The following is a 115,343-nucleotide window of genomic DNA, read 5'->3' on the forward strand; positions in this document are numbered from 1 at the left end:
TGACGTTCAGGACCATCTGAACAAAGGCAATGTATTGCTGTGGGTAGTGGTCAAGGACGAAGTGGTGCAGGCCAGCGTGCAGTTGACCTTGTGCCAGAAGGCCAACGGTCTGAACCGCGCGGAGGTGCAAAAACTGCTGGTGCGCGAACACGCTCGTCGTCGCGGTCTCGGTCAGCAGTTGATGCAGGCACTGGAGCTTGAAGCGTCCAAGTGCAAGCGCGGCATGCTCTACCTCGACACCGAAGCCGGCTCGCCTGCTGAAGATTTCTACAAGGCGCTGGGCTATACGCGCGCCGGTGAAATCCCCGATTACGCTTGTGATCCGCACGGCAATTACCGCGCGACCGCGCTCTATTACAAAGTCCTGCAAGGAGCCCATTGATGATTCCCGGCGAATACCAGATCCAGCCCGGCGACATCGAACTCAACGTCGGCCGCCGCACGGTCAGTCTGAAAGTGGCGAACAGCGGCGACCGGCCGATTCAGGTCGGCTCGCATTACCATTTTTTTGAAACCAATGACGCGCTGACCTTTGATCGCGCGGCCAGCCGGGGTATGCGTCTGAACATTCCGGCGGGCACGGCGGTGCGCTTTGAGCCGGGGCAGAGTCGCGAGGTGGAACTGGTGGATTACACGGGGCAGCGGCGGGTGTTCGGGTTTGCCGGACGGGTTATGGGTGACCTGTAAGTCCGTGTGTACCGCAGCCCCTCACCCCAGCCCTCTCCCGAAACGTCGGACCGCCCGAGGGAGAGGGAGCTGATTACCGATAGCCGCCACACCGCGATCAGTCCCCTCTCCCTTTGGGAGAGGGCTAGGGTGAGGGTCGCAGGCTCACCGCTATTTTCCTGAAGGACGCTAGATGAAGATTTCCAGGCAAGCCTACGCCGATATGTTCGGCCCTACCGTCGGCGACAAAGTGCGTCTGGCCGACACCGAGCTTTGGATCGAAGTCGAAAAAGACTTCACCACCTACGGCGAAGAAGTGAAATTCGGTGGCGGCAAAGTCATCCGTGACGGTCAGGGCCAGAGTCAGTTGCTCGCCGCCGAAGTAGTCGACACCGTGATCACCAACGCGCTGATCATCGACCACTGGGGCATCGTCAAGGCTGACGTCGGCCTCAAGGATGGGCGCATCGCCGTGATCGGCAAGGCCGGCAACCCCGACGTACAGCCCAACGTCAGCATCGCCATTGGCGCCAGCACCGAAGTCATCGCCGGCGAAGGCATGATCCTCACTGCGGGCGGTATCGACACGCATATCCATTTCATCTGCCCACAGCAGATCGAAGAAGCGCTGATGAGCGGCGTCACCACCATGATCGGCGGCGGCACCGGGCCTGCCACGGGCACCAACGCCACCACCTGCACCTCCGGGCCGTGGCATCTGGCGCGCATGCTGCAGGCGGCCGACGCATTCCCGATGAACATTGGCCTGACCGGCAAGGGCAACGCCAGCCTGCCCGAGCCGTTGATCGAGCAGGTCAAGGCCGGCGCCATCGGCCTCAAGTTACACGAAGACTGGGGCACCACCCCGGCGAGCATCGACAACTGCCTGAGCGTTGCCGACCAATACGACGTGCAGGTGGCGATCCACACCGACACCCTCAACGAATCGGGTTTCGTCGAGACCACCCTCGGTGCGTTCAAGGGCCGCACCATTCACACCTATCACACCGAAGGTGCCGGTGGCGGGCATGCGCCGGACATCATCAAGGCCTGCGGTTTCGCCAACGTGCTGCCGAGTTCGACCAACCCGACCCGACCGTTCACCCGTAATACTATCGACGAACACCTCGACATGCTGATGGTCTGCCACCACCTCGACCCGAGCATTGCCGAAGACGTGGCGTTCGCCGAAAGCCGCATCCGCCGCGAAACGATTGCCGCCGAAGACATCCTGCATGACCTCGGCGCGTTCTCGATGATCAGTTCCGATAGCCAGGCCATGGGCCGCGTCGGAGAAGTCATCACGCGCACCTGGCAGACCGCCGACAAGATGAAAAAACAGCGCGGCCCACTGCCGCAGGATGGCGAAGGTAACGACAACTTCCGCGCCAAACGCTACATCGCCAAGTACACGATCAATCCGGCGATAACCCACGGCATCAGCCATGAAGTGGGATCCATCGAGGTCGGCAAATGGGCGGATCTGGTGCTGTGGCGGCCGGCGTTTTTCGGCGTCAAACCGACGCTGATTCTCAAGGGCGGCGCCATCGCCGCGAGCCTGATGGGCGACGCCAACGCTTCGATTCCAACTCCGCAACCGGTGCACTACCGGCCGATGTTCGCCAGCTACGGCGGCTCGCTGCACGCCACCAGCCTGACCTTCATCAGTCAGGCGGCGCAAGAAGCGGGACTGCCCGAAGCACTGGGATTGAAAAAGAAAATCGCCGTGGTCAGAGGTTGCCGCGAGGTGCAGAAAACCGATCTGATCCACAACGATTACCTGCCGCACATCGACGTCGACCCACAGACCTATCAGGTCAAGGCCGACGGCGTATTGCTCTGGTGTGAACCGGCGGACACCCTGCCGATGGCGCAGCGCTATTTTCTGTTCTGATGCGAGCTGGCAGCAGACCCCGGTGGCCGGTTCCAGCGACTTCCGGGGTCTGAAAGCATCTGTTTGCCTGCGGCTTCAGCCGGTCAGATCGCGTGACGTACCGGGGCGGTTGTCATCGCGTTCGACTGGAACTGGCTCGCCCGTTTCCCGCCGGGACAGCTCGATCAGTTTCAGATTGCGCTCGATGGTGCGTTCAATCTCGAGCACTTGCACGGCTTGTTGATAAGCGCTGCTGGTGAGGTCTTCGTGTTCATCCTCAAGGTGCGCCAGTTTTTCATCGGCGCGCTGTTTCAGCGGACTCAGTTCGGTGGGGTATTTCTCCTCGAGGTATTGCACCCAATAGTCACGGGTGATGAGTTCTTCATAAAACTTCTGACTTTTTTCGGCTTTTTCCACCGCCTCCCGGGCGGTGTCCAGCACCCTGCCGCTGATGGGTTTGCCAAATCGCATGTGACTCGGCTGCCCCGGCAATTGCAGCCCGTCCCGCCATCCGCTGGTCAGGCCGATTCGATATTCCAGGCGTACCTCCGCGGGGTCACCGCCACGCACTCTGGCCAGGGCTTCGACCTCGCCCAGGCGGAACAATTGTCGTGACAAGTCGAGCAAGGCGCGGCCCTTGGACGCCAGACCTGGCTGAATATTTTGCAAGGTGTTGTGCTCGAACACCTTGACCTCCATTTCACTGAAAGCCAGCGTTCGACCATCGACGCAGGTGGTGTGCGTGGCGGCCATGGGAAACAGCTCATCGCGAAGTGCCTGACTGCCATCGGCAGCCTCCATCACTTCCCACACCCGACGTGTCAGGTCAGCGCGAAAAATGCGGAATTCTTCGGTGTCCGGCATCACCGACAACAGATGGAAGAACGCGGCGTTGCCCGGTTCAGCCGCCACTCGCTGCCACATCGCCCGATAACGATCGGCGTCTTCCTGAGGGATGTTTTCGATCCACGGCGTCACCTGCTGGTCGAGGACACTTTCCTCAAGAATCGGCACCTGTTCATCCGGCTCAACATCACTGTCCGGGGTTTCCTCGTCGCTTTCCGTGGTGCTGTCCATGTCATCGATCATCCGGTCGATATCGGCGTAAGTCAGCCCCAGTACGTCGTTGCGCCCGTGCGTACCCGAATACTCACGCAGGCGCAAAAGGCTTTGCTGTGACAGTTCATAGTTTTCCGACAGATTGGTGCCCGCGAGCAATGCGTCATGGCTACCGTCATAGATCGCCGGGGGAATCGCCACTACTTCGTTGTTGCTCAGATCTATCGCCTGTAAATGCGCAGATTGCAGCGCCCCTTCGGGCCAGTCGGTCATCAGATTGTCCCGCAGGTCGAGGCGCTCCAGACGACCAAGACGGTTGACGCTGAAGGTACGCAAGCTGTTATGGCTCAGATCCAGCCACTGTAACTGCGCAAGCCCGCTCAGCGACTGATTCAGCGCCTGGGGGTCGACGAGACCGGTGAAGGACAGTTCCAGACGCTGCAGTTGGTGCATCTGGCTCACGGGTTCGGGCAGCGCGCGCAAATCATTGGCATTGAGATTCAACCGGCGTATCTGGCTGAACGCCCGCAGGAAGCCGTTGGAGCCGTCGGTGGAGATCCGCGTGCCGGCCAGGTTCAGACTGTTCACCCGGGGAAATACCGCGGGCAGCTCAGGAAAATTGCCCACTTGCAGGCCATCGAAATTCAGTTCGCGGTCGGCAAAGCCATTCCAGTCAAGCAAACCGTCGTACCAGCATTGCATCACCCGGCGTGCGGCGAGCTGGCGGGTTTGTGAGGACACGGTCCAGTTCGCACCGTGGCTTTCGTGGATGAACAACCAATCGTTCAAGCGCCGCGTCAGCGATTCGAATGTCCGGGTCCACTCATCAATCCGGCCGCTGATCTGTACCTCGCTCAAGCCCTCAAGCTGCATGCGCTCGATCGCCAGCCGGGCGTGCTCCTCCTGGTAGTTCGGGCGCAAGCGCTGCAAGCGCTTGGCCAACCAGCTGACACCTTCGCCCGCAGGTACCGATGGCGGCAGGGGCAGCAGACGTCGCGCGATCACCGAGCCGCTTTCCTTGGGCGGCGTGCGATGCCGCGGTTCCTCCAGGGCGAAGCGTTGCAGCGTCCCCGCAGACAAGCCCCTGGTCTGCTCAATGCGCTGCCGCGCAGCAGCCACACCAGCCTCGCCCTGCGGCGTCAGCGGCGTGCCGTTGAGATTGGTGTCGAGCAACAGCTCATCGCGGGCCAGAACCGCCTCCGGCACAGAAGTGAGTTGACTGTCGCCCAGATCAAGCCAGGTCAACTGCGGCAGATCCTCGGCCCCGCTCGGCCATTGGCGGATTGCCGTGGCGCTCAGATCGAGAGCCTTGAGCCGATTCATTCCACGAACATCGACACCGGTGATGGGGTTGTTGTGCAGGTTCAGGTATTCCAGCGCCGGCAAGTCATCCGCTGCCAGCGGCAATTCGGACAAGCGACAGTGACTCAGGTCCAGCGTGTCGACCTGTGTAAACGTGCGGATGAAATCACGCAGCTGTGCGACCGGAGCCTCGAGGCCTGCCAGGCGCAGGATTTTGACGTGGGCAAAAGCGTCCGACGGTAACCGCGGCAAGTTGTCCATCGGCGAGCCGAGAATATCCAGTACCGAGGCATCGCCCGACATGCCGATGTACAGATCGAAAAACGAATTCTCGGTTTTTGAGCCATAGCGCTGGAACAACCCGTTGCGCCAACTGGTCTTGAGCGCGTCGGCCACCGCCGCTCGGGCATGGCCACCGTTGCGCACGGTCGGCTCGGGGCCGACCCATTGTTCAAGCGCGTTGATCTCGCCGAACTGAGCGCTCAAGGCCTCAATCGCCTGAAACCTGGCGTCGGCACCCGGCCATTGCAAGGAGAATTTCAACGAAAGCACGTCAAACAGACTGGATTCCATACCGACAAAGCGCTTGAGTTCACCACGGCAGTAGTCTCTGACCATCTCTTCGAGGTCGATCAGATGCTGCGGCTGCACTTTGATGAATTCGTAGATCGGCTTGAAGGTCCTGCGGCTGAATTTCGACCAGTCCAGCGACAGTCCGCTCAGCAGTCGCTCGTGCGCCTCATAAAGCTCCACCGGCAGGGTCTTGATCGACGTCCGACGCAGGTTCAAGCGCTCCAGCCGCGGCAGATCGAGCATCCCGAGTGGCCACTCGCCCATCTGCGGGCTGTCGATTTCCAACCTGCGCAGTTGACGCATTCCGCTGACATTCAGCGCTGTCGGTACTACGGGGTTGGCGCCGCTGGACGTGCAGTGCAGCTCCAGATCCTCGAGTCGGGTCAACTCGCGAATCCTCGAAGCCACCTGATCATTGATCGGTGTCCGCAACTTCAAGCGCGTCAGGTGGCGCATGGTTTTCACGCGTGCGAACACCGCGTCGAAGGTTTGCCCAGGGGCGAGCACGTCGAGTTGTTCCAGATTGGGAAACGCCGTCAGCGTGTCGGCGGCCAACGGTGCGCGCAGCGTCAGTTCGCGCACGTGAGCGAAGTCCGCCGCCAGCGTCGGCAACGCGGTCTGACTGGTCAATGTCAGCTGCGCCGCATGTGGCTCGTGCGCAGCCAGCGGCGAGTTGCGCCAACTGTTCCTGATGTTTTGCGCGACCCCGCGGAACTCGTCCTCGGCAATCTGCAGACGCATATCCTGGCTCGCCAGCCATTGGTTCAACGCGGTCTCAAGCTCTGTCCACTCGCGCAGGCGCAGGTTGAGCAGATGGAAAATCTGTTGGTCGTTCTTGCCCGTGCGCCACTGTTCGAGGATGAAGCGTCGGGCCTGTGCGTCGTCCAGTGGGTAGACATCCTGGACCCTGCTGGTCAACGCCGGATCCACCCCCTCCCCGCGACCGCTGGCCGGATAACCGCGCAGTGTGGCGCTGATGCGTCGGGGTGGGTTGAACCACGGTTTCGGCGCGAATGCAGCCTGTAATATCTGCGTCGACTGACTGCGGTGGCTGATCGCATGATCGATGATCGACTGCCGCAGATCTGCGCTCCGGGCCACGTCAGGAATCCCGAGTGCCTGCCGCGCCTCATCGGGCAACGCATGCATCAACGAGCTGAAAAAATTATCGCCATGCCTGGGTATGCTGTTCAGCGCTTCGCCCCGATCATTGAAGGCCTGGTATGACCGCCCGTTCTTGACCAGATACTTGTGCCAGGCAGCAGCTTCGCTACCAATTCCATCGATCAACACGCCACTGATGCTGCCGTCGCGAATCTCCAGGCGCAGGTCGTTCGACCAGCCAGGCAGTCGCTCCAGCGTATGCAGTGCCAATCGTGCAGTGTCTGTCGAGGCCATGGTTTCGCTGTGCAGCCCGCTGATGGCACGGGTCAGCCGGCCTTCTTGCGCATACCAGCGACTCAATTCCTGCAAATGCAGCGGCACCCGCGCCGAGGTGTCCAGCCGCGCAAGCTCGTCGGCATCGGCTTGGCGCAGCACGGTTTTTGCAGCCTGCTCAGTGAGCCCGGGGCAGACCCGCTGCAGTTTCGCCACACGCGGCTCGACGATTTGCGTGGTCTTCGCAAGACTGTCGAACAGGGCCGGCCGTCGGGCCTGCAGGAGATCGGCGATCTGCCTGGCAAATTCCGACGCCCTGGCGGCAGGCACTCGCGCCGGCTCGCCACCGAGCAGCCCGACAATTTCCGTCTCATCAAGCGTCGCGAGAATGCGCGTGGGCAATTCACCGCGCAAGACATCGGCGCGACTGATGCGGATCGGCGCCTTCGTCGTTGATTCGCTGCCATAACGGGTGAATGAGCCTGTCAGATCGGCATTCTCGTAGACCTGCAAGACCCGCCCCGATGGCCAGCGGGGCATTTCGGGGAGCATCGGCAGTATGTGCAAATAGTCATCGTCGATGGGGCTGCGACCCACCACTTGTTCGATCACCTGGCCAACGTTTCTGTCGAGCTCAAACAGGCGCATCGCGTCCAGCAGTTCGGGCGGCGGCAGCTCATTATCCAGGTGCATCTTGCGCAAGGCGTTGTCAGCGACGCCGCTGACGTCGGCAATCGTCAGCAAGTGGGCGTCGCTGAAGTACTCGGTGGCATGGCCGATGCGCCGTAATAGCGTCAATCGGTCCCAGCGCTGCGGGCGTTCCAGCGTATGCCGCCAGGCACCGGCGCCGTTGTGCGTCAGAATCGGCTGATAAGCGTGGGGATCGCTCGGGTGCCTGATGCGCCATTTTTGCAGCGTCTGGTCGTATGTTTGTTCGTAAGGCCGGCCGTCCAGCCGAATGTAATTCTTTGAACCTGTTTCGTACTGCCCGAGCGCGTTGGGCGTCATGCTCTGGTCCAGCGCGACTGGACTTTCGTATCCGCGCAGGTCGGGTTTCCATAATCGCGCAGTCGCATCAGGCAATTCGACCTGATCCAGACCTTCGATGACCGGCACGGATTTCGCCGCCGTCAGTCGGGCAAAACCTTTGCCGGCGCCAGCCATCACCGCCAGCAGCGCGAGGTTTTGCGCGACATCTACCAGATGCGCCGTGGCGGCCCGCCGATCGCCTTCACTCCACTCGATGGCACCTTCGAAGGTTTCCTCCAGCAGTTGGCCTGCCATCACCACCATCATGACTTCGCCCAGCACCGGCACGAACATCGAGACCCCGGTCAGCACCAACATGCCGATGTTCAACAGCGCGGCGAGTTTTTGTGAGCGTACCTTGGCATCGACATCCGCCGTCGGCACCGCGTGGCTGCGGGCATCCGCTATCAGTCGGTCGCGATGCTGCCCGAACAGGTAATCCCACAGATCAATATTTTCCGCCCAGATGCCGTGGCCTTTGCGCGAAAGATCAGTCGGTGCGAGATACGGGTCAGCGTTCGGCACCTGCTTGATGGCCGGTGCTGGAGGCAGTTGCCTGATCCCGGTGAACACCAGATCGAGTGGGTTGAGTGCTCTGAGAAACTCTTTGAGCAGAGGTTCGTAGGGCGCCAGTCGTTCGCCAAACGAGCGGTCCGGCGTGTCTTCGGTGAACTGACTGAAGTAGCGCGGCCGGTCGGCATAGGCGACAAACTGGCTGAAAAACCGCTGGTAGGCATTCGGTTCGGCCGCATCAGCCTGCGTGCTGTCGCGGGCAGTGAAGCGGCGCTTGAACATGGCCGCGATTTCCTGACCTCTGTAGCGTTTGAGCGGATGTTCCGGGTCGCCGGGAATGTAGAGAATCGCGTCGTCGCTGTAGCGGTACTTCTCGCAGATCGTGAACAACACACAGCCGGTCATGCGCCGCCCCATCAGGCCCAGATCGCAGAACCAGATCTGCCGATTGCCTTGACGCGGATGCAGTTCACCGGCGAGGATCGCCAGTATCGACGCGTAGTCCTCACGCCCAATGTCGCCTTTCAACAGGGCGATCTCGGCCGCAGCGCGCAGGGCGGTTTTATGCGCAGCGGTGAATTTCTCGCGCAGCGCCTGGTCGGCGACGCCATCTGCAGGGTGCAGATAGCGCTTGAGGTAATCCTGATATTTCGTCCCGATGTCCAACGAGCGACACAGGCTGGTGAACTGTTCGACCGTCAATTGCGTACTCAACGGTGCGAGCGTGCCGGGGGTCGAGGTTTCCAGGTGAAATCCCGACGATTCATGGAACGCGCCGTCGGCGCATTCGACACGTTCGAAGTTGTGCAACGCAGCCTGCAGCAGCGGCAGCTTCAACACTTCGAAGTGGCCGATATCGATGGCGAATATCCCCATCTCTATCGGTTTGTTGAGCTGCAGCCAGGTCTTGTGGACATCCAGTTGCACGTTGAAGCGGTCCTTCAGCGCCGCGATCAGCAAAGGCGCGGCGAAGGTGTCGATGTCTTGCAACGTCGCCATGGCCCGGTCGAGCCGGGTCTGGGCGCCGAGGCTTGCGCCAAGGCTGTCGTGCAATGCCTTGCGCTGCGCTCGGGAGGCATTTGTGTACCAATCGGGGGGTGTCGGATCAGTATTTTTCAGGTCGATGCGACGCTGCGCGGGCGCGTCAACCAGCCAGTCGGGGCTGGCATCCTGCAGAAACGCGCCGTGCAGACTGCGGGTCACGGTGGCGGGGATTTCGGGCATGGTCTCTCTCCTTGAAATGGAGCGAAAGCAGACCATGCAGGTGCCGTGAGCTTGCGGTACATATGTATCGACGCGGGCTGGTGTGTCAGCGGACATTTCCGGCCCGTGGACGCTACATTCCCCGCACAAAGGGACTACTATTCGCCACGCCCCGCCAAAAAGTTCAGGAACCCGTACATGCGTTTATCCGATTTCATCAGGCACCACGCGGATCGCATCGTCGACGAGTGGGAACAATTCGCCAAGACCATCACACCCGCCGCAGACCATATGGACAGCATCGCGCTGCGCGATCATGCCCGGGAGATTCTTCTGGCCGCCGCGCGGGACATGGACACCGCGCAAACCGCCAGTGAGCAAAAGGCCAAAGCGCGGGGCGAAGGTCCGGAGAAAACCCCGAGCCTGGACGAGGCCGGGGCCAGTCACGGCGAGCTGCGCCATACGGTGGGTTTCGATCTGGTGCAGATGACTTCGGAATTCCGTCACCTGCGTGCCTGCGTGATCCGCCGCTGGGTCGAGAGCATGGAGACTCCAGACCAGGCGTACCTTCAGGACATGATCCGGTTCAACGAAGCCATCGACGAAGCTTTGGCCGAATCGACAGCGGCTTATGCCGAACAGCTGAATCGCTCGCGGGATATCTTTCTCGCGATTCTCGGGCACGACCTGCGTGCGCCGCTGCAAGCGGTGAGCATGTCCACTGAACTGTTGATGCGCAAAACCACGCTTGAAGGCCAGGCGCTGACTTGCGCGCTGAATATCAAGCAAGGTGCGCGGCACATGGCGGCGATGGTCAACGATTTGCTGGAACTGGTGCGCAGCCGACTGGGCAAAAGCCTGCCGATCGAGCCGCGGCCGATGGACTTGGCAGACACGGTACGGGCCGCCATTGCCGAGGCCAGCGCCGGCAATCCGGAATGCGATCCGACGTTGAACATCGAAGGCGATACGCGCGGCGTCTGGGATTCCGGGCGCCTCGATCAACTGCTGCAGAACCTGATCGGTAATGCTTTGCAGCATGGATCAGATCCGCGTGCGGTGTTCATCAGACTGCGCGGTGAAATCGACAGCGTGCACCTGAGCGTGCACAACTACGGCCCGCCGATTCCCGAAGAAGCCATTGGCACGATTTTCGATCCGTTGGTGCGCAGCGCTGACGAAGAACTCGGACAGCCGTCGACCAGCCTTGGCCTTGGGCTGTTTATCGTCAAGGAAGTCGTGAGCGCCCACGGCGGGACGATCGAGGTTAGTTCGAGTGCCGACGCAGGGACGTTGTTCAGCGTGGTGTTACCCAGAAAAACCTGATCATTCCACCACTAACCGCGCCAGCCGCTGTTTGAGCATGCGGTTCTCGGCGCGCAGTTCCTGCACTTCTTCCAGCAGATCCAGCGCCAGCGCGACGCCTTCCCATTCCAGCTCCAGATCGCGCCGCAACTTGGCGGCGCGTTTGGCCAGCGCCAGTTCGTAATCGGTGAAACGCCAGTCCTTGGGCAGCGCGCCCTGAGGTTCGAGGATGCCGTGTTCGACGATTTCGATCACGTAGACGTCCGACAAATCGGTCGCCTCACAGAATTCTGCCATGTCCAGTTGAACGATCAGGGGGCTGCTCATTTCGGGCTACTCCATCGCTGGGTTCAGAAGTTCTCACGCGGGTTGAAAGCGGCTTTTTTCGCCAGCTCCTGCCACAGTGCCTTGACCTCGTCGTCGCTGGCTTTCGGCATGACAGCCTTGAGCTGGACGAACAGGAAGCCGCGCTCGCCGGCCTTGTTCTGCAAACCATGGCCCTTGGCGCGCATGCGCTGGCCATTCTGACTGCCGGCCGGCACCTTGAGGTTGATCTTGCCGGTCAGGGTCGGCACGGCCACTTCGGCGCCCAGCGCCAGCTCCCACGGTGCCAATGGCAAGGTGATGATCAGGTCATTGCCCTCGACATCGAATTTCGGGTGCGGCGCAAAACGAATGGTCAGGTACAGATCGCCATTCGCACCGCCACCGACGCCCGGTGCGCCCTGGCCTTTGAGGCGAATACGCTCGCCGTCGGCCACACCCGCCGGGATCTTCACGTTAAGGCTTTTGCTGGTGTTGCTGACGTGCTGACCCGCCGCGTTGTACTGAGGCACCTGGAAGGTGACCTTTTTCGACTCGTTCGAAAGGGTCTCTTCGAGAAAGACCGCCAATTCCATTTCCACGTCTTGTCCTCGGCGCCCGGCGCTATGAGATTGCCGGCCAGCGCCGCCACCGAAACCGGGGCCGCGATTGCCAAAGATCGAACTGAAGAAGTCCGAGAAGTCGCCCGTGTCCTGACCGCCACCGCCGAAGCCGCCACGGCTCTGCCAGCCCGGTGGCCCCTGGAACGGCTGACCGTGCTGACCGTAACGGCGCAGGTCGTCGTATTCGGCGCGCTTGTCGGCACTTTTCAGCGCTTCATAAGCTTCCGAGGCGTCCTTGAACTTGGCCTCGGCGTCTTTTTCCTTGCTGACATCGGGGTGGTATTTGCGCGCCAGCTTGCGATAGGCAGCCTTGATCGCCTTGTCGTCTGCTGTCGGCTCCACGCCGAGTATCTTGTAATAGTCTTTGAAGTCCATTGAAGGAGTCACCATCCGTTATCGGTTTCGCGCCGCCAGCATGCGCCGATTCGCGCGTGCCGGGTTGACCGATCTCAAATTTGTGACCGGGTGGCGCAGCAGAAGTTTATCGGCAGTGGGCGGCGGTTCTTGCGACCGCCGGTATGTCTGCCGGCCCATGCCAGCAAGTTTGGGGCGAAACCTGCGCTTTCAAGCGAGTTTAGTAGCGAAATAGCAGATGACCGGCCTTCGAATCTGCCGCGCACTGACATACACTGCGCGGCCGTTTTTTGACCGGAACCGAAAGACATGAAAGACGCCTCTCCAGCCCGTGCCTGTGGTATCGACTTTGGCACGTCCAACTCCACCGTCGGCTGGCTGCGCCCCGGCATGGAAACGATGATCGCGCTGGAAGACGACAAGATCACCCTGCCGTCGGTGGTCTTCTTCAACATCGAGGAACGCCGTCCGGTCTACGGTCGTCTGGCGCTGCACGAGTACCTGGAAGGCTACGAAGGCCGACTGATGCGCTCGCTTAAGAGCCTGCTCGGTTCCAAGCTGATCAAGCACGACACCAGCGTTCTCGGCACGGCGATGCCGTTCAAGGATTTGCTCGGCCTGTTCATCGGCCAGCTCAAGAATCGCGCCGAAGCCGCTGCCGGGCGTGAGTTCGAACAAGTGGTGCTGGGCCGTCCGGTGTTCTTCGTCGATGACGATCCGCTGGCCGACCAGGAAGCTGAAGACACCTTGGTCGAGGTCGCGCACAAGCTCGGCTTCAAGGAAGTGTCGTTCCAGTACGAACCCATCGCGGCGGCATTCGACTACGAGTCGACCATCGAGAAAGAAGAGCTGGTACTGATCGTCGACATCGGCGGTGGTACCTCCGACTTCTCGCTGGTGCGCCTGTCACCCGAGCGGCGTAACTTCGATAACCGCCATGACGACATCCTCGCCACCGGCGGTGTGCACATCGGCGGGACCGACTTCGACAAACAGCTGAGCCTGCAAGGCCTGATGCCGCTGTTCGGCTACGGCAGCCGCATGAAAAGCGGCGCCTACATGCCGACCAGCCACCACATGAACCTGGCGACCTGGCACACCATCAACTCGGTGTACTCGCAGAAATCCAGCCTCGCGCTGGGCAGCATGCGCTACGACATCGAAGACACTGGCGGCATTGATCGTTTGTTCAAGCTGATCGAACAGCGCGCCGGGCACTGGCTGGCCATGGAAGTCGAAGAAACCAAGATCCAGCTGACCCACGCCGACAGCCGCCACGTGCCGCTGGACCGCATCGAACCGGGCCTGAGCGTGGATCTGACTCGCGTGTTGTTCGAATCGGCCATCGACGCTTTGCTGGAGCGAGTACGCGGCAGCGTCACGCAGTTGCTGAGCGACGCCAATGTGGCGGTGGATCAGGTCGATACGGTGTTCTTCACCGGTGGTTCGAGCGGGATTCCGGCGCTGCGCAACAGCGTGTCGGCGATGCTGCCGAATGCACGGCATGTCGAAGGCAATATCTTTGGCAGCATTGGCAGCGGGTTGGCGATTGAAGCCATGAAGCGCTATGGCAACTAACAGCCGCTGCAAGTTTCAAGCTACAAGCCATAAGTAAAAGCAACTGCGCAGTTGCTTTTACTTGCAGCTTCAGGCTTGGAGCTTGCAACTGCTCCTAGACCATCCCCGCCAGCTTCAACTCACTCTTCAGATACGCATAATAAATCGGCCCCGCCACCACCCCCGGCAGGCCGAATGCGGCCTCGAACACCAGCATCGCCAGCAGCAACTCCCACGACTTGGCACTGATCTGCCCGCCGACAATCCGCGCGTTGAGGAAGTACTCGAGCTTGTGGATAACGATCAGGTAGCCCAACGCGGCCAGCGCCACCCAGATCGACAATGACAGGCCGACGATGGTGATCAGCGTGTTCGACATCAGATTGCCAATCACCGGCAGCAGGCCGAGCAGGAAGGTCAGCACGATCAGGGTCTTGGTCAGCGGCAGATGAATGCCGAACATCGGCAGGACCACCGCCAGGAAGATCCCGGTGAAAAAGGTGTTGAGCAGGGAAATCTTGATCTGTGCGAAGACGATGTTGCGAAAGGCTTGAACCAGCAGATGCAATCGGTCGAACAGCGCTGCCGCCAACGGTTTGCGCTTGGTGAGATCGGGTACACGCTGCAACGCGATAATCGCACCGAGCACCATGCCGATCAGCAGCGTCACGAACATGTGCGCCGCGTCCTTGCCGACCAGTTGCAGGTCGGCCAGATGCTTGCTCATCCATTCGCCAATGGCCACACGAAACTCGGCGGCACTGGCAGGCAGGTAGGCGTCGATGAACGGCGGCAACTGCCCGCGCGCACGATCAACCACACCCATGAATTTATCCAGTGATGCGCCAGGATTCTCTGCCTCATGCAGCAGAAAACTGATGGCCCCGGCGAAGATCAGCGCCAGCACGCTGACCACCAATGTTCCCAGTAACGCTACCGCCAGCCAACGCGCGCGCCGACCTTCGATCAGCCGTTGCAGCTGCGGGGTGAGCATGTTGACCAGTTCGAACACCAGCAGCCCGGCCAGCAGGCTTGGCAGCAAACGCAATGGCAAAACCAGGAGCAAACCGCCGAAGATGATGATGCAACTGACCCAAAACAACACATGACGCTCAGAAAACGTTGGCATACAGCCTCAAAACGAACGGCGTAAAAGGATTGGCAGTCTGCCAGCGTTCCTTGGGGAGCACTAGGGATATGCGGTGGTCGTGGTTTTCGGGTTCGGCTTGGGAACGGCCCCTCACCCTAGCCCTCTCCCGGGGGGAGAGGGGACTGATCGAGTTGATCCAGCCTACTTCTGCAACCTGCCGGACCAAGTCGATTCCGGATTCAACATCACACTTTCAGCTCGGCGAATATTCCGAGCATCCCGCAATCGGTCCCCTCTCCCTCCGGGCGGTCCGACGTTTCGGGAGGGCTAGGGTGAGGGCTGGATCCCAAGCCGAACACACCCCGCCAATCCAACACTATTTCTTCTTCAAACAATCACTCATGAACGCCTTGCGCGCATCACCCGCCAACGCCTTGGTCTTCGCATCCGCATTACAAGTCTTCATCTTCTCCTGCTGCGGCGTCAGCACCTTCGCATCATTCGCCGCTGGCGCCGCCTTCAGGCAGGTGCTCATGAATGTCTTGCGCTCATCGCCCTTGAGGCTCTTGGCCGTGGCGTCAGCGTTGCAAGTAGTCATCTTGTTCTGTTGCGCGGTGGCGGCAAAACCCTGGGAACACAGCAGCAGGCCAATCATCAGCAACGGGACACGCAACATCTTCATGGAGTTTTCTCCTTGTTACCGCACCGATGGATGCGGCCTCTCCCGCAGTGTAGTCAAAGCTTGTTACACCTTCCTAGTGGGCAAATGACTGCGACGATACTGCTCCGGCGTACAACCGGCCTGGCGGGCGAACATTGCGATAAACGCCGAGCCGCTGCTGTAGCCGAGGTCAAAGGCGATTTCCTGCACGCTGCGCGAAGTTTCCAACGCCTCGATGGCCGCCAGATAGCGCAGACGCTGGCGCCATTCACCGAAACTCATGCCCAACTCGCGCACAAACAGCCGCGCCAACGTGCGTTCGCTGACATGCACTTGCAGCGCCCAATGCGCCAATGGCTGGTTGTCGCCGGGTTCGGCCTGCAGTGCTTCGAGAATGCTCAACAGCGCCGGACTGCTGGCGTATGGCAAATAGCATTCGTGCACCGGCGCCTGGCGCAGTTGATCAACCAGCACCTGCGCCAGTCGCTGATCGGTATCCGACTCGGGAATCTTCACATCGCGACTGGCGAAGTCCTTGAGAATCGCTTTAAGGATTTCGCTGATTGCCAGCGTGCAGGCAGTTGGCGGCAGATCGGCGCACACCGCCGATTCCAGACACACCGCCCGGTAGTTGACCGGTTGATGACTGTAGAAACTGTGCTCGACCTGCGGCGGCACCCAAACGGCGTATTGCGGCGGCGACATGAAGCGGCTGCCGTCGACATCCATGTGCAACACGCCGTGCGCCGCATACTCCAGAGTCCCCCACGGATGGCGGTGCGGCGCGGCGTATTCGTGGGTGTTGAAGTCGGCGTAGCGGAAATACACCGCCGACGGCAATTCGCTGAAATCCAGCAGGTCGATGTGTTTGCTGTTCATGTTGTCCGTCGCAAGGGGCGCTCTGTCTGTTTTGCAGTATAGGGCTGCATCCAGACAGTGGATAATCGCGTTTCATCAACGTAATGGTTTTCCCCCCATGCAATACGCGTTTCCCCTGCTGGCAATTTTCATCTGGGCCGGCAACACCGTGATCAACAAACTGGCGGTCGGTGCGATCTTCCCGGCCGAGATCGGTTTTTACCGCTGGCTGTTCGCCGCTGTGCTGTTCACACCGTTCATGCTGAAAAAGGTCATTGCGCACTGGCCGCAGATTCGCCCGAATCTGGGCAAGATTTTCGTCCTTGGTGTGTTGGGCATGGCGGTTTATCAGAGCCTGGCTTACTTCGCCGCCACAATGACCACCGCGACCAACATGGGCATCATCCTGTCGCTGATGCCGCTGATGTCGCTGGCCATGGCGATCGTCAGCCTCGGCCAGCGCCTGACCGCGGGCGCGCTGGTCGGTGCGGTGTTGTCGTTCGCCGGGGTGCTGGTGGTGGTGTCGTCCGGCAGTCTTGGTGCACTGCTGCAACACGGGGTGAATCTGGGCGACGCGATGATGTTGATCGCGACCCTGGCCTACGCGATCTACAGCACCTTGCTGAAAAAATGGCAACTGCGCCTGCCGCCATTGGTATTGCTGTATCTGCAGGTGCTGGTGGCGGTGGTGGTGTTGTTTCCGCTGTTCGCGGTTTCGCAGAAAACCGGGCTGACGCTACAGAACATTCCGCTGGTGCTGTACGCGTGCCTGCTGGCTTCGATGGTCGCGCCGCTGGCGTGGATGCAGGCCGTGGTACGCCTGGGGCCGAGCCGGACCACGTTGTTCTTCAATCTGCTGCCGCTGATCACCGCACTGATTGCGGCGGTGGTGTTGAAGGAGCAGTTGGCGCTGTATCACTTGGTGGGCGGGTTGTTGACCTTGGGCGGAGTGATCCTGTCCGAGCGCTGGACCACCGTGCTTGGCCGCAAACTCAGCGTCGCCTGACCCGGTCACCTGTGGCGAGGGAGCTTGCTCCCGCTGGGCTGCGCAGCAGACCCCGCTTTTGAGTTGGAAAGCGGGGCCGCTTCGCGCCCCAGCGGGACGGTGCGGCGATCCGACAAGCTCCCTCGCCACAAGGGCTGGCTAAACCCCGGCGGCTTTCAGCCGGGCCGCATGCTCGACAAACAAGCGCACCGGATCCGCGCCCTTCCCCACCAGCCCCAGCGACTGGTTGATGATGTCGAAGTGATCCAGCGGATAGTCATCCCCAATCACCGTGCCCAGGTGCGAGCTATAGCGGCCGACCATGCCGTCGCACTGCCCCAGCTCGCGCACGAAGGTTTTGGCGAATAACCGGCAGCTGCGATTGGTACCGTCGAACAGATTGCCGCCACGGTCGGTCTTGCCCGGTTGCAAAGTCCCTGACCACGAGTAATACCGTACGCCGTTAACTTCCTCCGGCCCCTGCCCGCCCCAGGTTTCGGGCAAGCCCTGTGGATAACGCTGATTGAACAGCGCGACACCTTCAGTCGTCAGCGATTGGTGCGAGGCGTGAATATCCACCGGCAGTTTCGGCCCGCGATAACCGGTTTCCAGCAGGCTCATCAATGCGCCGATCAAGCGCAGCAAAACCTCGAGAATACGGCCCTTTGCACTGTCCGCCGGGTAGTGTTTTGCCAGATAGTCAGCCAGTTCCGAACCATGGTTCGGCCCGGCCACGGATGTCACCGAAGCCACCAGATCCGGGCGTTTCGCCGCTGCATAACGCGCCGTCAGCGAGCCTTGGCTGTGGCCGAACAGATTGACTTTCTGCGCGCCGGTCTCGCGCAGAATCTCCTCGATCCGCGCCAGCAACTGCTCGCCTCGCACCTCGCTGGAATTCAGCGGCGACACCTGAACGGCAATCACCGTGGCACCACCTCGGCGCAGCGCCGCGATGATCCCGTACCAGTACGGATACAGCAGCAAGCGGATAAACCCGAGCATGCCGGGCACCAGCACCAATGGATAACGCGTAGCCGAACCTTGCGACATGGGGTAGACATCCTTGTGGTCGGTGAGTGACGCAAGGCGTGCAAGACGCCCGCCAAGCATCACTAGCGATGATGACAACTCGACGAGCAGTCTAGGTCATCCTGAACATCTGCCGTGGCCGCAGGCCCCGCGCTGAATCAGATAAAACTTTTCGCCTCACGCGCAACTCACAACTTGGGTAGCGATCACGCCTGTAGAGCGTGGCGCCAATCGGATTAGCCTCCAGGAGACTGAAATGAGCGATCTGCATTTGTCTGATGTTCAAACCCTGCGCGAGCGCGCGCGGCAAAACGTGGAAAACGGTGCCGTCACCGAAGGCTACAGCGCCGACCGCGACGAAGTGCTGCGCCTGCTCAATGAGTCGCTGGCCACGGAACTGGTCTGCGTGTTGCGCTACAAGCGCCACTACTTCATGGCCAACGGTGTGAAGGCGCATGTCGCTGCCGAGGAATTTCTGGAACACGCCACTCAGGAAGCGCAGCACGCCGACCGTCTGGCCGAGCGCATCGTGCAATTGGGCGGCGAGCCGGAATTCAATCCTGACCTGCTGTCGAAGATGTCCCACGCGCAATACGTCGCCGGGAACACCTTGAAAGAGATGGTTTACGAAGATCTGGTGGCCGAGCGGATTGCGATCGACAGCTATCGCGAGATCATTCAGTACATCGGCGAAAAAGACCCGACCACGCGGCGCATCTTCGAAGACATCCTCGCGCAGGAAGAAGAGCATGCGGATGACATGGCCGACATCCTCAACGACCTTTGATAACCGGTAAAAGCAAAAGATCGCAGCCTGCGGCAGCTCCTACAGGGTGTAATTCAATCCTGTGTAGGAGCTGCCGAAGGCTCGGGCCGCGATCGGACGATCTTTTGATCTTTTACTTGGTGGGTTTGACAGTGACGGGCGCCTTGCCCGCCTTCATCTGTTCGAGCAACGGCGCACACTGATTCGGCTCACCGCCGCTCGGCGCTATCAGTGCCAACAGCCCAGCCGCCGGCGCAGCAATCACGCCCAGCGCCACCATCCCCGCGCCACGCAGCAACAACGGCACCGCTTTCACCCCGGCATCCGGTTTGATGAACTTGCCGCGCACATACAGCGGCGAACGCAGCGAAATCAAACGCCAGCCCTTGGATTCCGGCGTCACGGTCAGGTCCAGCTGTTCGGTGGCCATGTTCGCCGTCCCGTCGACGTAGATGATCGCGTTCTCGGTATCGAACACAAACAAACGTGTCGAGGCCAGGCCGGTCTTGATGTCGAAGTCCGCCGCCGCGCAGTTGATCTTTACTTCCTTGTCGCCAAAGATCTTGCCCATCACGTAGTTGCCGACATTAAGCCCCGCCAACTCCATCAACTCACGACTGATCGCACCGTCGTTGATCAGCATTTTCAGATTGCCGTTGGCGCTGCCCAACAGCTTCGCCACCGAGTTGCCGCGACCGCTGATGTCGGCGTCGCCATTCAGCTCGCCGAAACTGGTCTTCATCGGTTCGAAAGTCGGGAACAGCTGTTTGAGCTTGAAGCGCCGCGCGGTGAGTTTGGCCCTGCCTTCGAGTGGTTCGGCACGGCCATTGAGGCGGATTTGCGCGTCGAGATTGCCGCCGGCCACGCCGAAACGCAACGGCTCCAGGCTGAGGACGCCGTCGGTCAGCACCAGATGCGTATAGAGGTCGGTGAACGGCAATTCTTCGCTGTGAACGATGCGCTTGCCGGTGAATTCGACGTCGGCGTCCATGTCGCGCCAGCGCTCGGTCTTGAATTCTTCGACCGGCAGCACTTTATCCGTTGGCTGCTTGCTCTCGCCGCCGCGAGCCTTCTGCTTGGCGTTGGAATCGGCGCCGATCAGCGGTGCGAGGTCGGCGAACAGCAATTGATTGGACAGCAGCGCGCCGCTGAGCTTTGGTCGTGGCTGACTGGCGACGTAGGCCAGATCGCCGTGAATATCGCTGCCGCCAATCTTGCCGTTGAATTTTTCGTAGCGGAACTGCGCGCCAGCAGGGTCTTGCAGCTTGGCGATCAAATGGCCGTCGGTGGCATATGGCGGAGTATCCGGCAGGGTCACGCCGGTCAGCGGATACAAGTTACCGAGGCTGGCGCCAGCGAGTTTCAGGCGCAGATCAAGGGCGCCGAGATTCAGCGGATCAGTCAGGGTGCCGGCGAGTTCGATGCTGGTATCGCCAATCTTCGCCTGCGCCTGCAACGGGAACGGTTTGCGCGAATCCTGCAATGCCAGCAGGCCGCCGATCTTGCCTTGGCCGGCAAGTTTCTGGCCGTGGTACTGGCCAGTGACTTTCAGGCCGAACGCATAATCCTGCGGCGCAGCATGCTTGTCCTGCGCAGCTTTCGCGGCTTTGTCACCGACGATCTCGCTGAACGGAATCGGCTTGCCCAGCGGATCGATCAACACATCGAGACTGGTTTTCAGCGTCTGGTCATCAAGGGTGACGTGGCCCTTGTCGAAACCGATGGCACCGATGTCCACCACCCAGTTCGAGGGTTCGGCATTCGGGTCCTTGGGATCGAATTTGAACGTCCAGTTGGCGCGACCATCGGCCAGGCGTTGCAGATCGGCATTCGGCTCAGTCAGGTCGATGCGCGGAATCGCCACGCGCTGGGTCAACAATTCCAACGGCGAGATACGCAGTTCGACGCGCTTGAGCGTGACCATTTGCGGCTTTTTCGACCACTCGGGGTTGCCCAGGCTCAAATCCTCGGCCACCACGTGCGGCCACGGCACCCAGGCGCGCCAGCCGCCCTCGTCCAGCTCACGCCGCCAGACCACCGCCAGGTTGCCATTGATCGCAAACGGTCGGTGCAGTTCTTCCGAGACTTTGGCGTTGAGCGGCGGTTTGATGCGGTTCCAGTCGAAGAACACGATGACCAACACCAGCACCGCTAATAGCAGAACAAAAGTGGTGAAGGTCCAGGCGAGGATTTTACGAGTGCGCGTCATTGCACAAAGCTCCTGAAGACGACTGCGTCCGAGAACCCGACGCAGCTGAAACGGTGGGCCGAAAGCGGCCCCATTATGAGTTCTGTGACTGACAAAGCAGCCGCAGGTTTAATTGAAAGTCCGATTCGCGGGTAAAAAGCTGCCGCGATTCTGACCGATCAGTCGAGTTGGCGTTACCGCCCCCGCACTTTTGCAGGGCGCGAGTGGGTGGAAAATACCCACCTCGGTGCAAAACCACTCGCCTGAAAGGCCCGATCTAGAGCCTTCCAGCAGAACAATCAATTCTGTTGATTATTACCATTGCGTTTATGAACTTTTATATCGACTTATCGAGAGTATCATTGCCCTCGTACCCACTTTATCGCCCTCCCGAGGAGCAACCCATCATGAAACGCCAATTACTGCTTAGTCTTACCCTCTCGATGCTGGCCAGCACTGCCTTCGCTCTGCCAGCCGCTGATCAAGCTACTCCACAAGTCAAAGCCAGCCACTCTGTGTTCAGCCAGACCCTCGCTGAAGACGGCTACGACAAGACTCCACAGGGCCAGACTGTCGCCGAAAACGGTCGCAATCGTCTGGAAGAAAAAGGCCTGGTCGAAGATGGCTACGACAAAACCCCACAAGGCCAGTCTGTAGCCGAAAACGGTCGAAATCGTCTGGAAGAGAAAGGTCTGGTTGAAGACGGCTACGACAAAACCCCACAAGGCCAAGCTGTTGCCGAAGGTGGTGGTGACCGTGTGATCGAACGCAACAGTGCCTTGAGTTAAGCCCTTGGCGGCCTGGAAAAAAAGCCCAATCACCGGATTGGGCTTTTGACTTTTAGAACGCCGGCATAAACAAATCGCTAATTCCCCGCTACACCCCCGCTGCCGTTCGACGCCAACGAAGCCGATTTGCTAGAGTGCGGCGCTTGTCCCGACCAGAACACACCTTGCGATGCTGCCCCGCGCCGAACAGAAACAACAGACCCGCAACGCCCTGATGGATGCTGCCCGCCATTTGATGGAGAGCGGCCGAGGATTCGGCAGCCTGAGCCTGCGTGAAGTGACGAAAACCGCTGGCATCGTGCCTACCGGTTTCTACCGCCATTTCGCCGATATGGACGAGCTCGGCCTGGTGCTGGTCAGCGAAGTCGGCCAGACCTTCCGCGAAACCATTCGCCTGGTGCGCCACAACGAATTCGTCATGGGCGGCATCATCGATGCGTCCGTGCGGATCTTTCTCGATGTGGTCAGCGCCAACCGTTCGCAATTCCTGTTTCTCGCGCGCGAGCAGTACGGTGGATCGCTGCAAGTGCGCCAAGCGATTGGCCGCTTGCGTGAAGACATCAGCTCCGACCTCGCGGCCGATCTGGCCTCCATGCCGAAACTGCAGCATCTGAGCCGTGATGGTTTGAGCGTGATTGCGGATCTGATCGTCAAATCGGTGTTCGCCACTTTGCCGGAAATCATCGATCCGCCGGCCGAAGCGCTGCCCGAGCACCTGATGCCGCAAGCGAAGATTACGCAGCAACTGCGTTTTATCTTTATCGGCCTCAAGCATTGGCAAGGCCTGGGCAGCACCGAATAAAAATCAAAAGATCGCAGCCTTCGGCAGCTCCTACAGGAGGCTGCGAGCTTTTTTGCGCCGCAAATTGGTGCATGTAAAAACCTTCACGCACCAAAACCTCTCATATCTCCGCAACATTCTGAAACATCAACTACGCTCCGACAGGGATTTCCCACATCTCGTCCGATTGGCAAGCCCCTTGCTCTAGCCTGAGCATTGTCCATTGCTGGAAGCTTTCCGATGCTGGTGATTCATCGCAGAATCGCGCCTCAACCCGTCTGGGCCGCCGAGTTGCACCTGACCTTCGAAGCACGCAGCAAAAGCCGTCTGCGCTGTTTCAGTGCCGAGGGTGAAGACGTCGGGCTGTTTCTGGAGCGCGGTCAGCCGCCGTTGTTTGATGGCGAATGCCTTGAGGCTGAGGACGGCCGCATCGTCAAAGTCTGCGCCCGTCCCGAGCAACTGCTGCACGTCACTTGCGCCAGTGCTTTCGAACTGACCCGCGCCGCGTATCACCTGGGTAACCGCCACGTCGCCCTGCAAGTCGGCGACGGCTGGCTGCGCCTGCTCGACGATTACGTGCTCAAAGCCATGCTTGAACAACTTGGTGCACAGGTCGAAGCGATTGAAGCGCCGTTCCAGCCGGAACACGGTGCCTACGGTGGCGGCCATCACCATTCACGCCACGGCGAGGAAGCGTTCAATTACGCACCGAAACTGCATCAGTTCGGCGTGCGTTTATGAATCCGGCCTGGGCGCTGCTGCGCCTGGCCAGTCCGCAATTGCCGATTGGCGGCTACAGCTATTCGCAAGGTCTGGAAATGGCGGTGGATAACGGTCGAGTCAACAACCCCGACAGCGCGCGGCGCTGGATCAGCGATCAACTGCTGCTGAATCTGGCGCGTTTCGAAGCGCCGCTGTTACTCGCCCATTGCCAGGCCGCTGCCGAGGAAAACTGGGGCGAGTTGCTGCAAATCTGCGAAGCCCACCGCGCCAGTCGGGAGACGCGCGAGCTGCATCTGGAGAGCCGGCAGATGGGTTATTCGTTGCAGCAGTTGCTCAACGGTTTGCCGGAGCTCGATCAACCGGCGCGAGATTTCCTCGAACAATGCAGCGAGCCGCACCTGGCCCTCGGCTGGGCACTGGCCGCCCGCGCCTGGCACATCAGTCCGCAGGATGCGCTCGCCGCGTGGCTGTGGAGTTGGCTGGAAAACCAGCTCGCGGTGTTGATGAAAACCTTGCCGCTTGGCCAGCAAGCCGCCCAGCGCCTGACCAGTCAATTGCTGCCGCTGTTGCAACAGACGCAGCAGGACGCTACTCGCAGCAATCCCCAACACATTGGCAGCGCCGCTTTCGGTCTGTCCCTGGCATGCATGGCCCATGAGCGCCAGTACAGCCGCCTGTTCCGTTCTTAGGAGAAACAACCATGACCTCACAACCTCTGCGCGTCGGCATCGGCGGCCCGGTCGGTTCCGGCAAAACCGCGTTGACTCTGGCGCTGTGCCTGGCCTTGCGCGAGCGCTACAACCTGGCCGTGGTCACCAACGACATCTACACCCGCGAAGACGCCGATTTTCTCGTGCGCAACGAAGCCTTGGCGCCGGAACGCATCATTGGCGTGGAAACCGGCGGCTGTCCGCACACGGCGATTCGCGAAGACGCCTCGATCAACCTTGAAGCGGTCGATCAACTGAACCGGCGCTTTCCGGGGCTGGATCTGATTCTGGTGGAGTCCGGTGGCGACAATCTGTCCGCGACCTTCAGCCCGGAACTCTCCGACCTGACCATCTACGTGATCGACGTTTCGGCCGGCGACAAGCTGCCGCGCAAGGGCGGGCCCGGCATCTGCAAATCCGACCTGCTGGTGATCAACAAGATCGACCTGGCGCCGCTGGTGGGCGCCTCGCTGGAGTTGATGGACAGCGACACCCAACGCATGCGCAACGGCAAGCCGTTCGTTTTCAGCAACCAGAAAACCGGTCAGGGCCTGGAAGCAATCATCGCCTTCATCGAACGCCAGGGCTTGCTCACCGCTGCCTGATTTTTAACAACAAGGAAGCTTATTCATGACACTCAAACGCATTCTCGGCGCAGTCGCGCTGCTGCTGACCCCGGCGCTGGCTTTCGCCCATCCGGGGCATGGCGACACCGGCCTGATCGCCGGCATCAGCCACCCGATTGGCGGCCTCGATCACCTGCTGGCAATGCTCGCGGTAGGCCTGTGGGCTGCGCAGCAACAAGGCGCCGCGCGCTGGGCGCTGCCGTGCACTTTCGTCGGCACCATGTTGATTGGCGGCATGCTCGGGTTTGAAGGACTGGAGTTGCCAGCACTGGAAAGCGGGATTGCGGCATCGGTACTGGCGCTGGGTCTGGCGGTGGCGCTGGCAGTGCGTCCGCCGCTGATGATGGCGGTTGCGGCGACGGCGGTGTTTGCGCTGTTCCATGGCGTGGCGCATGGGCTGGAGTTGCCGGAGATGTCCAGTCCTTGGGCGTATGCGGCGGGGTTTGTGGTGGCGACGGCTGCGCTGCACGCGGCGGGTTATGGCGTGGTGCGCGTGCTGCCTCAAGCGGCGGCGCCGTTGGTGCGCCTGGCCGGAGCGGCTTCGGCGGTGACTGGTGCGTGGTTGCTGGCCGGGTAATCGACACACCACCTGTAGGAGCTGCCGCAGGCTGCGATCTTTTGATTTTTGCTTTTTTAGATCAAAAGATCGTCCGATCGCGGCCCGAGCCTTCGGCAGCTCCTACAGGGATCGTGGCCTGACAGACACCGAGTCTCTAATGCCAGTCTCTCTGCTACCATGTCGCGCAATCGCCCCTGCCGTGACGACGTCCGCCCATGCCCCACGCTTCCCGCTCTGCCTCCCAGCCTGAATTGACCGCCCTGTTCGGCGACGTGCACCAGCACTTTCTCGACGTGATCGTGCCGCTCTGGCAAGGCCCGGGCTGGAATGCCGACATGGCATTGCCTTATGAGGCGCTGGACGCCGCGCATCAACCACTGCCACCGCAGCGCTATCGCGCAATGGCCTGTGCGCGGCAGCTGTATCTGTTTTCCAGCCTGATCGGGGTTGTGGATAACGCCGAGCTTCGCGCGGCAGCGCTGTTCCAGTCCCTGCACCGGCACTTTCATGATGCCGAGCACGGCGGCTGGTTCTACAGCATCGATCCACAGGGCAAACCGCTGGATCAGCGCAAGGATCTGTACACCCACGCGTTTATCCTGTTCGCCTGCGCGCATTACTGGGAAAAATCCCGTGAGCCGCTGGTTCAATCGACCTTGAACGCTGCGCTGGAAGTCATCGGCCGACGCTTCGCCACTGGCGATGGCCTCTTCGAAGCCTGTCTTGAGCGCGACTGGGCAACCCTGCAAACCGGCCCGCTGCAAAATCCGCTGATGCATCTTGCCGAAGCATTCCTCGCGACCATCGCGGTGCGTGAAGACCCGGCGGCGCAGAAAGCGTTGAGCGAGTTATGCACAGCCATGCACAAGCAATTCGTCGATCCGCAATACGGCGTGTTGATGGAGAAACCGCTGGGCGCTGTGGATAACTGGTACGAGCCGGGGCATCAGTTCGAATGGTATTTCCTGCTCGAATCCTCGCCACTGCTGCGCGATTCGAAACTGCACGCGGATCTGGATCGGGCGTTTGCGTTCACCGAGCAGTTCGGCGTGGTCGAGCCATCCGGTGCCGTACGGGCGATGCTCGATCTGGAGCTGGATGGACGGCCGAAGGATTCAACCCAACGCATCTGGGCGCAGGCTGAATACCTGCGGGCGCTGACCTTGCGCCCCAATGCCGAAGCCGCTGTGCTGCGCCAATTGCTGGCGCTGCAACAGCACTTCCTGCATGCGGGGGGCTGGTATGAGTGTCGCGACGAACAGGGCGAGGTCAGCCGCAAGGACATGCCGTCGACCACGCCGTATCACCTTGCGACCTGCTATCGCGGGTTGGCTGAATACCTGCGCTGACCTACAGTCAGGCGACCCACTTCTTGTCGCCGGTGAAGCTGATGGTCAGCCATCGGGCGGCATCCGGCTTGCCCAATCTGGCCGAGATATCCTCACGCAAGACGTCGAGTTGGCCGACGCTCTCCAGCCGATAATCCGACGGCAAAATCACATGAATCTCGATGAACCGCGCCCGGCCGTGCTTCTGCACGTAGGACATGTAATCGTCGAATCCATGCTCGACTTTCGCCGCCTCCATTACTTGGCGCACCTGTTCATCCAGCGTGTTCGGGGCGATCCCCAACACATCACGCAATGCCGGGCGCACAATTTTGAACGCCGGGGCGAGCATGCTCAGGGCCAGCAGAATCAGGATCAACGGGTCGACGTAAAGCGCCCACTCGTCATAGCCCTGGGACTTGAGCAACAACGCCGTGAGAAAACTCACCAGCAGGCCGACAGAAAGCATCGCGTCCACCAGCCAACTGATGTTGTCGAACTGGATCAGCGTAGATTTGATCTTGCGATTGCGGTGACGAATGTAGAAGAAGTAGGCGAACTCTATGACGGTAAACACGGCCGCATAGATGATCACCATGCCCAGCTCGACTTCACGCCCGCCGCTGATGATGCCGAACACGCCGTTGAGAAATGCATAGATGGCGATCAAGAACAGGAAACTGCCTTCGATCAGCAGCACCATCGGCTCCAGATGCCAGAAACCGAACTGAAATCTGTGGTTGCTTTGCTTGGCGATCAACCTGGCGGTGATCAGCATCAGCACTTTGATGAAGGTCGCGATCAGCGAGAAAAAACCATCGAACAGGATGGATTCGGCACCAGAAATAAAACCGGTCACGATCCCGGCGATCGATACGGCAAACATCAGAAGGGTGGATTGTTTGAGCAGCGACTGCTCACCTCGGTTACTCACTTTAACTCCTCGAAAACCTTGAAAACCGCAGGGGTGCGGTGGGGTTGCGGGGAGGGAGTTTACCTTACTGCCGGTTTAGATCGTTTTTGTGGCGAGGGGGCTTGCCCCCGTTGGGGTGCGAAGCGCCCCCCCAAATAGCAGGGCCTGCTGCGCAGTCCAACGGGGGCAAGCCCCCTCGCCACAGGGTTTTGTGTTTAAGCCTTGTTACGCTCGATGGCGAAGCCAGCCCAGGTCTGACTCACCGGCATCAGCTCAAGGCTGTTGATGTTGATATGCGCCGGCGCATTCATCACCCAGAAAATCGTCTCGGCGATGTCCTGCGGCTGGATCGGCTCGGCACCCGCGTAAGTCGCGTCGTAGCGCGCCTGATCGCCAGCAAAGCGCACCAGTGAGAACTCGCTCTCGCACAGGCCCGGCTCGATGTTGCTGACGCGCACGCCAGTGCCCTGCAAGTCGCAACGCAGGTTCAGCGAGAACTGTTTAACAAATGCCTTGGTCGCGCCATACACGTGGCTGCCCGGATACGCGTAGTTGCCGGCGATCGAGCCGAGGTTGACGATGCCGGCGCCACGGCCATGGGCGATCAGGCGCGGCAACAGCAGGCGAGTGGCGTACATCAGGCCTTTGACGTTGGTGTCGACCATGGTGTCCCAGTCGTCGAGGTCGCACTTGGGGGCCGGATCGACACCCAGCGCCAGCCCGGCGTTGTTGATCAGGCCACGCAGTTTAGCGAACGATGGCGGCAGGTTGGCAATCGCCTCCTCCATCGCCTTGCGATCACGCACATCCAGCACCAGGCCATGCACCTCGGTCTGCTTCGACAGCTCGGCACACAGCGCATTGAGGCGTTCTTCACGACGACCGGTCAGCACCAGTTTCCAGCCAGCCTCGGCAAAACGACGGGCACAGGCTTCACCAAAACCGGAAGTAGCGCCGGTGATAAACAGGGTGTTGGACATCGTGTTCTCCTGACTTCGACCGCCGTGGCAGCCATTGAAATGGACCATCAGCGGGCAGCATGCCCGGCCCGGCAATCACAGGCAACCACCGAACCCTGTACAAAAAACGATCAACGCCTTGAGCGCCATAGCCTGCGCGGGCTGTAGCCATGTGCGCGCATGTTATCCACAGTCTGCTCCACAGATAACGGGGGCAAGTGCAAAAGCGCAAAGCCCCGCCACACAAGGCTTCGCGCAGGATTTTGAAAGTTTTTTGCTTGACCCTGAACCGAGGGATGTGCGGGACAGGGCATTTTGCACGACTACCCGCTCATGGACGTGATTGCGCGAGGCCAGCAATCACGGCCCTTAGCGCAGTCTTTCCAGAGTTTAATCACAGACTTATCCACAGGTTGATGCACTAGCCCTTCACCGATTTTCGTCGCCTATAAAAAGGTTGACAAGCGAAGCGTCTGCTTACCAGAAAACGTCTGATCAAAAAACAACCACAAGCCTGCAAGCCACGGTTTCAGAGGCTTTCAGCCAGCTACTCCCACGTTATTCACAGCCAGCTCCACAGCGAATGGGGACAAGTCAAAACTGTGCAAAAACAGCCATTTGCAGCGTCTTTATGTCGCGCTTTACGAGCTTGGCGAATTTGTTTTCCACAATTTCAGAAACTCCTCGAAATTCAGATGTAAAAAAGCCCCGGGACTTGCGTCGCGGGGCTGTTTATAACTGCGGAGAATTCAGTGCCCGCCCAGATAGGCGTTGCGCACCTCCTCGTTCACCAGCAATTCCTTGCCGGTGCCCGACAGGCGAATCTCGCCGTTGACCATCACATACGCCCGGTCGGACAGTTTCAACGCATGGTTGGCGTTCTGCTCGACGAGGAAAATGGTCATGCCGGTTTTCGCCAGTTCGCGCAGGGTGGCGAAGATCTGTTTCACCACAATGGGCGCCAGCCCCAGGCTCGGCTCATCCAGCAGCAACAACTTCGGCCGACTCATCAACGCGCGGGCGATGGCAAGCATCTGCTGCTCGCCGCCGGACATGGTCATCGCCCGTTGCGTGCGACGTTCTTCGAGCCGTGGAAACAGCGCGAACATGCGCTGCATATCCTCTTTGGCGTACTTGTCGCCAATCGGAATGGTGCCCATCAGCAGGTTTTCCTCGACGGTCATGTCAGGGAACACCCGCCGCCCTTCCGGCGATTGCGCGATGCCGTTGGAGGCGATGTAGTGCGATGACTTGTGGGTGATGTCCACACCTTGGTAGAGGATCTGCCCGCTGGCCGCGCGCGGCTGACCGAAGATCGACATCAACAGCGTGGATTTGCCAGCACCGTTAGAGCCGATCAGGCTCACGGTTTCGCCTTCATTGATCTGCAGCGAGACTTTTTTCAGGGCCTGAATCGGCCCGTAAAACACGTCCAGCTCCTTGAGTTCGAGGATGGGTTGCGTCATACCAGCTCCTCTTCATCGGCGCCCAGATACGCAGCAATCACTTTCGGATCGTTGCGAATTGCCTCTGGTCCGCCCTCGGCGATGACGATGCCGTGGTCCAGTACAACGATGTGATCGGAAATGCTCATGACCATACCCATGTCGTGTTCGATCAGCACCACGGTCAGATCATGCTCGTCGCGCAGCAGCCGGATCATCGCGCTCAGCGCTTCGGTTTCCTGAGGGTTGAGGCCGGCGGCCGGTTCGTCGAGGCAGATGATCTGCGGACGCGTGCACATGGCCCGGGCGATCTCCAGACGGCGTTGCTGGCCGTAGGACAGTTCACCGGCCAGACGGTTGGCGCAATCCACCAGATCGACCACTTCCAGCCAGTAGAACGCGCAGTCCAGCGCGTCGCTCTCGGCCTTGCGATAGCCCTTGGTGTTGAGGATGCCGGCGAGCATGTTGCGGTTGACCCACATGTGCTGGGCCACCAGCAGGTTTTCCAGCACCGACATTTCCTTGAACAGACGAATGTTCTGGAAAGTTCGGGCCAGGCCTGCGCGGTTCACCAGATGGGTACCGCCGAACATTTTGTAGTACATACGGCTGAGAAAACTTTTCGGCGAAACGAAGTCGGTCGGTTTGAACGACTCGCCCAACAGTTGAATCACGTTGGTCTGCTGGCCGCGCACGTTGAGCTCGATCTTGCCGCCGGAGGCTTTGTAGAACCCGGTCAGGCAGTTGAACACCGTGGTCTTGCCCGCACCGTTGGGGCCGATCAGGGCGAAGATCGAGTTGCGTTTGACCTTCAGACTGACATCGCTCAAAGCCTTGATGCCACCGAAGTGCATCATCAGTTTTTCCACAGAGAGAACGACTTCACTCATGGCGCAGCCCTCTCGTAGTGAATCGCCCCTTTGCGTGGTTTGACCCCGGTCCGGCTGATGCGGATCAGCCCGCGTGGTCGCCAGATCATCATCAACACCATCAGGATGCCGAACAGCAACACGCGGTATTCAGCGAAGCCGCGCAGCAATTCCGGAGCAACCGTCAGCACGAACGCTGCAATCACCACGCCGATGGTTGAACCCATGCCGCCGAGCACGACGATGGCGAGGATCAGTGCCGATTCGAAGAAAGTGAACGAGGTCGGGTTGACGAAGCCTTGGTAGGTGGCAAAGAACACCCCGGCCAGACCTGCAGTCGACGCACCGATGGTAAACGCCGAGAGCTTGACCAGCACGTGATTGAGGCCCATCGAGCGGCAGGCAATCTCGTCCTCACGCAGCGCTTCCCAGGCGCGACCGACCGGCATTTTCACCAGACGATGTTTGATGTACAGCACGGCCAGCACCACCAGGAACAGCACCGCGTAGATGAAGTAGTACTTCACGTCCGGGTTGTAGGCGATGCCGAAAAACTCGTGGAACGGCACCCCGCCATCCTTCGCGCGCTTGCCGAACTCCAGACCGAAGAACGTCGGCAGCGGCGCCGGCATGCCGTTTGGGCCTCCGGTCAGCGACAGCCAGTTGTTGAGCACCAGACGAATGATTTCACCGAAACCGAGGGTCACGATTGCCAGATAGTCACCGTGCAGGCGCAACACCGGAAACCCGAGGATGCACCCCGCCAGCCCTGCAGTGATCGCCGCCAGCGGCAGCACCGTCCAGAAACCCAGCCCCAGGTACTGATAACCGAGCGCCAGACCGTAGGCGCCAATGGCGTAGAACGCCACGTAACCGAGGTCGAGCAGACCGGCCAGACCGACCACAATGTTCAGCCCCAGCCCCAGCAGCACATAGATCAACCCAAGGATGACCACGCCCAGCAGATAGGAGTTGGAAACGAACGGTACGATCACCGCCAGCACAATCAGCAGCGGAATGATCCAGCGCAGGCTGGATTTGTGATCGGCGGGCAACACATGCACACCGGAGCCGGTGCTCTCGAATCCGTCGAGAATCTTCAGGCCTTTCGGCGTTTGCAGGAACAGGCTGAGGGCAAACCGGCCGGCCATGACGATGGCGATGATCCACGCCACGCGGGTGGTTTCGAGGTTGAAGCTGTAGCCATCGAGTACGACGCCGACAATCGGCCCGAAAACGATCAGGGCAATCAGACCGGCCAGAATCGCCTCAACCAGGCTCTTTTTGATATCAATGGATTTTTCAGTGGTTGCAGACATCGCTTACACCTTCGACACAAGAGGACGGCCCAGCAGGCCCTGCGGCCGGAAGACCAGAACAAGTACGAGCAGCGAGAAGCTGAACACGTCTTTGTAGTCGGAGTTGACCAGACCGGAGAACAGCGACTCGGAGATGCCGAGGATGATCCCGCCCAACATCGCGCCGGGCAGCGAGCCGATTCCACCGAGTACCGCAGCGGTGAACGCCTTGATGCCGATGATGAAGCCGGCGTAGAAGTCGAACGTGCCGTAGTTCATGGTGATCAGCACGCCGGCCAGAGCCGCCATGGCTGCACCGATGATGAACACGTAGGAAATCACTCGATCAGTGTTGATGCCGAGGATCGAAGCCATCTTGCGATCTTGCTGGGTGGCGCGGCACATGCGGCCGAGCTTGGTGTATTTGATGATGTAGGTCAGCAGTCCCATGCCGACAAACGCGGCGATCAGAATGAACACCTTGGTGTAGGTCAGCTGGACAAATCCGGTACCGACTTCGACCCGCCATGCGCCGGTCAGCAGCGTAGGCACGCCCTGTTGTTTGGCGCCTTGGGCAATCTGTGCGTAGTTTTGCAGAATCAGCGAAATACCGATGGCGCTGATCAGCGGTGCCAGTCGGGTGGAGTTGCGTAGCGGTTTATAGGCGACACGTTCGATGACCCAGCCATATACCGCCGTGACGACGATGGTGAAGATCAACGTACCGAGCATCAGCAGAGGGAAAGATTCGATACCGAAGTACGCCAGCAGAGCCAGACTGATTGCCGCGAGGTAAGCGGAAATCATGTAAACCTCGCCGTGGGCGAAGTTGATCATGCCGATGATGCCGTAGACCATTGTGTAGCCGATGGCGATCAGGCCATAGACCGACCCGAGGGTCAGGCCGTTGACCAGTTGCTGCAGGAAAATACCATCCATAACGCAATCTCACGCAGTGAGAACCTGCACACCCGAAAGTGTGCGGCTCTTCTAAGGAAAATACAGATATACGTCGGAGCAATGTCAGTCAGGATCGGGATGACCTCCACTGGAGATCTATGGAGATCAGCCGATCAAGTCAGCCCTTACTTCTGTTTTTCCAGCTGGTGATACTTGCCATCCTTGTCCCACTGGTAAACCACGTAGTCGGAGACTTTCAGGTCGCCCTTGGAGTCCCAGGCTTTTTCGCCCATGACAGTTTTCACCGGGTTGGCTTTCAGCCACTTGGCCGCTTCTTCGCCCTTGTTCGACTTGGCGCCGTTGAACGCAGCAGCCAAGGTCTGAACCGAAGCGTAGGCGTACAGGGTGTAGCCTTCAGGCTCGGTACCGGCCTTGCGGAAAGCGTCCACCACGGTTTTGCTGTCAGGCAGCATGCGTGGGTCGGCGCCGAAGGTCATGAGCACGCCATCAACGAATTGCGGGCCGCCAGCGGTGGTCACCAGTTCGTCAGTCACGATGCCGTCGTCGGACATGAATTTCACGTCCTTCAGACCTTGCTCACGCAGTTGGCGAACCAGCGGACCGGCTTCCGGGTGCAGACCGCCGAAGTACACGACGTCGGCGCCAGCGCCACGGATCTTGGTGACGATGGTGCTGAAGTCTTTCTCGCCACGGGTCAGGCCTTCGTACAGCACCGGCGTAACGCCGCGCTTGACCAGTTGCGCCTTGGTGGCGTCTGCCAGGCCTTGGCCGTAGGTGTCTTTGTCGTGCAGCACGACAACCTTTTTGCCCTTGAGCACGTCGACGATGTAGTCGCCAGCGACGATGCCTTGCTGGTCGTCACGTCCGCACATGCGGAACATGGCGCTCAGACCACGCTCGGTAACTTGCGGGTTGGTCGAACCCGGGGTGATCGCGATGATCCCGGCTTCGTCGTAGATTTCCGACGCTGGAATGGTCGAAGAGGAGCAGAAGTGACCGACCACGCCGGCGACTTTCTGGTTGGTGAGGTCCTTGGCGACCGTCACGGCCTGCTTCGGTTCGCAGGCGTCATCGCCTTTGACCAGTACGATTTTTTCCCCGTTGACGCCGCCCGCTGCGTTGACCGCATCGGCCGCCGCTTGTGCACCCTTCATGTACTGTTCGCCAAATGCCGCGTTGGCGCCCGTCATCGGACCGGCGACACCGATTTTCACATCAGCCTGTGCAAACGCAGAAACACCCAACGCAGTAGCCACTGCGAGGGCCAGAAAGCCTTTCTTGTAAAACGTCTGGGACATGAGGTGGTGCTCCAAGGTTTTTTTTAGTTGGCACTGCGACTTCAGTTCACTGGATGCTCAGAGCAAGCGCCGTGCCATCGGTTTTTTATTCTGCAAAAAGTCGCTGCCTTGTTGTTATTTCGACTGTTTCGATCCCATTTTCATTGGGCGTGCAACCGTCTAAACCGCGGAAGGTGAAACCGTAAATATTTTCAGGCGCAACCCGCGTGCGCCATCATTGCAACCGCGCCAGCAAACGACGTGCAACCAGCCTGTAACAGCCCGCGTCACCGAACTGCACACTGCTGGTGCGGAACTGCTACAACCCGCACCATTACAGGCTAGTCGCTGCATCGAAAAGCGCCGCTTCCGGCAACATATTTCAACAATCAGATAACAATGCGCAGGCATTGGCCCGCGTGGTACAGCGAGAATCCGGCCTCGTACAGACAGCTGCGCAAGCCGACACCGGCCAGCGGCTGCATTGGCGCGAAGGGAATCGGCAGGGTTTGCGGATTGCCGTTGCACAGATAGTCGGCGAAGGCTTTGCCGACCACGGTGCCAGTGGTGACGCCACGTCCGTTGTAACCGGTGACCGCGACCAGTCCCGGTGCCGGTTCGAACAGCCGCATCAGATGATCTGGCGTGAAGGCGATGCGCCCGGTCCAGGTGCATTCCCATTCCACCGGTTTCAGATTGGGGAAGTAATGCTGCTGTACGCGGTCGGCCCAGGCCTTGAGGAACCAGGCCGGTTTCTGGTTGCCGTTGCCCAGGCTTCCGAGCAACAGCCGGCCTTCTTTGTCGCGGCGAATACTGCTCAGTACCTGCCGGGTATCCCACGAGCCCTGCCCGCCCGGCAGAATTTCCTGCGCGGCGTCTTCGGTCAGCGGCACCGAGGCGACCTGATAGTAATAACCGGGGAAAAAATTGCGCTTGAGCTCGGTCCAGTCGCCTTCGGTGTAGGCGTTGGAGGCGATCACCACTTTCTCGGCGAGAACAGAACCATGTTCGGTCTGCACCGACCATTGCGCGCCTTGGCGCTCCAGACGGGTGACTGGCGAATGATCGAACATCTGCCCGCCGAGACTGAGCACGGCGTTGGCCAGACCTGTGGTGTAAGCCATCGGATTAAGCGTGCCGGCGCGTCGATCGAGCAACGCAGCGGCGATTTTTTTGGTGCCGGTGGCTTGCTCGCAGGCCTTGCCGGTGAGCAACTCGACGGGGGCACCGCGACGTTTCCATTGTTCCTCGCGACTGCGCAGATCCGCCTCGCCACGGGCGTTGTGCGCCATGTGCAACGTGCCTTCGCGGCGCAACTGGCAATCAATGTTGTATTTATCCACAAGGCTGAACACCAGCGCCGGCGCGCCACCGAGCATGCGGTTGAGCTGGCTGCCGACCGTTTCGCCGAAGCCGGCTTCGATCTCGTCCGGCGGGATCCACATCCCGGCGTTGACCAGCCCGACGTTGCGCCCCGATCCACCGTGACCAGCACGATGCGCCTCAAGCACGCAGACGCTTTTGCCTTGTTCCAACAAATGCAGCGCTGCTGACAGACCAGTAAACCCGGCGCCGATCACACAGACATCGACTTTGACTTCACTCCTGAGCGCCGCATTATCCGGCCTTTGCGGCGTGAGCTTTTCCCACAGACATTCTTCGCGTAACGGCATTGCCAGACTCCAACAGAAACCTGCCAAACACACCAAAATGATCGTTCCCACGCACTGCGTGGGAACGAGGAACTGTCAATCGAAGGTAATGCCCTGCGCCAGCGGCAATTCCAGCGAGTAGTTCACGGTGTTGGTCTGCCGACGCATGTAAGCGCGCCATGCATCCGAACCCGACTCACGCCCGCCGCCGGTCTCTTTCTCACCGCCAAACGCGCCGCCAATCTCCGCACCGCTCGGGCCGATGTTGACGTTGGCAATCCCGCAGTCGCTGCCGATCGCCGACATGAACTGCTCAGCCTCACGCACATCGGTGGTGAAGATGCACGACGACAAGCCCTGCGGCACGGCATTGTTCAGACGCAACGCTTCCTGGAAGTCGCTGTAACCGACCACGTACAGAATCGGCGCGAAGGTTTCGCTGCACACCACGTCGCTCTGCTCGGGCATTTCGACGATGGCCGGCGACACGTAATACGCATTGGGGAATTGATCTTCGAGTTGACGTTTTCCGCCAAACACCCGACCACCCTCGCTCAGTGCCTGCTCGAGCGCGTCCTGCATGTTTTCGAAGCTGTGCTTGTCGATCAGCGGGCCGACCAGATTGCCCTCCAGCGGATGGCCGATGCGTACCTTCGAATAGGCGGCTTTGAGACGAGTGACGATTTCTTCTTTGACCGATTCATGCGCAATCAAGCGACGCAACGTGGTGCAACGCTGACCGGCAGTGCCGACGGCGCTGAACAGAATCGCGCGCACGGCCATGTCCAGATCAGCGCTCGGGCCGAGGATCATGGCGTTGTTGCCACCCAGCTCGAGAATGCTGCGCGCGAAACGTGCGGCGACTTTCGGTGCCACTTCGCGGCCCATACGCGTGCTACCGGTGGCACTGATCAGCGCCACACGCGGATCATCCACCAGCGCTTCGCCGGCATCGCGGCCGCCAATGATCACCTGGCAAAGATTCGCCGGCGCGTCGCTGAAATTCTTCACCACGCGATCGAACAACGCCTGACAGGCCAGCGCGGTCAGCGGGGTTTTCTCCGATGGTTTCCACACCACCGGGTTGCCGCAGACCAGCGCCAGCGTGGTGTTCCACGCCCACACCGCGACCGGAAAGTTGAACGCGCTGATCACGCCGACCACGCCCAGCGGGTGCCAGGTTTCACGCATGTGATGGCCCGGACGCTCGGAGGCGATGGTCAAACCGTACAGTTGACGGGACAGACCGACGGCGAAATCGCAAATGTCGATCATCTCCTGCACTTCGCCCAGACCTTCCTGAGTGATCTTGCCCGCTTCCCAGGACACCAGCTCGCCGAGATCGGCTTTGTACTCGCGCAAGACTTCACCGAACTGCCGCACCAGTTCGCCGCGACGCGGGGCCGGCACCTTGCGCCAATGCTCGAACGCATGATCTGCGCGACTGATGTGCTGCTCGACTTCGGCCGCGCCTTCCCAGTTCACAGCCGCGATGCGACTGCCGTCGACGGGCGAATGCACCGGCACTTTGCCGTTCTGATACAGGGCCGGGTTCACACCTAGACGATCAAGCAATGCGGCAACCATGGGTCACTCCTCAAGCAAAAAACTGAATGTGTGCGGGCGCTGTTTTCCACCCGTGCAGACCATTAGTTGTAGCGCTCCTTCGGTGAGGCAACAAACGACCATTAAGCGAGATATCATTCCGTTTATTCATGCTGCGCGTTGCGTGCCGTACAAAGACAAGAAAAAGGATCAGCCATGCTCAACAAACGCCACTTGCCATCGATCACCGCGTTGCAGTGCTTCGAAGCCGTGACCCGGCACTTGAGCTTCACCCGCGCCGCCGAGGAACTCAACCTGACCCAGAGCGCCGTCAGCAAACAGGTGGCGCAGCTGGAAGAACTGCTGCAGCACTTGCTGTTTCGTCGCGTACGTCGACGTTTGCAGATGACCCCGGCCGGCGATTTGTACCTGGTGGAAGTGCGAAAAATCCTCACCCAGGTGGAAATGTCTACGCATTACCTGCGCTCCTACGGCGGCGAGACCGAAGTCCTGCGCGTCTCCACGCCATCGACCTTCGGCGCGCGCTGGCTGGTGCCGCGCCTGAAGGGCTGGCGTCTGCGCCATCCGTCGATTCATCTGGACTTGTGCAACGAACAGGAAGCCGATGACTTGCTGCAAGGGCGCAGCGATCTGGCGTTCTACTTCGGCCAGGGGGCGCGTCCCGGCACCGAATGCCTGAAGTTGTTCGGTGAAGAGCTGGTGCCGGTCTGCGCGCCGTCCAGCCTGCCGGCCACACCGTTCACCGACCCGACGCAACTCACCGATCTGGTGCTGCTGCAAAACGCCTCACGCCCCCAAGCCTGGCACGAATGGTTCGACGCTCAGGGCTACCACACCGAACACAGCTACCACGGTCCGCGCTTCGAAACCTTCTATATGTGCATCCGCGCCGCCCAGGTCGGTTGCGGTGTAGCGCTGTTACCGAGGTTTCTGGTGGAAGAGGAATTGGCCGACGGCAAACTGGTCATTCCCTGGCAGCATGCAATGCCCAGCACGGACGCGTATTACCTCGCTTATCCGGAACACTCGGCGGAAGTGCCCAAGGTGCGCGATTTTGTGAAGTGGATGCTGGAGCAGATCGACAGCCCTACCGAATCCCAGACTTGAAATACTCCTGTGGCGAGGGGATTTATCCCCGTTGGGTCGCGCAGCGGCCCCAAAAATCTTAGCGCGACGACTGCTTAGCAGCCGAACGGGGATAAATCCCCTCGCCACAATGATCATCCGCCACGAAAAATCGCTGGCACAACGCACCATTGATATGCGCCACTAGCGCCATTGATTGCTTCCGCGCCACCGCGCGGCCCGTCTGGAGACCCCGTTATGAGCGAGAGCGTGTTTGCCGATCGCATCGTGCAGAACCTGCTCGACACCGACTTCTACAAACTGACGATGATGCAGGCGGTGCTGCACAACTACCCCAACGTCGAAGTCGAATGGGAGTTTCGTTGCCGTAACAGTGAGGATCTGCGCCCGTATCTGGCCGAGATCCGTTTTCAGATCGAGCGCCTGGCGGATTTGAGCCTGAGTGCCGATCAGTTGAGTTTTCTCGAGCGCATCAGCTTCCTCAAGCCGGACTTCCTGCGCTTTCTCGGACTGTTCCGCTTCAACCTGCGCTATTTGCATACCGGCATCGAAAACGGTGAGCTGTTTATCCGCATCCGCGGGCCGTGGCTGCATGTGATTCTGTTTGAAGTGCCGCTGCTGGCGCTGGTCAGCGAAGTGCGCAACCGCTATCGCTATCGCGAAACCGTGCTGGAACAGGCGCGCGAACAGCTGTATCGAAAGTTCGACTGGCTGACGGCCAACGCTTCGAGCGAGGAATTGTCCGAGTTGCAGGTCGCCGATTTCGGCACGCGTCGCCGGTTTTCCTACCGCGTACAGGAAGAAGTGGTCAGCGTGCTCAAGCACGATTTTCCCGGACGTTTTGTCGGCACCAGCAACGTGCACCTGTCGCGCGAACTGGACATGAAACCGCTGGGCACCATGGCCCATGAGTGGATCATGGCGCACCAGCAACTCGGCCCACGGTTGATCGACAGCCAGATTGCCGCGCTCGATTGCTGGGTGCGCGAATATCGCGGGCTGCTGGGGATTGCGCTGACCGATTGCATCACCACCGATGCTTTCCTCAGCGATTTCGACCTGTATTTCGCCAAGCTCTTCGACGGACTGCGCCACGATTCCGGCGATCCAGTGATCTGGGCCGAAAAATGCATCGCCCGTTACCACAAGCTCGGCATCGACCCGATGAGCAAGACTCTGGTGTTCTCCGACAGCCTGACGCTGCCCAAGTCGCTGGAGATATTCCGTGCGCTGCGCGGGCGGATCAATGTCAGCTTCGGCATCGGCACCAACCTGACCTGTGACATTCCGGGGGTTGAACCGATGAGCATCGTGCTTAAAATGACCGCCTGCAACGGCCAACCGGTGGCGAAGATCTCCGACGAGCCAGGCAAGACTCACTGCAAAGACCCGAATTTCGTCGCCTATCTGCGGCATGTGTTTCAGGTTCCTGCCGTTTCCAGCACATCTAGCAAGGAGTGAATTCATGCAAGCCGTACAGCGTGAGATTGCTGAACAGCTCAAGGTTCAGCCACCGTTCGCCGATCGACAGGCCCTCGAAACGGAAGTCGCCCGACGCATCAGCTTCATTCAGGACTGCCTGACCAATTCCGGCCTGAAGACGCTGGTGCTGGGTATCAGCGGCGGCGTCGATTCGCTGACTGCCGGCCTGCTGGCCCAACGCGCCATGCGCGAACTGCGCGAGCGCACGGGCGACGACGCCTACAAGTTCATCGCCGTGCGCCTGCCGTATGAAACCCAGTTCGACGAGCAAGATGCCCAGGCTTCGGTGGACTTCATCGCCCCGGATGAACGCCACACGGTGAACATCGGCCCGGCGGTCAAATCGCTGGCCAATGAAGTGGCAGCGTTTGAAGGCAAACATGCGGTATCGGTAGATTTCGTGCTCGGCAATACCAAAGCGCGGATGCGCATGGTTGCGCAGTACACCATCGCTGGCGCAGCGCAGGGGCTGGTGATTGGCACCGACCATGCGGCGGAAGCGGTGATGGGTTTCTTCACCAAATTCGGCGATGGCGCTTGTGATCTGGCTCCGCTCAGCGGGCTGGTGAAAAATCAGGTGCGGGCGATTGCGCGCAGTTTCGGCGCGCCGGAATCGCTTGTGGAGAAAGTGCCGACGGCGGATCTGGAAGACTTGTCGCCGGGCAAGCCTGACGAGGCGTCGCATGGCGTGACCTATGCCGAGATCGATGCGTTTCTGCATGGCGAGTCGGTGCGGCAGGAAGCGTTCGACATCATCGTCAACACTTACAACAAGACGCATCACAAACGGGTCATGCCGTTCGCGCCTTGATCGATGAATGCATGAAAAAGCCCGCTGAGAAGTGATTCTCAGCGGGCTTTTTCTTTGGCCGAAACATCTATCGACGCTAATGGCCTCATCGCGGACAAGCCCGCTCCCACAGGGTGTGGGGTGAACCTGATTACTTCAGGGTCACGGTGCCTTTCATCATCGAGATGTGGCCCGGGAACGAGCAGAAGAAACCATATTTCTCGTCGGCCTTGAGCTTGGACACGTCGAAGGTCACCGAGTCGGTTTCCTTGGCGCCGATGATTTTGGTGTGAGCGATGACGCGCTCGTCGCCGTCTTTCAGGTAGTTCTTGTCGATGCCGGCGGCCAGGCCGTCGGTGGCGATCGGCTGCATGTCAGCTTCTTTGCTGATCACCAGGTTATGGCCCATGACGTTCTTCGGCAGGTTGCCGGAGTGGGTCAGTTCGACGGTGAAAGTCTTGCAGCTCTTGTCGATTTCGATGGCCTTGGTGTTGAAGGACATCTGGTCGGTGGAGTCGATGGTGGTTTTGCACTCGGCAGCCATCAATTGGCTGCTGGCCAGCGCCAGCAGGGATACCGCAATAACTTTGGAAAACATGGTGAATCTCCAAGGCAGGGTTAACAAAAACGCTAATGGTTGGAAGACTGCCTGAAATCTTCGCAAGTTCCTATGACCTGCGTCAAAAATTGTATACAACTTTCAGGCTATGACACTCATCGAAACAATCTACCGGCGAATGCTCTGGCCCCGCCCTATTATCGGCGCATCGTTAATTACCGGAGTCTTCGCCATGTCCTTCAACAGCCTGTTGTGCAGTCTGCTTGCCGCTTACGCCTGTGGTGCCAGCGGCACTTACGAAACGCCGAAGCGCGACGCGTAGTCCTTGGATCGAGCGCTGTGAGCCTTTACCCTGTGAGCCTGATTGATCCAGGAGGAAGGCATGTCTTTGAAATCCGTTTGTGTTTTTTGCGGTGCCAACGCCGGCACTGATCCGGCTTATACCGAAGCTGCCGTCGCACTTGGCCGAGCACTCGCCGAGCGTAAATTGACCCTGGTCTACGGCGGTGGCGCCGTGGGTTTGATGGGTATCGTCGCCGACGCTGCGCTGGCGGCAGGCGGTGAAGTGATCGGGATCATTCCGCAGAGCCTGATGGACAAGGAAATCGGCCATAAAAGCCTTACACGTCTGGAAGTGGTCGACGGCATGCATGCGCGCAAGGCGCGGATGGCCGAACTCAGCGATGCCTTCGTCGCATTGCCCGGCGGCCTTGGCACTCTCGAAGAATTGTTCGAAGTCTGGACCTGGGGCCAGCTCGGCTACCACGGCAAACCGCTGGGACTGCTCGAAGTGAAGGGTTTCTACAGCAAACTCACGGCTTTTCTTGACCATATCGTCGGCGAAGGCTTCGTTCGCGCACCACACCGTGACATGCTGCAAGTGAGCGAATCGCCTCTTTCCCTGCTCGATGCCCTCGACCAATGACGGCCAACCGTCGTGCCGAAGTGGGTCGATCAAAAACCCGGCTAACAGCCGAGCCCCGATACAGGGCAGAATACGCGCCGCTCAACCTCACCTTCGACCCAAGAGGATCGCCCATGGCCAAACCCAATTACTCCTTCGCCAAACGTCAACGTGACCTGGAAAAGGAAAAGAAGAAAGAGGAAAAGCTTCAGCGCAAGAAACAATCAGCTGAAGAAGCAGCACTGAACCCTGACGGTGAAGTGGCAGCGGAAGATGCTGCAGACGTAGATACCGATGCACCGAAAGAGCAGGCGCCTGACGCTTGAATGATTGATTTGTGGCGAGGGAGCTTGCTCCCGCTGGGTTGCGCAGCGCCCCCAAAACTTTCGCGACTGCTTCGCAGCCGAGCGGGAGCAAGCTCCCTCGCCACAAAAGCTTCCCACAATAAATCGTCCTTATTCCAGCGGCATCACTGTGACCCGCACTTCCGGATCATGGCTCCCTCCTCCCAGAATCACCCCGCGCAACGGCGATACATCGGAAAAGTCCCGGCCCCAGGCCAGAGTGATGTGTTCCAGTGCCGGTTGCACGTTGTTCGTCGGATCGAAATCCACCCAGCCCAGTACCGGGCAATACACCGAAACCCACGCATGTGACGCATCAGCGCCGATCAGCCGTGGCTGGCCCGGTGGCGGCTGTGTCAACAGATAGCCGCTGATGTAACGCGCTGCCAGCCCTCGGGAACGCACGCAAGCGAGCATCAAGTGCGCAAAGTCCTGACACACTCCGCGCCGCCGCTCCAGCACTTCGACCAGTGGCGTTGCGACCTGGGTGGCTTCGGCATCGAAAGTGAATTCCCTGAATATCTTCTGCATCAACGCCTGCACGCCGAGCATCAGCGGTCTTCCGGCTGGAAAACAACTTTCAGAGAACTCGACGAAGCTGCGCTTCAAGTGAACATAGGGTGACTGAAAACGATAACGGCAGGCCTCGAGTACATCAGCGGACAACGGCTGGCAGCTGTAAGTCAGTGCATTGCGCGTCAGCTCCCACGCCGGCGACAGGTTGAAATCCAATGCCGGTCGCGCCAGCACTTCAACGGTGAGGCGGGCGTTGACCTGCAATTCATCATGCGGCCGTTCGAAAGCCAACCGCGTCAGCGGATTGCCGAACACGTCCAGCTCATCCCGGCGCGCGGAGGGTTGCGGGCTGATCAGCAGTTGTTGTTCAGTGCAGCGCTGCCACGCGCACTCTCGCGGCCACAGGTGCGCCAATTGCTGAGCGAGGGACACCGGACTGTCGTAGTGGTAGCAGGTGTCGTGGAGGATCTGGTAATGCGCGCTCATCAGACGGACACCGTGCGTTGGCTGACATCATCGACATGCGCGAAATGACGCAGCGCCAGTCGATCAGAGACTTGGCCGCTGGCATCGGCGATTTCCTGCAACAGATCCGCCAGACCATCGAGTGCCTCACGTACGCTGGTTTCGCCGAACAAAGGATTCTCCAGGCAACCCAAGTCAAAACGCGCCAGACGCTCGACCAACTCGGGCAGCGCGGTTTCGCGAGGCGCGGCAAAGTCCTGGTTCAAGCGCTTGACGGTGCGCGTCACCAGTTTCAGCTGGAACAGCACCGCATGCGGGTTCTGCTCGTCGAGCAGTAGCAGGTCGAGCACTGGAATCAACTGCGCTACCGCCAGATAGCGCGAGCGGTAAGTAATGCTGCTGTTACCCAGTTCCAGCAACCACTCAAGCCCGGCCTGATCAAACGCCCCGGCACCGCGCAGGAATCCCGCCAGACTGCTGCTGAGAAACTGCAGCCGTTCAATCCGCCGGCCGATCATCAAAAAGCGCCAGCCTTCGTCACGGGTCATGTCGTCCAGAGCAAAACCGGACAGCGCCGCCAGCGACATTACCAAGCGGTTGAGGAAATCCAGCAGTTCGCCGAAGTCTGGATCGGCGGTTTCCAGCTCCATAGCTTCGCGCTGCAATTCGACCAGTGCCTGCCAGTTTTCCCGCGAGAGCTTGCCGCGTACCTGCGAAGCCGCCCACTGCAAGCGTTGCAGGTTGGAGCGCAGGCTGAACGACCAGTCATCACCGAGCAGCGCCGCGAGCAAGCGCTCCGGCAGTTCGCCTTCTTCGGGCAGCAGCATCAACCGTTCGCCGAGTTCCACCGCTGCTTGCAGGGCCAATGGATCATCGCCGTCGACGTAGCGTGTGAGCATGATGCGCAACAGCCGCGCACTGTCGTCACAGCGCTCACAGTAACGGCCGAACCAGAACAGGTTCTCCACCACCCGCGACGGCAAATACGGATCGCGCCGCACCAAATCATGCACACCGATATTGCGCTGGGCCTTCCACTGTTCGCCGCTGGGAGGTCGGTCACCCAGCACCCAGGTGTCCTTGCTCGCGCCGCCGCGTTGCATCGACACCACTTCGGCATCGGCATCAGCGGCGACCCGGGTCAGGCCTCCCGGCAACACCCGGTAGCCGTCACGACTGGCCACCGCATACATGCGCATGCCGATAGCCCGAGGTTGCAGTTGATCGTCCTCGGGCTGCCAGATTGGCGCATGAGACAGCTGAGCCAATTCTTGCGCGACATAAGCGTAAGGCCGTGCACGCATGCGCTCGGCGAGCTCTTGGCGCTGGTTTTCGCTCAGATCCCGGCCAAACACAGGAGCGAAGCTTTGCGAGGGGAATGCCGGTTTGATCAGCAACTCCGGCAATTTTTCCAACGCTTGGGCCAACACCGGCGGCTCGCCACACCACCAGGTCGCAATGGACGGCAGGATCAGTTCCTCGCCGAACAGGTATTGATTGATCTTCGGCAGAAACCCCAGCAGACCCGGCGATTCCAGCACGCCGCTGCCCAGCGCGTTGGCCACCAGCACCCGCCCCTGACGCACCGCTTCGAGCAGACCGGGCACGCCCAGTGCCGAATCCGTGCGCAGCTCCAGCGGGTCGCAGAAATCATCGTCGAGCCGGCGCATGATTGCGTGCACCCGACGCAGACCGCTGAGGGTTTTCAGATAAACCGTGGCATCGCGCACCGTCAGGTCGCCGCCCTCGACCAGCGGATAGCCGAGCTGGCGCGCCAGATACAGGTGTTCGAAATAGCTTTCGTTGAAACGCCCCGGCGTCAGCAGCACGATCAGCGGCGCTTCATCGTCGCTCGGCGCCTGCCGCGCCAGCGTCTCCTGCAAGGTCCGAAAGAATCCGGCCAGATGCTGCACTTTCAGATCGCGATACAACTCGGGAAAGGCCCGCGACACGATGGTGCGGTTTTCCAGCGCATAACCGGCACCGGACGGCGCCTGGGTACGATCCGCCGTCACCCACCAACGGCCATCCGGCGTGCGTGCCAGATCCACGGCGTACAGATGCAGAAACGCTCCGTCAGGCGGCGTAATGCCCTGACACGGCCAAAGAAAGTTGTTGTGCCCGAACACCAGCTCCGCCGGCAGCAAACCTTCGCTGATCAGCTTCTGTGGCCCATACAGATCCGCCAACACTGCGTTGAGCAGCCGCGCACGTTGAGCGATCCCGGCGGACAATTGTTGCCACTCATCCGCCGCGATCACATGCGGCAGCAGATCCAGCTCCCACGGGCGGTCGGCGCCTTTGGGGTCGGCATACACGTTGTAGGTGACGCCGTTTTCCTGAATCTGCCGCGCCAGCAATGCCTGACGCTGCACCAGTTGCGCCGGGGTACTGCGCTGCAATTGGTCGAACAGCCGCCGCCAGTGCGGGCGCACGGCCCCGCTATCGTCGAGCAGTTCGTGGTAAGTGCCCGCGGTCAGCGGGTAGCGGTCAAGCAGATCAGGCATGGAAAGCTCGGCAGCCAGCAGTGAACGGTCAGACTAACGCAGGCACATGACGCCCGGATATACGAAAAATCCGGGCGTCGTGTACGACTTAGAAACGTCGTAAATCGAGCGTCATCGGTAGCTCGTCAGTAGTTTCCAGAATCGGTACAGGAAGTTTTCCCGGCGTGTGTCCGATGCGGAAGAAACGCGCCATGCGCCGGCTCTCGGCTTCATTGGCATTCACCGGCAAGGTCTCGTAATTGCGCCCGCCCGGATGGGCGACGTGGTACTGACAACCGCCGAGCGAACGCTGCATCCAGGTGTCGAGCAAGTCGAACACCAGCGGCGCGTGCACCGGGATGGTCGGCTGCAAACAGTTGGCCGGTTGCCAGGCGCGAAAGCGTACCCCAGCGACAAACTCGCCAACGCGCCCGGTCGATTGCAGCGGCACCGCAACGCCGTTGCAGGTCAGCAGATAACGTTGCGGCGGCAAGCCTTTGAGCTTGACCTGCAAGCGCTCCAGCGATGAATCGACATAACGCACCGTGCCGCCCACCGCGCCCTCCTCGCCCAGCACATGCCAAGGCTCAAGCGTCTGTCGCAGCTCGAGTTCGATGCCGTTGACGGCGTAATCGCCGACCTTGGGGAAGCGGAACTCCAGATGCGCGGCAAACCATTCGGCGCGCAGCGGATAACCGGCATTGTTCAGTTCGACGATGACGTCGGCGAAATCCTGCTCGATGAAGTGCGGCAACAGGAATCGATCGTGCAGTTCGGTGCCCCAGCGCGCGAGTTTCGGCGGCGCGTAAGGCTCACGCCAGAAGCGCGCCACCAGCGCCCGCAGCAATAGTTGCTGCGCCAGACTCATGCGCGCATGCGGTGGCATTTCGAACGCGCGCAGCTCAAGCAAGCCGAGGCGTCCGGTCGCGCCATCCGGCGAGTACAGTTTGTCGATGCAGAATTCGGCGCGATGGGTGTTGCCGGTGACGTCGATCAGCAAATTGCGCAGCAGCCGATCCACCAGCCACGGCGCGCACTCCTCACCCGGTTCGGGCATCTGCGCAAAGGCGATTTCCAGTTCATACAACGCGTCATTACGCGCCTCATCCACGCGAGGCGCCTGCGAGGTCGGGCCGATGAACAGCCCGGAAAACAGGTAGGACAACGAAGGATGGTTGTGCCAGTAACTGATCAGGCTGCGCAACAGATCGGGACGCCGCAGAAACGGTGAGTCCGCCGGTGTCGCGCCGCCGAGGACGAAATGGTTGCCGCCGCCCGTGCCGGTGTGGCGGCCGTCGATCATGAACTTCTCGGTGGTCAGGCGGGTTTGTCGAGCTTCTTCGTAGAGAAATTCGGTGCGCTCGACCAACTCGTCCCAGGTCGCGGACGGCTGCACGTTGACCTCGATCACGCCCGGATCCGGGGTGATACGGAAGTTGCTCAGCCGCGGATCGCTCGGTGGCTCGTAGCCTTCCAATAGCACCGGGCAGCGCAGTTCTTCAGCGGTGGCTTCGATGGCCGCCACCAGTTCCAGGTAATCCTCGACTTGCTCCAGTGGCGGCATGAACAGGTACAAACGGCCTTCGCGCGCCTCGGCACAGAATGCGGTGCGAGTCAGCCAGTCGGCGGATTCGTCGATCTTCGGCACACGTTCGTCAGCCGTGGCTGACGCGTCGTGGTTACTGAGCTGCGCAGTGTCGGGCAGCGGGGGGAAGTCCTGGTTCGGATCGTTCGGATGGATAAACGGATATTCGGCCGCTTTCACCCATGGCTGCGAAGCCAATGGCAAGCGATAGCCGAGCGCCGAGTCTCCGGGCACCAGCCGGCAGTGCTCGTCGCGCAGATACCAGCGGCCGCTCTGCCACTGATCACCCTTGGCGGTGCGCGCCAGCGGCAGCACTTGTCCTATCACCTTGTCGAGGCCTTGGCTGAACACTTTGCGCAGCCGCGCACGCTCCAGTGGCTCCTCCAGACGTGAGTCTTCGGCGCTGACGTTGCTCGGCAACGCCCCCTCGCGCCAGAGGTAATAGAAGTTGTCTTCATAGGCTGGAAACACGAATCGCGCCGGCAGCTTCAAACGCTCGGCGACACTCGCCAGAAAGCGTCCGGCCAGAGCGCCATCGGCGCCGTAGTCCTGCTGTTCGTCGGCAATCAATGCGCTGTTGTGCCAGATCGGCACTCCGTCGCGGCGCCAATAGCAATTGAGCGACCAGCGCGGGAGTTGCTCGCCCGGATACCATTTGCCCTGACCGAAATGCACCAAGCCATTGGGCGCGTAGTGTTTGCGCAGACGCTGAAACAATTCGGCGGAAAGTTTGCGCTTGTCCGCGCCAAGGGCGGCGGTGTTCCATTCGGCGCCGTCGGGGTCGTCGATGGACACGAAGGTCGGTTCACCGCCCATGGTCAGGCGCACATCGCCTTCCAGCAGGTCGGCGTCAATCTGCCGGCCTAACGCCTGAATCGCCAGCCATTGTTCATCGGTGTAGGGCTTGGTGACGCGCGGGGCTTCCCAGATCCGCTCCACCGACATTTCGTGAGTGAATTGCGTCTCGCACGGTTCGACCAAACCACTGATGGGCGCCGCCGACGATGGATCGGGACTGCAGGCCAACGGGATATGCCCTTCACCGGCGAACAGCCCGGACGTGGCATCGAGACCGATCCACCCTGCTCCCGGCAAATACACTTCGCACCAGGCATGCAGATCGGTGAAATCCACTTCGGTGCCGGACGGCCCGTCGAGGCTTTTCACATCTGCCGTCAGTTGAATCAGGTAACCGGAGACGAAACGCGCGGCCAGTCCGAGATTGCGCAGCAGTTGCACCAGCAGCCATGCCGAGTCGCGGCAGGAACCGGAGGCGTGTTCAAGGGTGTGTTCCGGGGTTTGCACGCCCGGCTCCATGCGGATCAGGTAGCTGATGTCTTCGCTCAGACGCTGATTCAGCGCGACGAGGAAATCCACGGCCGGCAGCGGTGTGCGGTCGATCCGGTCGAGATAGGTCTTGAACGCGGGGGTCAGCGGCAGGGTTTCGAGATACGGCGCCAGCTCTTTGCGCTCATCGGCGGCGTAATCGAAGGGGATTTTCTCGGCGTAGGGTTCGAGGAAGAAGTCGAACGGGTTGAACACCGCCATTTCCGCGAGCAGGTCGACTTCGATGCGCAGTTCGTCGGTCTTCTCGGGGAACACCAGCCGCGCAAGGTAGTTGCCCTGCGGGTCTTGCTGCCAGTTGATGAAGTGCTGCTCGGGCGAGACTTTCAACGCATACGAGAGAATCCGCGTGCGGCTGTGGGCGGCCGGGCGCAGGCGAACGATCTGCGGACCGAGTTCGACAGCGCGGTCGTAGCGGTAATGCGTGACGTGATGCAATGCGACATGAATCGACACGGCGTGCCTCCTGCGAGCCTAAGCGTATTGGAAAGCGCGCAAGAGTTATGCCATGCACAGGCCTGGGCGCTTTTCCGGAAATGCTCAGGGCAGTACAGCACCAAAAACGGGCGATGCGAGGAAATGGTTGATGACAGTTGCACGCAAATGTTGCGAGCAGTTGTTCATGCGTTGCCTGATCCGACGCCATCGCTGGCAAGCCAGCTCCCACAGGGATCTTCAGTGGCCACAGTTTCGTGAACGACAGATAACCCTGTGGGAGCTGGCTTGCCAGCGATGAGGCCGATGGCTTCAGCACAACTCTTGAACCCGGAAACGCAAAACGCCAACCCGAAGGCTGGCGTTCTGTTCACTTCAACAAAGACTCAGCGCGGCACTACAGGCTTGCGTGCCGGTTTCGGCCCTTTGCCCTTCGCTGCGTCCTTGCGATCCTTGGCCGCTTGCTGGTTGCGGGCAAATGCCGCGGCCTTGGCCTGTTCGCGCTTGTCCCACGAATTACCGCCATCACTGGCACGCGGTGGCAAACCGGTGTGCTGGGTGAGGATCTTGGTGGTCTTCTCACCCGCAACCTTGTGGCTACCGGCCGGCGTCGAGTTCTTGCGACGGGCGCTCTGGTAGCTGTCAGTCGCCGGTTGATGTGCCGGGATCAACTGGGTCTTGCCCGGCCCGATCAGGTCGGAGCGGCCCATGCGGATCAGCGCTTCACGCAGCATCGGCCAGCCTTTCGGGTCGTGATAACGCAGGAACGCCTTGTGCAGACGACGCTGCTCTTCGCTCTTGACGATGGTCACGCTGTCGCTCTTGTAGCTGACCTTGCGCAGCGGGTTCTTGCCCGAGTGGTACATCGCGGTGGCGGTGGCCATCGGCGAAGGATAAAACGCCTGCACCTGGTCGGCACGGAAGCCATTACCCTTCAGCCACAAGGCCAGGTTCATCATGTCTTCGTCGGTGGTGCCCGGGTGCGCGGCGATGAAGTACGGAATCAGGTACTGCTCTTTGCCGGCTTCCTTGGTGTACTTCTCGAACATGCGCTTGAACTTGTCATAGCTGCCGATGCCCGGTTTCATCATCTGGTTGAGCGGACCTTCCTCGGTGTGTTCCGGGGCGATCTTCAGATAACCACCAACGTGGTGGGTCACCAGCTCTTTGACGTACTCCGGCGACTCGACCGCGAGGTCATAGCGCAGGCCGGAAGCGATCAGAATCTTCTTCACACCCGGCAATGCACGGGCGCTGCGGTACAGCTGAATCAGCGACGAGTGGTCGGTGTTCAGGTTCGGGCAGATGCCGGGGAATACGCAGGACGGCTTGCGGCACGCGGATTCGATTTCCGGGCTCTTGCAGGCAATGCGATACATGTTCGCGGTCGGGCCGCCAAGGTCGGAGATGACACCGGTGAAGCCCGGAACCTTGTCGCGAATCTCTTCGATCTCGCGAATGATCGACTCTTCGGACCGGTTCTGGATGATCCGGCCTTCGTGCTCGGTGATCGAGCAGAAAGTGCAGCCGCCGAAGCAGCCACGCATGATGTTCACCGAGAAACGGATCATGTCGTAGGCCGGGATCTTTTCCTTGCCGTAAGCAGGGTGCGGAACCCGTGCGTAAGGCATGCCGAACACGTAGTCCATTTCTTCAGTGGTCATCGGAATCGGCGGCGGGTTGAACCAGACGTCGACTTCGCCGTGCTTCTGCACCAGCGCGCGGGCGTTACCCGGGTTGGTTTCGAGATGGAGTACGCGGTTGGCGTGAGCGTAGATCACCGCATCGCCACGGACTTTTTCCATCGACGGCAGACGGATCACCGTCTTGTCGCGAGTCATGCGCGGGCTGGCCAGGATCTGTACGACCTTGGCTTCCTGCGGATCTTCAACCGGGCCCTTCTCCTGCTCGATTGCGCAAGCCTGAGTGTCCTGGGTATTGACGTACGGGTTGATGATCTTGTCGACCTTGCCCGGACGGTCGATGCGCGTCGAATCGACTTCGTACCAGCCCGCCGGCGTGTCACGACGGATGAACGCGGTGCCGCGCACGTCGGTGATGTCTTCGATCTTGTGACCGTAGGACAGACGCTGGGCGACTTCGACAATTGCCCGCTCGGCGTTGCCGTACAGCAGGATGTCGGCGCAGGCGTCGATCAGGATCGAGTTACGCACGCGATCCTGCCAGTAATCGTAGTGCGCGATGCGGCGCAGGGAAGCTTCGATGCCGCCGAGCACGATCGGCACGTTTTTGTAGGCTTCCTTGCAGCGCTGGCTGTAGACCAGGCTGGCGCGATCCGGACGTTTGCCGGCCATACCGCCGGGGGTATAGGCGTCGTCGGAACGGATTTTCTTGTCGGCGGTGTAGCGGTTGATCATCGAGTCCATGTTGCCGGCCGCGACGCCGAAGAACAGGTTCGGCTCGCCGAGCTTCATGAAGTCGTCTTTGGACTGCCAGTTCGGCTGGGCAATGATCCCGACGCGAAAGCCTTGCGACTCCAGCAGCCGGCCGATGATCGCCATGCCGAACGACGGATGATCGACGTAGGCATCTCCGGTAACAATGATGATGTCGCAGGAATCCCAGCCAAGCTGATCCATCTCCTCCCTGCTCATCGGCAGGAATGGCGCTGGGCCGAAACATTCGGCCCAGTATTTTGGATAGTCAAATAACGGCTTGGCTGTTTGCATGTCGACGACCGGTGTTGAGATGAAAAATCGCGGGCGCGGAATATAGCACAAAAAATAACCAATTCCGACGGCAATGGTCGGTTTCTCTTTGCCCCCGCCCAACTCCACCCAGTCGCTGCAAAACCGGCAATGAAGCCGAACGCTCGCCAGTCTCTTTTCGACGGATGCGCCTACACACAAGGATGAACAAACATGCCATTGAAACCGCCTGTCAGGGGCAGTACCCACGTCGAGGTGCACACACCGCGCCTCCGCCCCGGGAATGAAACCCCGCCGCGCATCGGCGCGCCGGGCCATTTCGAACCTGACACTTCGATTTTCAGCCCCGGACAAAAACCGCGCGGACACAACAAAGGACCGGCCGACACCGACCTGGATGCAATCCTCCCGGAGTCATCGCTGACCATCAACGAACTGCCGCCCTCCGAGATTGAATCCAGGCCACTGCGCCGCCCGCTGGAGGACTACCGGGTTCCCAACGCCAATCACCTGCCGGCGGCGGACGCTGAGGGCCTACGCAGTTTCAAGGGTCGCCTGTTCGTCGACGGCTACGATGGCAGCACCCTGCACGTAGGTCGCGATCCTGAGAGCGGTCTGTACCGGGCCAAACTGCAGAGTGAACAAAAAGCTTCCGGGCCTGATCTGCTGCGTGACCCGGAAACCGGCCTCTGGCATCCACTGCAACAGCTGGAAGCGATGACCTTCGCGCTATCGGCCAGCCGCCTCCAGGACTACCGCACGGCGCTGGACTTCGGCGCCGCGCAACCTGACAGTGCCGGGCTCTATCACTTCGAAAAGCGCGTGTATGCAGTCATCGAGGATCAGGCCTATCAGGTCATGCATGATCTCGATGCGTCATCGCCCGAGCTGGCCGTGATGCGCATCGTCCGGCCCGCGGACCCCGTCGCCAGTGACGAAAATAACCGTTACGTCGCCACGCGACCGGGCAAATCGGAGCCGGTGTTTTTCAACCGGCAGATCGGCTGGACCGGCCTGATTGTCGGCGGTGCGGGCGGGATGTTCAGCGGCCAGGAGCGCTCCTGGCGCAGGCAACTGGGCGCCGCGGTGAATCAACATCTGCGCAGTGCGCAAAGCCGCGCTCGCAAACTGTTTCCAGCAATGGACCAGGCCGGGATCGAAGTGTTTATTCAATCGCTTGGGGGCGACGTTGCAGCAGGGCTGACCCGCCGGGAAACTCAACTGGCAACCCTCAAGCAGGAGCTGAAAACCTGGAGCCAGCAAACCGCCGCGGGATCTCCCGGGACTTGGGCCAAGGACGTTTCCGCAGAAATCCTGCGTGGCTGGCGCCGGGAAACCGGGACCATGCTTACGCTGCCAGAGGCAGGCGGAGCCTTGCCGGCATTGAAAGCGGATTTCGAGCATATCGAGTCTCTGAATTTGCGGGCAATCGAGTGGTCCGACACTGCCACAGCCTTCCTCGGCAATTTCTCCGCGCTGAATCATCTGAGCATCGTGCGCTCCACTCTGGGAGAAGTTCCCGCTGCGATCCTGGGGATGCACAATCTGACCACGCTGGACCTGCACGCGAATCGCATCAAGATCAACGCTGAAGGCGTCGCTCGCCTCAGCGCGCCCACCCGGCTCGAACAACTTGATCTGTCGCACAATACATTGGGCGTTGCGCCCGACCTGCAGGGCATGTCCGCGTTGAAAGTGCTCAATCTGAGCGACACCGCCATCGAGCAGTGGCCCGCAGGTTTGCAGACCCGTGCAGGTCTGGAAATCCTCGATTTGCGCAACAACCGCTTGCGTGAGGTGCCACCGGCCTACCTGAACCCGCCAGCCGGGCAGCTCGAGGCGGTCGCGAAGATCAACGGCGTCACACTGCTGGACGGCAATCCGTTCCCTGCCGATTACTGGCATCACTTCGACGCGTACTGGCAACGCTTGCATCTGGAGCGGCCGGACTTGCTGGCACTCGCCACGCCCGGCGCTTTCGATAGCGCAAACCCTAAAGTCGATTGCTATCGGCTTATGTTCCCGGACAAAACCTTGCGAGAGGCGAGGCAATTCGTCAGGGCGCTCGGCGCCGGGGCCGAGCCTGAGCTGCTGCGCCTGGAACGCGAATATCAGGTTCTGGAGGATCAATTGGGTGCATGGTCGTTTTCTGGTGGCGGCGCGCAGCAGCGTTACGTTCGCGCCAACCAGATGCGCCTGGACCAGAGCGAAGTGGGCGATCGCTATGAAGCAAGGCGCCGTATCTTTCAGTGCTGGCGCCGTGAAACGCCGCAGAAACTGGCAAACGACGGCACGCCCATAGGGCTGATGCTCGATCTGAGCGGCCTCACCCTGCCAAGCCTGCCGGACCTGGATATTGATTTCAGCCATGTGGGTGCACTGAAACTCAACAACATGAATTTGAGCGCGTCTCCCGAAGGCTTCCTGTCGGGTTTTCGCCATGTTCGCTGGCTGGACCTGTCGAACAATCAACTGCGCGACCTGCCCCCCGCCATCGGCGAGATGCACGCAATGACGCGTCTGTTTCTACAAAACAACCAGATCATGCTCACCCCGGACACGGCACGGATCCTTTCCGAGCGGGTGACGCTGCGAGCGTTGATGCTGGAAAAAAACCCGCTGGGCATCGCCCCGGATTTCAGCTTGATCAGTGATATGCGTTCGCTGAATTTAGCCAATACGCGGATCGAAGTCTGGCCAAACGGGCTGGCCGAGCAACCTTCGCTCGACTTGATCAATCTGGCTGGCAATCGGATCTCGACAATTCCCGACTCGGTCATTGCGCCGACAGATTCCCGGTTGGCGCAGATGACGCGCATCAACGACGTGACCAACCTGAGCGACAATCCGTTGTCCGATGCGACGGTGGAGCAAGTGCAGCACTATGCCGAACGATTGAACAGGCACGCACTGACCGAACCCGGTCGCCCCAATCGCCTGGTCGCCACCGCGCACTCTCGGACCAATCGCAGACAGGCCAACAACCTGGCGGACTCGCCGTTCAAGCGCTGGTCGGAAGGTTTGTCAGAAGAGCAGACAACGATCCGACGCGCGCAGTGGCAGGTTTTGAAGGCGCATCAAGGCTCGGACCCGTTCTTTGAGATTCTCAACCGCCTCAAGCATGGCGGTGCCGGCCATACCGATCAGCAACGCCGGGTCTGGGATGTGCTGGATACCATGAGCGAAAACAGTCCCGAGTCGGAGCGCCTGCGCGACGATCTGTTCAACCGCGCAGGGGAACCTGCCTGCTGTGACCGCGCAGCCTTCTCTTTCGGCAATCTTGAAGTTCTGTCCATGGCGTACAAGGCACGGACTCAAGCGCTGGACCAGTCTCAGGGCCAACAGTTGGCAGACTTCTCCCGACGCCTGTTCCGCTTGCATGAAGTCGACAAGTTCGCATCGCTCGACATCCAGAACAGCGAAGCCATAGTTCGCAATCCCGGCACTTCGGCAGACGACAGACATCGGCATAACCTGCGTCTTTCAGAAGAGGTCGAGATCAGACTGGCTTATCGTTTTGGCCTGAAGACGCGGCTTGATTTGCCGGGACAGCCCGAGCAAACCAGCTTCACCCACATGGGCAAGGTCGATCAGGACAAACTGGACAGCGCCCATGACACGGTCAAGGCGCTGGATAATTCGCCGCAAGAGCGTGAAGCGTTGCTGTCCCGGGAATTCTGGAAGGACTATCTGACGAATAAACATCGCCAGCAATTCGAGGACCAACGTGCGCCGTTTCAGGATCGACTGGCCGACCTGCATGACAGCTTCGTCGATCGGCAGTTGACCGAGATCGAGTACAAAGCGAAAAGCGAAGACTTGCAGGCTCAGTTGGCGATAGAAGAGGCGGCGCTGATGCAGACCCTGACGATTCAGGAGCTCGACGCCCCTGCCGCTGGGGACAACATCAATCCACCGAACTAAGGGTTACCGGGAAAGGGCCTGGCGGTTTTCACCGGCCAGCCCTTACTCGTCGTCGTCGAAGTTATAGCTACCCGGCGCGAGGTTTTCAAAGCGTGTGTATTTGCCGATGAACGCCAGGCGGATAAAGCCGATCGGGCCGTTCCGCTGCTTGCCGATGATGATTTCGGCGATGCCTTTGTGTTCGGTTTCCGGGTGATACACCTCGTCCCGGTACACAAACATGATGACGTCAGCATCCTGCTCGATGGCTCCGGATTCCCGGAGGTCGGAGTTGATCGGACGTTTGTTCGGGCGCTGTTCCAGGGAACGGTTGAGCTGGGACAGTGCGACCACCGGGCAGTTGAATTCCTTGGCCAGGGCTTTGAGGGAACGCGAGATCTCGGAAATCTCGTTGGTCCGGTTATCACCGCCGGAACCCGGAATCTGCATCAGTTGCAGGTAGTCGATCATGATCAGGCCAATGTCACCGTGCTCGCGCGCCAGACGTCGGGTTCGCGCACGCATTTCCGACGGGCTGATGCCGGCGGTATCGTCGATGAACAGCTTGCGGTCGTTGAGCAAGTTGACCGCCGAGGTCAGGCGCGGCCAGTCGTCGTCTTCCAGTTGGCCGGAACGCACCTTGGTCTGATCGATACGCCCAAGCGATGAGAGCATACGCATGATCAGCGATTCGCCTGGCATCTCGAGGGAGTACACCAGTACTGCCTTGTCGCTGCGCAGTACGGCGTTTTCCACCAGGTTCATGGCGAAGGTGGTTTTACCCATCGACGGACGACCGGCGACGATGATCAGGTCGGACGGCTGCAGGCCGCTGGTCTTCTCATCAAGGTCGGTGTAACCGGTGGACAGCCCGGTGATCGCGTTGTCGGTGTTGAACAAGGTGTCGATGCGGTCGATGGCCTTGGTCAACAGGTCGTTCACGCTTACCGGGCCGCCGGTTTTTGGCCGGGCCTCGGCAATGGCGAAGATCTGGCGTTCGGCTTCGTCGAGGATTTCCTCGGCGGTGCGGCCTTCCGGGTTGAAAGCGCTGTCGGCGATCTCGGTGCTGATGCCGATCAGCTGGCGCAACGTCGCACGCTGGCGAACAATCTGCGCATAGGCCTTGATGTTGGCGACGGACGGCGTATTTTTCGCCAGCTCCCCCAGATAACCGAGGCCCCCTACTTGCGAGGTCTGACCTTCCTTGTCCAGTTGCTCGGCAAGGGTCACGACGTCAATCGGGGAGTTCTGATCGGCGAGCTTCGCAATCGCACGGAAAATCAGACGGTGGTCATGCCGGTAGAAATCGCCGTCGGAGACTTGATCAAGCACGCGTTCCCAGGCGTTGTTGTCCAGCATCAAACCACCGAGCACGGCCTGTTCGGCCTCGATGGAATGCGGCGGCACCTTCAGGGCAGCGGTTTGCAGATCGTATTGCTCAGGAGCGGAGATTTCGTTCATGGCCACTTGTTTGTTAGGTAAAAGCAGGGAGTACAGAAAGACAAAGGGCACGACCTGTAAACAGGATCGTGCCCGATGTTAACCGTCTGACGGGCAAGCCGCCAGCCGATCAGGTGTTGCTTAAGCTGCTACCACTACAACGCGTACGGTGGCTTCAACTTCGGCGTGCAGGTGCACGGCCACGTCGAATTCACCTACGTTGCGGATGGTGCCGTTCGGCAGACGAACTTCGCTTTTCGCAACTTCAACGCCGGAGGCGGTCAGTGCGTCAGCAATGTCGTGAGTACCGATCGAACCGAACAGCTTGCCTTCGTCGCCAGCGGTGGCAGTGATAGTCACTTCCAGCTCGGCCAGTTGGGCAGCACGGCTTTCAGCCGATGCTTTACGGTCTGCTGCTGCTTTTTCCAGCTCGGCACGACGCTCTTCGAACGCAGCGATGTTCGCTGGGGTCGCGGCGGTAGCCTTGCCGTATGGCAGCAGGTAGTTACGACCGTAACCGGCCTTAACGTTTACTTTGTCACCCAGGTTGCCCAGGTTGGTGACTTTTTCCAGAAGGATCAGTTGCATGTGAAAATCCTCTAACTTTTAACCTTCACCGTTCGCGCTGTCGGTGTCTTTCGACACGTGACGACCGCGAAAATCAATCAGGCTGTCGACAATGGCCAAGACCACGAGCAACGGATAGACCAGCTGCATGAACAGCAACAGCGTGACGTACAACCCCACCAGCCAGAATCCGGCCAGTCGCTTTTGCGCCACCAGCCCATGAATCAGGGCCAGCCCGGCGAACACCAGCGGTACACTGCACAACGGCGTCAACATAGCCATCTGTGCACCGAGATTCGGGCCCAGAAGCATCAACGCCAGCAGTAACATCGCCGGCCCCAGCGGGATTCGAATGGCGCGAAACTCGCGACCAAAACCACCCGGGTTGTACAACAACGCCTGCCAGTAACGCCCGACAATCAGGCTCACAACGCTGAGGATCTGCAACAAGGCCGCAATCAGTCCGGTCAGGACGGGTGCAATCAGCGACGCGAAACGCGCTTGCTCGTCTACCGACAATTGTTGGTAAGACTCGCCGAGAAGCGCTGGCATGACCTTTATCAAGGCCTGCGCGAGCATCTCGATCTGGGGCGCAAAAACCGCCCCGAGCACCACTGCAAACACCAATCCCATGGCTACGCTGACCAGCAGCGTGCGGACCCAGGACTCGCTTGCGCGCAATACCAACGCAAGCCCCGAAGAACCCAGCAGCACCAGAAGTGCCCGTGGGTCATCGGCATACAACCACCAGACCAATGCTGGCAGCAGTCCCAGCAACAGAACGCCGAGGGCGTCTGTCAATCCGCGCCGCAAAAGCACGAAGCTTCCAGCGGCAGCACCCAACCAATACAACAACGGCAATGTTGCACATCCAGCCACTACCAGAGTGGCCTGCATGCGGCCGCGCATGATGAACTCAGCTAAGGCACGCATACATTCTATCCTTTGCTACTTGTCGACTGCCCGGTCTCAGCGGCCGTGGCTGTCGGTGTAGGCCAGCAGGGCCAGGAAGCGGGCGCGCTTGATAGCGGTGGCCAGCTGACGCTGATAACGAGCTTTGGTACCGGTGATGCGGCTTGGAACGATTTTGCCGGTCTCGGATACGTAGGCTTTCAGAGTGTTGAGATCTTTGTAATCGATCTCCTTCACGTCTTCAGCGGTGAAGCGGCAGAATTTACGACGACGGAAGAAACGTGCCATTTGATAGGCTCCTTAAAAGGTCCGTGGATTACTCGTCAGCGTTATCGCTGTTGTCGCTGTCATCACGATCAGCGCTATCAGCGCCTTCGTGGTCTTCAGGACGGTCGCGACGCTCACGGCGCTCACTGCGGTTTTCTTCAGCCTTGAGCATCTCGGACTGGCCAGTAACGGCTTCGTCGCGACGGATGACCAGGTTACGGATCACTGCATCGTTGTAGCGGAAGTTGTCTTCCAGCTCGGCCAGGGCCTTGCCAGTGCACTCAACGTTCAGCATCACGTAGTGAGCCTTGTGAACATTGTTGATTGCGTAGGCCAGTTGACGACGGCCCCAATCTTCCAGACGGTGGATTTTGCCGCCGTCTTCTTCGATCAGCTTGGTGTAACGCTCTACCATGCCGCCGACTTGCTCGCTTTGATCCGGGTGGACCAAAAAGATGATTTCGTAATGACGCATGAATGCTCCTTACGGGTTGTAGCCTGCCGCTCAAAAACGGTCAGACAAGGAGTGAATGACACTTATGGACTTGCTGGCGCGGGGCACATGCGTGCCTGCCGTCACAGCAAGGGGCGCAATTGTAGAGAAGGGACTGCGGAGGTGCAAGGCAATTGGTGATTATTTGAACAATCACTGGAGATACATTCACAACCCCTCTGTCGGAGCTGCCGAAGGCTGCGATCTTTTGACTTTGCCTTAACAAGATCAAGAGATCGCAGCCTCGTTTCACTCGACAGCTCCTGCAAGGAGCCGCGTGAATCAAGACTTCTTGGCAGAAGCCTTGGCTTTGACACTGCGCTGGCGCTGCGCTTCGAACAGGCACACGCCGGTTGCCACGGACACGTTGAGACTGCTGACGCTACCGGCCATCGGCAGGTTTACCAGATAGTCGCAATGTTCGCGGGTCAGGCGACGCATGCCTTTGCCTTCAGCGCCCATGATCAGAATGGTCGGGCCAGTCAGATCCTGGTCGTAGATGTTGACTTCAGCTTCGCCGGCCGTACCGACCACCCACAGACCGCGCTGCTGAAGTTTCTCCAGAGTACGGGCAAGGTTGGTCACAGCCACCAACGGAATCACTTCCGCTGCGCCGCAGGCTACTTTACGCACCACTGGTGTCAGCGTTGCCGATTTGTCTTTCGGCACGATCACCGCCAGCGCACCGGCAGCATCTGCCGAACGCAGGCAGGCGCCGAGGTTGTGCGGATCGGTCACGCCGTCGAGCACCAGCAACAGTGGCGCGCCGTCGGTGCGATCAAGCAGTTCGTCAAGCATCGCCTCGCCCCAGACCTGGCTCGGACTGACGTCCGCGACTACGCCCTGGTGCACGCCTTCAACCCAGGCGTCCATTTCGCGGCGCTCGGCCTGACCGACCTGGACGCGGTTTTCGTTGGCCAGCTCGATCAGCGTCTGCACCCGCGGATCGTTGCGGCTTTCGGCCAGCCAGATCTGCTTGACGCGTTTAGGGTGATGACGCAGTAACGCTTCTACTGCGTGCACACCGTAGATTTTTTCCAGCTGACTCATGACTTGGCCTTAGGTTTACGCGCCCCGCCACTTTTGGCTGGAGCAGAACCCGTTTTTGGCGGGCCTTTACGGTGCTTGCTCGGTTTGGCTGGCTTGCCGCCGGAGTCCTTTTCAGGCGCCGACCGTCCGGTCTTTCCCCCGGACGCCGCTTTACCACCGTTTTTGGCATCGGCCAGCAAGGCCTGCTTCATTTCACGGCTTTTGCGCAGCTCGGCGTTTTTCGCCACGGCGTCGCTAGGGCGATACGCTTCAGAAGCCTTTTCCTTGGCAGGACGGCGGCCAGCGGTTTTCGCCGGCGCTGGTTCTGCCGCAGTTTTGCCTGCAGTTTTACCGGCAGTCCTCGCAGCAGGCGCAGCAGTTTCGGCGCCACGTTTCTTGCGACCGATCGGCGCGCTGATGGTTTTTTCGGCCATCTCGAAGTCGATCTTGCGCTCGTCGAGATCGACGCGCATCACGCGCACCTCAACCGTGTCACCCAGACGGAAGCTGCGACCGGTGCGCTCGCCCGCCAGGCGGTGATGCACTGGATCGAAGTGGTAGTAATCACCCGGCAGCGCGGTGACATGCACCAGGCCTTCGACGTAGATATCGGTCAGCTCAACGAACAGGCCAAAACCGGTCACGGCGGTGATCACACCCGGGAACGACTCGCCCACGCGATCTTTCATGAACTCGCACTTGAGCCAGTTCACTACGTCGCGGGTCGCTTCGTCGGCACGGCGCTCGCTCATCGAGCACTGCTCGCCGAGCTGTTCCAGAGCCGCTTCGTCGTACGGATAAATGCGCGCTTTCGGAATAGTCATCGCACCGGCACGGCGAACGTGCGGGGTGTCCTGTTTCGAGTGGATCACGCTGCGGATCGCGCGGTGCGTGAGCAAGTCCGGGTAACGACGGATCGGCGAGGTGAAGTGGGTATAGGCTTCGTAGTTCAGGCCGAAGTGACCCTGATTGTCAGCGCTGTACACCGCCTGGCTCAGCGAACGCAGCATCACGGTCTGGATCAGATGGAAATCCGGACGATCCTTGATGCTCGCCAGCAATGCCTGGTAGTCCTTCGGCGACGGGCCGTCCTTGCCTTTATGCAGGGACAGGCCGAGCTCACCGAGGAACGCGCGCAGTTTTTCCAGACGCTCCGGCGGCGGGCCGTTGTGAACGCGATACAACGCGGGTATTTCGTGTTTCTTCAGGAATTCAGCGGTGGCCACGTTGGCCGCCAGCATGCATTCCTCGATGAGTTTGTGCGCATCGTTACGAACGGTTGGACGGATCTCGGCGATCTTGCGCTCGGTGCCGAAGATGATCCGGGTTTCCTGCGTTTCGAAATCGATCGCGCCGCGCACGTGACGGGCAGCCAGCAACACCTTGTACAGCGAGTACAGCTGCTTGAGGTGCGGCAGAACGTCGTTGTACTCACCCCGAAGCTGACGCGCCTCGGTAAGTTTCGGCGTTTCCAGCATGGCACTGACCTTGTTGTAGGTCAGGCGAGCATGGGAGTGAATCACCGCTTCGTAGAAGCAGTAGTCGGTCATTTCGCCGGATTTGGAGATGGTCATCTCGCAAACCATGGCCAGGCGATCGACGTGCGGGTTCAGCGAGCACAGGCCGTTGGACAGTTGCTCAGGCAGCATCGGAATCACGCGCTCGGGGAAGTACACCGAATTGCCGCGAACCTGAGATTCGTTGTCCAGCGCCGAACCGATCTTCACGTAGCTGGAGACGTCGGCAATCGCCACGTACAACTTCCAGCCGCCGGAGAACAGGCGCAACTTGCCCGGTTTGGCTTCGCAATAGACCGCGTCATCGAAGTCGCGGGCATCTTCGCCGTCGATGGTCACGAACGGCAGATGGCGCAGATCGACGCGCTTCTCTTTGTCTTTCTCTTCGACTTCAGGCTTGAGCTTGGCAGCTTCTTTCAGGACCGCTTCAGGCCAGACGTGCGGGATATCGTACGCGCGCAGGGCGACATCGATTTCCATGCCCGGCGCCATGTAGTTGCCCACGATCTCAACCACGTCGCCTTGCGGCTGAAAGCGTGGCGTTGGCCAGTGGGTGATCTTCACTTCAACAAACTGACCGATCTGCGCGTTGGCATTACGGCCCGGGGTGACCAGCACTTCTTGCTGGATCTTCGGATTGTCCGCAAGCACGAAGCCGATGCCGCCTTCTTCGAAGTAGCGACCGACGATGGTTTCGTGAGCACGCGAGACCACTTCGACGATCACGCCTTCGCGGCGACCGCGACGGTCCAGACCGGAAACCCGCGCCAGCGCACGGTCACCGTCGAACACCAGCCGCATCTGGCCCGGGCTCATGAACAGATCGTCGGAACCATCGTCCGGCACCAGGAAGCCGAAGCCGTCACGGTGACCGCTGATGCGACCAAGGATCAGGTCGAGCTTGTCCACCGGCGCGTAGGTGCCACGGCGGGTGTAGATCAACTGAGCGTCGCGCTCCATGGCGCGCAGACGGCGGCGCAGGGCTTCGACCTGGTCTTCTGTGGTCAGACCAAACTCTTCGACCAGTTGCTCGCGGGCAGCAGGCGAACCCCGATCGGCGAGATGCGCCAGGATCAGTTCGCGGCTAGGAATAGGGTTTTCGTATTTTTCCGCTTCACGAGCGGCCTCGGGATCGAGGGACTGCCAATCGGCCATTAGAGAGTTTTCACCTTGTCTATATGCGGGTTAGTTTGGCATAGGCGCCATGAAACGGGAAATTTCAGGCTATAAAGGCCCATCTAAAGGCTTGTATCGACCTTTGAAAGGCGATTTCAACGCCGCTGGTAAAAAAAATCAATTATTTTCCCGACGGGGGTTTACAGTTAAAAAGGTGCTCCGTATAGTGCGCGCCATCGACGACGCAGACGCGCTGCCGATACTGCCCAGATGGTGAAATTGGTAGACACGCCAGCTTCAGGTGCTGGTGACCGCAAGGTCGTGGAAGTTCGAGTCTTCTTCTGGGCACCAATTTCGAGTTTGAGACTAGATCAGTTTCAAGACTCACACAAAACCCGCGAAAGCGGGTTTTTTGCATTCTAAGCCCGTACTTTCTTAAAACTGATTTATTAAAACCAAATCAGGGGTTTACAGATCAAAAGACGCTCCGTATAGTGCGCCACATCAACAGCGGCAACGCTTGCGATGAATGCCCAGATGGTGAAATTGGTAGACACGCCAGCTTCAGGTGCTGGTGACCGCAAGGTCGTGGAAGTTCGAGTCTTCTTCTGGGCACCAATTCAAATTCATGGTTACGACCCTGAATTTCACAAAAACCCGCGAAAGCGGGTTTTTGCGTTTCTGGCGTTCAGAAACCATTCCGCGTCCCGCCCTAACAAACCCGCATCCTCCCCGCAAGGCGCACTTGAGAAACAATATCGTTTATCATTGTTACAAGTTTTTGCAATGCGACAGTGAGGAACCCTGCGAATGATGTTTCGAAATACCCTGCGCCGTGGCTTGACCTTCACCCTGCTCGGCCTGGCACTCGCCACTCCCCTCACCCAGGCTGCCGATGCAGTTTCCCTGACGCTCTACAACGGTCAACACAAGGAAGTCGGCGATGCGATCGCCAAAGCTTTCAAGGCCAAGACCGGCATCCACGTCAACGTGCGCAAGGGCAGCAGCAATCAGCTCGCCAGCCAGATCGTCGAAGAAGGCGACCGCTCCCCCGCCGACGTGATCTATACCGAAGAATCCCCGCCGCTGAACAAACTCGGCGAGCAAGGTCTGCTGGCGAAGGCTGACGACGCGACGCTGGCCGTCCTGCCAAAAGAATATGTCGCCGGCAACGGCAGCTGGATCGGCGTCACTGCGCGAGTGCGCGTAGTCGCCTACAACCCGAAACTGGTCGATGAAAAAGACCTGCCGAAATCGGTCATGGAGTTCTCCGATCCGAAATGGCAGGGCAAGGTCGGTTTCGTTCCGACCAGCGGTGCATTCCAGGAGCAAGCCGTTGCGATCATCAAGCTGCACGGTCGCGACGCTGCCGAAGAATGGCTGACCGGCCTGCGCGCCTTCGGCAAAACCTACAGCAACAACATGGTCGCCCTCAAAGCCGTGGAAAACGGCGAAGTCGCCACCGTGCTGGTGAACAACTACTACTGGTTCGCCCTGCAACGCGAGAAAGGCCAGCTGGATTCGAAACTGCATTACTTCACCGGCGGCGACGTCGGCGGGCTGATCACGGTTTCCAGCGCAGCCGTGCTGAAATCCAGCAAACACCCGAAAGAAGCTCAGCAATTCCTCGCCTACATGGCCAGCGAAGAAGGTCAGCGCGTGATCACCCAGACCACCGCCGAATACCCACTGCACAAAGGTATGCAATCGGATCGCGGTCTCAAGCCGTTCAGCGAACTGGAAGCACCGAAAGTCACCCCGGCCGATCTGGGCAATGCCGAAGAGGCGCTGGATCTGGAACGTGAAGTCGGCCTGAACTGATGAGCGCATCGTTATCCGCCCCCGCCGCGCGCGGGGGTTACGTGCCACGGCGCAAGCGGCCGTCGATCTGGCTGCTGCTGCCGGTTTTGTTGCTGGTGGTGCTCAGTCTGCTGCCACTGGCCTACGTCGGGCTGAAAGCCTGGCAGGCTGGCTGGGCCGAGGCGCTGCATTTGTTGTGGCGCCCGTACGTATTCGGCTTGCTGCGCAACACGCTGGCGCTGATGGTTGGCGTGACACTGACCTGCGGCGTGATCGGCCTGTCGCTGGCCTGGCTGTTGGAACGCAGCAATCTGCCGGGGCGGCGTTTGTGGGGCGTAATCCTTTGTCTGCCGTTCGCCGTGCCGGCATTCGTCAGCAGCTTCACCTGGGTTTCGTTGAGCGCACAGTTCGAAGGTCTCGGCGGGGCGATTCTGGTGATGAGCCTGTCGAAATATCCGCTGATCTTTTTGCCGGTGGCCGCAACGCTGCGCAATCTTGATCCGTCCCTTGAAGAGTCGGCGCGCACACTGGGACAAAGTCGCTGGGGGGTGTTTTTGCGCGTCACCCTGCCCTTGCTCTGGCCGTCGCTGTTGGCGGGTTCTTTGCTGATCGCATTGCACATGCTGGTGGAATTCGGCGCACTGTCGATCATCGGCCTGCAAACCTTCACCACGGCGATCTATCAGCAATTCGAACTGGAATTCAGCAACGCCAATGCGGCGATGCTGTCTGCCGTGCTGCTCGCGCTGTGCCTGATGTTGTTGTGGCTGGAGCTGCGCGTGCGCGGTAAGGGCCGGCATGTGCGCATCGGTCAGGGTGCGGCGCGCCGGGCCGAGCAAGTCAGCCTCGGACGATGGGCGGCGGCGGGTCAGGTGTATTGCCTGAGTCTGGCGATCATCGGCAGCGGGATTCCGCTGGGTATGCTCGCTTACTGGCTGGCGGTGGGTTCGTCGGCGGCATTCCCGGTCGCAGCGATCAGCGAAGCGCTGCTGTCGTCATTGGCGTTGTCGCTAGGCGGCGCAGCGTTGTGCCTGGTGCTGGCAGTGCCCGTTGGACTGCTGGTGGTGCGCTACAAAGGTCAACTGGCGATCTGGGCCGAGCGCCTGCCGTATCTGCTGCATGCGCTGCCGGGTTTGGTCATTGCGCTGACACTGGTGTATTTCGCCCTGCATTACGTGCCGGTGCTGTATCAGACTTCGGCGTTGTTGCTGATTGCTTATGCGCTGCTGTTTCTGCCGCTGGCGCAGGCGCCGATCCGCACGGCGCTGAACAAGGCTGCGCCGCAGTTGGAAGAGGCTGCTCGTACGTTGGGCGCGTCGTCGTTTTCGGCATTTTGTCGGGTGACGTTGCCGATCATTTTTCCGGCACTGGGCGCGGCATTTGCGCTGGTGTTTCTCGATGCGATGAAGGAACTGACTGCGACTCTGCTGTTGAGTCCGACCGGGCTGAATACCTTGGCCACCGAGGTTTGGGCGCATACCGCGAACGTCGAGTTTGCGGCGGCGGCGCCATATGCGGCGTTGTTGATATTGGTCTCGGGTTTGCCGGTTTATCTGCTGACGACGCGGATGTATCTGAGCCGCTGAAAAAGCAAAAAGATCGCAGCCTGCGGCAGCTCCTACACAGGATATTGCGTTTCCCTGTAGGAGCTGCCGCAGGCTGCGATCTTTTGATCTTAAGCTCTGAACTGCCCCAGACTCGCCTTGAGCTGCGCCGCCAACCCATCCAGCACCTTGCCACTGGCCGTGGTTTCCACCACTGCCTGCGCCGCTTTCTCGGCCTGTGCATGAATCGTTTCGACTCGCCCACGCACTGCCTGCGCACCCTGCGCCTGATGCGCGGCGGCCTGGGTTGCCAGACCAATCGCCGCATGCACCTGCTCGACCGAAGCCTGCACCGACTGCTGCAACCGCGCACTGTCGCGCAGCACCAGCAAACCTTCGCTGGCCTGACGTCCGGCCTGACCGATCGCCTCCACCGCCTCGCGTGCGCCCTGCTGCAACGCCACGATGTGCGCCTGAATGTCGCCAGTCGAGCTTTGCGTTTTGCTCGCCAAGGCCCGCACCTCGTCGGCAACCACAGCAAAGCCACGACCCGTCTCACCGGCACGCGCCGCTTCGATGGCAGCGTTGAGCGCCAAGAGGTTGGTCTGCTCGGCGATGCCATGAATCACGGTCAACACCACTTCAATCTGCTCGCTCTGCTGCGCCAGCCGTTCGATAACTTTCGAGCCGGTATCGACTTGGCCGGCCAGCGCTTCGATGAGGCTGCCGACCTTGGCGGATGTGCGGGTGTTTTCATCCGTGGCCTGACGAATATCGACCACTTGCTTCAACGCGGCCTGCATCGCATGGCTTTCCGATTGTGCTTCATCGGCCATCTGCGACAACGCGCGCAGACTTTCCGCGACCTCATCCCGCTGCATCCCGGCGGCTGCATCAGCGCCAGCATTGCGCAAAGTCATGGCACCAATTTCGACTCCCGTCCGCTGGGCCACATCGCCTGCCTCGCGCACGATTGGCTGCAACTTATCCACAAAGCGATTGACCGCCGAGGCCATGTCGCCGATCTCGTCCTTGCTGTTGATCTGCACGCGCTTGGTCAGATCGCCCTCACCCGCCGCCAGATCATCCATTGCGGCTATCAGCAGCTTCAGACGATTGACCACACGCCGACCGAGGACGATTGCGATCAACAGCAACACGCCGGCGCCGACCAACGCCAGCCCCATACCGATGCGCCAGCGCAAGGTGCCAGCGGCGTCCTGCACGGTGCTGGTGGTGTTGGCTTTCATCTCGGCGGCGGTGGACTGCGCTGATTGCAGGCGCGCGCGCATCGCTGTGGCGCTGTCGGCGGCGGCGCCCTTGAGGCTGTCGGCGACCAGTTGATCGCTGCTGGCGATCAGCGCCGTGAAGCGCTTATCCAACGCTGCCAGATCAGTTTCCACCGAGGCGGTAGAAACGCCCATCAGCACTTTGCCGATCTCTACGCCGTTGGGGTTGATCGAGGCTTCGAGGTAGTAGACCGAAGGATCGTTCTTCGCCGCATCCAGCACTTTATCCAGCGCGCGCTCACCCTGGCCTTTTTCCAGAAGGGCCTTGTTGATCGGGTTTTCACGGTTCAAATAGCGGGTCAAATGCTGGCCAGTGGCGTCGTCGTAGACCACGAACAGCACGTTGGGATTGCGCTGGGCCCGGCGGGCGAATTCGGACAGGGTCGGCACGTCGCTGTCCCACATGGCCCGTGGCGCCACCGAGGCGAGCAACTGGGCCATGTCATTGGCCGAGTCTTTCAGGTCTTTTTCCAGAGTCGCACGCAGTTGCGCCTGCTCATCCTTCAGACGCGTGGACAAACCGGCGGTCAGCCGCTGACGGGTATTGGTCGAGAGAGTGTCGAGGCTTGACGTGACTTCACGCCCGGCCTGCTCCAATTCGCCAGAGAGTTTCTGGCTGTCGGCACCCAGCCGCGCGCCCAGATCGGCTTCCAGCGCGGTGACGGTGCTCCGTGTCAGGGCAACAGCCACCAGCACTTGCACCAAAAGGGCGATACCAAGGGTAACGAACACTGGCCGCAACAGACGGCTTTGTAACAGTGAGAGAACGGCTGACACTTTGAATCCCTCTACTTCTGACGCCATTAATTTGATGGCACTCTTGTAGACAGATTCACAGCAAAGGTCATGCCGTCCAACAGGCATAAACGACAAAGGCCCCGATCAAGGGGCCTTTGTGTTGTTACATCAACGACTTATCAAGCGAACGGATGACGCAGAACGATGGTTTCGTTGCGGTCCGGGCCCGTCGAAATAATGTCGATCGGCGCGCCGATCAACTCTTCAACACGTTTGATGTACGCGCGAGCGTTAGCTGGCAGCTCTTCCAGGGTTTTGGCGCCCACGGTCGATTCGGTCCAGCCTGGCACTTCTTCGTACACAGGCTGCAGGCCGACGTAGCTGTCAGCGTCAGTCGGGGCAACTGCCTTGCCTTCGGCATCTTTGTAGCCGATGCAGATGTTGATGGTTTCCAGGCCGTCGAGTACGTCCAGCTTGGTCAGGCAGATGCCCGAGATGCTGTTCACATCGATAGCGCGACGCAGGATTACGGCATCGAACCAGCCGCAACGACGGGCACGGCCGGTGGTAGCGCCGAACTCGTGACCTTGTTTGGCCAGGTGCGCACCCACTTCGTCAAAAAGCTCAGTCGGGAATGGACCCGAACCAACACGAGTGGTGTAAGCCTTGGTGATGCCCAGGATGTAGTCGAGGAACATCGGGCCAACGCCCGAACCAGTGGCAACGCCGCCCGCAGTGGTGTTGGAGCTGGTCACGTACGGGTAGGTGCCGTGGTCGATGTCCAGCAGGGAGCCTTGGGCGCCTTCGAACATGATGTCTTTGCCAGCGCGACGCAGGTCGTGCAGCTCGGCAGTCACATCCAGCATCAGCGGCTTGAGCAGCTCAGCGTATTCCTTGCACTCGGCCAGAGTCTTTTCGAACTCGATGGCCGGCTCTTTGTAGTAACCCACCAGCATGAAGTTGTGGTAATCCACCAGTTCACGCAGCTTGTCTTCAAAGCGCGGCATGTTCAGCAGATCGCCAACACGCAGGCCACGACGTGCAACCTTGTCTTCGTACGCCGGGCCGATGCCGCGACCGGTAGTACCGATCTTCAGCTCGCCACGGGCCTTTTCACGGGCCTGGTCCAGCGCCACGTGGAAGGACAGGATCAGCGGGCAGGACGGGCTGATACGCAGGCGCTCGCGCACCGGTACGCCTTTCTCTTCCAGCTTGATGATCTCGCGCAGCAGGGCGTCAGGTGCAACCACCACGCCGTTGCCGATCAGGCACTGCACGCCTTCGCGCAGCACGCCGGACGGGATCAGGTGCAAGACAGTTTTTTCGCCATCGATGACCAGAGTGTGACCAGCGTTGTGGCCACCCTGGTAGCGCACTACGGCGGCAGCATGTTCGGTCAGCAGATCAACGATCTTGCCTTTGCCCTCATCACCCCATTGGGTGCCCAGGACTACGACATTCTTACCCATAACACTTGTCCTCATTCGCGCAAACTTGGTGCCGGCGTCAGCCGGCAGGAAAACTCAAGAAGCCAGTGGCGATACTTGCCAAAGCCCGTTCTGCTGGATCAATTGCCGGTCGCAGTCCGCTTCACGGGCGGCGGCCAATGGTTGTCCAGGCAATGCCTGAACGACACGCTGACCCTCACTGCGCAACTGACAAACCTGCTGCCAGAGTGCCGCATCCGTACTGTCAGGCATCCAGATACCGCCAGACGGTAGCTCGATCTCAGCACGCCCCAGGGTCACCAGGGTTTTCAAATCGGTGGAAAAGCCAGTCGCCGGACGCGCGCGACCAAAATCAGCGCCGATGTCATCGTAACGACCGCCCTGCGCGATGGACTGGCCAACGCCCGGTACGAACACCGCGAACACCACACCGGTGTGGTAGTGGTAGCCGCGCAACTCGCCCAGATCAAAGTACAGCGGCAGCTCCGGGAAGCGCGCCGACAAGCGCTCGGCGATCGCCAGCAAATCTTCCAGTGCCGCCAATACCGGCGCCGGCGCATTGGCCAGACGCTCGCGGGCAGCGCTCAACACTTCACGTCCGCCACACAGGTCGACCAGCGCACGCAGCATGCCGGACAGATCGGCCGGCAGGCCTTCGGTCAGGGTAATGACCTCGTCGATGGCCTTGCGTTGCAAGGCGTCAAACAACTGTTGCTCGACTTCGCCCGACAGACCAGCCGCCTGGGCCAGACTGCGGTAGATGCCAACATGCCCGAGGTCCATGTGCACATCCGGCACATCGGCCAGTTGCAGCATGGCCAGCATCAGGCTGATCACTTCAACGTCGCTGCTCGGGCTGCCATCGCCATACAACTCGGCGCCCAACTGGATCGGGCTGCGTGAGGAAGACAATGCACGCGGCTGCGCATGCAGCACGCTGCCGGCGTAGCACAGACGGCTCGGGCCTTCGCGACGCAGGGTATGCGCATCGATGCGCGCCACTTGCGGCGTGATGTCCGCGCGAAAACCCATCTGCCGGCCCGATTGCGGGTCGATGACCTTGAAGGTACGCAGATCGAGATCGGAGCCCGCGCCGGTCAGCAGGGATTCCAGGTACTCGATATGGGGAGTCACGACAAACTCGTAACCCCAGCTCTGGAACAGATCCAACACCTGACGACGCGCTACTTCAATGCGCGCCGCTTCCGGTGGCAGTACTTCTTCGATGCCATCTGGCAGCAGCCAGCGGTCTACCGTTGCCATTACGCCATTCCCCTTTGATCCGGGCGGCCAGCACTAGGGCGAGCCTTGAGTGAAGCAGAAAATGACCAGTCTGTTCAAAACGCACGCGCATGAACGACGCAGCGAAAGGCCTGTCAGCGGCTTCGCCCATCACTTTCCTCGAAAAACTGTCGGGTCATTAACCCGACGCCTGCAACCCACAACAGCAATCAAACGTGCAGACGCAAAAAAGCCGGGAATTTCCCGGCTGCCGCATCATACACACGTTTTCCCAAAGGATCACCCCGCCGCAGGTTTTAGCCGCCAGGCGGGGCGATTCAGGTCAACGTTGTATCAAGGCTTGGACTTTTCCAGGTAACGGAAGAAGTCGCTGCTTGGGTCGAGGACCATGACGTCGGTTTTGTTCGCGAAGCTTTCACGGTAGGCGCGCAGGCTACGGTAGAAACCGTAGAACTCCTGATCCTGGCCGTAGGCCTTGGAGTAGATCGCAGCGGCCTGGGCGTCACCGTCACCACGAACCTCTTCCGATTCACGATAGGCTTCAGCCAGCAGCACGCGGCGTTGACGATCGGCGTCGGCACGGATGCCTTCGGCCAGCTCGTTACCCTTGGCGCGATGCTCACGAGCTTCACGCTCACGCTCGGTGCTCATACGTTCGAACACGCTGCGGTTAACTTCTTTTGGCAAGTCGATGGTCTTGACCCGGACATCGACCACTTCGATACCCAGCTCTTTTTCCGCCATCTTGTTCAGCGACGCAGTGATGTCAGCCATCAGCGCATCGCGCTCACCGGAAACCACTTCGTGCAGGGTGCGCTTACCAAACTGGTCACGCAGGCCCGATTCCAGACGACGGGAAAGACGCTCGTCGGCGATCTGCTTGAGGCCGGAAGTTGCGGTGTAGAAGCGCTCGGCATCTTTCACGCGCCACTTGGCGTAGGCATCGACCATCACGGCTTTCTTTTCCAGGGTCAGGAAACGTTGTGTCGGTGCATCCAGCGTCATCAGGCGGGCGTCGAACTTGCGCACCTGGTTGACGTAAGGCACTTTCACATGCAGACCCGGCTGGACATCGGCCTGAACCACACGACCGAATTGCAGCAGCACCGCACGCTCGGTCTGAGCGACGATGTAGAAGCAGTTCCAGCCCACCAGCAGCACCACAACGCCAACGATCAGGGCGATCAGCGATTTATTGCTCATCAGCGGGTCTCCCTTGTACGCGATTGCGGCTGGTCAGTGACATGCGGCGTGCCGTCCGTGTTGTTGGTGGCTGCGGCCGAACCGGTTACCGGCGCATTACCGCCCGAACCATTCTGAATCATCTTGTCCAGCGGCAGGTACAGCAGATTGCTCTGGCCGTCTTTGTTGCCGGTCACGAGAACCTTGCTGGTATTGCTGAAGACTTCCTGCATGGTGTCCAGGTACAGACGCTGACGCGTGACCTCGGGCGCCTTGCGATACTCGGCAACCAGCTTGGTAAAGCGATCCGCCTCACCCTTGGCGCGCGAGACCGTTTCGTCGCGGTAACCGTTGGCATCCTCGAGGATGCGCTGGGCCTGACCACGGGCTTCCGGCACCACGCCGTTGGCGTAGGTTTCGGCCTGGTTGCGCGAACGCTGCTCGTCTTCACGGGCGCGGATCACGTCATCAAAGGCTTCCTGCACTTCACGCGGTGCAGCTGCGCTCTGTACGTTGACCTGGGTAACGGTGATACCGGTGCGATAGGTATCGAGAAAGCGTTGCAGACGCTCCTTGATTTCGCTGGCCATCAGCTCACGACCTTCGGTCAGCACCTGATCCATCGCGGTGGAACCCACCACGTGACGCAGAGCACTGTCGGTCGCGTGCTGCAGGCTGATTTCCGGCTGGTCGACGTTGAGCACGAAGTCCTGCAGGTTGCTGATCTTGTACTGCACGGTCAGCGGCACTTCGACGATGTTCTCGTCTTCGGTAAGCATCTGACCCTGCTTGGTGTACGCCCGCTCACGCGTGACGTTCTCCATGTACTTCTTGTCGATCGGCGGGAAGTAGATGTTCAGGCCCGGGCCGACAGTCTCGTAGTACTTGCCGAAGCGCAGCACAACGGCTTGCTCCTGCTCGTCGACCACGTACACCGCGCTGTACAGCCAGACGGCCGCGAGCACAACGAGGCCGATGCCGAGCAGGCCGCCAAAGCCGCCACTCCTGCTCGAACCACCGCCGTCGCCACCACGTTTCTTACCACCACCGAACAACCCGTTCAGGCTTTCCTGCAGCTTTCGGAAGGCCTCGTCGAGATCTGGTGGCCCCTTGCGGTCGCCGTTATTGCGGCGCTTGCCACCCCAAGGATCCTGATTATTCGAGTTGCCACCCGGCTCATTCCAAGCCATAGCGCTCTCCATCTGATAAAGCAAAGACGCACCCACGGCGCGCCGACCAATGCTACAGAATGCCTGCGACTGCGGCACAACCGCTTTTTCAGGCTTTTATTGCAAAGTGTGTTGTTCGATGAACTCAGCCGGTACAACGCCTTCACGGCTGACCAGCCGATTAAGCTCCGAGCGCGGCAATCGAACGGCCAGCAAGCTGACACCCTCTTCGTCGTGTTCTTCTTTCTGCACCGCGCCGAGTTCGAAGAACTGCGCACGCAGTCGAGCGAATCGTTGCGGCAAGCGCAAAGTTCCCACAAACAATTCACTGCCGAGCAATTCGGCAATGGCTTGTTCAAGCAATTCCAGACCACTGCCATCACGCGCCGACAGCCAGACCCGTTGCGGCTTGCCATCGGCATCGCGCTGGATCTGTGGCTCAACGCCTTCAAGCAAATCGAGTTTGTTGTATACCTCGAGGATCGGCAAGTCCTGGGCACCAATCTCGCCCAGCACTACCATCACCTGCTCGATCTGCAACATGCGATCCGGCTCGGCCGCATCGATCACGTGCAACAGCAAGTCGGAGTTGCTCGACTCTTCGAGCGTAGACCGAAATGCCTCGACCAGCTTGTGCGGCAAGTGCCGAATGAAACCCACGGTGTCGGCCAGGACAATCGGCCCCAGGTCGTCGAGCTCCAGACGGCGCAGGGTCGGGTCCAGCGTGGCAAACAGCTGGTCGGCCGCGTACACGTCGGATTTGGTCACGTTATTGAACAGCGTGGATTTGCCGGCGTTGGTATAGCCCACCAGAGATACGGTAGGGATATCCGCCCGCATGCGGCCGCGTCGCGATTGCTCGCGCTGGCTACGCACTTTTTCCAGACGGCCCTTGATCTGGCGCAGGCGCACCCGCAGCAGACGACGGTCGGTCTCGAGCTGGGTTTCACCCGGGCCACGCATGCCGATACCACCACCTTGACGCTCAAGGTGAGTCCAGCCGCGAACCAGCCGGGTGCTCATGTGATCAAGCTGGGCCAGTTCGACCTGGAGCTTGCCTTCATGGGTCCGGGCGCGCTGGGCGAAAATATCGAGAATCAGACCGGTACGGTCGATCACGCGACACTCGAAAACACGTTCGAGGTTACGTTCCTGACTGGGCGTGAGGACGTGATTGAAAATCACCAGATCGGCTTCTTCGGCGTGCACCAGGTCGCGCAGTTCCTCGACCTTGCCGCTGCCAATCAGGAATTTGGCGGTTGGCCGATGACGCGGCACGTTAAAAAACGCAACGGTCTCGGCGCCGGCCGAATTAGCCAACTCCTGAAACTCCTGCGGATCTTCGCGCGCCTCAGGGTCCTGTCCATCCAAGTGAACGAGGATTACTCGCTCACCACCACCGTGGCGCTCAAAGAACAAAGGAGACTCCTATCAGGCGTTACCTGGCTCAGCGTCCGCTTGTTCGCCATCAGCTGCGCTAGGCAGACGAATTGGACGAACTGGAACGACTGTCGAGATAGCGTGTTTGTAAACCATCTGGCTAACGGTGTTTTTCAGCAGGATGACGAACTGGTCGAACGATTCGATCGTGCCCTGCAGTTTGATCCCGTTGACCAGGTAGATGGAAACCCCAACTTTCTCTTTACGTAAAGTATTCAGGTAAGGGTCTTGTAGCGAATGCCCTTTTGACATGTGCCGCACTCCTTTAAGGATTCAATAATAAAAATAGGTAAACAGATGGCTTTCGCCGTCACACCCCCAAGGATAGACGGCAATTGCAAGGACTCAGCTCAATATGGAGATGGTCCCAAGGTATTTCAAGGCGCGTGGCAGATTGTCGCAATCGAGACTGTCGAGCCAGTGTAAGTCTTCCCAACTGCGCAGCCAGGTGAACTGGCGTTTGGCCAATTGGCGCGTGGCAATGATGCCGCGCTCCTGCATCTCGGCTGACGTCAGCTTGCCATCCAGATAATCCCAGACTTGGCGATAGCCTACTGCACGTATAGACGGCAACCCCGAATGCAGGTCACTTCTTGTACGCAGGGCTACGACCTCGTCGATGAACCCCTGTTCCAGCATATTTGTGAATCTTTGTTTAATGCGCTCGTGCAATACCTGGCGATTTGCCGGGGCAATGGCCAAGTTCGCGACAGTATAGGGCAATTGTTGGCGCCCCGATGCCGCAGCTTCAGTACTTTGCGCAGATTGTTGCAGGCGCAGGTCGGTCATGCTTTTACCGCTGACTCGATAAACTTCCAGCGCGCGACTCAAGCGTTGCGGATCATTCGGGTGAATGCGCGCCGCCGAGACTGGGTCGATCAGTGCCAATTGCTCGTGCAGGGCTTGCCAGCCAAGGCGTGCAGCCTCTTCTTCGATCTGCGCGCGCACTTCGGGATCGGCCGCCGGCATATCTGCCAGACCTTCGACCAAAGCCTTGTAATAGAGCATTGTGCCGCCGACCAGCAGCGGGATTTTGCCGCGCGCGGTGATCTCGGCCATGGCCTCCAGCGCGTCGCGGCGGAAATCCGCAGCCGAATAGGCGTCGGCCGGATCAAGAATATCGATAAGACGGTGCGGAAACTCGGTCAGCAGCTCTTTCGAAGGTTTGGCGGTGCCGATGTCCATGCCGCGATAGACCAGCGCCGAATCGACGCTGATCAGTTCGCACGGCAGCACCTTGGTCAGCTCGATGGCCAGGTCAGTCTTGCCCGCAGCGGTCGGGCCCATCAGGAAAATCGCTGGAGGTAACTGGCTCATCAACGTCCGCGCAAAAACAGTTTGTCCAGATCGTCCAGGCCCAGTTGGGTCCAGGTCGGTCGGCCATGGTTGCATTGACCGCTGCGCTCGGTGTTTTCCATATCGCGCAGCAAGCCGTTCATTTCCGGCAGGGCCAGACGCCGGTTGGCGCGGATCGCGCCGTGGCAGGCCATGGTGCCGAGCAGTTCGTTCAGGTGTGCCTGAATCCGGTCGCTGGTGCCATATTCCATCAAGTCCGAAAGCACGTCGCCGACCAGACGGTTGGCTTCAGCCTGTTTGAGCAAGGCCGGAATCTGGCGGATCGCCAGGGTTTCCGGGCCAAGCCGTTGCAATTCGAAGCCCAGCCGCTGGAACCACGCCGCATGTTCTTCAGCACAATCGGCCTCGCGCTGACTGACCGCCAGCGACTCCGGCACCAGCAACGGCTGGCCGCTCAGACCTTCGCTGGCCATGGCGATCTTCAGCCGCTCGTACATGATCCGCTCGTGAGCGGCGTGCATGTCCACCAGCACCAGACCTTGAGCGTTCTCGGACAGAATGTAGATGCCCTTGAGCTGCGCCAGCGCATAACCCAGCGGCGGAATGTCCTCCTGACCTTCCGGCAATGCGTTGGCATTGGCCTCGGGCAGTGGCGCGAAGAACTCACGATAAGCCGCTTGCGCTTCACCCGCCGGCACGCCGGATTGCGGGCGCGGCGTGTATTGATACTGGTAACCGCCACCAGTGCTGGCACCGGATGAAGTATTGAACGTCGGCTGCGCCTGCGGTTGTTCGAGCAAGGCATTCGCCGCCAGACGCATCTCGCCCTGCGGGCCGAACTCACCGGCATCGATACCGGTTGGCCGTACGATGCCAGCAGTTGCGGCAGGCGCAGCGAGTTGATCTTCGGGCCGCACATCGCCCAGCGCGCGGTGCAAGGTGCCATACAGGAAGTCATGCACCATGCGCCCGTCACGGAAGCGTACTTCGTGCTTGGTCGGGTGTACGTTGACATCGACCGCCGCCGGATCGACCTCGAAAAACAGCGCAAAGGTCGGATGCCGGCCGTTGAACAATACGTCGCGATACGCCTGACGCACCGCGTGGGCTACCAACTTGTCACGCACCGCACGGCCGTTGACGAAGAAATACTGCAAGTCGGCCTGGCTGCGGTTGAAGGTCGGCAGACCGACCCAACCCCACAGGTGTAAGCCGTTGCGCTCGATCTCGATCGGCAACGCCTGCTCAAGGAACCCGGCCCCGCAAATCGCCGCGACTCGCCGCGCACGGGCCGCATCGTCGTGGGCCTCGTGCAGACTGAGGATGGTCTTGCCGTTGTGGCGCAAATGGAACGCCACGTCGAAACGCGCGAGCGCCAGACGCTTGATCACTTCTTGCAGGTGATCGAATTCGGTTTTTTCGGTCTTGAGGAATTTGCGCCGCGCCGGGGTGTTGAAGAACAGGTCGCGCACTTCCACCGAGGTGCCCACGGGGTGCGCCGCAGGTTGCACGCGGGGGGCCATGTCGCGGCCTTCAGTCTCGACCTGCCACGCCTGATCGGCATCGCGGGTGCGCGAGGTCAGGGTCAGGCGTGCGACGGAGCTGATCGATGCCAGCGCCTCACCGCGAAACCCCAGGCTCATCACCTGTTCGAGGTCTTCCAGATTGCGGATCTTGCTGGTGGCGTGACGCGCCAGCGCCAGCGGCAAGTCATCGGCAGAAATACCGTTGCCATCGTCACGCACCCGCAGCAGTTTGACGCCGCCCTGCTCGACATCCACATCGATGCGTTTGGCACCGGAGTCGAGGCTGTTTTCCAGCAATTCCTTGATCACCGATGCCGGGCGCTCGACCACTTCACCGGCGGCGATCTGGTTCGCCAGCCGCGGGCTGAGCAGTTCGATGCGGCCAGTGTTGCTCATCTGGTTCATTCTTTGGACGCCAGTTCGGTGCCGGGAATGGTCAGGTGCTGGCCGACTTTCAACTCATCGTTTTTCAGATTGTTGGCGCTGCGCAGTGCGGCAGGTGAGATCTGATAGCGCACAGCGATCATTGCCACGGTTTCACCCGGGCCGACGCGGTGATCACGCGGGCCCTGAGCAATCTTGCCGGAATCACGCAGCCAGGCAATGTAAGTTCCCGGTGGTGGATTTTGCTGGAAGAACTGCCGGACACCGCTGCTGATCGAACGCGCCAGCGCTTGCTGATGGCCGGAGGCCGCGAGTTTCGAGGCTTCGTTGGCGTTGGAGATAAAACCGGTCTCGACCAGAATCGACGGAATGTCCGGCGATTTCAGCACCATGAACCCGGCCTGCTCCACGCGCTGTTTGTGCAGAGGAGTTACCCGGCCGATGTTGGTCAGGACTTTCTGGCCGACGTTGAGGCTGGAGGTCAGCGACGCGGTCATCGACAGGTCGAGCAGCACACCGGCGAGCATACGGTCCTTGTCATCGAGGCTGACGTTGCCGGCACCACCGATCAGGTCGGAACGGTTTTCGCTGTCTGCCAGCCAACGGGCGGTCTCCGAGGTGGCGCCACGGTCGGACAGGGCAAACACCGAGGCACCGAAGGCTGCCGTAGATGGCGCGGCGTCGGCGTGGATCGAGACGAACAGATCAGCCCCCTTCTTCCGGGCGATCTCGGTACGGCCGCGCAACGGGATGAAGTAGTCACCGGTACGGGTCAGTTCGGCGCGGAAGCCTTTCATGCCGTTGATCTGCCGTTGCAGTTCGCGGGCGATCTGCAGCACCACGTCTTTCTCACGCTGACCGCGCGAGCCGGACGCACCCGGGTCTTCGCCGCCGTGACCGGCGTCGATCACAACAATGATGTCGCGTTTCCCGGGCGGGGCCGGTGGCATTTTGATCGACGGCTCGGTCGGGGTGACCGGCACCGCCGGGATGTTCGCCACCGCCGGGGTCGGGATTGGCGCAGGCGGCGGCGCGGCATCGGCGGCGTTGTCGAATAGATCGACCACCAAGCGGTTGCCATACTGCGCGTTCGGCGCCAGCGAGAAGCTTTTCGGAGTGACGGCTTTTTTCAGATCGATGACCACCCGCAGGTCGGTCGGCGTGCGCTGCGCCGAGCGCATTGCGGTGATCGGGGTGTTGGCCGACTGGATTTTCAGCGGCGCGCCGAGGGTGGCGCCGTTGATGTCGATCACCAGTCGATCCGGCGACGTCAGGGTGAACACACTGTGCTGCACCGGGCCGCTAAGGTCGAACACCAGTCGCGTGTTGTCCGGCGCCCGCCACAGGCGCACGCTGTTGACCTTTGTTTCGGCCACAGCGTTGACGGTTACTGCCATCAACAACAGTCCAACGGCAGCTACCACCGCGCGAAAGCGCATACCTGACCCCATCATTTAATTGGATTCCAATGCCAAAGCGGCACACCAGGCCTCGCCACGCGAGCCCTGGGACAAAATATTCAGCGAACGCCCGCTGTCTTGCGGGCTAATGGTAATGGTCAGGTCCGGCTTTGGCAAAAAGCCTGCACCTTTATCGGGCCACTCAATCAGACACAGGGCGTCGTCTTCGAAGTAGTCGCGGATGCCGAGAAACTCCAGTTCCTCAGGATCGACCAGGCGATACAGGTCGAAGTGGAAGGCGCGGACGTCGCCGATCTCGTAGGGCTCGACCAAAGTGAAGGTCGGACTTTTTACCGCACCGATATGCCCCAAGCCACGAATGATGCCCCGCGACAGGGTGGTTTTGCCCATCCCCAGATTGCCTACAAGAAAAATCAGGCCATGGCCCTGGGTAACGCGGGCGATGCGTGCGCCAAAGTCGCTCATGGCCTGTTCATCGGCCAGGTACAGGGTTACTTCAGACACGGTGCATGCTCCTCCAACAACTGACGAATGGCTGGAATCAGATCACTGGCCGCCAGCCCACGGCCGAATTTGCCTTGTTGCATTCCGGCGTTGGCGTGCAGCCAGACCGCCAGACACGCGGCATCAAAAGCATCCATGCCTTGCGCGAGCAACGCGCCGGCCAATCCGGCCAATACATCGCCGAGACCGGCAGTGGCCATGGCCGGATGGCCCTGATGGCACAGCGCCAAGCGCCCGTCGGGATGGGCGATCAGGCTGCCGGCGCCCTTGAGCACCACGACAGCTGTATATTTTTTGCTCAGAGCCAACGCCGCAGCCGGACGATCAGCCTGCACCTCGGCAGTGCTGATCCCGAGCAAACGCGCAGCCTCACCCGGGTGCGGAGTGATCACGCAATCCTTGGGCAAGCTGACCAAACCGCTTGCCAGCAAGTTCAGCGCATCGGCGTCCCACACTTGCGGCAATGGCGCATTGGCCGCTGCGGACAGCAGACTGCGCCCCCAACCGGCCTGGCCCAATCCCGGCCCGACTACCAGCACCGAGACCTTATCCAGCAAACCCATCAACTGATTGGCCGAGGAAGTGCCGAGCACCATCGCTTCTGGCACTCGACTCAACGCGGCCGGCACATGCTCCGGACGGGTTGCCAGCGACACCATGCCGGTGCCGCTGCGCAAAGCGCTCTCACTGCTGAGCAGAATCGCCCCGCCGAAACCATGATCGCCACCGATCAGCAAGACATGCCCGAAACGGCCTTTGTGGGAGGTCGGCGCACGGGCGGGCAGCAGGGCAAGATTAGCGGCGTTGAGCCGTTTGGCTGCGACAGGTATGTCACGGAAGGTTTCGTCAGTGGCTTGCAGATCGTTAAATACCAACTCGCCGACGTGATCAGCTGCGTCACCAGTGAACTGTCCCAGCTTGAGGCCAATGAACGTCACGGTGAGATCCGCATGCACCGCATCGCCCAGCACGCGGCCGGTATCGGCGCAAAGTCCGGAAGGAATATCCACCGAGGCGACTGGTAGGCCGCTGGCATTGATCGCCGCAATCGCAGAGGCATACGGTTCGCGCACTTCGCCGCTCAGCCCAGTGCCGAGCAATGCGTCGAGGATGACTCCGCGTAACTCACCTTGAGCATTGACGGTAACGCCTTCGGCCAGTGCTTCGGCATGCGCCAGCGCAGCATCGCCCTTCAAGAGTCGCGGATCGCCGACAGCCCATACTCGCACTTGCCACCCGGCACGCAGCGCCAGCGCGGCCACCAGATATCCATCACCGGCGTTGTTGCCGTGCCCGGCCACCACTGTTAACTCGTGCGCTGCAGGCCATTGCCGGACCAGTGCGCGCCACATCGCATGGGCTGCGCGCTGCATCAATTCGAAGCCCGGCGTGCCGGCGGCGATCAGCCGCGCGTCGAGTGCTCGCACCTGGGCGGCGCGGTACAGCGCGTCGGGTAATTCATCTTTAGTGTGCGGCATGCGTCTTCCGGCTCCGATGTCTGGCAGAATTATACGCACCTCAGCTCCGGTTTCTCTCGCCTCATGTCCGCCATCACCACAGACCTGCCCGCCCTCGCCCAATCCATCAAGGACTGGGGCCGCGAGCTGGGCTTTCAACAAGTCGGCATCAGCGGTCTGGATCTGGCTGAACACGAGCAGCACCTGCAACGCTGGCTCGATGCCGGCTACCACGGCGAAATGGATTACATGGGTGCCCACGGCAGCAAACGCTCGCACCCCGAAGAACTGGTACCGGGCACCTTGCGCGTGGTTTCGCTACGCATGGACTACCTGCCGGGCGACACGCAAATGGCGCAACTGCTGGCCCAACCGGAAAAAGCCTACGTCTCGCGATATGCCTTGGGCCGCGATTACCACAAATTGATCCGTAAGCGTGTTCAACAATTGGCAGACAAGATCCAGTCCGAGATCGGCCCGTTCGGTTTCCGCGCCTTCGTCGACAGCGCGCCGGTGCTGGAAAAAGCCATCGCCGAACAGGCTGGCCTGGGATGGATCGGCAAAAACACCCTGGTGTTGAATCGCAAGGCCGGCAGCTATTTCTTCCTCAGCGAACTGTTTGTCGATCTGCCGTTGCCGGTGGACGAGCCGCACAGCACCGAACATTGCGGACGATGCACCGCGTGCCTGGACATCTGCCCGACCAATGCCTTCGTCGGCCCGTATGTGCTGGATGCACGGCGCTGCATTTCCTACCTGACCATCGAGTTGAAAAGCGCGATCCCGGAAGACTTGCGGCCGCTGATCGGCAATCGGGTGTTCGGCTGTGATGATTGCCAGATCTGCTGCCCGTGGAATCGCTTCGCAAGCCCCTCGAAAGAGAGCGACTTCAAGCCACGGCACAATCTGGACAACGCGGAGCTGGCCGAATTGTTCATGTGGGATGAGGACAAGTTTCTCAGCAGTACCGAGGGTTCGCCATTGCGCCGCGCCGGTTATGAACGCTGGTTGCGCAATCTGGCGGTGGGACTGGGCAATGCGCCGTCGAGCATTCCGGTGCTGGAAGCGCTTAAATCACGCCGCGATTACCCTTCGGATCTGGTTCGCGAGCACGTCGAATGGGCGTTGAAGCAACACGCCGAACGTTAATGCTCGTCGTTATACACAAACTTCGGCATTTCCCAATGAAAGCGAATCGCCAACAGCCGTAGCAGGAAGCCACCGAACAAAGTGATCAGAATCGCCTGCTCGCTCGGCACATTCAGATACAGGCAGAGCATGTAGCACCACGCGGCGGCGAACGAGACGCTGGCGTAGAGTTCGCGGCGGAAAATCAGCGGGATGTCGTTGCAGAAGATGTCGCGCAAGATGCCGCCGAACACCCCAGTGATCACACCACTGACCGAGGCGACGAGCATGCCGTGACCCATTTCCAGCGCCGTCATGCAGCCAATCAGGGTGAACGCCACCAGACCGACGGCGTCGAGCACCAGAAACAGCGAGCGCAGATGGCGCATCCAGCGTGCGGTGAACACGGTGAACATCGCCGCCACCGTCGTCAGCACCAGGTATTCCGGGTGTTTGACCCAAGTCAGCGGGTAGTGCCCGAGCAGCACATCGCGCACCGAGCCGCCGCCTAGAGCAGTGACGCAGGCGATCAACACCACACCAAACCAGTCCATGCCGCGCCGGCCCGCAGACAGGGCGCCAGTCATGGCTTCAGCGGTAATGGCAACGAGGTAGAGCATCAGCAACATGGTGGCGGTCCTTGCAGGAAGGCGCGCAGTCTACTCACTTCGCCATCGCACCAAAAGGGCGCGCGATGGTGAAGTTCGCCGATGTCAGAACTTGATGAAATGCTTGCGGTAATGCTGCAGTTCGGCGATGGATTCGCGAATGTCGTCCAGCGCCAAGTGGGTGCTACCCTTCTTGAAGCTGTCACGCACGTCCGGCGCCCAGCGTGCGGCCAGCTCTTTGAGCGTGGACACGTCGAGGTTGCGGTAGTGGAAGTAGCTTTCCAGCGCCTTCATGTGCGTATAAAGGAAGCGTCGATCCTGACAGATGCTGTTGCCGCAAATCGGCGACTTGCCCTTCGGCACCCACTTCTCGAGAAACGCGATGGTTTCGGCTTCGGCTTCGGCCATGGTCACGCGGCTGTCGCGCACGCGCTGGGTCAGGCCGGAGTTGCCGTGGGTGCGGGTGTTCCATTCATCCATACGCGCGAGCACTTCGTCGCTGTGGTGAATCGCGATGACCGGACCTTCGGCGAGGGTGTTCAGATCGCTGTCGGTGACGATAGTGGCCATCTCGATGATGACGTCATTTTCCGGATCCAGACCGGTCATTTCCAGGTCGATCCAGATCAGATTCTGCGGGTTTGGCATGTTTCGGCTCCTGAGCAATGCTGCGCAGTTTAGCTTAGGCAGGTGCCCGGGCGTGCTAAACTCGCGGCCGTTTTACCTAATCGCTGCATTATTCATACGGAACACCCATGGCCAAACGCCAACTCAATCGACGTCAAAACTGGCGTATCGAAAAAATTCAGGGCGAGCGCGCCGCCCGCGCCGCCAAACGCGAGTCCTCGGCTGTTGAAGCCCTTGAGGGCGGCGATCTGGGCCCGGAACAAACCGGCCTGGTGATCGCGCACTTCGGTGTGCAGGTCGAAGTCGAAGCCATTGACGGCGATCAGGCCGGCCAGGTCTTCCGCTGCCACTTGCGCGCCAACCTGCCGGCGCTGGTAACCGGCGACACCGTGGTCTGGCGTGCCGGCAACCAGGGCATCGGGGTGATCGTCGCGCAACTGCCGCGCACCACCGAGCTGTGCCGCCCGGACAGCCGTGGTCAGCTCAAGCCGGTTGCGGCCAACGTCGACATGATCGTCATCGTCTTCGCCCCGCTGCCCGAGCCGCATGCCAACCTGATCGACCGCTATCTGGTCGCGGCCGAACACGCCGGCATCCGCCCGTTGCTGCTGCTGAACAAATTCGACCTGATCGACGAACAGAATGCCCCGGCGCTAAATGCCTTGCTCGCGGTCTACCGCACGCTCGGCTACCCGGTGCTGGAAGTCTCCGCGCACCACGGCGACGGCATGGAGCAGCTGCAGAAGCAGCTCGACGGACGCATCAGCGTGTTCGTCGGCCAGTCCGGTGTCGGCAAGTCATCGCTGGTCAACAGCCTGCTGCCGGAAGTCGAAACCCGTGTCGGCCCGCTGTCCGAACTGTCCGGCCAGGGCACGCACACCACGACCACTGCGCGCTTGTTCCACTTCCCGGGTGGCGGTGAACTGATCGACTCCCCGGGTATCCGCGAGTTTGGTCTGGGTCACGTGAGCCGCGCCGATGTCGAGGCCGGTTTCATCGAGTTCGATGATCTGCTCGGCACCTGCCGCTTCCGCGACTGCAAACATGATCGCGAACCAGGTTGTGCGCTGCTCAAGGCCCTCGAAGATGGCCGTGTGCAGCAGCAGCGGATGAACAGCTATCGGTCGATTATTGCCAGCCTTGGTGATAACGGATATTGAGTCGGAGCGCTCCCCCGAGGGGACTGGATTCAGACACAAAAAAGCCGCGATCATCTCGCGGCTTTTTTTCGCCTCAGGAAACGCTCGCCGGCGGTTTCGGCGCTACGACCTTCGGCTCAGGCTTCTGAAACGCATACAGATGCTGACGCACTATCCCGCCGGGCAACTCCTTGCCAAACACGCCATAACGCACCGGCCACTCCTTCGGTGGCAGCTTGAACGTGCCGAACAGCATGTCCACCAGTGGCGTGTGGATCGCGTAGTTCTTGTAGATGTAATCCTTGTGCCGCGCGTGGTGCCAATGGTGATAGCGCGGCAGCACGATCACGTAGTTCAGCCAGCCGCCATCAATCCGCACGTTGGCGTGGGCCAGTACTGCCTGCACGCCGACGAGGATTACATAGGCATTCAATGCTTGCGGCGCGAAGCCCAGCAGCATCAACGGCACCAGCACGCCGGTTCGGGTCAGCAGGATTTCAATGAAATGCACGCGCGAACCGGCGAGCCAGTCCATGTGCGTGCTCGAGTGATGCACGGCGTGCACGCGCCACAGCCACGGCACCACGTGATAGAGGCGATGCAGCCAGTATTGGCCAAGGTCGGCCACCAGCACCGCGAGGAAAAATTGCAGCACAATCGGCAAGCTCTGCACGCTCGCCTGCAAGTCCGGCGACATCGCCCAACCGGCGACGTAACTCGACGATGCGGTAATGAAGATCAGGATGAATTGCACCAGCATGTGGCTGACGAAAAAGTAGGTCAGATCGGTGCGCCAGTGTGGGCGCAGGATGTTTTGCTGGGGATCCTTGGAGTAGAGCTTTTCCAGCGGAATGAAGACGATGGCCGACACCAGCAAGGCCAGGACGAACCAGTCCAGCCCCAGCGAATAAGGCGTCTGGCCGATCGCGTTGATCTGCACATCGGTGCCGCCGAGAAATACCGCCAGGCCCGATGCAACCAACCCGGTGATCCCCAGGCGTTTGCGCTTGTTCAGCAGAATGTTCAGCGTGCCGAGGCTGAACGACAGCACCAGCCCGAGCAGCAAGGTCGTGCGCGCGAACTGCTCGTCGTAGATCTTGCGCAGTTCGGCAGTGGTCAGCCACTCAGGGAACAGAAAACACAACACCGCCAGCAGGCTCAACAGGCCGAGAGTCGCGGAGATATAGCCGCTGACCCGCCCCTCACCGAATTTGAAAGGCGCGTTGCCATGCCGCTGAAAATAAGACTTGAGTCTTTCCATTACTGATCTTCCATGATTCAAAGAAACGTTGTGCAGTGAGTGACGCAGGCACACACAAAAAAGCCACGAATGTCGTGGCTTTTTTGCGGGTTATTGCTTGGGCGGTTCAGCCGGTTTCGCTGGGTCACCCGGCTTCGGCGCCGCGTCGTCGAACAGGTTCAGTCGTTCGCGCAGCTCGTGCGCCGGCACCGGTTGCTGATCCGCCGGCAAGGCGTTCGGGTCGACTGGCGCGGCCGGAGCGGCGCCGTTTTGGCCTTCTTCTGCCGGCTTCGCTGCGTCGGCGCCTTGTGCACCTTCGATGGCCGCCTGAGCCTTTTTGGTCAGTACCACTATGTCGATGCGGCGGTTGACCGGGTTGAACGGGTTTTCCTTGTCGAACAGTGCCGACGAGGCGTAACCGACAACACGCGCCACTTGCGAATCAGGATAACTGCCGGCAATCAACGCACGCCGTGCAGCGTTGGCACGGTTGGCCGAGAGTTCCCAGTTACCGAAATCGCCGCTGCCGGTGTAAGGCTTGGCATCGGTGTGGCCGCTGATGCTGATCTTGTTCGGCACTGCTTTGATGGTGTCCGCCATGGCCAGCAGGATGTCTTCGAAGTACGGTTTCAGGCGTGCGGAACCCGAGTCGAACATCGGCCGGTTTTCCGCGTCCATGATCTGGATGCGCAAGCCGTTCGGGGTGATTTCGAACAGGATCTGATCCTTGAACTTCTGCAGTTGCGGGTTCTCGTCGACCTTGTTCTGCAATTCTTGCAGCAGCAGTTCCAGGCGTTCCTTCTCGACCATTTCGGCCATGCCTTCGACTTGCTCGGTATCGACCGTGACCTTGTCCGGTTGCGGCTGGGACTTCACCTCAGGGTTGAGGGTGTTTTCCGGCGCCAGGGTCGGCGTGCCGCCCAGATCGATGATGTACGGCGTGCCGCTCTCGGAGAAACCGACCGGGTCTTTGAAGTAGCCGGCGATAGCGATCTTCTGTTCCGGGGTCGCGGTGGACAGCAGCCACAACACCAGGAAGAACGCCATCATCGCCGTGGCGAAGTCGGCGAAGGCGATTTTCCACGCCCCGCCGTGATGCCCGGCAGCAATGCGCTTGACGCGCTTGATGATTATCGGCTGGTTATTTTCCATGACTTAGCGACCGCGAACCGCTTGTTCCAGCTCGGCGAAGCTTGGACGGTGCGCCGGGTACAGAACCTTGCGCCCGAACTCGACAGCCAGCGACGGCGGCATGCCGGAGGCCGAAGCTACCAGGGAAGCTTTAATAGCTTCGTACACGTTCAGCTCTTCCTTGGCATCGTGCGCCAGGGAATGCGCCAACGGGCCGAAGAAACCGTAAGCCGCGAGAATACCGAAGAAGGTACCAACCAGTGCCGCACCTACGTGCAGACCGATGGATTTCTGATCGCCTTCACCCAGGGAGGCCATGGTCACCACGATACCCAGTACCGCCGCAACGATACCGAAACCGGGCATGGCGTCGGCAATGCCGTTGACCGCGTGGGAAGGATGCTCGAGATCTTCCTTGAGGCTGTACAGCTCCATGTCGAACAAGCCTTCCAGCTCGTGCGGAGCCATGTTGCCGGACGACATGATGCGCAGGTAATCGCAGATGAACGCGGTCATACGTTCGTCCTTGAGCACTGCCGGGTACTTGGCGAAGATCGGGCTCGCGGCGGCATCTTCGATGTCGCCCTCGATGGCCATCATGCCTTCGCGACGGCTCTTGTTGAGGATCTCGTAGATCAGACCCAGCACTTCCAGGTAGAACGTGTGGCTGAAACGCGAACTGAACATGCTCAGGGATTTCTTGAGCACGTGCATCGTCATATAACTGGGGTTGGCCTGGAGGAAAGCGCCAAGCGCGGCACCGCCGATGATCAACACCTCGAAAGGCTGGATCAGGGCGGCAATCTTGCCGTGGGAAAGCACGTATCCGCCGAGCACGCTCGCGAATACGACGATGATGCCGATAATTTTAGCCATAGGTAGAAAGTACTTATTTAAGTCGGGTTCAAGGTCATATTCGGAAGTTAAAAAATCTCTTCTTCTACTTATCGGCAAAACTGCGCCAGACTATAGCCAGTTCAGGCGAAAAGCCAATTTAGCCCGTGCCGGGCGCGTCTACAGCAGATGAAGATCCCGTCCAGACATGGCTAATGAAACGAACGTCCCACACCCGACACCGACCACGCTCGAAGGCTGGGTCAAGCTGCTCGACAGTGTTCACTTGCCAGTGCCGCAAGAAGCGCATGACCGGGTTTGCCGGGCAATCCGCGATGACCGCAGCTCGCTGCGCGACATCGCCGATCTGATGCAGGACAGCCCAGCGCTAGCCTTGAGCATCATCCGTGAGGCCAATCGTCACACCCACGGCAGCAGGAGCGAACCGGCGGAAAACCTTGAAGTGGCGATCAATCGCCTCGGTCTGGCGCGCACCGAAGAGCTGCTCGCACGCCTGCCTGCTGAACCCAACAAACAGATTCCCCAAGCCCTGCGCCAATTGCAGATGATCAGCCAGCACGCCACGCAACAGGCCAACGGTTTTTTCGCCAGTCGCCTGGCGCGGCTGTGGCAGGACATTCATTGGGGCAGCTTGCTGTTTCTCTCGCCGCTGTGGCCATTGGCGCTGACCCACCCCAAGCTGCTCGAAGAATGGGAGCTGCGGGTTATCCACAAGGGCGAATCGGCGCACACGGTCGAGAAGCAACTGTTTGGCGTGCGTCTGCTGAAGATCGCCGAGGCGCTGGTGGATATTTGGCGTCTGCCGATCTGGGTCCAGCAAGGCTACAAACTGTTGCTCAGCGAACAACGGGAACTGGTCAAAGTCCTGCGCATCGCCCGGGATGTCGATCACCCGTTGCGCCAGCAAAATCGCCTTGACGACGACCCGACCCTGCGCCGCTGGCTCAATCAGCCGGCCAACACTGTGCTGCTGGCCAACGGTCTGGCGCTGTCGGCGCAACAGGCGTGGGACAGTCCGCACAGTGAGCGCTGGCAATACCTGACCAGCCTTTATCTGCAAATCTCGATGGATGAGGTGCAACAACAGTTGCACCAGCAAGCTGCCAACAGCGCCCGTCAGCACGCCATGCCGGACCTGTGGCACCCGGCGGTTGCGCTGCTGTGGCCGTTGGGTGTTCGACGCCTGCCCGCCGGGATGTTGCCCGCTGCCGCGCCGACTGCCGACGATTTGAGCGCGTGGCGCAAGCAATGCGCCGAACTGCTGGCCGAGCCAAGCCGCTTCACCAATGCCATGAGCCTGACCGTCGCTGCGCGCGATGCACTGGTCGCCAGCGGCATGCGCCGCGTGATGATCCTGATGGCCGACCGCACCCATTCCAATCTGCGCGTGCATCAAACCTCGGGTTTGCCCAAGGACGCTGCGGCGCTGAATTTTGTCGTCAGCCAGAGCAAGGTCCTGCAACGGCTGCTTGCACAACAGGCGCAGGTACGGATCAACCCCGAGAACAACGCCCAGTTTTCCGCACTGCTGCCGCCGAGCCTGCGTACGCTGTTTCGTGGCGAGCATCTGTTTCTGCGCTCACTGGTCAATAACGGTCGAGTGATCATGATCGTGGTTGCCGATCAGGGCGGCGGGCCGTTTGCCGACATCAGCGTGCAAGCCTTCGGCAAAACCGCTCAGTGCATCGAGAAAGCCCTGCACAGCTTTAGCCAGCGCGGCCAATGACAGCTACAATCGTTCCCCTTTGTGCTCTGGAGACCTCACATGTCTGACTTCTCTGGCCTGTCGCTGGTGATCGAGCCGAGCGACCTGCTCGCGCGCCTCGACGCCCGCAACCTGATTCTGGTGGATCTGACCAGCCCGGCGCGCTATGCCGAAGGGCATATTCCCGGCGCGCGGTTTGTCGACCCCAAGCGCACCCAGCTCGGCCAGCCGCCGGCGCCGGGTTTGCTGCCGAGCAAGGAAAAACTCGAAGAACTGTTCGGCGAACTCGGCCATCACAAGGACGCGGTCTACGTGGTCTATGACGACGAGGGCGGCGGTTGGGCCGGGCGTTTCATCTGGCTGCTCGACGTGATCGGTCACGACAAATATCACTACATCGACGGTGGTCTGCCGGCATGGCTGGCGGAAGGTTCGCCGATGTCGATCCAGATTCCTCCTGCGGTTGGCGGCCCCGTAGCCCTGACCCTGCACGACGAACCGACCGCCACCCGCGAATACCTGCAAAGCCGTCTCGGCGCCGCCGATCTGGCGATCTGGGATGCGCGCGGGCCACTGGAATACTCCGGCGAGAAAGTCCTCGCGGCCAAGGCCGGACACATTCCCGGAGCAGTCAATTTCGAATGGACGGCGGGCATGGATCAGGCGCGTCAATTGCGCATCCGCAGCGACATGCCGCAGATCCTCGAGAAACTCGGGATCACCAAGGACAAAGAAATCATTACCCACTGCCAGACCCATCACCGGTCCGGTTTCACTTATCTGGTGGCCAAATCCCTCGGTTATCCGCGGGTCAAGGGCTACGCCGGTTCCTGGGGCGAATGGGGCAACCACCCCGACACGCCCGTCGAGCTTTAAGGATTTTTAAGGACAGTCATGAAAGAGCGTTTGTTTATCATCAGCCAATACCTGCTGCCGCATCACCTGCTGTCGCGCCTCGCCGGCTGCGTTGCCGAGTGTCGCGTGCGCTGGTTCAAGAATGCCTTCACCACCTGGTTCGCCAAGCGCTATCAAGTGGACATGTCGCTGGCGCTGGTTGAAGACGTGACGGCTTACGAGCACTTCAACGCCTTCTTCACTCGCGCACTGAAAGACGGCGCACGTCCACTCGACCAGACGCCGGGCGCGATCCTCAGCCCGGCCGACGGCGCAATCAGCCAGCGCGGCCCGATCGAACACGGGCGGATCTTCCAGGCCAAGGGCCACAGCTTCAGCGTGCTCGAACTGCTCGGCGGTGATGCGGCAAATGCCGCGCCGTTCATGGGTGGCGAGTTTGCGACTGTTTATCTGTCGCCGAAGGACTATCACCGCGTGCACATGCCGCTGGCCGGCACCCTGCGCGAAATGGTCTACATCCCGGGCCGGATCTTCTCGGTGAACAAGACCACCGCGGAAAACGTCCCGGAACTGTTCGCGCGCAACGAGCGTGTGGCGTGCATCTTCGACACCGAGCGTGGGCCGATGGCCGTGGTGCTGGTGGGCGCGATGATCGTGGCGTCGATTGAAACCGTGTGGGCCGGGCTGGTCACGCCGCCGAAGCGCGAACTGAAAACCTTCCGCTATGACGAAGCTGCGCGTGCGCCGATTCATCTGGAAAAAGGTGCGGAGCTGGGGCGCTTCAAGTTGGGTTCGACCGCGATCGTGCTGTTCGGGCCGGATCAAGTGAAATGGGTTGAAGAACTGGGCGCAGGTGCGCCAGTACAAATGGGTCAAGCCTTGGCACTGCCAACCGCGTGAACCTGTTGATCCGCCCCGGCGCACGTCTGCGCAGGGGCGGACACGACCTGAGTGGCGCCGTTACTCTATCTGCCCACGGAAGCCGATTGGCCCTTCGTTGGCGTAGGTATTGGTGCCGCTGAGGTTTTTCCCGCCGTCACTCGAGGTGACGCTCAACGCGATAACGTTCTGGTTATCCCGCCCGCCGATCACCCACTTGCCGCCCGGATGCCATGGAGCATCGTTGCCGCCCCACTGATTCTCGACCGTGTACTGGTTCTGGCCGGTGCGTTGCGCCTTGAAGCCAATGGGACCTTCGCCGGCGTAAGTCATGGTGCCGGTGAAGCTTTTGCCGCCATCGCCAGACTTGATGTCAATCGCGACGACTTTCTGGTTATCCCGCGCGCCCAGCACCCAGTCTCCACCCGGATGCCAAGGTGCCGAACTACCGCCCCATTGATTTGCCACTACGTATTTAGACATGAACCTCATCTCCTTGAAGTTTTCCGAAACCTGCCCGAAGTAGCGGCAGGCCGTGCAACCGTGCGTTTCCGATCGCACGCCTGAAAGCCTAGTAGCGCTCGCCGACTGGCATCCGGCCAGCAGACCAACGGTTAGAATGTCTTACAAGATCCGGCGAACCAGACCACAACTGCTAGAGTTTCCAGCAATGCCCAATTCGCCGCCGGAGCCTTGCACGGCATGAGTGAGCCTAAATTCCAACCCGCGCTACGCGCCCCCACTCCGACGCAGTTGCGCCTGTCTTTCTGTGAAGCTAGCCCGCGCGACCTCAAGCGCTGGATCGCCCAACTGCCCAAGGCCAACATCGGCGAAACCGCGCGCCAGCTCTACCAGGGGCTGGGCGAACTCAATCAACTGCTCACGCCTAGCGCTAATCGCCTGCACTTACTCGAACTGCTCAGGCCCGAGGTGTATTACGTCTGCCAGCATCTGGAGCGGCATTTTTTGCATCAGGCGATCGTGCTCGACGAGCGCTCGCGCAAGATCAGTAACCTGTGTCAGGCGCTGCAAAGTCATCTGGCGATTGGCTACAAGCAGATCGTCATGCGCATTGCGCCGAAGTACTCCAAAGACCGCGCAACGTTGGTAAGTGAGGCGCTGCAACGCGCGGCGCATGCGCTCAAGGGCCAACTGGTGCGCGCCACTCAGCTATATACCTCAGCGCCGGAGCATCTGTGGCTTGAGCTGCATCAGTTGTATCGCACAGCATGCGGTTTGCAGCTGCAACATCGCCGGGTGCGCGACGAGTTGGCCAGCCTGAGCGGCGAACTGAGCCTCGAACAAACCTATATCGCCGCCCTGCTGCTCGGCAGTGCGCGCTGCAATCAACTACGGCAGAACCAGATCGCGCGCCTCGCCGAAGTGCTGGAACCGTGGAGTGGCTGGCTCAAGCTGTATCCGGGCAATCCAGGTGACGGCTTGTTCGCCATTTCGTGGGAGATCGATGCAGGTCCGCGTTATCGCAGCATGTTCCGCAGCGAGCAGTTGCCGGGGTTGCTCGGTTTCGATCCGCAGCCGCTGGTGAATGCCATCGAAGCGCATTTATTGCATCAGGACACGACTACGCCGCTGCCAGTGCCGAATGGCCTGAGCCTCGACACCCTGCAACACCTGCACGCGACTTGGGGTCAGGCCGCCGAGCGCAGTTTTCAGCGCACCGTCGGCCAGGGCAGTCTGACCGTGTGTGTCGGCATGAGCGCCCTGCACTTCTACCTCGGCGGCGAACGCAGCTTCAGCGACATGCTCAAACATCCCGGCGCCCGCCCCGCGAACTTCAGCCAAACGGTGACCCAAGGTGAAAAGGACAGTTGGAGTCAAGCGTTCGACGCCGCGCCGCAGAGCAAAACCGATGAGTTTTTGCCCTACGAAGAAATTCAGTACGAACAACTGATCGACAACGAAGGCAACGCCGACAGCCCGGCGCACTATCCGACCTATGCCTTGCCGGTGATCAATCACAGCCCCGGCGGGTATTGCGTGGGTTGGCCGAACGAAGTACCGGCCGAATTGCAGGCCGGGGAAATGCTCGGGATTCAGGACACGGTCAGTCAGGGCTGGAGCATTGCCGTGGTGCGCTGGATTCGTCAGGTGCGCGGTGGCGGGACGCAAATGGGTATCGAACTGGTGGCACCGCATGCCCAGCCCTGCGGGTTGCAGCTTGTGCGGTCGAGGGATGATCACAGTCAGTACTTACGGGGTTTGTTGTTGCCGGAGATTAGTGCGATTGACTTGCCGGCGACGTTATTAGCGCCACGTTTGCCGTTTCAGGAGGGCAGTAAGGTGTTGATCAATACGCTAGGAGAGGAGCACCGCGCGGGGCTGGATCGACGGGTGTCGAGCACGCACAGTTTCAATCAGTTCGCCTATCGCTCACTGGAGGCCGCGCAGAATGGCGCGAGCGCGGAGGATTTTGATTCGTTGTGGAAATCACTTTAAAAGCAAAAGATCGCAGCCTTCGGCAGCTCCTACAGGAGAAACAGACATCTCTTTGTAGGAGCTGCCGCAGGCTGCGATCTTTTGATCTACAAATTACAGCTGTCCGTCACGATCGCGGAAACCCAGCAGATACAGCACGCCATCCAGCCCCAAGGTCGAAATCGCCTGCTTCGCCGACTGCTTGACCAGGGGCTTGGCGCGGAACGCCACACCCAACCCGGCAATCGCCAACATCGGCAGATCATTCGCACCGTCGCCGACCGCGATGGTCTGCTCCAGACGCAAGCCTTCCTTGTGCGCCAGCTCTCTCAGCAGATCAGCCTTGCGCTGTGCATCGACAATCGGCTCCACCGCGACGCCCGTGACCTTGCCATCGACCACTTCCAGTTCATTGGCGAACACATAGTCAATGCCGAGTTTGGCCTGCAATTGCTTGGCGAAATAGGTGAAGCCGCCGGACAGGATCGCCGTCTTGTAACCGAGGCGCTTGAGTTCGGCGAACAGGGTTTCCGCACCTTCGGTCAAACGCAGCGACGCGCCAATCGAATCGAGCACGCCGACGTCGAGGCCTTTGAGCAGCGCCAGACGTTCTTTGAAACTGGCACGGAAATCCAGTTCGCCGGCCATGGCGCGCTCGGTGATTTCCGAGACCTGGTCGCCGACGCCAGCAGCTTTGGCCAGTTCGTCGATGACCTCGGCTTCAATCAGGGTCGAGTCCATGTCGAATACCGCCAGACGCCGGTTGCGGCGGAACAGCGAATCTTCCTGAAAGGCGATATCGACATTCAATTCCTGGGCAACACTGAGAAATTCGGCACGCAGCGCCTGCGGATCGGCCGCTTCGCCACGCACGGAAAACTCGATGCAGCCTTTGCCCTGGTCAGCCGGAGTGTCGAGCGGCATGCGTCCCGACAAACGGTCGATATGATCGATGTTCAGCCCGTATTTGGCGGTGATCGAACTCACGGCCTGCAGCTGGCCGGCAGTTACTTTGCGCGTCAGCAGGGTGACGATGTGACGCTTTTTGCCTTGATTGCCCACCCATTGCTGGTAATCCTCTTCGGACACCGGGGTGAAGCGCACTTGCTGATCCAGCTCGTAGCCCTTGAACAGGATATCCTTGAGCACCGACTTGCCTTGCTCGGAGTCGGGGATTTCCACGAGGATGCCAAACGACAAGGTGTCGTGAATTACCGCCTGACCGATGTCGAGGATGTTCACACCACCCTGAGCCAGAACGCCGGTAATGGCCGCAGTCAGACCCGGACGGTCGACTCCCGTGATGTTAATCAGGACGATTTCGCGCAACGCGCACCCCCGCAACTGGAAAAAAACCGCATTCTACCCACTTTCAGTGACCATCGGGCACCGCCAGCGCTTTGCCGGTCTAGGGCCTGTCGCTATACTGCGCGTCAACTTCACGGACAAGAGCCGAGCTCAGTGAACCGGCCCACGCCAGTTAAAACCGATAACTTCTTTCTGCTGATCTTCCGTGCACTGCGTCATCGCCGTGTGCCGATTGCATTACGCATTGCCAGCCATAACGTGATCCTGGTCGCTCTGGCCCTGGTGATCTATGCCTGCGTGATGGGCTTGCAGTTCAAGCAGGCCATGCACGAGCAGGCCGATGCGCTGGGCGAAAGCCTGACCACGCAGACCGCCACCTCCGCCACTGAGCTGCTGGTGTCCAACGACATCCTCAGCCTCAACGTGCTGCTCAACAACCTGACCAAGAACAAGTTGGTGGCCCACGCCGCCATCTATAGCGTGGATAACCGCATCCTCGCCGAATCCGGTCAGCGCCCCAAGCACAGCCTGCTGGGCGAAGCCGAGGGCATGTACGAGAGCAAGATCACTTTTCAGGACGTGACTGCCGGGCAACTGCGCATCAGCCTGGACATGGATCAGTTCCAGCAGCCGATGACCATCAGCCTGCAAAGCATGGGCATCCTCAGTGCGATTCTGTTGGCACTGTCGCTGGCCTTGAGCCTGCGTCTGGGCCGGCACATCTCGACGCCGCTGCTGCAATTGCGCGTCTGGCTGCGGCGGATCGACGAACACACACCGGGTATCGAACGTCAGGACGAAATCGGCGATCTTGCCCGTCAGTTGCACGCCAGCTACGCCCCGGAGCCGGCTGTAGTAGAGCCCGAGCCGGAACCGGAATTCGAAGATGACGACGTCGAGCCGGAATTCGAAGTGCGCAACCTGCGCGATCCGAGTTTCGACGAGAGCCGCCCGCTGGCCGCGAAGAAGCCTGCACCGCGGCATGTGGTCAGCACCGTTGAGGACGACGATGACGAAGACCCGTTCGCCGATCTGCGCGACGAGTCGCTAAACAGCACGCCGCAACCGGCTGTGCGCCGCCCGACCCCAAGCGTGCCGCAACACACGGCGGTGCTGGCGGTGCAACTGGGTTCGCAGGAGCAACTGCGCCGTCTGCCGCGCGCACGCCTGGATGAGTTGCAGGAGCGTTATCGCGACTGCCTGGAACAGGCTGCTTCGCTGTATCAGGGCGAGATCGAAACCCTGAACGACGGCAGCACGCTGATGCTGTTCCACACCGAAGACAGCGGCGACGATTACCTGACCAACGCGATTTGCTGCGGCGAACTGCTGCGGGCGCTGGGCCATCAGTTGCAGATCGAAGTCGCGGACAGCGGCATTACCCTGCAATTGCAGTTGGGCCTGACCCTTGGCGATGAGCTGTTTGGCATGAGTCAGATCGACCTGCTGCTGACTGACTCGGCGCAGGATGCCCTGGCGCTGTCGCAACACAGCCGCAATCTGCTGCTGGTCGAACGCAAGATCGGTGACGACGCGCTGATCCGTCAGCGTGCGCGAATCCGGCCGATTGCCAGCCCTGAAGGCGCTTGCTGCGTGGAGCGGTTGATGGAGCCTTATCCGTCGATGCTCGAGCGGCAGTTGGCGCGGATGCACGAGCGCCGGGCCTAAGCCTTAGCCCAGATGCCAAAAGCCCGCAGACAAGCGATTGTCTGCGGGCTTTTTTGTTGCCTGTTGAAAAGTTCGCTGCCTTCGGCAAGTGACATCGCGCCATGTAGGAGCTGCGGCACGCTGCGATCTTTTGACCTTGACTCCAAGACCACAGATCAAAAGATCGCAGCCTCGTTTCACTCGACAGCTCCTACAAGGGGCGGGCGTACGCAGAGACAACAAAGCCCGCACAAGGCCGGGCTCTGGTTTGACTCGATTAACGCTAGAAGCGAAACACTTCCATATCCGTGCGAATCGGCGAAGCCATCGGGATCTTCGGCTGTTTCTCGGCTCCCGCCGCTGGCGCTGCCGGTTTCGGTGCCGATTTACGTGGGGCTTCAGCAATTGGAGGCTGATTGGCCAACGGCTTCAGCGCCACCGACAACTGCTCGGCCAGACGCTGCAACAATGCGCCTTGCGCCTGAACCTGAGCCGCCGTTGTACCGGCATGCTGCTCCTGCAAATGGATAATGCGGTTATCGCGCACCTTTCCACGACGATCGATCAAGCGCCACTGCGCGTCGAGAATCGCCGGTTGCTTCTGGCCCGAATCCAGACGCGTGATCGTCAGCAATACCTGCACATCCGGAGTGAATCCCGGCGTAGCCGGCGACAGCACAACACGTTGGCTGTCCAGATGACCAGCCACCTGACGCAGCAACAGCTGATCGATATCCGACGACAGGCTACCCGCCCAACGACCGTCCATCGAAGCTTGCAAACTGCCGTCCGGCTGACGCTGCAACAGGGTTTCGCGTTGCAGATAATCGGCCAATACCACTGGCCCCAACAAAACCGCCATGCCCGCGCTTTGCGCAGGCTGAACCGGACTTCCGCTGTCCAGTTGATACAGCGACACCGGCTGGTGAACGCTGCAACCCGCCAGGCCAAGAACGCCAGCGAGCAAAAAAACAAGTGGAAGGCGCAGCGCAGTCATCATCCCGTCCAGGTGGCCGCCACAGAGCTGACCACAGTGAAAATACTCAATAAATATGAAGAACGCTCGGCCACGCCGGCGCTTGAAAGGCCATATCATCCGTGAATATGCGTTCCGACTCCAGCGCCAAAGCGTCGATCTACGCGTTAAATCGTAGATCGAGCCGTCTAGGACGCCTGATTGAGGTTTTCGACGAGCAGCGCATCGACTCGCTGGAAGCCACGCGGGAGTTTATTACCACGTCGACCGCGCTCACCTTTGTAGTGTTCGAGGTCGTCGGCCTTCAGCGACAAGGTACGTTTGCCGGCCTGCAGCACCAGCGTGGCACCTTCCGGCAGGACCGCGATGTCCGTGACATATTCCTCGCGACTGGCCACCCGCTCACCGGAAATACCGATGATCTTGTTGCCTTTGCCCTTACCTAGTTGTGGCAGGTCGCTGATTTTGAAGATCAGCAGGCGACCTTCGGTCGTGACCGAAGCCAGCCAGTTGTGCTCACGGTCAGCCACTGGGCGCGGCGCAATCACTTTGGCGTTGTTCGGCAGGCTCAACAGGGCTTTACCCGCCTTGTTTTTGGCTTGCAGATCTTCGCCTTTAACCACGAAGCCGTAACCGGCGTCGGAGGCGATCACGTACAACGAGTCCTCTTCCGGCATCAATACGCACTCGAACGTCGCGCCCGGCGGCGGCGTCAGACGACCGGTCAAAGGCTCGCCCTGACCGCGTGCCGAAGGCAGGGTATGAGTGGCCAGCGAGTAACTGCGGCCCGTGGAGTCGATGACCACGGCGGACTGATTGGAGCGCCCCGCCGCCGAGGTCTTGAAGCCGTCACCGGCCTTGTACGACAGGCCAGTGGCGTCGATTTCGTGGCCCTTGGCCGAGCGGATCCAGCCTTTTTCCGAGAGCACAACGGTAACTTTCTCGTTCGGTAGCAGGTCATGCTCGGTCAGTGCTTTGGCTTCGGCACGTTCGACGATTGGCGAACGACGGTCGTCGCCGTAGGTTTCGGCGTCCTTGATCAGTTCGGTGCGCACCAGTTTCTTCAGCTTGGCTTCGCTGCCCAGCAGGGCTTGGAGTTTGGCTTGTTCCTTGAGCAGTTCATCCTGCTCGCTGCGCAGCTTCATTTCTTCCAGTCGTGCCAACTGACGCAGACGGGTTTCAAGAATGTATTCGGCCTGGATATCGCTGAGGGCGAAACGCGCGATCAGCGCGCTTTTCGGATGTTCCTCGGTACGGATCAGGTGGATCACCTCATCCAGGTTGAGGTAAGCAATCAGCAAACCGTCCAACAGGTGCAGGCGGCGCTCGACCTTGTCGAGGCGGAATTGCAGGCGGCGGCGCACGGTCTGTACCCGGAATTCCAGCCACTCGACCAGCAACGCGCGCAGATTTTTCAGCTGCGGCTTGCCGTCCAGACCGATGATGTTGACGTTGACCCGGTAGGTCGACTCCAGCTCGGTACTGGCGAACAAATGCTGCATCAGCGCTTCATGATCGACCCGGCTATTGACCGGAATGATCACGATGCGGCACGGGTTTTCGTGGTCGGATTCATCCCGCAGGTCAGCGATCTGCGGCGCTTTCGACGGTTTGGCCTGCATCAGAGCGGCGATTTGCTCGAGCACTTTGGCCCCGGAGACCTGATGCGGCAGCGCAGTGACGATGATGTCGCCGTCCTCGACGTGGTACACGGCGCGCATGCGCACCGAGCCCTTGCCGGTTTCGTACATCTTCAGCAGGTCAGCGCGCGGGGTGATGATTTCCGCTTCGGTCGGATAATCCGGGCCTTGAATATGTTCGCAAAGCTGTTCGACCGTGGCTTTCGGCTCATCGAGCAGACGCACGCACGCAGTGGCGACTTCGCGCAGGTTGTGCGGCGGCACGTCGGTGGCCATACCGACCGCGATGCCAGTGGTGCCATTGAGCAGGATATTCGGCAAACGTGCCGGCAACACCAGTGGTTCCTGCAGGGTGCCGTCGAAGTTCGGCCCCCAGTCTGCAGTGCCTTGGCCGAGCTCGCTGAGCAGCACTTCGGAATAACGCGACAGGCGCGCTTCGGTGTAACGCATGGCGGCGAAAGACTTGGGATCGTCCGGCGCACCCCAGTTGCCCTGGCCGTCGACCAGCGTGTAGCGATAGCTGAACGGCTGGGCCATCAGCACCATCGCTTCGTAGCACGCCGAGTCACCGTGCGGGTGGAACTTGCCGAGCACGTCGCCGACGGTACGCGCCGACTTCTTGTGCTTGGAATCAGCGTCCAGCCCCAACTCGCTCATGGCGTAGATGATACGCCGCTGTACCGGTTTCAGACCGTCGCCGATATGCGGCAGGGCACGGTCCATGATCACGTACATGGAGTAGTTGAGGTAGGCACTTTCGGTGAAGTCAGCCAGCGATCGGCGTTCTACGCCATCCAGGCTGAGATCAAGGGAGTCGCTCATGCGGGCCTCATCGGTTCGTTGTCTGGCGCAGCAGCATGGTGCCACCGCGCTGGGTAAATTCAAGTTTGTTCAGGGCGCTCATGCCGAGCAGCACCTGATCGCCATGCAGGCCGGGCGCGACCAGTGCGCGCACGTCGCGCAGCACGATGTCGCCCAGTTGCAGGCGGTCGATACGGGTGCGATAACCCTGGCTCAGGCCATTGGCCGTGCTCAGGGTCACACCGAAACCTTCTTCCAGCTTGAGGCTCTTGGCCACATCCGCCGGGATTGCCACGTCGGTCGCGCCGGTGTCGAGCATGAACTCGACCGGCTGACCGTTGATCTGGCCACTGGCGACAAAATGCCCTTGGGCATTGCCGATCAGCTTCACTTCGATAAAACCTGCGCCCTGCTCCGAACTGACGACTACGTTCGGATTCTGCTGGCGCTGTTCCCAATCGCCAAAAAACCGCGTGGCGAGAAACAGCCCCGCGCACCATGCCAGAATCATCAGCACCCGACCGGCACGTTTGCCCGGCGGTTGCTGGCTCATGGCTTGGCGCTCCAGCCACCATCGGGGGCGGCGAAACGCCAGACAATCGGCCGGACCTCGCCATCGGCGCGCGGGCCGAAATTGTTGTCGACGCCGATCCACGCCCCGTCAGCATCGACGATCAGCGCTTCTTCCAGCCCGTAGTTCTGTTTATAGCGGCGATTTTCCTGCAACAACTCGGCGGCGTACGACCAGCAGCGCTCGACCTTGGCGGTTTGCGCATCGCGCCGGCAAATCTGGAACGCGTTGCGGTCAAGGGTGAACAGCTTGCCGTTGAACAACGAAATATCGGAGAAATCCCGATCGACCGCTTTGGCATTGGGGAACTGCGGCGGCTGCATTTCCTTGCCGCCTTCGCTGAGCAGTACACAGCGACCGTCGCAATCCCACAGCGTTTGCTGGCGCTTGATCAGCAACACGCCACGACTTTGCCGTTCGGCGGCCAGCCACATCTGATCACCCGCCGGGTTGATCGCCAGTCCTTCGAATATCGCATTGAATTTCAGCAGCATGCCGCTGGCCCGCGCTTCGCGCACCAGCATTGGCGAGATCTTCAGCCAGTTAACCGGGCCGCTGACCGGCACTTGCAAAACCGCCGCCTGGCCTTCGCTGACGATGTAGCGATTGCCGGCGCTGTCGCAGCTGATGCCTTCGAAATCCAGATCACCGCCACGCACGAACGATGCTGCCCAGTTGCGCGAACGCAACCCCCACGGCAAACCGGTTTCCGGCACTTCGGGAACGTCGATGTGCACGGTTTCGGCCTGCCAGGTAGATTGCCGGGTGTCGAGACGATAAATCTGATCATCGTCGCGGTCGGACACCGTCCACAACTCGTTGCCGCACAGCGCAAGCCCCGAAAGATTGCCGCCGCGCATGCCGTCCACCGGATGCTCGGACAGCACGCGCAACTCCGGCAGCGGTTCGGCCAGTGCCGACACCGAGGTCAGAAGTAACGCACACGCCAGGGCCAAGCCAACCCGCATCAACCAAGAACCTCGGCCAGGTTGCCTTTGGATTCCAGCCACGACTTGCGATCACCGGCGCGTTTCTTCGCCAGCAGCATGTCCATCATTTCCGCAGTGGCCGGGTAGTCTTCCAGGGTCAACTGCACCAGACGCCGGGTGTTCGGGTCCATGGTGGTTTCGCGCAGTTGCGGCGGGTTCATTTCACCCAGACCTTTGAATCGGGTGACTTGCGGCTTGCCGCGTTTCTTCTCGGCCACCAGCCGGTCGAGAATGCCGTCGCGCTCGGCTTCGTCGAGGGCGTAGTAAATCTCTTTACCCAAGTCGATGCGGTACAGCGGCGGCATCGCGACGTAAACGTGACCGGCATCCACCAACGGACGGAAATGCTGGACGAACAACGCGCAAAGCAAGGTTGCGATGTGCAGACCGTCGGAGTCGGCGTCGGCGAGGATGCAGATCTTGCCGTAGCGCAGTTGGGCGATGTCGGCTGAGCCTGGATCAACGCCGATGGCCACGGCGATGTTGTGCACTTCCTGGCTGGCGAGCACTTCGCTGCCGTCGACTTCCCAAGTGTTGAGGATCTTGCCGCGCAACGGCAGGATCGCCTGAAACTCTTTATCCCGTGCCTGTTTCGCCGAGCCGCCGGCGGAATCACCTTCGACCAGGAACAGTTCGGAGCGCATCGGATCCTGCCCGGCGCAGTCCGCCAGTTTGCCCGGCAATGCCGGCCCGGCAGTGACGCGTTTGCGCTCGACTTTCTTGCTCGCCTTCAGACGGCGACCGGCGTTGTTGATCGCCAGTTCGGCCAGTGCCAGACCGGTTTCCGGGTTGGCGTTGAGCCACAGGCTGAACGCGTCCTTGACCACACCCGAGACGAAGGCCGCCGCTTCACGCGACGACAGACGTTCTTTGGTCTGGCCGGAGAATTGCGGTTCCTGCATTTTCATCGACAAAACGAAAGCAATGCGTTCCCAAACGTCTTCCGGCGCCAGCTTCACGCCGCGCGGCAGCAGGCTGCGGAATTCGCAGAACTCGCGCATTGCATCGAGCAGGCCCTGACGCAGGCCGTTGACGTGAGTACCGCCCTGCGCGGTCGGGATCAGGTTGACGTAGCTTTCCTGCACCGCGTCGCCACCTTCCGGCAGCCACAGCAGCGCCCAGTCGACGGCTTCTTTATTACCGGCGAAAACCCCGCAGAACGGCTCGTTCGGCAGACGCTCGAATTCACTGACCGCGTCTACCAGATAGGAGCGCAGGCCATCTTCGTAATGCCACTCGATTTTCTCGCCAGTGCTTTTGTCCTCGAAGCTGACCAGCAGGCCCGGGCACAGAACAGCCTTGGCCTTGAGCACATGCTTGAGGCGGCTGATGGAGAATTTCGGCGAATCGAAATACTTCGGGTCCGGCGCGAAATACACGCTGGTACCGGTGTTACGTTTGCCGACAACGCCAACCACTTCCAGCTCGGTGGCCTTGTAGCCGTCGGCGAAAGTCATCTGGTATTCGTTGCCGTCGCGTTTCACCCGCACCCGGACTTCGGTGGACAAGGCATTGACCACCGAAATACCCACCCCGTGCAGACCGCCGGAGAACTGGTAGTTCTTGTTGGAGAACTTGCCACCCGCATGCAGCTTGGTGAGGATCAGCTCGACGCCCGAAACACCTTCTTCGGGATGGATGTCGACCGGCATGCCTCGGCCATCGTCGCTGACTTCCAGCGAGTGGTCGGCATGCAGGATGACCTGCACCGATCTGGCGTGGCCGGCCAGCGCTTCGTCGACACTGTTGTCGATGACTTCCTGGGCGAGGTGGTTCGGCCGGCTGGTGTCGGTGTACATGCCCGGGCGTTTGCGCACCGGGTCGAGGCCCGAGAGGACTTCGATGGCGTCGGCGTTATAGGAGCTAGCGCTGGGAGTGGCCATAGGGTCTCGTCGTCAATGATTCAGTGAAATTGGGGCAAGATTTCACAGTGCGGTGAAATCGATTGCCTGATACAGATCGGCGCCAATGCCGGCAAAACTCAGCAGCGCCGGAATTTGTCCGGCGAAATTTTGAAAACTGTGGTCGCCGCCGGCCTGAATGCGCAAGGCACATGCCCGGTAATACTGCTGAGCGAGGCGATAATCGAGGGTTTCGTCCCCAGTCTGCAACCACACCTGAAACCGCTGCGGATCCTGCGGCGCCGGCACTTCCAGTTCGGCCAGAGCAGTAACGTGGTCGTGGGTCAATTCCCAGGTTTCATCGGTATACAGGTTTTTCTGCGTGCCCAAATAGCCGTCGAACATCCGGTGCGGGCTGACCGCCGGGTTGACTAGCAGGGCTTTCAGGCCATGGCGCTCGGCCAGGCAGGTCGCATAGTAGCCGCCGAGGGAGCTTCCCACCAGTAATGGCCGGTCGAGCTCGGTGATTGCTTGTTCTAACTGACCGATGGCTTCGCGCGGATGGTGATGCAGCGCCGGGATGCGCAATTGATCGCTCAAACCCAGCTGCTTCATCACCTCGACCAACTGACAAGCCTTCTTCGATGTCGGGGCGCTATTGAAACCATGGATGTAGAGGATCGAACCGGACATTTGAGCTCCCTGGGCGTCGGTTGGAAAGAGCGGAGTTTACAGGGAGATGTGCTTGGGTTGGGGGCGAGGTCTGGAGAATTTGATGAATCGTCAGGAGCGGCCCTCACCCTAACCCTCTCCCAGAGGTAGAGGGGACCGATTGGGGGATATTTATGAAATATGCCGACGTGAAAGTACTGCATGGAATCCACAATCGACTGGATTTCTCAGGTCGACGTATAGCGCCAGACACCTCGGTCGGCCCCCTCTCCCCCGGGAGAGGGCTGGGGTGAGGGGCTTTTGATCGTCGAGTCAATAACCGTCAGAACCATAATCCACGGTAAATTCGAAATCGGTCACGCGCTCCACGCCGGTTTCGATTCGGCCATCGGGCATCAGGCGCAACCAGCGATAGCCTGGTTTCTGTTCGCCGACCTTGAAATCCTCACTCCCCGGCTCGAACTGAATACAGGTCGAAGGCGAAGCCAGCAAGCGCACGCCATTGCGCTCGCAGTCAATCTCCTGATGCACATGCCCCCACAACACCGCCCGCGCCTGCGGAAAGCGATCCAGCACTTCGAAAAATGCCTCGGGATTGCGCAGGCCGATCGGCTCCATCCATGCGCAGCCGATCGACACCGGATGATGATGAAAGCACACCAAATGATGGCGCTCCGGCGCCTCACTCAGAGAACGCGCGAGCAATTGCAGCTGTTCATCCTGCAAATACCCCGGCACCGAACCCGGCACGGCCGAATCGAGCAAAGTCACACGCCAGTTGCCGATATCCACAACCGACTCGAGCAATGCGCTGTGCACGGCGGCAACTTCCATGATCTGTGGTTCGTCGTGGTTACCGGGGATCCAGCGGGCGGGAGCGTCGAGCTGTGCAGTCAATTCGCGAAACAGCTGGTAAGACTCCAGCGTGCCGTCTTGCGACAGATCACCGGTGGCCAGAATCAGATCAATCCGCGGTTGTTGCGCAAGCACCAGCTCAATGACCTTTTGCAGGCTGTCGCGGGTGTCCATGCCCAGCAGCGTACCGCCCGGCTCGGCATACAAATGGCTGTCAGAGATTTGCACCAGCAACGCGGCATCGGCGGTGGTCAACGTGGATACGCTCGGCAAGGCGCTCTCCCAAGGCTGCAACGGGTCTGGATAGGTGCGGCAATTATGCTGGGCGACAAGCGAAAGAGGAAACCACCGAACCGGGCACAGTTCACAACTCGCAGTTATCGAACCGCCGCGTACTCATGCCCGCAGGCCAGGCAATGACTCAGCCACTCCCCGAGGAACAGATTGAGCTGGGCCTTTTCATCCGGCTGGTGCATCGCCGCGTTCGGGTAAGGATAGACGCCGCGAAAGCGTCGTGCATGCTCGGCGCTGACCACTTCGGCCATGCGTGCGTCGTGATAGACCTGCACTTCCAGTTGCGGGATCGGCAGCCATGGCAGGCTGTGTTCCTGACGCACTTGCAAAGTGGTGGTGTACGGGCAGGTTTGCAGCACTTCGAGGGCCAGCACGCCGAGCATTTGCTCGCCTTGGGAAACGGCAATGCGCCGCGCTTCGGGATCGCTGCGCATGTCCGGCAACAGTCGCATCAGGCGCGCGTAGTTGGCCTCGCAGGCGGCTTGCAGCCCCACGAGGTCAACCCGATAGCGATCGCGCAACTTGTTTACAACCATAGCCCCCTCACTTCGGCGCGATTGAGCGCCAGCCACTGCAAGGCGATGATGCTCGCCGCGTTGGCAATCCGTCCGTCGCGTACGGCCTGCAAGGCATCTTCGAATGCCCAGACCGTGACGCGGATATCTTCTGCCTCTTCCTCCAGCCCATGCAGGCCGCCAACGCCGGTGGTCTCGCAACGCCCCAGGTACAAATGCACGAATTCGTTGCTGCCGCCCGGCGACGGGAAATATTTGGTCATCGGCCACAGGGCCTTGATGTTCAGCCCAGCTTCCTCCTGCGCCTCGCGGTGAGCAACTTCTTCCGGTTGTTCATCCTTGTCGATCAGACCGGCGACCAGCTCGATCAGCCAGGGGTTGGCCGTCTTGCCCATCGCGCCGACACGAAACTGCTCGATCAGCACCACTTCGTCGCGCTGCGGATCGTAAGGCAGCATGCACACCGCATCGTGACGCACGAACACTTCACGGTTGATCTCGCGGCTCATGCCGCCGTCAAACAACTCGTGGCGCAAGTGCAGGCGATCGAGCTTGTAGAAGCCCTGATAGCAATTCTCGCGGCGCACGATGTCGACGGTGGTCGGAGTAGCGTTGGCAAAATCAGTCATGAGCATCCTCGTTTACTGCAAATCCGTTACGCGGCTGCCTGGTGTTGCTGGCAACCTCGACTTCGCGCCATCCTAACGCGCCCGAACCGTTTGATGCAGCCCCTTTACCGTGATCGGGATGGACGGTGGAGCCGAAACCCACTCTAATTAGCTTAGTGGCGAACTGACTGCTTCGTTGAGAGTCGAAGCGGTAACTTTTTGCCTTCCCCTGTTTCAGAAAGGACGCCCATGTCGCTTTTCAAAATTGCCTCCGTGGCCGCCATCGCCCTGACCCTGGGCGCCTGCGCCAGCCTGTTTCAGCCCAATCTGCGCACGCCGCTGGAAACCACCCGCGATGCGTCGGAACAACTCAAACCCGGCTGCTCAAACCCTGATTGCCCGCTGGTGAATATCGATACCCTGCGCTTCCCGGCCGAACCTGCGCTGGACGGCATCATCGAAAAACGCCTGCTGCAAATGACCCGCACCGACGCCAATGCTCCGGTTGCGCCGACACTGGCCGCCTATCGCGAGCAGTTTCTGGCGAACGCCGGCCCGCGCAACAGCATTTATCTGCAAGCGAAAGTACGTGAGCAGCATGACGGTCTGGTGATCATCGAACTGTCGAGCTACCTCGACACCGGCGGCGCGCATGGCACGCCGGGCCGCGGCTTCATCAACTATTCGCGCCAGCAGCACAAGGTGCTGAATCTGTCGGACATGTTGCTGCCGGGTCAGGAAGATGCGTTCTGGAAAGCTGCGCAGGTTGCGCACAACAGCTGGCTGATCAGTACCAAACTCGATCAGGAAGCCGAGTTCATCAAGAGCTGGCCGTTCGTGAAAACCCCGCACGTGGCACTGACCTACGGCGGGGTGATCCTCAAGTACGAAGTGTCGACTATCGCGCCTTACGCGCTGGGCCACATCGAACTGAAGATCCCTTATCCACGTCTGAACGGCATCCTCAAGCCTGAGCTGTTCCCCGGCCGTAACTGAAGGCTCGACCGAGCACGAGTTGCAGCAGCCCTGCCAGCACCAGCGCCGGCAGGGTTGCGCCGACATCCGGATACAGATTGGCCAGCAAGTGATAGGTGCTTACCCCACCCAGCCAGGCCAACAACGCCGGCCAGCGCAATGCGGCCGATGCGACCTGACCACTGCGTTTGCGCAAGATGAAGTGATCCACCAGCACCACGCCGAACAGCGGCGCAAATACCGAACCGATCAACAACAGGAAATTCTGATACTGCGCCAATGGTGCCAGCAGCGCGATCAAGGTGCAGATCACGCCGATGGCCAGGGCCAGGTGCTCGACTTTCAGGCGTAACAGAATCCCGCTGGAAACCGCTGCCGAATGAATGTCGGCGAACGCGTTTTCCGACTCGTCGAGCAAGATCAGCAGCAACGGAATCCCCAGCCCCGCACCGGCCAGTGCCAGCAACAGCGCATTGACTTCACCGCTCGGCGCAAACGCCAGCGTGTAGGCCACACCAAGGCTCATCAGCCAAAAGTTGCCGATGAAGAAACCGATGGCGGTGCCACCGAACACGTTCTTCGCCCGTTTGCCGAAACGTGAGTAATCGGCGATCAGCGGCAGCCACGACAGCGGCATCGCGATGGCAATGTCGAAGCCGACCGCGAACGGCATCGAACCGTCACCGGAGCGCGCCCAGATTGCGGCCAGGTCGGCTTTGGCAAACAGGTTCCAGGTCAGCCAGATGCACGCGGCCAGCAGCAGCCAGATGCCCCACTTGCGCAGGATCTGCCGCACGAACGTCAGCGGCCCGCTGACGGCGAGCAAGGTTGCCAAGGCGCCGAAAAACAATGTCCACAGCACTGGGTTCGACCACAGCGAACCTTCGCTGAACGCGCGGGTGCCGAGCAGGCTGGCGGCGTCGCGCATGACGATGATCTCGAACGAGCCCCAACCGATCAGTTGCAGCAGGTTGAGCACGGCCGGCAGGCTCGCGCCTTTTGCACCGAGACTGAGTTTCAGCGCAGCCATCGATGACAGGCCGGTGTCACTGCCGATCACGCCGACGGCGGCCAGCAGCAATACGCCGACCAGCGTGCCGAGGAAAATCGCCAGCAACGAACCCGACAGGCCCAGACCCGGCGCCAACAACGCACCGGTCTGCAACACCATCAGGCCGATGCCGAGGGAAAACCATAGGGAAAACAGATCTCGACCGCCGAATACCCGCTTGGCGGCGGGCACGGCGAGATCGGGGGAGTAAGTGCTGGGTTGAATGCTCAAGGGTGTTATCTCAGAGGGACATTTGTTGTTTTTTTCAATCGCCATCGCGGGCAAGCCCGCTCCCACAGGGTCCTCGCTGATCACAAATTTTGTGGCCAACGCGGAACACTGTGGGAGCGGGCTTGCCCGCGATGACGGCGGTGATGTCACCGCCGCACGCAGGTCAGATCAAACCTTCTTGTACAACTGACTACCTTCCTTTTTAAACCGCTCAGCCTGCTCTGCCAGTCCCTGGGCAACCTCGGCGTCGACGGTTTCGATACGCTGGTTGGCCGCGTACTCGCGGACTTCCTGAGTGATCTTCATCGAGCAGAATTTCGGCCCGCACATCGAACAGAAATGCGCGACCTTGGCCGAGTCCTTCGGCAGGGTTTCATCGTGATACGAACGCGCGGTGTCCGGATCGAGGCCGAGGTTGAACTGGTCTTCCCAACGGAATTCGAAACGTGCCTTGCTCAAGGCGTTGTCGCGAATCTGTGCACCCGGGTGTCCCTTGGCCAAGTCCGCAGCATGCGCGGCGATCTTATAAGTGATGATCCCGGTTTTCACGTCATCCTTGTTCGGCAGGCCCAAGTGTTCCTTGGGCGTGACGTAGCAAAGCATCGCGCAACCGAACCAGCCGATCATCGCCGCCCCGATACCCGATGTGATGTGGTCGTAACCCGGCGCAATGTCGGTGGTCAGCGGACCGAGGGTGTAGAACGGTGCCTCGTCGCAGCACTCGAGCTGCTTGTCCATGTTCTCTTTGATCAACTGCATCGGCACGTGGCCCGGGCCTTCGATCATGCATTGCACGTCGTGCTTCCAGGCGATTTTGGTCAGCTCGCCGAGGGTTTCCAGTTCACCGAATTGCGCTTCGTCGTTAGCGTCGGCAATCGAGCCCGGACGCAGGCCATCGCCCAGCGAGAAGCTGACGTCGTAGGCCTTCATGATTTCGCAGATGTCGTCGAAGTGGGTGTAGAGGAAGTTCTCTTTGTGGTGCGCCAGGCACCACTTGGCCATGATCGAACCACCACGCGAAACAATGCCGGTCACGCGCTTGGCGGTCAGCGGCACGTAGCGCAGCAACACGCCGGCGTGGATGGTGAAGTAGTCGACGCCCTGCTCTGCCTGCTCGATCAGCGTGTCGCGAAACAGCTCCCATGTCAGGTCTTCGGCAACGCCGTTAACTTTTTCCAGCGCCTGATAAATCGGCACGGTGCCGATCGGCACTGGCGAGTTGCGGATGATCCACTCGCGGGTTTCGTGAATGTGTTTGCCAGTGGACAAATCCATCACCGTGTCCGAACCCCAGCGAATGCCCCAGGTCAGTTTCGCCACTTCTTCTTCGATGGAAGAACCGAGCGCACTGTTGCCGATGTTGCCGTTGATCTTCACCAGGAAGTTACGGCCGATGATCATCGGTTCCAGTTCGGTGTGGTTGATGTTGGCCGGAATGATCGCGCGACCGCGGGCGATCTCGTCACGGACAAATTCGGGTGTGATGATTTTCGGCACGCTGGCGCCGAAGCTGTGGCCGGCGTGTTGCTGGTCCAGCAGCCCGGCGGCGCAGGCTACTTCGAGCTTCATGTTTTCGCGGATGGCGACGTATTCCATCTCGGCGGTGATGATGCCCTTACGGGCGTAGTGCATCTGGCTGACGTTGGCCCCGGCTTTGGCGCGGCGCGGGTTGTTGACGTGGGCGAAACGCAGCTTGGTCAGTTCGGCATCGGCGAGGCGTTGCTGGCCGAAGTTCGAACTCAGGCCAGGCAGGCGCTCGGTGTCGCCACGGTCGTCGATCCACGCTGAACGCACATCGCCCAGGCCTTTGCGCACGTCGATCACCACGTTGGGATCGGTGTACGGGCCGGAGGTGTCGTAGACGGTGACCGGCGCATTGATTTCGCCGCCGAAGTCGGTCGGGGTCACATCAAGGGAAATTTCGCGCATCGGTACGCGGATGTCCGGGCGAGAACCCTGAACGTAGACTTTTTGCGAACGGGTGAACGGCTTGACCGATTGTTCGTCGACCTTGGCCGAGTCACTCAGGTTGATCGCGTTTTTAGATTTTGTAGTCATCACGGGCTCTCCAGACAGCATCCAGGCAGTGGATTGTCGGAGCAGAACCTGAAAGGCACGGACGCACCAGGACTGGTGCTGTGCATCGTCGTCGAGCGTTCGATTGTCGAACAATTTCCCGGACGAAGCACAAGAGGACTCGCCGGGTGACGAGAAATCTTGTTCCCTACGCAGGCGCTAACCTGATCAGGTTCAACGGGATCCGAAATTATTCGATCTCAGCCTCATAGCAAGGCACCCCGACAAGAACCCGGCCAGTCTAGACACAACCGGCAAAGAACGCCAACACCGTGGCAAACACCATGATGAATGGCGCAATTAGCGGATTGTTGCGATGCGCGCGCGCAACTACACTCGCTACGCCATGCTGCGCCTTGACGCTGCACGGCCCGCGTCTTACCTTTGGCGCGCGGATTACTTCCATAATATTCATGCTAGGGATCGCCTCATGCTGCGCAAACTTTCACTGGCTGTTGCCGTGTCGTGTGCCTCCACCGCAACGGTCTGGGCAGCAGAAGCGCCTTTATCGACCAAGACCGATCTGGTCAGCGTTTATCAGGAAGCGGTCGACAACAACGCCGATCTCGCTGCCGCCCGCGCGCAGTACGGCGCGCAGAAAGAAATCGTGCCGCAGGCGCGTGCCGGGTTGCTGCCGAATCTGTCGGGTGGCGCCGAAGTCGCCGACGTGCGCACAGCGATTGATCAGCCCTCGGCGGTGGCCAATCGCAGCGCGCATTCGTATCAGGCGACCCTCGCCCAACCGTTGTTCCGCGCCGACCGCTGGTTCCAGTATCAAGCGGCCAAGGACGTCAACGAACAGGCTGCGCTGCAACTCTCGGCCACCGAGCAGAACCTGATCCTGCAAAGTGCTGAAAGCTATTTCAACGTGCTGCGCAGCCAGGACAACCTGGCCTCGACCAAGGCCGAAGAAGCCGCGTTCAAACGTCAGCTCGACCAGTCCAACGAACGATTCGATGTGGGCCTGTCGGACAAGACCGACGTGCTGCAATCGCAAGCCAGTTACGACACGGCGCGGGCCAACCGGATCGTTGCCCAGCGTCAGGTCGATGATGCGTTTCAGGCGCTGATCACTCTGACCAACCGTCAGTACAACTCGATTCAGGGCATCGTCCACACCCTGCCGATCTTGCCGCCGGTACCGAACGACGCCAAGTCGTGGGTCGACACCGCTGCCAGACAGAATCTCAATCTGCTCGCCAGCAACTACGCGGTCGCCTCCGCCGAGCAGACCTTGAAGCAGCGCAAGGCCGGGCACTTGCCGACCCTTGATGCAGTGGCGAAGTACGAGAAAGGTGACAACGATAATTTCGGCTTCAGCAACCCGAATGCGTTCGGCACGCCGTATGGCGGCAACGTCGAACAGCGCACGCTGGCCTTGCAAGTGAACATCCCGATCTACAGCGGCGGCCTGACCAGCTCGCAAGTGCGCGAGTCCTACTCACGCCTTGATCAGACCGAGCAGCAGCGCGAAGGTCTGCGCCGTCAGATTGTCGAGAACACGCGCAATCTGCATCGCGCGGTCAACACCGATGTCGAGCAGGTGCAGGCGCGCCGCCAGTCGATCATCTCCAACCAGAGCGCGGTGGAAGCCACGGAAATCGGTTATCAGGTGGGTACGCGCAACGTCGTCGACGTGCTTGACGCCCAGCGCCAGCTCTACACCTCGGTGCGCAACTACAACAACACCCGCTACGACTACATCCTCGACAACCTGCGGCTGAAGCAGGCGGCGGGCACGTTGAACCCGGGCGACTTGCAGGATCTGGCGCGCTATCTGAAAGCCGACTACAACCCGGACAAAGACTTCCTGCCACCGGATCTGGCCAAGGCTGCTGCCGAACAGCTCAAGGCGCGGCCTTAAAAGCAAATTGCGAACGGCATCCTGTGGCGAGGGGATTTATCCCCGCTGGGCTGCGCAGCAGCCCTAAAACCTGAAGACTCGGTTTGTCTGACACATCGCGGTGGCTGAGTCAGGGGCTGCTTCGCAGCCCAACGGGGATAAATCCCCTCGCCACAATGGGTATGTCAGCGAGCTACTTGATCAACCTGCCCAACCCATCCAGCAAGCGCTGCAACGCGCCCTGATTGCGGCGCATCACGCTCAGTCCAGCTTCGGCCATGCGCTGCGCATCGCGTGGCAGTTCGAACAGGCGCTGCACTTCTACCGCCAGCCCTTCGGCATCATCCACTTCGACTAACGCCCCGGCGCTGCGCAGTTGCGCGGCGATGTCGAGGAAGTTGAACAAGTGCGGGCCGCAGATCACCGGTTTCGCCAGTGCCGCCGGCTCCAGCAGGTTGTGCCCGCCATTCGGCACCAGGCTGCCGCCGACAAATGCGCTGTCGCCCAACGCATACAGAAACAGCAATTCGCCCATGGTGTCGCCGAGCAGCACCGAGGTGCCGGCGTCGACGTTCACGCCACTCGAGCGCCGCACCGTCGCAAAGCCTTCGCGCTGGCACAGATCGAACACCGAGTTAAAACGTTCGGGATGACGTGGCACCAGAATCAGCAGCGCATCGGGGTGATTGGCCAGCAAGCGACGGTGCGCGGCCAGCACGACTTCGTCTTCACCTTCGTGGGTACTCGCGGCAATCCACACCGGGCGCTCCAGCGCTTGCCATTGCCCGCGCAGTTCGGCAGCGCGTTGCAACAGTTGCGGGTCGATGGTCAGGTCGAACTTGATCGAGCCGGTGACTTCGACCGTTTCCGGACGTGCGCCCAGATCGCGGAAGCGCTGGGCCTCGGCTTCGGTCTGCACGGCAAACAGGCTCATCTCGGCGAGCATCGGCGCAGTCAGTTTGCGGAACCGGCCGTAACCCTTGGCCGAACGTTCAGACAAGCGACCGTTGGCCAGCGCCACCGGAATTCCGCGTTTGGCGCACTGATGAATGTGGTTGGGCCAGAGTTCGGTTTCCATGATCACCGCCAGTTTCGGCTGCGCACGATCGAGAAAACGCGCTGCCGCACACGGCAAGTCGTACGGCAGATAGCAATGTTGAATGCGTGGCTCGTTGGCGAACAACGCCTGAATCCGCTCCGAGCCGGTCGGGGTCATGCAGGTCACGGTGATCGGCAACTGTGGATAACGTTGCAGCAAGGCGCGAATCATCGGCGCCGCCGCGATGCTTTCGCCGACCGACACCGCGTGCACCCAGATGCCGCCCGGTTGCAGCGCCGGCATCCCGTAGGAAAAGCGTTCGCCAATCCGCTTGGCGTAGGCCGGCGCCTTGCGCGAACGCAGCCACAGCCGAATCGCCACCAATGGCAGCCCCAGGTAAAACAGCGCGGTGTAGAGAGTTCTATTCATGGCGGCGGAGTTTATCGACTTTTCTCGCCAATCGCGCGCAAGTGCACGGCAAAACGCTCAGCCAGCCAACGGGCGGCTGGGCCCAGCGGCTCGTCACGGCGCCAGACCAGTTCGACCACCAGCGCCGGCGGCGTCCATTCGCTATCCAGTTCGACCATCAAGCCCTGATACGCCGAATACTGCACCACATGCCGTGGCAGCCACGCCCAACCCAGATCGCGCACCAGCCATTCGGCCATCACGTAAAAACTGTCGGCACGCCAGACTTGCGGGCTGGCCGGCTCGCTGCCGGGGTAGACGC

Annotated in this window: 94 protein-coding genes, 2 tRNA genes and 1 riboswitch (2 of these 97 cut by a window edge); of the genes, 34 read left to right on the top strand and 62 right to left on the bottom strand. The window is 60.3% G+C overall.

Annotated elements, in window-relative coordinates; genetic code table 11:
* From ACOI8A_RS15670 to ureC, 3 genes are all read left to right on the top strand, one after another.
* Positions 1 to 382, top strand: the 3' portion of a protein-coding gene (locus tag ACOI8A_RS15670) for a GNAT family N-acetyltransferase (RefSeq protein WP_420647065.1). 152 nt of this gene lie to the left of the window's left edge; the window shows 382 of its 534 coding nt (coding positions 153-534); its start codon lies off the left edge, out of view; it ends in the stop codon at positions 380 to 382.
* Positions 382 to 687, top strand: coding sequence for an urease subunit beta (locus ACOI8A_RS15675; RefSeq protein ID WP_420647064.1), 306 nt, complete (start codon positions 382 to 384; stop codon positions 685 to 687). The genes ACOI8A_RS15670 and ACOI8A_RS15675 overlap by 1 nt, the downstream gene beginning before the upstream one ends.
* Positions 688 to 859: 172 nt before the next feature.
* Positions 860 to 2,560 carry an urease subunit alpha gene (gene ureC / locus ACOI8A_RS15680; protein WP_420647063.1) on the top strand — a complete coding sequence of 567 codons (1,701 nt, stop codon included), beginning with the start codon at positions 860 to 862 and terminating at the stop codon, positions 2,558 to 2,560.
* Positions 2,561 to 2,635: 75 nt separating this feature from the next.
* Here ureC and ACOI8A_RS15685 read toward each other — a convergent pair whose 3' ends face one another.
* A complete protein-coding gene (locus ACOI8A_RS15685) occupies positions 2,636 to 9,616 on the bottom strand; it encodes an NEL-type E3 ubiquitin ligase domain-containing protein (protein WP_420651289.1) in 6,981 nt (2,326 codons plus the stop codon).
* A 177-nt stretch (positions 9,617 to 9,793) separates the two neighbouring features.
* On the opposite strand from ACOI8A_RS15685, the gene ACOI8A_RS15690 reads away from it, so the two are divergent.
* Positions 9,794 to 10,921 carry a sensor histidine kinase gene (locus tag ACOI8A_RS15690; RefSeq protein ID WP_420647061.1) on the top strand — a complete coding sequence of 376 codons (1,128 nt, stop codon included), beginning with the start codon at positions 9,794 to 9,796 and terminating at the stop codon, positions 10,919 to 10,921.
* Here the strand turns inward: ACOI8A_RS15690 and ACOI8A_RS15695 are convergent, their stop codons facing one another.
* The gene (locus tag ACOI8A_RS15695) at positions 10,922 to 11,227 is read right to left on the bottom strand and encodes a chaperone modulator CbpM (RefSeq protein ID WP_420647060.1); all 306 of its coding nucleotides are present in this window, start codon (positions 11,225 to 11,227) and stop codon (positions 10,922 to 10,924) included.
* Positions 11,228 to 11,250: 23 nt separating this feature from the next.
* Complete coding sequence (locus ACOI8A_RS15700) at positions 11,251 to 12,201, bottom strand: DnaJ C-terminal domain-containing protein (RefSeq protein ID WP_420647059.1); 951 nt, start codon at positions 12,199 to 12,201, stop codon at positions 11,251 to 11,253.
* A gap of 288 nt (positions 12,202 to 12,489) precedes the next feature.
* Here ACOI8A_RS15700 and ACOI8A_RS15705 point away from each other — a divergent pair, with 288 nt between their 5' ends.
* Positions 12,490 to 13,758: an Hsp70 family protein gene (locus ACOI8A_RS15705; protein WP_420647058.1), complete on the top strand. Its 1,269-nt coding sequence runs from the start codon at positions 12,490 to 12,492 to the stop codon at positions 13,756 to 13,758.
* A 94-nt stretch (positions 13,759 to 13,852) separates the two neighbouring features.
* Here the strand turns inward: ACOI8A_RS15705 and ACOI8A_RS15710 are convergent, their stop codons facing one another.
* The 3 genes from ACOI8A_RS15710 to ACOI8A_RS15720 form a co-directional block, all read right to left on the bottom strand.
* Positions 13,853 to 14,866, bottom strand: a complete 1,014-nt coding sequence (locus tag ACOI8A_RS15710) for an AI-2E family transporter (protein WP_420647057.1) — start codon at positions 14,864 to 14,866, stop codon at positions 13,853 to 13,855.
* Positions 14,867 to 15,203: 337 nt separating this feature from the next.
* The gene (locus ACOI8A_RS15715) at positions 15,204 to 15,509 is read right to left on the bottom strand and encodes a PsiF family protein (RefSeq protein ID WP_420647056.1); all 306 of its coding nucleotides are present in this window, start codon (positions 15,507 to 15,509) and stop codon (positions 15,204 to 15,206) included.
* 63 nt (positions 15,510 to 15,572) lie between these two features.
* On the bottom strand, positions 15,573 to 16,367 hold the full coding sequence (locus tag ACOI8A_RS15720; RefSeq protein WP_420647055.1) for an AraC family transcriptional regulator: 795 nt from the start codon (positions 16,365 to 16,367) through the stop codon (positions 15,573 to 15,575).
* 97 nt (positions 16,368 to 16,464) lie between these two features.
* Here ACOI8A_RS15720 and ACOI8A_RS15725 point away from each other — a divergent pair, with 97 nt between their 5' ends.
* Positions 16,465 to 17,352, top strand: a complete 888-nt coding sequence (locus ACOI8A_RS15725) for a DMT family transporter (RefSeq protein WP_420647054.1) — start codon at positions 16,465 to 16,467, stop codon at positions 17,350 to 17,352.
* A 138-nt stretch (positions 17,353 to 17,490) separates the two neighbouring features.
* Here ACOI8A_RS15725 and ACOI8A_RS15730 read toward each other — a convergent pair whose 3' ends face one another.
* A complete protein-coding gene (locus ACOI8A_RS15730) occupies positions 17,491 to 18,381 on the bottom strand; it encodes an alpha/beta fold hydrolase (protein ID WP_420647053.1) in 891 nt (296 codons plus the stop codon).
* Positions 18,382 to 18,616: 235 nt separating this feature from the next.
* Here ACOI8A_RS15730 and ACOI8A_RS15735 point away from each other — a divergent pair, with 235 nt between their 5' ends.
* On the top strand, positions 18,617 to 19,147 hold the full coding sequence (locus tag ACOI8A_RS15735) for a ferritin-like domain-containing protein (protein ID WP_420647052.1): 531 nt from the start codon (positions 18,617 to 18,619) through the stop codon (positions 19,145 to 19,147).
* A gap of 112 nt (positions 19,148 to 19,259) precedes the next feature.
* Here ACOI8A_RS15735 and ACOI8A_RS15740 read toward each other — a convergent pair whose 3' ends face one another.
* Positions 19,260 to 21,335: an AsmA family protein gene (locus tag ACOI8A_RS15740; protein WP_420651288.1), complete on the bottom strand. Its 2,076-nt coding sequence runs from the start codon at positions 21,333 to 21,335 to the stop codon at positions 19,260 to 19,262.
* A 386-nt stretch (positions 21,336 to 21,721) separates the two neighbouring features.
* On the opposite strand from ACOI8A_RS15740, the gene ACOI8A_RS15745 reads away from it, so the two are divergent.
* The 7 genes from ACOI8A_RS15745 (at position 21,722) to ACOI8A_RS15775 (ending at position 26,850) form a co-directional block, all read left to right on the top strand.
* The gene (locus ACOI8A_RS15745; RefSeq protein WP_420647050.1) at positions 21,722 to 22,102 is read left to right on the top strand and encodes a hypothetical protein; all 381 of its coding nucleotides are present in this window, start codon (positions 21,722 to 21,724) and stop codon (positions 22,100 to 22,102) included.
* A 169-nt stretch (positions 22,103 to 22,271) separates the two neighbouring features.
* Positions 22,272 to 22,904, top strand: coding sequence for a TetR family transcriptional regulator (locus ACOI8A_RS15750; protein WP_420647049.1), 633 nt, complete (start codon positions 22,272 to 22,274; stop codon positions 22,902 to 22,904).
* A gap of 219 nt (positions 22,905 to 23,123) precedes the next feature.
* Entirely contained in the window at positions 23,124 to 23,624 is a 501-nt protein-coding gene (gene ureE / locus ACOI8A_RS15755) for an urease accessory protein UreE (RefSeq protein ID WP_420647048.1), read from the top strand.
* Positions 23,621 to 24,295 carry an urease accessory protein UreF gene (locus ACOI8A_RS15760; RefSeq protein WP_420647047.1) on the top strand — a complete coding sequence of 225 codons (675 nt, stop codon included), beginning with the start codon at positions 23,621 to 23,623 and terminating at the stop codon, positions 24,293 to 24,295. The genes ureE and ACOI8A_RS15760 overlap by 4 nt, the downstream gene beginning before the upstream one ends.
* Before the next feature lie 11 nt (positions 24,296 to 24,306).
* Entirely contained in the window at positions 24,307 to 24,921 is a 615-nt protein-coding gene (ureG, locus tag ACOI8A_RS15765; protein ID WP_420647046.1) for an urease accessory protein UreG, read from the top strand.
* Between the two features lie 25 nt (positions 24,922 to 24,946).
* Complete coding sequence (locus ACOI8A_RS15770) at positions 24,947 to 25,519, top strand: HupE/UreJ family protein (RefSeq protein WP_420647045.1); 573 nt, start codon at positions 24,947 to 24,949, stop codon at positions 25,517 to 25,519.
* A gap of 197 nt (positions 25,520 to 25,716) precedes the next feature.
* Positions 25,717 to 26,850: an AGE family epimerase/isomerase gene (locus ACOI8A_RS15775; RefSeq protein ID WP_420647044.1), complete on the top strand. Its 1,134-nt coding sequence runs from the start codon at positions 25,717 to 25,719 to the stop codon at positions 26,848 to 26,850.
* A gap of 7 nt (positions 26,851 to 26,857) precedes the next feature.
* Here the strand turns inward: ACOI8A_RS15775 and ACOI8A_RS15780 are convergent, their stop codons facing one another.
* The 9 genes from ACOI8A_RS15780 to ACOI8A_RS15820 all read right to left on the bottom strand — a co-directional run bounded on the left by ACOI8A_RS15780 (position 26,858) and on the right by ACOI8A_RS15820 (position 37,750).
* A complete protein-coding gene (locus tag ACOI8A_RS15780; RefSeq protein WP_420647043.1) occupies positions 26,858 to 27,763 on the bottom strand; it encodes a cation diffusion facilitator family transporter in 906 nt (301 codons plus the stop codon).
* Between the two features lie 194 nt (positions 27,764 to 27,957).
* Positions 27,958 to 28,722 carry an SDR family oxidoreductase gene (locus ACOI8A_RS15785; protein ID WP_420647042.1) on the bottom strand — a complete coding sequence of 255 codons (765 nt, stop codon included), beginning with the start codon at positions 28,720 to 28,722 and terminating at the stop codon, positions 27,958 to 27,960.
* A 728-nt stretch (positions 28,723 to 29,450) separates the two neighbouring features.
* Positions 29,451 to 30,167, bottom strand: a complete 717-nt coding sequence (locus ACOI8A_RS15790; protein WP_420647041.1) for an ABC transporter ATP-binding protein — start codon at positions 30,165 to 30,167, stop codon at positions 29,451 to 29,453.
* The gene (locus ACOI8A_RS15795) at positions 30,164 to 31,036 is read right to left on the bottom strand and encodes an ABC transporter ATP-binding protein (protein WP_016985385.1); all 873 of its coding nucleotides are present in this window, start codon (positions 31,034 to 31,036) and stop codon (positions 30,164 to 30,166) included. Before ACOI8A_RS15795 ends, ACOI8A_RS15790 begins: the two co-directional genes overlap by 4 nt.
* Entirely contained in the window at positions 31,033 to 32,334 is a 1,302-nt protein-coding gene (livM, locus tag ACOI8A_RS15800; RefSeq protein ID WP_420647040.1) for a high-affinity branched-chain amino acid ABC transporter permease LivM, read from the bottom strand. Before livM ends, ACOI8A_RS15795 begins: the two co-directional genes overlap by 4 nt.
* A 3-nt stretch (positions 32,335 to 32,337) precedes the next feature.
* On the bottom strand, positions 32,338 to 33,252 hold the full coding sequence (locus ACOI8A_RS15805; protein WP_041480712.1) for an ABC transporter permease subunit: 915 nt from the start codon (positions 33,250 to 33,252) through the stop codon (positions 32,338 to 32,340).
* A 146-nt stretch (positions 33,253 to 33,398) separates the two neighbouring features.
* Entirely contained in the window at positions 33,399 to 34,532 is a 1,134-nt protein-coding gene (locus ACOI8A_RS15810; RefSeq protein WP_420647039.1) for an ABC transporter substrate-binding protein, read from the bottom strand.
* A 368-nt stretch (positions 34,533 to 34,900) separates the two neighbouring features.
* Positions 34,901 to 36,184, bottom strand: coding sequence for an NAD(P)/FAD-dependent oxidoreductase (locus ACOI8A_RS15815; RefSeq protein WP_420647038.1), 1,284 nt, complete (start codon positions 36,182 to 36,184; stop codon positions 34,901 to 34,903).
* Between the two features lie 75 nt (positions 36,185 to 36,259).
* Positions 36,260 to 37,750: an aldehyde dehydrogenase family protein gene (locus ACOI8A_RS15820; protein ID WP_420647037.1), complete on the bottom strand. Its 1,491-nt coding sequence runs from the start codon at positions 37,748 to 37,750 to the stop codon at positions 36,260 to 36,262.
* Between the two features lie 174 nt (positions 37,751 to 37,924).
* On the opposite strand from ACOI8A_RS15820, the gene ACOI8A_RS15825 reads away from it, so the two are divergent.
* The 3 genes from ACOI8A_RS15825 (at position 37,925) to nadE (ending at position 41,108) form a co-directional block, all read left to right on the top strand.
* Complete coding sequence (locus ACOI8A_RS15825; protein ID WP_420647036.1) at positions 37,925 to 38,836, top strand: LysR family transcriptional regulator; 912 nt, start codon at positions 37,925 to 37,927, stop codon at positions 38,834 to 38,836.
* Positions 38,837 to 39,052: 216 nt separating this feature from the next.
* Entirely contained in the window at positions 39,053 to 40,276 is a 1,224-nt protein-coding gene (gene pncB, locus ACOI8A_RS15830) for a nicotinate phosphoribosyltransferase (RefSeq protein WP_420647035.1), read from the top strand.
* Positions 40,277 to 40,280: 4 nt separating this feature from the next.
* Positions 40,281 to 41,108 carry an ammonia-dependent NAD(+) synthetase gene (gene nadE, locus ACOI8A_RS15835; RefSeq protein ID WP_420647034.1) on the top strand — a complete coding sequence of 276 codons (828 nt, stop codon included), beginning with the start codon at positions 40,281 to 40,283 and terminating at the stop codon, positions 41,106 to 41,108.
* Positions 41,109 to 41,238: 130 nt separating this feature from the next.
* Here nadE and azu read toward each other — a convergent pair whose 3' ends face one another.
* Positions 41,239 to 41,685 (bottom strand): azurin, encoded by a 447-nt coding sequence (gene azu / locus ACOI8A_RS15840; protein ID WP_420647033.1) that lies wholly within the window; start codon positions 41,683 to 41,685, stop codon positions 41,239 to 41,241.
* 343 nt (positions 41,686 to 42,028) lie between these two features.
* Between azu and ACOI8A_RS15845 the strand changes: the two genes are divergently transcribed.
* Positions 42,029 to 42,571, top strand: coding sequence for a TIGR00730 family Rossman fold protein (locus ACOI8A_RS15845; protein WP_420647032.1), 543 nt, complete (start codon positions 42,029 to 42,031; stop codon positions 42,569 to 42,571).
* Between the two features lie 113 nt (positions 42,572 to 42,684).
* A complete protein-coding gene (locus ACOI8A_RS15850) occupies positions 42,685 to 42,876 on the top strand; it encodes a hypothetical protein (RefSeq protein ID WP_420647031.1) in 192 nt (63 codons plus the stop codon).
* Between the two features lie 129 nt (positions 42,877 to 43,005).
* On the opposite strand, the gene ACOI8A_RS15855 is transcribed toward ACOI8A_RS15850, so the two are convergent.
* From ACOI8A_RS15855 to ACOI8A_RS15870, 4 genes are all read right to left on the bottom strand, one after another.
* Positions 43,006 to 43,896, bottom strand: a complete 891-nt coding sequence (locus tag ACOI8A_RS15855) for a transglutaminase family protein (RefSeq protein WP_420647030.1) — start codon at positions 43,894 to 43,896, stop codon at positions 43,006 to 43,008.
* Positions 43,896 to 46,382 carry a circularly permuted type 2 ATP-grasp protein gene (locus ACOI8A_RS15860; RefSeq protein WP_420647029.1) on the bottom strand — a complete coding sequence of 829 codons (2,487 nt, stop codon included), beginning with the start codon at positions 46,380 to 46,382 and terminating at the stop codon, positions 43,896 to 43,898. The genes ACOI8A_RS15855 and ACOI8A_RS15860 overlap by 1 nt, the downstream gene beginning before the upstream one ends.
* An 88-nt stretch (positions 46,383 to 46,470) precedes the next feature.
* On the bottom strand, positions 46,471 to 49,746 hold the full coding sequence (locus tag ACOI8A_RS15865) for a DUF2126 domain-containing protein (protein ID WP_420647028.1): 3,276 nt from the start codon (positions 49,744 to 49,746) through the stop codon (positions 46,471 to 46,473).
* A gap of 365 nt (positions 49,747 to 50,111) precedes the next feature.
* On the bottom strand, positions 50,112 to 52,415 hold the full coding sequence (locus tag ACOI8A_RS15870; RefSeq protein ID WP_420647027.1) for a YgiQ family radical SAM protein: 2,304 nt from the start codon (positions 52,413 to 52,415) through the stop codon (positions 50,112 to 50,114).
* Between the two features lie 192 nt (positions 52,416 to 52,607).
* On the opposite strand from ACOI8A_RS15870, the gene ACOI8A_RS15875 reads away from it, so the two are divergent.
* On the top strand, positions 52,608 to 56,318 hold the full coding sequence (locus tag ACOI8A_RS15875; RefSeq protein WP_420647026.1) for an NEL-type E3 ubiquitin ligase domain-containing protein: 3,711 nt from the start codon (positions 52,608 to 52,610) through the stop codon (positions 56,316 to 56,318).
* Positions 56,319 to 56,360: 42 nt separating this feature from the next.
* On the opposite strand, the gene dnaB is transcribed toward ACOI8A_RS15875, so the two are convergent.
* The 7 genes from dnaB to rnr form a co-directional block, all read right to left on the bottom strand.
* Complete coding sequence (dnaB, locus tag ACOI8A_RS15880; protein WP_420647025.1) at positions 56,361 to 57,758, bottom strand: replicative DNA helicase; 1,398 nt, start codon at positions 57,756 to 57,758, stop codon at positions 56,361 to 56,363.
* Between the two features lie 120 nt (positions 57,759 to 57,878).
* A complete protein-coding gene (gene rplI, locus ACOI8A_RS15885; protein ID WP_008078307.1) occupies positions 57,879 to 58,325 on the bottom strand; it encodes a 50S ribosomal protein L9 in 447 nt (148 codons plus the stop codon).
* 18 nt (positions 58,326 to 58,343) lie between these two features.
* A complete protein-coding gene (locus ACOI8A_RS15890) occupies positions 58,344 to 59,237 on the bottom strand; it encodes a hypothetical protein (protein WP_420647024.1) in 894 nt (297 codons plus the stop codon).
* A gap of 36 nt (positions 59,238 to 59,273) precedes the next feature.
* Positions 59,274 to 59,504, bottom strand: a complete 231-nt coding sequence (gene rpsR, locus ACOI8A_RS15895; protein ID WP_002551829.1) for a 30S ribosomal protein S18 — start codon at positions 59,502 to 59,504, stop codon at positions 59,274 to 59,276.
* Between the two features lie 28 nt (positions 59,505 to 59,532).
* On the bottom strand, positions 59,533 to 59,958 hold the full coding sequence (gene rpsF / locus ACOI8A_RS15900; protein ID WP_420647023.1) for a 30S ribosomal protein S6: 426 nt from the start codon (positions 59,956 to 59,958) through the stop codon (positions 59,533 to 59,535).
* A 300-nt stretch (positions 59,959 to 60,258) separates the two neighbouring features.
* Positions 60,259 to 61,026 carry a 23S rRNA (guanosine(2251)-2'-O)-methyltransferase RlmB gene (rlmB, locus tag ACOI8A_RS15905; protein WP_420647022.1) on the bottom strand — a complete coding sequence of 256 codons (768 nt, stop codon included), beginning with the start codon at positions 61,024 to 61,026 and terminating at the stop codon, positions 60,259 to 60,261.
* Positions 61,023 to 63,677 carry a ribonuclease R gene (gene rnr / locus ACOI8A_RS15910; RefSeq protein WP_420651287.1) on the bottom strand — a complete coding sequence of 885 codons (2,655 nt, stop codon included), beginning with the start codon at positions 63,675 to 63,677 and terminating at the stop codon, positions 61,023 to 61,025. The genes rlmB and rnr overlap by 4 nt, the downstream gene beginning before the upstream one ends.
* Before the next feature lie 225 nt (positions 63,678 to 63,902).
* Here rnr and ACOI8A_RS15915 point away from each other — a divergent pair.
* The 4 genes from ACOI8A_RS15915 to ACOI8A_RS15930 all read left to right on the top strand — a co-directional run bounded on the left by ACOI8A_RS15915 (position 63,903) and on the right by ACOI8A_RS15930 (position 67,024).
* Positions 63,903 to 63,989: transfer RNA gene (locus ACOI8A_RS15915), tRNA-Leu, on the top strand.
* Between the two features lie 180 nt (positions 63,990 to 64,169).
* Positions 64,170 to 64,256 (top strand) — tRNA-Leu (locus ACOI8A_RS15920).
* A gap of 192 nt (positions 64,257 to 64,448) precedes the next feature.
* Positions 64,449 to 65,459, top strand: a complete 1,011-nt coding sequence (locus ACOI8A_RS15925) for an iron ABC transporter substrate-binding protein (RefSeq protein WP_420647020.1) — start codon at positions 64,449 to 64,451, stop codon at positions 65,457 to 65,459.
* Complete coding sequence (locus ACOI8A_RS15930; RefSeq protein ID WP_420647019.1) at positions 65,459 to 67,024, top strand: ABC transporter permease; 1,566 nt, start codon at positions 65,459 to 65,461, stop codon at positions 67,022 to 67,024. The genes ACOI8A_RS15925 and ACOI8A_RS15930 overlap by 1 nt, the downstream gene beginning before the upstream one ends.
* Positions 67,025 to 67,113: 89 nt before the next feature.
* On the opposite strand, the gene ACOI8A_RS15935 is transcribed toward ACOI8A_RS15930, so the two are convergent.
* From ACOI8A_RS15935 to ACOI8A_RS15990, 12 genes are all read right to left on the bottom strand, one after another.
* Positions 67,114 to 69,048 (bottom strand): methyl-accepting chemotaxis protein, encoded by a 1,935-nt coding sequence (locus ACOI8A_RS15935; RefSeq protein ID WP_420647018.1) that lies wholly within the window; start codon positions 69,046 to 69,048, stop codon positions 67,114 to 67,116.
* A gap of 140 nt (positions 69,049 to 69,188) precedes the next feature.
* Positions 69,189 to 70,478, bottom strand: a complete 1,290-nt coding sequence (locus ACOI8A_RS15940) for an adenylosuccinate synthase (protein ID WP_420647017.1) — start codon at positions 70,476 to 70,478, stop codon at positions 69,189 to 69,191.
* Between the two features lie 54 nt (positions 70,479 to 70,532).
* Positions 70,533 to 71,720 carry an ATP phosphoribosyltransferase regulatory subunit gene (locus ACOI8A_RS15945; protein ID WP_420647016.1) on the bottom strand — a complete coding sequence of 396 codons (1,188 nt, stop codon included), beginning with the start codon at positions 71,718 to 71,720 and terminating at the stop codon, positions 70,533 to 70,535.
* Positions 71,721 to 72,032: 312 nt separating this feature from the next.
* Positions 72,033 to 72,902: a protease modulator HflC gene (gene hflC / locus ACOI8A_RS15950; RefSeq protein WP_420647015.1), complete on the bottom strand. Its 870-nt coding sequence runs from the start codon at positions 72,900 to 72,902 to the stop codon at positions 72,033 to 72,035.
* Positions 72,902 to 74,071 (bottom strand): FtsH protease activity modulator HflK, encoded by a 1,170-nt coding sequence (gene hflK, locus ACOI8A_RS15955; protein ID WP_420647014.1) that lies wholly within the window; start codon positions 74,069 to 74,071, stop codon positions 72,902 to 72,904. The genes hflC and hflK overlap by 1 nt, the downstream gene beginning before the upstream one ends.
* A 96-nt stretch (positions 74,072 to 74,167) precedes the next feature.
* Positions 74,168 to 75,469, bottom strand: a complete 1,302-nt coding sequence (gene hflX / locus ACOI8A_RS15960) for a ribosome rescue GTPase HflX (RefSeq protein ID WP_420647013.1) — start codon at positions 75,467 to 75,469, stop codon at positions 74,168 to 74,170.
* A 12-nt stretch (positions 75,470 to 75,481) separates the two neighbouring features.
* The gene (gene hfq, locus ACOI8A_RS15965) at positions 75,482 to 75,742 is read right to left on the bottom strand and encodes an RNA chaperone Hfq (RefSeq protein WP_401216129.1); all 261 of its coding nucleotides are present in this window, start codon (positions 75,740 to 75,742) and stop codon (positions 75,482 to 75,484) included.
* Between the two features lie 93 nt (positions 75,743 to 75,835).
* Complete coding sequence (miaA, locus tag ACOI8A_RS15970; protein WP_420647012.1) at positions 75,836 to 76,807, bottom strand: tRNA (adenosine(37)-N6)-dimethylallyltransferase MiaA; 972 nt, start codon at positions 76,805 to 76,807, stop codon at positions 75,836 to 75,838.
* Complete coding sequence (gene mutL / locus ACOI8A_RS15975) at positions 76,807 to 78,708, bottom strand: DNA mismatch repair endonuclease MutL (RefSeq protein WP_420647011.1); 1,902 nt, start codon at positions 78,706 to 78,708, stop codon at positions 76,807 to 76,809. The genes miaA and mutL overlap by 1 nt, the downstream gene beginning before the upstream one ends.
* A gap of 5 nt (positions 78,709 to 78,713) precedes the next feature.
* Complete coding sequence (locus tag ACOI8A_RS15980; RefSeq protein ID WP_420647010.1) at positions 78,714 to 80,150, bottom strand: N-acetylmuramoyl-L-alanine amidase; 1,437 nt, start codon at positions 80,148 to 80,150, stop codon at positions 78,714 to 78,716.
* The gene (tsaE, locus tag ACOI8A_RS15985) at positions 80,151 to 80,621 is read right to left on the bottom strand and encodes a tRNA (adenosine(37)-N6)-threonylcarbamoyltransferase complex ATPase subunit type 1 TsaE (RefSeq protein WP_420647009.1); all 471 of its coding nucleotides are present in this window, start codon (positions 80,619 to 80,621) and stop codon (positions 80,151 to 80,153) included.
* Positions 80,609 to 82,099, bottom strand: coding sequence for an NAD(P)H-hydrate dehydratase (locus ACOI8A_RS15990; protein WP_420647008.1), 1,491 nt, complete (start codon positions 82,097 to 82,099; stop codon positions 80,609 to 80,611). The genes tsaE and ACOI8A_RS15990 overlap by 13 nt, the downstream gene beginning before the upstream one ends.
* 63 nt (positions 82,100 to 82,162) lie before the next feature.
* Here ACOI8A_RS15990 and queG point away from each other — a divergent pair, with 63 nt between their 5' ends.
* Complete coding sequence (gene queG / locus ACOI8A_RS15995; protein WP_420647007.1) at positions 82,163 to 83,227, top strand: tRNA epoxyqueuosine(34) reductase QueG; 1,065 nt, start codon at positions 82,163 to 82,165, stop codon at positions 83,225 to 83,227.
* Here queG and ACOI8A_RS16000 read toward each other — a convergent pair.
* Positions 83,224 to 83,835 carry a trimeric intracellular cation channel family protein gene (locus ACOI8A_RS16000; protein WP_420647006.1) on the bottom strand — a complete coding sequence of 204 codons (612 nt, stop codon included), beginning with the start codon at positions 83,833 to 83,835 and terminating at the stop codon, positions 83,224 to 83,226. The two genes, queG and ACOI8A_RS16000, sit on opposite strands and share 4 nt — an antisense overlap.
* A gap of 84 nt (positions 83,836 to 83,919) precedes the next feature.
* Positions 83,920 to 84,462, bottom strand: coding sequence for an oligoribonuclease (gene orn, locus ACOI8A_RS16005; RefSeq protein WP_420647005.1), 543 nt, complete (start codon positions 84,460 to 84,462; stop codon positions 83,920 to 83,922).
* A 107-nt stretch (positions 84,463 to 84,569) separates the two neighbouring features.
* On the opposite strand from orn, the gene rsgA reads away from it, so the two are divergent.
* Positions 84,570 to 85,601 (top strand): small ribosomal subunit biogenesis GTPase RsgA, encoded by a 1,032-nt coding sequence (gene rsgA, locus ACOI8A_RS16010; RefSeq protein WP_420647004.1) that lies wholly within the window; start codon positions 84,570 to 84,572, stop codon positions 85,599 to 85,601.
* 73 nt (positions 85,602 to 85,674) lie between these two features.
* Here the strand turns inward: rsgA and ACOI8A_RS16015 are convergent, their stop codons facing one another.
* From ACOI8A_RS16015 to motA, 3 genes are all read right to left on the bottom strand, one after another.
* Positions 85,675 to 86,841, bottom strand: a complete 1,167-nt coding sequence (locus ACOI8A_RS16015) for a sterol desaturase family protein (protein ID WP_420647003.1) — start codon at positions 86,839 to 86,841, stop codon at positions 85,675 to 85,677.
* A gap of 90 nt (positions 86,842 to 86,931) precedes the next feature.
* A complete protein-coding gene (gene motB, locus ACOI8A_RS16020; RefSeq protein ID WP_420647002.1) occupies positions 86,932 to 87,972 on the bottom strand; it encodes a flagellar motor protein MotB in 1,041 nt (346 codons plus the stop codon).
* A gap of 3 nt (positions 87,973 to 87,975) precedes the next feature.
* The gene (gene motA / locus ACOI8A_RS16025; RefSeq protein ID WP_095187344.1) at positions 87,976 to 88,827 is read right to left on the bottom strand and encodes a flagellar motor stator protein MotA; all 852 of its coding nucleotides are present in this window, start codon (positions 88,825 to 88,827) and stop codon (positions 87,976 to 87,978) included.
* A gap of 166 nt (positions 88,828 to 88,993) precedes the next feature.
* Between motA and ACOI8A_RS16030 the strand changes: the two genes are divergently transcribed.
* Genes ACOI8A_RS16030 through asd form a run of 3 tightly spaced genes read left to right on the top strand, consistent with a single transcriptional unit; the run spans position 88,994 to position 92,266 of the window.
* Positions 88,994 to 90,532, top strand: a complete 1,539-nt coding sequence (locus tag ACOI8A_RS16030) for an HDOD domain-containing protein (protein ID WP_420647001.1) — start codon at positions 88,994 to 88,996, stop codon at positions 90,530 to 90,532.
* Positions 90,533 to 90,571: 39 nt separating this feature from the next.
* Positions 90,572 to 91,387 carry a rhodanese-like domain-containing protein gene (locus ACOI8A_RS16035; RefSeq protein WP_420647000.1) on the top strand — a complete coding sequence of 272 codons (816 nt, stop codon included), beginning with the start codon at positions 90,572 to 90,574 and terminating at the stop codon, positions 91,385 to 91,387.
* An 18-nt stretch (positions 91,388 to 91,405) separates the two neighbouring features.
* Entirely contained in the window at positions 91,406 to 92,266 is an 861-nt protein-coding gene (gene asd / locus ACOI8A_RS16040) for an archaetidylserine decarboxylase (protein ID WP_420646999.1), read from the top strand.
* A 60-nt stretch (positions 92,267 to 92,326) separates the two neighbouring features.
* On the opposite strand, the gene ACOI8A_RS16045 is transcribed toward asd, so the two are convergent.
* Complete coding sequence (locus ACOI8A_RS16045) at positions 92,327 to 92,728, bottom strand: lectin OAA (RefSeq protein ID WP_420646998.1); 402 nt, start codon at positions 92,726 to 92,728, stop codon at positions 92,327 to 92,329.
* Between the two features lie 219 nt (positions 92,729 to 92,947).
* Between ACOI8A_RS16045 and ACOI8A_RS16050 the strand changes: the two genes are divergently transcribed.
* Positions 92,948 to 94,702, top strand: coding sequence for a molecular chaperone (locus ACOI8A_RS16050; RefSeq protein ID WP_420646997.1), 1,755 nt, complete (start codon positions 92,948 to 92,950; stop codon positions 94,700 to 94,702).
* Positions 94,703 to 94,795: 93 nt separating this feature from the next.
* Here the strand turns inward: ACOI8A_RS16050 and serB are convergent, their stop codons facing one another.
* Entirely contained in the window at positions 94,796 to 96,010 is a 1,215-nt protein-coding gene (serB, locus tag ACOI8A_RS16055; protein ID WP_420646996.1) for a phosphoserine phosphatase SerB, read from the bottom strand.
* A 132-nt stretch (positions 96,011 to 96,142) separates the two neighbouring features.
* On the opposite strand from serB, the gene ACOI8A_RS16060 reads away from it, so the two are divergent.
* The gene (locus ACOI8A_RS16060) at positions 96,143 to 97,657 is read left to right on the top strand and encodes an AhpA/YtjB family protein (RefSeq protein ID WP_420646995.1); all 1,515 of its coding nucleotides are present in this window, start codon (positions 96,143 to 96,145) and stop codon (positions 97,655 to 97,657) included.
* 262 nt (positions 97,658 to 97,919) lie between these two features.
* On the opposite strand, the gene ACOI8A_RS16065 is transcribed toward ACOI8A_RS16060, so the two are convergent.
* Positions 97,920 to 98,633: a PqiC family protein gene (locus tag ACOI8A_RS16065; protein ID WP_420646994.1), complete on the bottom strand. Its 714-nt coding sequence runs from the start codon at positions 98,631 to 98,633 to the stop codon at positions 97,920 to 97,922.
* Between ACOI8A_RS16065 and ACOI8A_RS16070 the strand changes: the two genes are divergently transcribed.
* Positions 98,562 to 98,738, top strand: coding sequence for a hypothetical protein (locus tag ACOI8A_RS16070; protein WP_420647172.1), 177 nt, complete (start codon positions 98,562 to 98,564; stop codon positions 98,736 to 98,738). The two genes, ACOI8A_RS16065 and ACOI8A_RS16070, sit on opposite strands and share 72 nt — an antisense overlap.
* Before the next feature lie 62 nt (positions 98,739 to 98,800).
* On the opposite strand, the gene parC is transcribed toward ACOI8A_RS16070, so the two are convergent.
* From parC to ACOI8A_RS16110, 8 genes are all read right to left on the bottom strand, one after another.
* Positions 98,801 to 101,074 carry a DNA topoisomerase IV subunit A gene (gene parC, locus ACOI8A_RS16075; RefSeq protein ID WP_420646993.1) on the bottom strand — a complete coding sequence of 758 codons (2,274 nt, stop codon included), beginning with the start codon at positions 101,072 to 101,074 and terminating at the stop codon, positions 98,801 to 98,803.
* Between the two features lie 7 nt (positions 101,075 to 101,081).
* A complete protein-coding gene (locus tag ACOI8A_RS16080; RefSeq protein ID WP_420646992.1) occupies positions 101,082 to 101,606 on the bottom strand; it encodes a retropepsin-like aspartic protease family protein in 525 nt (174 codons plus the stop codon).
* Positions 101,603 to 102,592, bottom strand: coding sequence for an esterase-like activity of phytase family protein (locus ACOI8A_RS16085; protein ID WP_420646991.1), 990 nt, complete (start codon positions 102,590 to 102,592; stop codon positions 101,603 to 101,605). The genes ACOI8A_RS16080 and ACOI8A_RS16085 overlap by 4 nt, the downstream gene beginning before the upstream one ends.
* A complete protein-coding gene (gene parE / locus ACOI8A_RS16090) occupies positions 102,592 to 104,496 on the bottom strand; it encodes a DNA topoisomerase IV subunit B (protein WP_420646990.1) in 1,905 nt (634 codons plus the stop codon). The genes ACOI8A_RS16085 and parE overlap by 1 nt, the downstream gene beginning before the upstream one ends.
* A gap of 42 nt (positions 104,497 to 104,538) precedes the next feature.
* Positions 104,539 to 105,147: a YqiA/YcfP family alpha/beta fold hydrolase gene (locus ACOI8A_RS16095; RefSeq protein WP_420646989.1), complete on the bottom strand. Its 609-nt coding sequence runs from the start codon at positions 105,145 to 105,147 to the stop codon at positions 104,539 to 104,541.
* 291 nt (positions 105,148 to 105,438) lie between these two features.
* Entirely contained in the window at positions 105,439 to 106,254 is an 816-nt protein-coding gene (gene cpdA / locus ACOI8A_RS16100; RefSeq protein WP_420646988.1) for a 3',5'-cyclic-AMP phosphodiesterase, read from the bottom strand.
* A 104-nt stretch (positions 106,255 to 106,358) separates the two neighbouring features.
* Positions 106,359 to 106,811, bottom strand: coding sequence for a DUF1249 domain-containing protein (locus tag ACOI8A_RS16105; RefSeq protein ID WP_420646987.1), 453 nt, complete (start codon positions 106,809 to 106,811; stop codon positions 106,359 to 106,361).
* On the bottom strand, positions 106,802 to 107,419 hold the full coding sequence (locus tag ACOI8A_RS16110) for an NUDIX domain-containing protein (protein WP_420646986.1): 618 nt from the start codon (positions 107,417 to 107,419) through the stop codon (positions 106,802 to 106,804). The genes ACOI8A_RS16105 and ACOI8A_RS16110 overlap by 10 nt, the downstream gene beginning before the upstream one ends.
* A 228-nt stretch (positions 107,420 to 107,647) precedes the next feature.
* Between ACOI8A_RS16110 and ACOI8A_RS16115 the strand changes: the two genes are divergently transcribed.
* Positions 107,648 to 108,394 carry an RsiV family protein gene (locus ACOI8A_RS16115; protein WP_420646985.1) on the top strand — a complete coding sequence of 249 codons (747 nt, stop codon included), beginning with the start codon at positions 107,648 to 107,650 and terminating at the stop codon, positions 108,392 to 108,394.
* Here the strand turns inward: ACOI8A_RS16115 and cytX are convergent.
* The 3 genes from cytX to ACOI8A_RS16130 form a co-directional block, all read right to left on the bottom strand.
* Positions 108,363 to 109,655 carry a putative hydroxymethylpyrimidine transporter CytX gene (gene cytX / locus ACOI8A_RS16120; RefSeq protein ID WP_420646984.1) on the bottom strand — a complete coding sequence of 431 codons (1,293 nt, stop codon included), beginning with the start codon at positions 109,653 to 109,655 and terminating at the stop codon, positions 108,363 to 108,365. The genes ACOI8A_RS16115 and cytX overlap by 32 nt on opposite strands.
* A 168-nt stretch (positions 109,656 to 109,823) precedes the next feature.
* A complete protein-coding gene (gene thiC, locus ACOI8A_RS16125) occupies positions 109,824 to 111,713 on the bottom strand; it encodes a phosphomethylpyrimidine synthase ThiC (protein WP_420651286.1) in 1,890 nt (629 codons plus the stop codon).
* Positions 111,714 to 111,859: 146 nt separating this feature from the next.
* A riboswitch (TPP riboswitch) is annotated at positions 111,860 to 111,965 on the bottom strand.
* A gap of 7 nt (positions 111,966 to 111,972) precedes the next feature.
* On the bottom strand, positions 111,973 to 112,146 hold the full coding sequence (locus tag ACOI8A_RS16130; protein ID WP_420646982.1) for a hypothetical protein: 174 nt from the start codon (positions 112,144 to 112,146) through the stop codon (positions 111,973 to 111,975).
* 15 nt (positions 112,147 to 112,161) lie between these two features.
* Between ACOI8A_RS16130 and ACOI8A_RS16135 the strand changes: the two genes are divergently transcribed.
* The gene (locus ACOI8A_RS16135; RefSeq protein ID WP_420646981.1) at positions 112,162 to 113,595 is read left to right on the top strand and encodes a TolC family outer membrane protein; all 1,434 of its coding nucleotides are present in this window, start codon (positions 112,162 to 112,164) and stop codon (positions 113,593 to 113,595) included.
* A gap of 172 nt (positions 113,596 to 113,767) precedes the next feature.
* On the opposite strand, the gene waaA is transcribed toward ACOI8A_RS16135, so the two are convergent.
* Together waaA and ACOI8A_RS16145 are read right to left on the bottom strand one after the other, a co-directional pair.
* Positions 113,768 to 115,042: a lipid IV(A) 3-deoxy-D-manno-octulosonic acid transferase gene (gene waaA / locus ACOI8A_RS16140; protein WP_420646980.1), complete on the bottom strand. Its 1,275-nt coding sequence runs from the start codon at positions 115,040 to 115,042 to the stop codon at positions 113,768 to 113,770.
* An 11-nt stretch (positions 115,043 to 115,053) separates the two neighbouring features.
* A protein-coding gene (locus ACOI8A_RS16145) for a LysR family transcriptional regulator (protein WP_420646979.1) crosses the window boundary here: on the bottom strand, positions 115,054 to 115,343 show its 3' end. Its footprint extends 613 nt past the window's final position; only the last 290 of its 903 coding nucleotides appear in the window; its start codon lies beyond the right edge, outside the window; its stop codon occupies positions 115,054 to 115,056.

It is taken from the genome of Pseudomonas sp. P4795 (assembly GCF_048822895.1).
Taxonomy (GTDB): domain Bacteria; phylum Pseudomonadota; class Gammaproteobacteria; order Pseudomonadales; family Pseudomonadaceae; genus Aquipseudomonas.

Excerpts from the sequence above, each read along its gene's own strand:
- ACOI8A_RS15715 (WP_420647056.1), bottom strand. The coding sequence starts at position 15,509 with ATGAAGATGTTGCGTGTCCCGTTGCTGATGATTGGCCTGCTGCTGTGT.
- ACOI8A_RS15930 (WP_420647019.1), top strand. The coding sequence starts at position 65,459 with ATGAGCGCATCGTTATCCGCCCCCGCCGCGCGCGGGGGTTACGTGCCA.
- ACOI8A_RS16110 (WP_420646986.1), bottom strand. The coding sequence starts at position 107,419 with ATGACTGATTTTGCCAACGCTACTCCGACCACCGTCGACATCGTGCGC.
- ACOI8A_RS15815 (WP_420647038.1), bottom strand. The coding sequence starts at position 36,184 with ATGCCGTTACGCGAAGAATGTCTGTGGGAAAAGCTCACGCCGCAAAGG.
- ACOI8A_RS16065 (WP_420646994.1), bottom strand. The coding sequence starts at position 98,633 with ATGACTGCGCTGCGCCTTCCACTTGTTTTTTTGCTCGCTGGCGTTCTT.
- ACOI8A_RS15810 (WP_420647039.1), bottom strand. The coding sequence starts at position 34,532 with ATGTCCCAGACGTTTTACAAGAAAGGCTTTCTGGCCCTCGCAGTGGCT.
- ACOI8A_RS15990 (WP_420647008.1), bottom strand. The coding sequence starts at position 82,099 with ATGCCGCACACTAAAGATGAATTACCCGACGCGCTGTACCGCGCCGCC.
- hfq (WP_401216129.1), bottom strand. The coding sequence starts at position 75,742 with ATGTCAAAAGGGCATTCGCTACAAGACCCTTACCTGAATACTTTACGT.
- ACOI8A_RS16000 (WP_420647006.1), bottom strand. The coding sequence starts at position 83,835 with ATGTTGCTGATGCTCTACCTCGTTGCCATTACCGCTGAAGCCATGACT.
- ureG (WP_420647046.1), top strand. The coding sequence starts at position 24,307 with ATGACCTCACAACCTCTGCGCGTCGGCATCGGCGGCCCGGTCGGTTCC.
- ACOI8A_RS16095 (WP_420646989.1), bottom strand. The coding sequence starts at position 105,147 with ATGTCCGGTTCGATCCTCTACATCCATGGTTTCAATAGCGCCCCGACA.
- ACOI8A_RS15725 (WP_420647054.1), top strand. The coding sequence starts at position 16,465 with ATGCAATACGCGTTTCCCCTGCTGGCAATTTTCATCTGGGCCGGCAAC.
- ACOI8A_RS16050 (WP_420646997.1), top strand. The coding sequence starts at position 92,948 with ATGAGTGAGCCTAAATTCCAACCCGCGCTACGCGCCCCCACTCCGACG.
- ACOI8A_RS15890 (WP_420647024.1), bottom strand. The coding sequence starts at position 59,237 with ATGCGTGCCTTAGCTGAGTTCATCATGCGCGGCCGCATGCAGGCCACT.
- ACOI8A_RS15870 (WP_420647027.1), bottom strand. The coding sequence starts at position 52,415 with ATGCAAACAGCCAAGCCGTTATTTGACTATCCAAAATACTGGGCCGAA.
- miaA (WP_420647012.1), bottom strand. The coding sequence starts at position 76,807 with ATGAGCCAGTTACCTCCAGCGATTTTCCTGATGGGCCCGACCGCTGCG.
- ACOI8A_RS15770 (WP_420647045.1), top strand. The coding sequence starts at position 24,947 with ATGACACTCAAACGCATTCTCGGCGCAGTCGCGCTGCTGCTGACCCCG.
- ACOI8A_RS15690 (WP_420647061.1), top strand. The coding sequence starts at position 9,794 with ATGCGTTTATCCGATTTCATCAGGCACCACGCGGATCGCATCGTCGAC.
- ACOI8A_RS15675 (WP_420647064.1), top strand. The coding sequence starts at position 382 with ATGATTCCCGGCGAATACCAGATCCAGCCCGGCGACATCGAACTCAAC.
- ACOI8A_RS15795 (WP_016985385.1), bottom strand. The coding sequence starts at position 31,036 with ATGAGTGAAGTCGTTCTCTCTGTGGAAAAACTGATGATGCACTTCGGT.
- rnr (WP_420651287.1), bottom strand. The coding sequence starts at position 63,677 with ATGGCCGATTGGCAGTCCCTCGATCCCGAGGCCGCTCGTGAAGCGGAA.
- rpsR (WP_002551829.1), bottom strand. The coding sequence starts at position 59,504 with ATGGCACGTTTCTTCCGTCGTCGTAAATTCTGCCGCTTCACCGCTGAA.
- rpsF (WP_420647023.1), bottom strand. The coding sequence starts at position 59,958 with ATGCGTCATTACGAAATCATCTTTTTGGTCCACCCGGATCAAAGCGAG.
- ACOI8A_RS16130 (WP_420646982.1), bottom strand. The coding sequence starts at position 112,146 with ATGAATATTATGGAAGTAATCCGCGCGCCAAAGGTAAGACGCGGGCCG.
- dnaB (WP_420647025.1), bottom strand. The coding sequence starts at position 57,758 with ATGAACGAAATCTCCGCTCCTGAGCAATACGATCTGCAAACCGCTGCC.
- ACOI8A_RS16035 (WP_420647000.1), top strand. The coding sequence starts at position 90,572 with ATGTCTGACTTCTCTGGCCTGTCGCTGGTGATCGAGCCGAGCGACCTG.
- ACOI8A_RS15785 (WP_420647042.1), bottom strand. The coding sequence starts at position 28,722 with ATGTCCAACACCCTGTTTATCACCGGCGCTACTTCCGGTTTTGGTGAA.
- ACOI8A_RS16135 (WP_420646981.1), top strand. The coding sequence starts at position 112,162 with ATGCTGCGCAAACTTTCACTGGCTGTTGCCGTGTCGTGTGCCTCCACC.
- ACOI8A_RS15700 (WP_420647059.1), bottom strand. The coding sequence starts at position 12,201 with ATGGACTTCAAAGACTATTACAAGATACTCGGCGTGGAGCCGACAGCA.
- ACOI8A_RS15750 (WP_420647049.1), top strand. The coding sequence starts at position 22,272 with ATGCTGCCCCGCGCCGAACAGAAACAACAGACCCGCAACGCCCTGATG.
- hflC (WP_420647015.1), bottom strand. The coding sequence starts at position 72,902 with ATGAGCAATAAATCGCTGATCGCCCTGATCGTTGGCGTTGTGGTGCTG.
- ACOI8A_RS15820 (WP_420647037.1), bottom strand. The coding sequence starts at position 37,750 with ATGGTTGCCGCATTGCTTGATCGTCTAGGTGTGAACCCGGCCCTGTAT.
- rsgA (WP_420647004.1), top strand. The coding sequence starts at position 84,570 with ATGGCCAAACGCCAACTCAATCGACGTCAAAACTGGCGTATCGAAAAA.
- ACOI8A_RS16115 (WP_420646985.1), top strand. The coding sequence starts at position 107,648 with ATGTCGCTTTTCAAAATTGCCTCCGTGGCCGCCATCGCCCTGACCCTG.
- parC (WP_420646993.1), bottom strand. The coding sequence starts at position 101,074 with ATGAGCGACTCCCTTGATCTCAGCCTGGATGGCGTAGAACGCCGATCG.
- ureC (WP_420647063.1), top strand. The coding sequence starts at position 860 with ATGAAGATTTCCAGGCAAGCCTACGCCGATATGTTCGGCCCTACCGTC.
- ureE (WP_420647048.1), top strand. The coding sequence starts at position 23,124 with ATGCTGGTGATTCATCGCAGAATCGCGCCTCAACCCGTCTGGGCCGCC.
- asd (WP_420646999.1), top strand. The coding sequence starts at position 91,406 with ATGAAAGAGCGTTTGTTTATCATCAGCCAATACCTGCTGCCGCATCAC.
- parE (WP_420646990.1), bottom strand. The coding sequence starts at position 104,496 with ATGGCCACTCCCAGCGCTAGCTCCTATAACGCCGACGCCATCGAAGTC.
- ACOI8A_RS15760 (WP_420647047.1), top strand. The coding sequence starts at position 23,621 with ATGAATCCGGCCTGGGCGCTGCTGCGCCTGGCCAGTCCGCAATTGCCG.
- ACOI8A_RS15980 (WP_420647010.1), bottom strand. The coding sequence starts at position 80,150 with ATGATGGGGTCAGGTATGCGCTTTCGCGCGGTGGTAGCTGCCGTTGGA.
- hflK (WP_420647014.1), bottom strand. The coding sequence starts at position 74,071 with ATGGCTTGGAATGAGCCGGGTGGCAACTCGAATAATCAGGATCCTTGG.
- queG (WP_420647007.1), top strand. The coding sequence starts at position 82,163 with ATGTCCGCCATCACCACAGACCTGCCCGCCCTCGCCCAATCCATCAAG.
- rlmB (WP_420647022.1), bottom strand. The coding sequence starts at position 61,026 with ATGAGTCAGCTGGAAAAAATCTACGGTGTGCACGCAGTAGAAGCGTTA.
- nadE (WP_420647034.1), top strand. The coding sequence starts at position 40,281 with ATGCAAGCCGTACAGCGTGAGATTGCTGAACAGCTCAAGGTTCAGCCA.
- ACOI8A_RS15730 (WP_420647053.1), bottom strand. The coding sequence starts at position 18,381 with ATGTCGCAAGGTTCGGCTACGCGTTATCCATTGGTGCTGGTGCCCGGC.
- ACOI8A_RS15875 (WP_420647026.1), top strand. The coding sequence starts at position 52,608 with ATGCCATTGAAACCGCCTGTCAGGGGCAGTACCCACGTCGAGGTGCAC.
- orn (WP_420647005.1), bottom strand. The coding sequence starts at position 84,462 with ATGCCAAACCCGCAGAATCTGATCTGGATCGACCTGGAAATGACCGGT.
- ACOI8A_RS15855 (WP_420647030.1), bottom strand. The coding sequence starts at position 43,896 with ATGAGCGCGCATTACCAGATCCTCCACGACACCTGCTACCACTACGAC.
- ACOI8A_RS16045 (WP_420646998.1), bottom strand. The coding sequence starts at position 92,728 with ATGTCTAAATACGTAGTGGCAAATCAATGGGGCGGTAGTTCGGCACCT.
- ACOI8A_RS15705 (WP_420647058.1), top strand. The coding sequence starts at position 12,490 with ATGAAAGACGCCTCTCCAGCCCGTGCCTGTGGTATCGACTTTGGCACG.
- ACOI8A_RS15805 (WP_041480712.1), bottom strand. The coding sequence starts at position 33,252 with ATGGATGGTATTTTCCTGCAGCAACTGGTCAACGGCCTGACCCTCGGG.
- motB (WP_420647002.1), bottom strand. The coding sequence starts at position 87,972 with ATGGAAAATAACCAGCCGATAATCATCAAGCGCGTCAAGCGCATTGCT.
- ACOI8A_RS15710 (WP_420647057.1), bottom strand. The coding sequence starts at position 14,866 with ATGCCAACGTTTTCTGAGCGTCATGTGTTGTTTTGGGTCAGTTGCATC.
- ACOI8A_RS16105 (WP_420646987.1), bottom strand. The coding sequence starts at position 106,811 with ATGGTTGTAAACAAGTTGCGCGATCGCTATCGGGTTGACCTCGTGGGG.
- ACOI8A_RS15945 (WP_420647016.1), bottom strand. The coding sequence starts at position 71,720 with ATGGCAACGGTAGACCGCTGGCTGCTGCCAGATGGCATCGAAGAAGTA.
- ACOI8A_RS15860 (WP_420647029.1), bottom strand. The coding sequence starts at position 46,382 with ATGCCTGATCTGCTTGACCGCTACCCGCTGACCGCGGGCACTTACCAC.
- ACOI8A_RS15790 (WP_420647041.1), bottom strand. The coding sequence starts at position 30,167 with ATGACGCAACCCATCCTCGAACTCAAGGAGCTGGACGTGTTTTACGGG.
- ACOI8A_RS15845 (WP_420647032.1), top strand. The coding sequence starts at position 42,029 with ATGTCTTTGAAATCCGTTTGTGTTTTTTGCGGTGCCAACGCCGGCACT.
- ACOI8A_RS15720 (WP_420647055.1), bottom strand. The coding sequence starts at position 16,367 with ATGAACAGCAAACACATCGACCTGCTGGATTTCAGCGAATTGCCGTCG.
- ACOI8A_RS15695 (WP_420647060.1), bottom strand. The coding sequence starts at position 11,227 with ATGAGCAGCCCCCTGATCGTTCAACTGGACATGGCAGAATTCTGTGAG.
- ACOI8A_RS15740 (WP_420651288.1), bottom strand. The coding sequence starts at position 21,335 with ATGACGCGCACTCGTAAAATCCTCGCCTGGACCTTCACCACTTTTGTT.
- ACOI8A_RS16085 (WP_420646991.1), bottom strand. The coding sequence starts at position 102,592 with ATGCGGGTTGGCTTGGCCCTGGCGTGTGCGTTACTTCTGACCTCGGTG.
- ACOI8A_RS15735 (WP_420647052.1), top strand. The coding sequence starts at position 18,617 with ATGAGCGATCTGCATTTGTCTGATGTTCAAACCCTGCGCGAGCGCGCG.
- rplI (WP_008078307.1), bottom strand. The coding sequence starts at position 58,325 with ATGCAACTGATCCTTCTGGAAAAAGTCACCAACCTGGGCAACCTGGGT.
- ACOI8A_RS16030 (WP_420647001.1), top strand. The coding sequence starts at position 88,994 with ATGGCTAATGAAACGAACGTCCCACACCCGACACCGACCACGCTCGAA.
- ACOI8A_RS15940 (WP_420647017.1), bottom strand. The coding sequence starts at position 70,478 with ATGGGTAAGAATGTCGTAGTCCTGGGCACCCAATGGGGTGATGAGGGC.
- ACOI8A_RS15685 (WP_420651289.1), bottom strand. The coding sequence starts at position 9,616 with ATGCCCGAAATCCCCGCCACCGTGACCCGCAGTCTGCACGGCGCGTTT.
- thiC (WP_420651286.1), bottom strand. The coding sequence starts at position 111,713 with ATGACTACAAAATCTAAAAACGCGATCAACCTGAGTGACTCGGCCAAG.
- waaA (WP_420646980.1), bottom strand. The coding sequence starts at position 115,042 with ATGAATAGAACTCTCTACACCGCGCTGTTTTACCTGGGGCTGCCATTG.
- ACOI8A_RS15850 (WP_420647031.1), top strand. The coding sequence starts at position 42,685 with ATGGCCAAACCCAATTACTCCTTCGCCAAACGTCAACGTGACCTGGAA.
- ACOI8A_RS15775 (WP_420647044.1), top strand. The coding sequence starts at position 25,717 with ATGCCCCACGCTTCCCGCTCTGCCTCCCAGCCTGAATTGACCGCCCTG.
- mutL (WP_420647011.1), bottom strand. The coding sequence starts at position 78,708 with ATGAGCAACACTGGCCGCATCGAACTGCTCAGCCCGCGGCTGGCGAAC.
- ACOI8A_RS15925 (WP_420647020.1), top strand. The coding sequence starts at position 64,449 with ATGATGTTTCGAAATACCCTGCGCCGTGGCTTGACCTTCACCCTGCTC.
- motA (WP_095187344.1), bottom strand. The coding sequence starts at position 88,827 with ATGGCTAAAATTATCGGCATCATCGTCGTATTCGCGAGCGTGCTCGGC.
- azu (WP_420647033.1), bottom strand. The coding sequence starts at position 41,685 with ATGTTTTCCAAAGTTATTGCGGTATCCCTGCTGGCGCTGGCCAGCAGC.
- ACOI8A_RS15745 (WP_420647050.1), top strand. The coding sequence starts at position 21,722 with ATGAAACGCCAATTACTGCTTAGTCTTACCCTCTCGATGCTGGCCAGC.
- livM (WP_420647040.1), bottom strand. The coding sequence starts at position 32,334 with ATGTCTGCAACCACTGAAAAATCCATTGATATCAAAAAGAGCCTGGTT.
- ACOI8A_RS16080 (WP_420646992.1), bottom strand. The coding sequence starts at position 101,606 with ATGAGCCAGCAACCGCCGGGCAAACGTGCCGGTCGGGTGCTGATGATT.
- ACOI8A_RS15825 (WP_420647036.1), top strand. The coding sequence starts at position 37,925 with ATGCTCAACAAACGCCACTTGCCATCGATCACCGCGTTGCAGTGCTTC.
- ACOI8A_RS16015 (WP_420647003.1), bottom strand. The coding sequence starts at position 86,841 with ATGGAAAGACTCAAGTCTTATTTTCAGCGGCATGGCAACGCGCCTTTC.
- pncB (WP_420647035.1), top strand. The coding sequence starts at position 39,053 with ATGAGCGAGAGCGTGTTTGCCGATCGCATCGTGCAGAACCTGCTCGAC.